This window comes from Methyloversatilis thermotolerans (assembly GCF_000372885.1).
In the GTDB taxonomy this organism is placed as follows: domain Bacteria; phylum Pseudomonadota; class Gammaproteobacteria; order Burkholderiales; family Rhodocyclaceae; genus Methyloversatilis; species Methyloversatilis thermotolerans.
This window is the reverse complement of the sequence record NZ_KB889967.1, coordinates 1,092,594-1,204,785: the sequence shown is the minus strand read 5'-3', so window position 1 is coordinate 1,204,785 and position 112,192 is coordinate 1,092,594. Positions and strand designations below refer to the sequence as shown.

Sequence of the window (112,192 nt, the reverse complement as noted above, 5' to 3'; positions counted from 1 at the left end):
ACGGACTGGCGCAGGCCTTCATCATTGGCGAGGACTTCATCGGTGGCGCCGCATCGGCGCTGGTGCTCGGTGACAACCTGTTCTACGGCCACGAATTCGCCGACGACCTGAAGGCGGCGAACGCGCGCGAGGGCGGGGCCACGGTGTTCGCCTATCCGGTGCATGACCCGGAGCGCTATGGCGTGGTCGAGTTCGATGCAAGCGGGCGCGCGATCAGCCTGGAAGAGAAGCCTGCGAAGCCGCGCAGCCGCTACGCGGTGACCGGGCTGTACTTCTACGACGGCGAGGCGAGCACGATCGCCAAGGGGCTGAAGCCCTCGCCGCGCGGAGAGCTGGAAATCACCGATCTGAACCGCGTGTATCTGGAACGCGGCAAGCTGGACGTGCAGGTGATGGGGCGCGGGCACGCGTGGCTGGACACCGGCACGCACGACTCGCTGATCGAGGCCGCACAGTTCATCCAGACGCTGGAAAAGAGACAGGGCCTGAAGATATCGTGCCCGGAAGAGATCGCGTGGCGGCAGGGCTGGATCGATGCCGAGCAGTTGAAGAAGATCGCCACGCCGCTGGCCAAGAGCGGCTACGGGCAATACCTGCTGCGCATCATCGAAGACCAGCAAGCCATCTATTGGCGCCATGCCGCCGAGAAAAAGTGAGATGACGATGAAAGTGACCGAAACCGGTATAGCGGGGCTGCTGGTGCTCGAACCGAAGGTGTTCGGGGATGCGCGCGGCTTCTTCATGGAAAGTTTCAATGCGCGCACCTTTGCCGAAGTGACCGGGCTGAGCGGGGTCGAGTTCGTGCAGGACAACCACTCGCGCAGCCAACAGGGCGTGCTGCGCGGGCTGCACTACCAGGTGCGCCAGCCGCAGGGCAAGCTGGTGCGGGTGGCGCAGGGGCGGGTGTTCGACGTGGCGGTCGATCTGCGCCGCGCCTCGCCCACCTTCGGCAAGTGGTACGGGGTGGAACTGAGCGGCGAGAACCACCGGCAGTTCTGGGTACCGGCCGGTTTCGCGCACGGCTTCTACGTGATGAGCGAGAGCGCGGACTTTCTGTACAAGACGACCGACTACTACGCCCCGGAACACGAACGCAGCCTGGCGTGGAACGACGCGACGGTGGGCGTGCACTGGCCGCTGCAGGGCGAGCCGCTGCTGTCGGCCAAGGACCTGGCGGGCAAGCCGCTGGCCGAGTGCGAGGTGTTCGACACGCTGTGAGCGGCGTTCGTGATTCAGGCGAGCGGTTGCGGGAGCGGCCGCTGAGGCGAGCTCGTGGGAGCGGCCTCTGGCCGCGATGCGGCTGACGCGGGTCGCGGGCTTCGTTTGAAGCCGCATCGCGGGGCAAGCCCGCTCCCACCAGACCCGGGCTCCGCTCGTGTTTGTCGCGAGTTCTTGTGGGAGCGGCCTCTGGCCGCGATGCGGTGCATGCGGGTCGCCGGCTTCGTTTCAGGCTGCATCGTGGGCAAGCCCGCTCCCACCAGACCCGGGCGCCGCTCGTGTTTGTCGTGGGTTCTTGTGGGAGCGGCCTCTGGCCGCGATGCGGCTCATGCGGGCCGCCGGCTTCGTTCGAGACTGAATCGCGGGCAAGCCCGCTCCCACAAACCCGGGCTCCGTTCGCGGTCCGTGCGAGCTGTTGTGGGAGCGGCCTCTGGCCGCGATGCGGCGCATGCGGGCCGCGGGGCTTCGTTCGAGGTGGGGTCGCGAGCGGGGCTCGCTCCTACGACAAACTGGCTCCGGTCGTGGGCAGGGCGCGTTTTTGCGCTCAATCCGCCCCGTCACTGGCCATTTCGTCGGCTTTATCGGCTGCCTTCGCTTTCGCCTCGGCCAGCATTTGCGCGCGAGACGCCGGGGTTTCTAGGCTGATGCGGCCGAGCAGGCCGTCGCGGTAGTCCTGCAACAGGGTGAACGAGGCCTTTTCGATGTCGGGTGTGCCGCCCTTGATGCGATAGCCGCGGCGGGCGGCGATGTGCTCGATCACCGACACGCCGTCCATGTCGGGCGTGCAGCCGTAGCGCGCGGTGAGGTAGTGCGGATAGCGCTGCTGCAGCAGGTTGCCGAGGAAGGTGGCGACCTCTTCATCGATGATGGCGTTGCGGCCGATGGCATGGCTGGCGGCGAGCATGAGTCCGTCGCTTTCGTGCTCGATCTTCGGCCACATCAGGCCAGGGGTGTCGTACAGCGTGAGCCGCGGATTCAGGTGGATGCGCTGGATGCTTTTGGTGATGGCCGGTTCGTCGCCGGTGGCGGCCACCTTTTTCTTCACCAGCGCGTTCATCAGCGTGGATTTGCCGACGTTGGGGATGCCCATGATGATGAGGCGCAGCGGCTTGAGGTTGTCGTCGCGGTGCGGCGCCAGCGACTGGGCAAGTTGCGGGATGCGGCTGGCTTCGCCCGGCTTGCGCGCCGAGATGGCGACCGCCTTCGTGTTGGGCAGGCTGTTGAAATGCTTGAGCCACGCTGCGGTCACGTCCGGGTCGGCCAGGTCGGCCTTGTTCAGCAGCTTCAGACAGGGACGGTTCCGGTGCGTGCGTATCGCGTGGATCATCGGATTGCTGCTGGCTTCGGGCAGCCGCGCGTCGAGCACCTCGACCACCACGTCGACCGACTTCATCGCGTCGGTCGCGTGCTTGCGTGCGGCGGTCATGTGACCGGGAAACCACTGGATGGACATGTGAGGCGGCTGCGCGGCGGAAAGCCGCCTATTGTACCGGCCCATGGCGCCGGCCCGCGCGCCGGGGCCGATGCCGGCCTGTCGTCATCGGCCCCGCAGGCGCGGTGCGCAGGGTGTGTGCGGACAGACAGGGAACCGGATCACGAGCCGCACAGCGGCGCGGCGGCGGCGCTGAGGGCCGCACCGGACCGCGCGTCTGCCTGGACGAGCGCGATGCCGAAGCGGCGCCCGGCAGGCGTGGCAGGCAGATCCAACGTGTGTGCGAAGTCCGTCGCGCCGCGACCGGTGTTGAAGGGGCCGATGAACTGCCGCACCACGAAGTCGTGTGTCAGTCGCCGCCCGGTGTTCTCGCCGCCTGTGACCGAACTGGACAGATGCATTTCATACAGGGCGAGATAGAGCGCGCGCGACGGCGGAAGATCGAGCGCCGCACTGATGCGGAGCTGATTGCCGTCGACGGTCTGCTGGATGCGGATGGGCGCTGCCCGCCGGATGCCGGCGTCCGCCAGCGCACCGTCCACCGAAGCGGTTGATCGCCAGCCGCGGAAGTCTGCCCCCGCGATGCGTACCTGCGGCGTGTACACCACGCTGCCGCCTTCCGCGCGCGCCAGGCGTCGTTGTCGTGCCGAATGATCCGGGCTCGAGTAGGGGTCGCGCCAGCCAGGTGAATTCCAGTAATCCACGTGAAAGGCGAGCGCTACGGCGCGTTGTGCGCCGCCAGGTTGCGCGAACGTGGAAAGCCAGGCGTCAGCCGGCGGGCAACTGCTGCAGCCCTCTGAGGTGTACAGCTCGATGACTGGAAGCCAGTCCGCTGCGCTTGCGCATTGACCGGCGTGGGATAGCGGCGAAAGAAGTACGGCGCAGCACAGCACGCCGGTATGGCGAGACATCCACATGAGCAGCTCCCGGTCAGTGTATGACCAGCAGACCGACAAAGCGGGCGGATGCTTACTGGACTGCGCGCCGGATAGCCAATGACTGAGTCCGCCACGATGTTCGTCGCAGGATGCGGGCGGCGATGGGCAACCGCGCCGCGCGTGTATCGCTGTCATGCGGCTGTTGTTGGCGAGCGTGCGCGCGGTGAGAGCGCCTGCCTTCGTGTCGGTTCGTGTGCGGATGCGCAGCCCGGACGGGCGAAACGCCCGGCGATGGATGAGGTCGAAGTCGCAAACCCAGCCCCGGAGCGCCCGCATGCTTGTCCGCCTGATCTATGCCAGCCGTGTCGCGTCCAGCGTCACGCGCGCCGATGTTGACGCCATCCTCGCTTGTTCGCAGCGGAACAACGCCCGTGTTGGCGTGACGGGTGCGCTCTGCTTCACCGGCACCATGTTCCTGCAGTGTCTGGAAGGCGGGCGTCAGGCGGTGAACGAGGTGTATCACCGCATCGCCGGCGATCCACGCCATCGCGATCCGGCCCTTCTCAGCTTCGAGGAGATCGTGGCGCGCGAGTTCGGAGATTGGGCGATGGGTTATGTAGGGCACACGCCGGATAACCGCGCGCTCTTCCTGAAGTATTGCCCGCACGCCGAATTCGATCCGTACGCCATGAGTGCAGCCTCGGTACGGGCTCTGCTGGCGGAATTGCTGGGCGTGGCCCAGTGGCGGGGGAAGTAGGCACGGCGCGTCTGTGCGGGAGCGGCCCCAAGGTCGCGACGCGGCCTATGTCGGCCGCGGGCTTGGTTCGAAGGTGGATCGCGAGCTTTGCTCGCTCCTGCGGAATCTGGACGAGATCACGTCCGGCCGGGTTTGTATGGAAGGCACTCGGTTTCGATGGGCAGCGGCTCGAACTCGGGGTCCTTGTGCACCAGAATTCCAGTCGTCAGTTGTGCGCACGCGGCAATCCACGCATCCGCCAGCGACAGGGCGTAGCGGGCCTTGATCGATGCAGCCGCTTCCAGCATTTCGGGCGTTTCATGCATCCAGACGATGGGCAAGGCCTGGCATTGTTCATAAGCCAATCGACCCGCGGCCTCGCCCTCATCTTTCCAGACCCGGTAGAGCACTTCCATCAAGGTCATGAACGAGGCGGCGCAGTGCGCCTTTTTCTGGCGTGCCTGCGTCAGCAGTGCAGCGACACGGTCTGCGCCCGGTTCATCGTCGCGCAGCGTGAGCAAGGCAGACGTGTCCAGCACGTAGTGCTTCATTCGCGCTCGCGGTCCCGATTGCGTGTTTCGAGCAGGCGCGCCGTTGCGCCGCCCTTGCCCTGTCCGCGAAAAGCCTGCACCGGATCTTCGCAGACCGGGATGACCCGTATGCCACTCTCGTCGACGACCCATTCGAGCCGTTGTGAGGGCGTGAGATTGAAACGACGCCTGATTTCGACTGGAACGACCGTCTGGCCCCGTTCGGTGATGGTGCTACGCATGGCGGTTCCTTTGAATTACGAAATTCTGGTCATGGTAATTCAAGTGAACGGTTTTGGCGTACCGGTTTCGCTGCTGAAGCAGCTCAGGCGCAGGCGGCGGGTCTGTTCGAAAATAGGGTCGCGGGCAAGCCCCGATCCCACGAAACCCCGGCTCTGACGCCTGTTTGAGCGCGCTGTGTTGTGGGAGCGGCCTCTGGCCGCGATGCGGCGTGTGCGGGCCGCGGGCTTCGTTCAAGGCTGCAATCGCGGGCAAGCCCGTTCGCCCTCACCCCCGGCCCCTCTCCCACTGATGTGGGCGAGGGGAGTCGGGCGCCGTCGTCGATGTGACCCTCGCCCGCATCAGCGGGAGAGGGTGGCGCGCGGCGCCGGGTGAGGGTCAGCGGCCTCCACGGGCCGCCGGCCTCATTCGAAGCTGAATCGCGGGCAAGCCCGCTCCCACCAAACCCCGGCTCCGTTCGTGGTCCGGGCGAGCTTTTGTGGGCCTGATAATTTGCTCCGCTCGTGTTTGTCGCGAGCTGCTGTAGGAGCGCCCCCAAGGTCGCGATGTGGCGTCGGTGGGCCGACGGCTTCGTTGAGGGTCAGGGCGGGCTCAGCAGGACATCGGCAAAGGTCTTGAAGTCATCCATGACCGCGTCGGGGCGCATGTCCGGGTCGTTCTCGTCGGCGGGCGAATACTTGCCGGTGCGCACCAGTACCGCGGGGATGCCGAGCGCCTGGGCGCCGCCGATGTCGTCGCGCAGGTCGTCGCCTATCATGATGGCCTGCCCGGCACTCACGCCGGCCAGGTCGAGCGCGGCCTGGAAGAAGGGTGCGGCGGGCTTGCCGGCGATGTCCGCCTTCACGCCGGTGCTGTACTCCAGGCCGGCGACGAAGGCACCCATGTCCAGCGACAGGCCGTCCTCTTCCTTGAAGTGGCGGTTGCGCGCCATGGCGACGAAGGGCAGGCCGCGCATGATGTGACGGAAGGCGATGTTCAGCGTCGGGTAGTCGAAATGCGCACCGGCATCGCCCAGTACGACGGCGTCCGGGGACGTGGCATCCGGACCGACCTCGGCGCGCAGGTCGGGATGCACGATCCACAGCGGATGCAGACCGCGACTGCGCACCAGATTCATCGTTGCGCCGGGGGCGGTGAGCAGTTCTTCGTCGCGCACATCAAGGCCGAGCGCCCGCATTTTCGTCACCAGCGTGCTGCGCGGCGTGCGGGTGGTATTGGTCAGGAAAACGAGTTTCAAGCCGGCTGCGCGCAGCTTTGCCAGGGACTCGTCGGCGCCGGGGATGAGCTGGTCGCCGATGTGCAGCACGCCCGCCAGATCGATCAGCAGGGCTTCAGGAGATGCGGGCAGAGACATGGCGGCACGTCCTCGGATTGTTCACCTGCAGCATAGCAAGACCGGATGGCGATGCTACCGTGGCCGCGCCGCATCATGGATCGAGCGGGTCGGCGTGCACGAGTTCGATCACCACGCCACGGGATGCGGCGAGCACCGGCAGATGGCGATCGACGATGCCCAGGGTGGCCAGTTCGGCGAGCGGACGGTCGGGCACGGCGCAGGATTTCACCAGGCGTGCGCGACCACCCAGCTCGGCCGCAAGCCAGGCGGCGATGCTGTCGGAAGTGACGCTCCAGTCGCGCGGCAGCGCACTGCTGTCGGCGAGTGCGGCATGCGGCAGCCAGATCTGCGCCCGGCCATCCACTTCGCCAGCGGCCAGCCGCGCCATGTCATCCACCGTGGCCAAGGCCGGCTGCAGGTCGGCCAGCAGGCGGCCCACCTGGTCCATCGCCAGCAGCGCCATGCGGTGCGCTGCGTCGTCGGAAAAGCGCCAGCGCGCCTGGGCATCGCGCACCGCGTCGGCAAAGGGCCCGCCGCCCGGCACGACGATGCAGCGCCCGAAGCGGCCGCATGCGATGGCATCGCACCAGCGGCGCAGCCGTCCGTCCTCCGGTTGCGACAGCAGGCTGCCGCCCAGCTTGATGACCAGCGGCGCGCGCATGTCAGGCGATGTCCGCGAGCAGGGCCACGGCGACCGCCGGCGCGCAGGTGGTGGCCGCGTCCTGGCAGTCGCCAGCCAGAGGCGACGATGCACCGCTCGTCATGCAGTCGCCGAGCGTGAGCCACGGTCGTCCCAGCGCAATCGCCAGTCGCTGTGCGACATGGTGACCGGCGCCCGCGCACACCACGGGCGCGTCGACAGGCAGGGCGGCCAGTCCGGGCAGATCGCGGCAGGCGTCGATCAGGGCGCCGGTCTGCGCGTCGGCGAAGCGCGCCGCCAGCGCCCGCCAGTCGTCCATCGATCCTTCGTCCAGATCGCGTCCTATCATGCGCGCCAGCCGGCGTGCGCTGGCCTGTGCGGTCTTGTCGCCGTTGTCGGCCGCGGGGTAGTGGTCGTTGCGTTCGTCGAGTTCGCCCAGCAGGCGCCAGACATCGGCCGTGGTGGCGAAGTGTTCGGCCATCAGGCGGTGCATGCGGCCGCGGAACTCGATGCGCGGCGCCAGCGCCATCAAAGGCGTACGCACCACGCCGGCATAGACCAGCTCGCCCGACATGAGGCGGTCGGCGTCGCTGCGACTCGCCGTGTGCACACCGCGGTCGATCACGATGAGGTCGCTGGTGGTGCTGCCCACATCGACCAGCAGCGCCTGCGGCAGCATGCGCGCGACCCAGTGCGCGGTGGCCAGCCAGTTGGCCGAGGCGATGTCGTCGGCCCAGTCGCGCAGCGCGTCGCCTGCGCCGTCCATCGCCAGCCAGCCGCGGCGCCCGCCATACAGTTTCAGCTCACCTGCGAGCAGAGCTCGCATGTGCCGCGCGATGCCCGCAACGCCGTCGGCGCGCGACGCGAACAGGTCGGTCATTTCGCCTGTCATGGTCAGCGCGTGGCGCGTGTCCGGGCCGAGCCGGCGCAGCGCATCGGCCACCGCCGCGTCGAGCTTGTCCAGCCCCTGCCACAGCGGGCATACGCACTGCACCACGTCGATCACCTGACCGTTGTCGATGCGCGCGGCCTTCACGTGCGCGCCACCGATGTCCCAACCTATCATCCTGTCTCTTTTCCTGTTTCGAGTTGGAGCACGATTTCCCGCGCGCCGCTGCCATCCAGAGAAGGCAAGGTGCCGTGTTCGAGCGCGTCCAGCGTCGCCGCGATCAGATTCAGGCCCAGCCCATCGCGCAAGGCGCAGGCCGACGTGCTCATGCGCGGATTGATCTCAACCACGACCGGTCCGTCCCCGCTTTCGATGAAGTCGACGCCGACCGGTCCGAGCAGCCCCGGCAGCGTGGCGGCGATGCGCGATGCGAGCGCGACGTGGGCGGGCGTGGGCGCGATGGCGCCAACGTCCAGCGCGGCGAGCTTGATGTGCCCGCCATCGCCGGCCTGCAGCCGCTGGCGATTCACCGACAGCACGGCCGCGCGACCGCGCGCGCACAGCAGGTTCATGCTGCATGCCTCGCCGTCCAGCCACGGCTGGGCGATCGCTCCCGGACCGGCGGCCTGCAGCGCCGCGCGGGCGGCCACGTGATCGGCGAGCTTGAGCAGACCTTCGCAGCCGGCGCCGTCATCCGGCTTGACCGCCCACGCGCCGGGCAGGGCTGGCAGGGTGCCGGCATCCCGGTAGTGCGGGATGACCGCGATGCCCGATGCGCGCAATCTTTCCGCGGTGGCTGACTTGGATGCGGCGATCCGGCTGCTTTCGGCATCGCAGCCCAGCAGTCCGCGTCCGGCGCGTTCGACACGGGCGGCCAGCGAAGCGAGCACGTCACCGGTCTCAGGCGCCACCAGCAGTGCGCGGTCGCAACGCACGAGGGCATGATCGAATGCGGCGTTGAACGAGGCTGCGTCGGCGACCGTGATCGTGGTGGCGCCGGGGCGGGGCGGCGGACAGCGCACGTCGTGCAGCAGGATGACTTCGCTGTTCGGCAGCTCCAGCGCATCGCGCAACAGTGCGTCACGCATCATTGCGCCCTCGCGCGTCAGTGACGGCGGCAGCGGTGCTCCGGCCAGGCCGCCGCCGGTGATAAACTCGAATACGAAAATACTTTGATGCATATGGAATTTCTTTGCTGCCAGAACTGATACCGGTCATGGACCTGATGGGCGGATGCGTGGTCCATGCGAAGCGCGGCGATCGCCAAGCTTACCAGCCGCTGCAATCGTCACGCGTGGCCGGCTGTGCGCCGGACGCGGTCGCGGATGCGTTGATCGCGCTGACCTCGGCGCGCCGTCTGTACATCGCCGACCTCGATGCGATCCGCGGTCAGGCGTCGCACGCCGCGGTGGTGGGTGAGTTGGCACGGCGTCATCCCGAGGTGGAGATATGGCTGGACGCCGGCTTCGTCGATGCCGAGGCGGCGCTTGCCGTGTGCCTGGCCAGCGGTGTACGGCCGGTGCTGGGCAGCGAAAGTCTGACCGATCCGGCCGCTTTCCGGTTGCTGGCGGAAGCCGGCCTGCCGGCCGTGCTGTCACTGGATCATCGCAACGGTCAGTTCATGGGCGCCGCCTGGCTGCAGGATCCGGCGGTCTGGCCGGAGCGGGTGATCGCGATGGAACTCGCGCGCGTAGGCTCGGGCGAGGGCCCGGCTCTCGATCTCATGCGCCGACTGAGCGCCTCGCGCCCGGATGTGCAGTGGGTTGCGGCCGGTGGCGTGCGCGGAGCCGACGATCTGGCCGTGCTGGCACGCGAAGGCGTGGCCGCCGTGCTGGTGGCCAGCGCACTGCACGACGGACGCCTGCCGTAGTGCGAACGCCACGAGCGGCGCTTACGAGCGCGGGCTGATCGCCTGTCGAGCGGCGCGGTCGGTGCCAAGCCGACGCCGGATCGACGCGGTCAGTGCGCCGCATCGGTTCATGGCCGGACGTTCGATCAGCCGGAAGGTCAGATAGCTGGTTCCGAGCAACACGGGCACCGCAGCGATCACCGCGAGCCAGTGTCCCTCCGGCGAGTGCGGACCCACGAGCAGGAACCTGAACAGCACGAACAAGGCGATGCCGTGCAGCAGGTAGATGCTGTAGGCCAGCTCGCCCAGAAAGCGGGACGAACGGCTGTGCAGCATGCCGAACAGCGTGCAGCCACCTGCGATCAGCGCAAAGGCGATGCCGAGCAACGCATGCTGGACGATGCCGTGGCTTGAATCGAACAGAAGGAATTCTCCGGCGAGCGCAGCCAGCGCGACAGGCGAGCTGAAGCGGCCTTCGCTGAATCTTACGAAGGCAGGGGTTCTGACGAGAAGCGCCGCAAGCAGTCCCCATGCAAAAGGCATGAGGTGGATGGCTTCCGGCCGCCAGATCCAGAACGCAAGCATGGCCAGCATGCTGGCGATCAGCCATGGCCAGGGCGCGACAGTTCTCGCGCCAAGCGCCAGCAGGGGCAGGGACAGATAGAAGAACCACTCGTAGGGAAGTGACCAGGTCACCCCTGCAACCACGGTCCAGGTCGAACCGGCACCGTTGATGTCGGGGTCCCCAAGTATCGTGAATGAGGCCCAGCGCGCCAGTTCGCCCGCGATCACGTGCGCGCTCTCGTTCATCGTGAACCGGGTCAGGACGAGAACGATCACGACCAGAACGCAGAGCATGAAAAGGTAGAGCGGCGTCAATCTGAGGATTCTGGAAACGAACAGTTGAAGCCAGTCGATGCGGTTTCCTTGCCGGAGGATCTTGGAGAAGAAAAGAAAGCCGGTGATCATGAAGAACATGGCCACGCTGGCCTGCCCGAAATTGGCATACAGATTGGATGGCGGCTCCTGCCAGACACCTGCCTGCAGGTAGAAGTACCAGACGCAGGCGTGATGAAGGAATACGAAGAAAGCCAGATAGCCCCGCAATCCGTCGATCGATGCGTAGCGGCCATCGGTGGAGGGCGGCTCGAAACGCAGGGACAACGCATAGGCCGTCGCGATTGCGGCGAAGAGTGCAAGCAGCGGGGGAAGCCAGCTGACCGGATTCATGTCAGTTCGTTGCCGTGTCGTTCGGCGGAGGGGCGTGGGGACTGTGGCGCGGACGCATGGCCGGACGCGCTGCACAGCGGGCGATGATATCTAAAGTCGCTGCCCGGGCGGTGTGCGTTACCGGGTCAGCGGCGTGTCATTTCGCACGGATGCGGCGGGAAAGCACGGAACGGCGGATGCCGCCCGCTACCCGACCGATTCAATGCCAACTGAGCGGGTCGACGTGGTAGTAGCCCGCGAGCTCGCGATAGACCGCGGGCATGGCGCGCGCGAGGTGATCCGGGCGCTCGAAGAAGTTTTCGGTGGCCACCGCGAAGAACTCGGCCGGGCTGTGCAGCGCGTAGGGGTCCAGCGTCGGCACCTCATTTGCCAGGACCTGCTGATGCAGCAGCGCGTAGGCCGCACCCATGGTTGCGGCCCAGCGCGCCACGCGTTTCGCGCCGACGCGCGAAGGTGCGCCGTTGGCCGCGCCCTTGCGCTGGTCGAGCTGATGTGCGAATTCGTGCAGCACGACATTGTGACCGTCATCCGGATCCGCCGCACCCGCCAGCACCGCGTCCCAGGCCAGCACCACCTGCCCGCGCGAAGACGATTCGCCCAGATGGATGCGTGGCGCGACGTGTTCGACGCCTGCCGCATCCACGTCCGGCCGCGTCACGGCGAAGGCGCCGGGATAGACCAGGACTTCGCGCACATCGTCGAAACAGCCGGGCCCGCGGCGTACCGACAGCAGGCTGGCCTGTGCCGCGATCAGCACCTTCATCTCTTCGCTGATTGCGAGGCCGTCTGCACCGATGAAGCGCTTTTCGGCGACGAAGATGAGGATGTGCCGGCGCAGGATGTCCTGGATGTCGGCGGGCAGGCGGCGCCATGCCGGCATGGCGGTCTGCAGCATGCGGCGCCACGCCGGCGGGAAAGGTGCGGCCGCGATGCGCGCGCGACGCCAGCGGCTGCGCAGCGATGCCGATGCGGTCCACAGGGCGAAGCCCATCGCAAGCGCGATGAACACGGTCAGGGCGATCAGTGAGCCGGCATTCTGCATGGCCCACATGTCAGGTCAGGCGCCCCCGGTTTCAAGACCCCCCGCGCAGGAGCGGCCCCAGGTCGCGACGCGGCGTACGCCGGCCGCGGGCTTCGTTCGAGGGTGTGGTCGCGAGCGGGGCTCGCTCCTACGAAATCCTGGCTCAGTTCGTGGTTTGGGCGGGCTGTTGTAGGAGCGACCCAAAGGTCGCGACGCGGCGTGCGCTGGCCGCGGGCTTCGTTCGAGGGTGGGGTCGCGAGCGGGGCTCGCTCCTACGAAAAGGCCGCGCTCCATTCGTGGTCGGGGCGCGCTTTGGTAGGAGCGACCCAAAGGTCGCGACGCGGCGTATGCCGGCCGCGGGCTTCGTTCGAGGGTGGGGTCGCGAGCGGGGCTCGCTCCTAGAAAGGCCGCGCTCCATTCGTTGGTCGGCGCGCCGCGCTTTGGTATAGGAGCGACCCCCAAAGGGTCCGCGACGCGGCGTATGCGCGGCCGCGGGCGCGCGCTTCGTTCGAGGTGCGGTCGCGGCGAGCGCGGGCCTCGCTCCTACGAAAGGCCGCGCTCCATTCCGTGGTCGGGGCGCCGCTTGTGGCGGGTAGAGCGAGCTCAAAGGTCCGCGACGCCGGCCGTACGCCGGCCGCGGGCTTCGTTCGAGGGTGGGGTCGCGAGCGGGGCTCGCTCCTACGAAATCCTGGCTCCGTTCGTGGTTGGGCGGTGCTCGTTGTAGGAGTCGACCCAAAGGCTCGCGACCGCGGCGTGCGCTGGCCGCGGGCTTCGTTCGAGGGTGGGGTCGCGAGCGGGGCTCGCTCCTACGAAAAGGCCGCGCTCCATTCGTGGTCGGGGCGCGCTTTGGTAGGAGCGACCCAAAGGTCGCGACGCGGCGTACGCCAGCCGCGGGCTTCGTTCGAGGGTGGGGTCGCGAGCGGGGCTCGCTCCTACGAAATCCTGGCTCCGTTCGTGGTTTGGGCGGGCTGTTGTAGGAGCGACCCAAAGGTCGCGACGCGGCGTGCGCTGGCCGCGGGCTTCGTTCGAGGGCGGCGTCGCGAGCGGGGCTCGTTCGTGTATGTCGATACCGAAGGATGTGGTTTAAATTATGATGTAGGAATGAAGAAGTCAGGTCATCGCCGCCTGCGCATCGGCCGGACATCAATTGCCGGATGTGCCTATCTGATCACGACCGTTACGCGGAACCGGCTTCCCTTCTTTCTTGATCTGCGTACCGCGCGAGTTGTTATCCGCGTAATGCGGGAGGCTGACAACAGAGGTGATGCGCGAACTCTGGCGTATGTGCTGATGCCGGATCATCTTCATTGGCTCATGGTTCTGGGCGAAAACCGGTCGTTGTCACGTGTGGTGCAGTCGGTAAAAGCCTCGAGCGCCCGGAAGGTCGGTACAGCACTTTGGCAACGAGGATTTCATGACCGGGCAGTGCGCAAGGAGAACGACCTTCTGCATATGGCGCGTTATGTCGTGGCAAATCCTCTGCGCAAAGGTCTGGTCGATCACGTGGGCGGCTATTCACACTGGGATGCCGTCTGGTTGAAGGACACTCCGGAATGACGGGCCGCGGGCTTCGTTCGAGGGTGGGGTCGCGAGCGGGGCTCGCTCCTACGAAAAGGCCGCGCTCCATTCGTGGTCGGGGCGCCGCTTTGGTAGGAGCGACCCAACGGTCGCGACGCGGCGTGTGCCGGCCGCGGGCTTCGTTCGCGGGTGGGGGTCGCGAGCGGGGCTCGCTCCTGCGAAATCCTGGCTCCGTTCGTGGGTTTGGGCGGGCTGTTCAGGGAGCGACCCAACGGTCGCGACGCGGCCGTGTGCCGGCGCGCGCCTCCGGTCCGCGGCTCGTTCGCGGGTGGGGTCGCGAGCGGGGCTCGCTCCTGCGAAATCCTGGCTCCGTTCGTGGTTTGGGCGGGCTGTTGTAGGAGCGACCCAACGGTCGCGACGCGGCGTACGCCGGCCGCGGGCTTCGTTCGAGGGTGGGGTCGCGAGCGGGGCTCGCTCCTGCGAAATCCTGGCTCCGTTCGTGGTTTGGGCAGGCTGTTGCAGGAGCGACCCAAAGGTCGCGACGCGGCGTACGCCGGCCGCGGGCTTCGTTCGAGGGTGGGGTTGCGAGCGGGGCTCGCTCCTGCGAAAGGTCGCGCTCCATTCGTAGGCGGGGCGCGCTTCTGCAGGAGCGACCCCAAGGTCGCGATGCGGCGCTACACGGCGGCGGCGAGCACTTCGGGGTTCACCGGCGTGGGCGGTGTGCCGCCGGTCAGGGCTGCGATCAGGTTGTCGGCGGCGAGGTTGGCCATGGCGCGGCGGGTGTCGCCGGTGGCGCTCGCGATGTGCGGCGTGAGCACGATGTTCGGCACGTCGAGCAGGGCGGCGTTCACCTTGGGTTCGCCTTCGTACACATCGAGCGCGGCGGCGGCGATGCGGCGCTGCTTGAGCGCCTCGGCCAGCGCTGCGTCATCGACCACGCCGCCGCGCGCGATATTGGTGAGGGTGGCCGTCGGCTTCATCAGCGCCAGTTCGTCGGCGCCGATGATGTGATGCACGGCGGCCGAGTAGGGGACCACCACGATCAGGTGATCGGCCTGCTTCATGAGTGTGCTCTTGTCCACCCAGCGGGCGCCGAGCGGATCGGCGATGTCGGCCGGCAGCGGATTGCGGTTGTGGTAGATCACCTTCATGCCGAAGCCGAGTGCGCCGCGCCGGGCGATGGCCTGGCCGATGCGGCCCATGCCCAGTATGCCCAGCGTCTTGCCGTGGATGTCCTGCCCATTCATCAGCGAGTAGGTCCAGTGCGTCCATTCTCCGGCGCGCAGGAAGCGCTCGCTTTCAGTGATGCGGCGGGCGGCCGCCATCATGAGACCGAAACCGAAATCCGCGGTGGATTCGGTCAGCACATCGGGCGTGTTGGTGACCAAGATGCCGTGTTCGGTGCAGGCCATGACATCGATGTTGTTGTAGCCGACCGCCATCGTGCTGACCACCGCAAGGTCGGTGCAACAGCCTATCAGCTCGGCGTCGAAGCGCTCGTTCGAGGTGATGAAAACGCCTGCCTTGCCCTTGAGGCGCGCGCACAGTTCGCGCCGGTCGAGCAGGCGATCCTCCTGGTTGGCATCGACATCGAAGTGTTCCTGCAGGCGGGTGAGCAGTTCGGGCAGGACGTAACGGGCGACGAGAATTTCGGGACGCGGCACGACGGACTCCAGTGAAACGGGATTCATTTCGAATCTATCGCGATGCGGCCGCTCTGCGAATCCGGCTGCGCCCAAGTGTGCCGCTGTGCCGCCCAGCACACTTGGGTCGCATGCGATTCTGTACCGTCACAGAGCCGGATTTCGTCGGTGACGGATCACCACGGCAGCGCTTCGCCAAGATGGAAGTAACCGCCGGTCGGCCCGTCCGCCGGAAGCGTGGCGAGCTGCACGCTGGTCTTGCCGCCATCGGCCAGATCCATCGGCGCATTCGGCCCGCCCATATCGGTTTTCACCCAGCCCGGATGCGCCGAATTCACCTTGATCGGCGTGTCCTTCAGTTCCGCGGCCAGATGCACGGTGAAGGCATTCAGCGCGGTTTTCGACGCGTTGTAGGCCAGTTCCTTGGCCGGGCCGATCGGCGAATCCGGGGCGCTGTGTGCGCCGAGCGATCCGAGGATGGAGGACAGGTTCACGATGCGGCCGGCGGGGGCCTTGCGGATGAGGGGCAGCAAGGTCTGGGTCAGTTCGATCACCGCGAAGAAATTGATGTCGAAGGTGCGGCGCAGTACATCCTGCGAAACCGTGCTCGCATTGGGCGCGAAGAAGTCGGCGAGAGCAATGCCTGCGTTGTTGACCAGGATGTCGAGTCGACCGTAGGCGCGCTCGAAATGATCGCGGATGCTTGCGAAACTGGCCGGTTTTTCGGCGTCGAAGTGGATGGCCGAGGCGTGGATGCCTTCCGCACGCAAGGCGGCGACCGCTTCTTCGCCCTTGTCCGGGTCGCGCACGCCTATCACCACGTCGATACCGAGCTTGCCGAGGCCACGCGCGGTTTCCAGTCCGATGCCGCGATTGCCGCCGGTGATGAAAGCGACCTTCTGCGATGTGTTCATCTGCAATCTCCTTACTCGGTGACTTGAACGTTGGAATACAGGCGCACGTCCGGGCCTGTGTCGGATGAAGCGATCGGTGGCGCGACATCCCATCCGCCCCCCAATGCACGGATAAGACCGACGGCGGCACGTGCCCGTTCGCCTTCGAGCTGGGTGGCGACCCGGCGCTGCAGAAGCACGCTGCGGTCGGCATCGATCACGTCAAGCTGGCTGATGGAGCCTTCGCGATAGCGGATCTGCGACAGTTCCGCCGCGCGAGCGGCCGCGTTCACGGCTTCGCCCTGAGTGCGCGTCTGTTCGGCCAGTATGCGCAGCGCCGCCAGTTGGTCTTCGACATCACGGAAGGCGGTCAGCACGGTCTGCCGGTAGTTCGCCACTTCCTCATCCCAGACCGCGCGGGCGCGCTGCAGACCGGCTTCGCGCGCACCGCCATCGAACACGGGCAGCGTGAGCGCCGTGCCGACCAGCGGGCCGAGCACGAAGGCGCGCGTGCTCCACTGGAACAGATTGCCCAGTTCGGACGACTCGTAACCGAGCGCACCGGTGAGGTTGAGGCGCGGGAACCACGCGGCCTGCGCGATGCCGACGCGCGCATTCGCCGCCGCCATGGCGCGCTCGGCGGCCGCGATGTCGGGCCGGCGTTCGAGCAGCGCCGACGGCAGCCCTGCCGGCACCGCGAGGGTCACGGACTGCAGCGGCTGCGGCGCCAGCGAGAAGTCGGCCGGCGAGCGCCCCAGAAGCAGGGCCAGCGCGTGTTCGGCATTGGCACGACGACGTGCGATGCCCAGCGATTCGGACTGCGCGGACGCCAGTTCGGTTTTCGCGCGCGCCAGTTCCAGCTCGCTCACATCGCCTTCGTCATAGCGCCGCTGCATCAGCCGCAGCGTGTCGCTGCGCAACTGCACGGTGCTGGCGTAAAGCGCCTGTTCCGCGTCCAGTTCGCCGATCAGGAAATAGGTCTGCGCAACGTCGGCCTGCAAGGCGAGCAGCACCGACCGGAACAGGGCTTCGCGCTGCTGTGCGGTGAAGCTGGCGGCGTCGACAGCGGCCGCCACGCGGCCGAACAGGTCGACTTCGTAGGCAACGGTGGCCTGCGCGCGCCACAAGGTGACGGCATTGCCTTCGGCACCGTCATCGGCGCCGGTCGCGGCGGGCGACTGGCGCTGACGGGTGGGGCCGAAACCGAGCCCGATCTGCGGCGATTGCTGCGACCGTGCGTCGCGCACCAGCGCACGCGCCTGATTGAGGCGCGCTGCCGCCGCCCTGAGGTCCTGGTTGGCATCCATGGCCTGGGCAACCAGCGTGTTCAGGCGACCGTCGCCGAATACGGTCCACCATGCGCCGCGCGCCAGCTCTTCCGACGGCTGCGCCGGCTTCCAGTCGGCATTGCCGGCGGGCGCCTCCTTGAAGGCGACCGGCGTGTCGACCGCCGGGCGCTCGTAGGTCTGCATCACCGAGCAGCCAGCCAGCACCAGCAGGCTGGACAGCAGCACGGCTCCGGTGCGCAGCGGGTGGCAGGCAGCGCTGGCAGCGCGCCTGCTCGCGATGCGCCGGTCGCGCGAGCGGTCCTGTTGCAATGGCTGCAATCGCGACCAGAGGTCGCTCCCACGGCTTGCCGGCGCGGAATCAGCGAGTGCGAGCCTGCTCGCGACGGCCGCATCGAACGGGGCCGCGTTTGTATTGGATGGGATTCTCATGTCCATACTCCGATCAGTGGGCAGCGGCTGCCACATCGGGCAGCGGCGTGTGGCCGGCATGGGTGAGCTTGCGGCCGGAGGCCTTGCGCAGCAGCACGTAGAACACCGGTGTCAGGAAGAGGCCGAAGAAGGTGACGCCGAGCATGCCGGAGAACACCGCCACGCCCATGGCATGACGCATTTCCGAGCCGGCGCCGGACGAGGTGACCAGCGGCACCACGCCCATGATGAAGGCGATGGAGGTCATCAGGATGGGACGCAGTCGCAGCCGGCTGGCTTCGATCGCGGCCTCGACGATGCCGTGTCCGCGCAGTTCCAGTTCGCGCGCGAATTCGACGATGAGGATGGCGTTCTTCGCCGACAGCCCGACCAGCACCATCAGGCCGATCTGCGTGAAGATGTTGTTGTCGCCGGCGGTGAGCCATACGCCAGCCAGTGCCGCCAGGATGCTCATCGGCACGATGAGGATGACCGCCAGCGGCAGGGTGAGGCTTTCGTACTGCGCGGCGAGCACCAGGAACACCAGCAGCACGCTGATCGGGAACACCCACACCCCGGCGTTGCCGGCCAGTATTTTCTGGTAGATGAGGTCGGTCCATTCGTACTTCACCCCGCGCGGCAACACCTCGGCGGCGATGCGTTCCGCGGCGGCCTGCGCCTGGTCCGACGAATAGCCCGGCGCCGGCCCGCCGTTGATGTCGGCCGCCGTGTAGCCGTTGTAGCGCACCACCATTTCCGGACCGAAGCTCTGTTTCACCTTCACCAGCGAGGACAGCGGCACCATGTCGCCGTTGGCATTGCGCGTCTTCAGCGCCAGGATGTCCGCGGCTTCCGCGCGGAAGGGTGCGTCGGCCTGGGCACGCACCTGATAGACCCGGCCGAAGCGGTTGAAGTCATTCACGTACAGCGAGCCGAGGTAGATCTGCATGGTGTCGAACACGTCGGTGATGCCGACTCCGAGTTGCTTGGCCTTCACGCGGTCGAGGTCGACATCGAGCTGCGGCACGTTGATCTGGTAGCTGGAGAAGGTGGGACCCAGTTCCGGCGCCTTGGCTGCTGCCGCAATGAAGGCCTCCTTCGCCGCGTCCAGTTCGGCATAGCCGATTGCGCCGCGGTCCTGCAACTGCAGCTTGAAGCCGCCCAGCGTGCCCAGACCCATGACCGGCGGCGGCGGGAATACCGCGATATAGGCGTCCGGAATGCTGGCGAACTGCTTGTTCAGCGACGCGGCGATGGCGCCGGCCGACAGTTCCGGGCTCCTGCGTTCGGCGAAGGGCTTGAGCGTGGCGAACACGATGCCGGCGCTCGAACTGTTGGTGAAGCCATTGATGGACAGTCCGGGGAAGGCCACCGCGCTTTCCACGCCCGGCTGCGCCAGCGCGATTTCGCCCATGCGGCGGATCACGTCCTCGGTGCGATCGAGCGATGCGCCCGCGGGAAGCTGCGTGAAGCTGATGAGGTACTGCTTGTCCTGCGCCGGCACGAAGCCGCCGGGCACCAGATACGACAGGCCGACCGTCGCGCCGATGAGCAGTGCATACACGCCCATGGCCGTGCCCTTGTGCCGGATCACGCCATGCACGCCGCGACCGTAGCTTTCCGAACTGCGGTTGAAGAAGCGGTTGAAGCGCGCGAAGAATCCGCCGAGCACGCGGTTCATGACGCGAGTCAGTGCATCCGGCTTCGCGTCGTGTCCCTTCAGCAGCATGGCGGCCAGCGCCGGCGACAAGGTCAGCGAGTTGAACGCCGAAATGACGGTGGAAATCGCGATGGTCATCGCGAACTGCTTGTAGAACTGTCCGGTCAGGCCGGTCATGAAAGCCAGCGGCACGAACACCGCCACCAGCGTGAGCGCGATCGCGATGATGGGGCCGCTCACTTCCTGCATCGCGCGATAGGTCGCTTCGCGCGCCGACAGGCCGGCGGCGATGTTGCGCTCGACGTTCTCGACCACCACGATGGCGTCATCCACCACGATGCCGATGGCGAGCACCATGCCGAACAGCGACAGCGCGTTGATCGAGTAGCCGAAACCCAGCATGAGCGAGAAAGTGCCGACGATGGATACCGGCACCGCCAGCAGCGGGATGACGGATGCGCGCCAGGTCTGCAGGAACACGATGACCACCAGCACCACCAGCGCGATGGCTTCCAGCAGCGTCGTGATGACCGCCTTGATCGACGCGCGCACGAACTGCGTCGGGTCATAGACGATGCGGTACTCGACCGAGGGCGGGAAGTCCTTGGCCAGTTCGGCCATGGTTTCGCGCACTGCCGCCGACACGTCGAGCGCATTCGCGCCCGGTGCCTGACGAATCGGCAGCGCGACCGCCGGCTTGTTGTCGAGCAGCGCGCGCAAGCCGTATTCCGATGCGGCCAGTTCCACCCGCGCGACGTCGGCCAGGCGCGTGACACTGCCATCGGGCGAGGACTTCAGGATGATGTCGGCGAACTCTTCCTCGCTCTGCAGGCGCCCCTGCGCATTGACCGACAACTGCAGCGGCACGTCGCGCCCGCTGGGGGATGCGCCGATCACGCCGGCCGCCACCTGCACGTTCTGCTCGCGTATCGCGCGCACCACGTCGGTGGCGGTCATGCCGCGCTGGGCCACCTTCTGCGGATCCAGCCACACGCGCATGGCGTAATTGCCGGCGCCGAACAGGCCGACTTCGCCCACGCCCTTGATGCGCGCCAGGCGGTCCTTCACGTTGATCACCGCATAGTTGCGCAGATAGGTGGTGTCGTAGCGGTCGTCCGGCGAAATCAGGTGCACCACCATGGTGAGCGTGGGCGAGCTCTTGAGCGTGGTCACGCCCAGTCGCTGCACGTCCTCAGGCAGCCGCGGCATGGCCTGGGCGACGCGGTTCTGCACCAGTTGCTGTGCCTTGTCCGGATCCATGCCGAGGTTGAAGTACACGGTCAGCGTGAGGTTGCCGTCGCTGTTCGCCTGCGACTGCATGTACAGCATGTCCTCCACGCCATTGATCGCCTCTTCCAGCGGCGACGCCACGGTTTCCGCGATCACCTTGGGGTTGGCGCCCGGGAACTGGGCGCGCACGACGACCGAGGGCGGCACCACTTCCGGATATTCGGAAATCGGAAGCTGGAACAGCGACAGCGCGCCGGCCAGCAGGATGATGACCGACAGCACCCCTGCGAAGATGGGTCGGTCGATGAAGAATCGGGATATGTTCATGACATCAGGCCTTCACGACGGGCTTGGAACGGGGCGGCTGGGCTGGTCCATCGACCAGTGCTTCCCGGTTCATCGGGACATCCTTGGGCGATACCGTGTCGCCCGGACGGGTACGCTGCAGGCCGCTCACGACGATGCGCTCGCCGCCGGCCAGCCCGCTTTCGATCACGCGCAGACCGTTCTGGCGCGCGCCGAGACGCACTTCGCGGTAGGCGGTGCGGTTGTCGTGGTCGACCACCAGCACGAAGCGCTTGTCCTGGTCGGTACCGATCGCGCGTTCGTCTATCAGCACCGCTTCGCGCGGCGAACCGCCGCCGAGCCGGATGCGCGCATAGAGGCCGGGCAACAGCCGGCCGTCGGCGTTGTCGAACACGGCGCGCACGCGGATGGTGCCGGACGAGGTATCCAGACGGTTGTCCACCGAGGAGATGCCGCCGCGGCGCGAATAGCCATCTTCGTCGGCCAGCCCCAGATAGACCGGAACCGCTTCGGATTTCGTGCGCTGGGCCGGATTCACGTACTTCAGGAAGCTCTGTTCATCGACATCGAAGGCCGCGTAGATGCGATCCACCGACACCAGCGTGGTCAGCGGCGGCGTGCCGGCACCGGCGGCGACGATATTGCCTACCGTCACTTCGGCACGCGATATGCGTCCGGCTACCGGCGCGACGATGCGGGTGTATTCGAGATTGAGCCGGGCCGAAGTCAGCGCGGCTTGTGCCGCCTGCACCTGGGCATCGGCTTCGCGTGCGGCGTTCTGCTTCTCGTCCAGATCGCGTTTGGCGATCGCGTTGTCGGCAGCGAGGCGCTGGCCGCGCGCGAGCTCGGTTGCCGCGTAGGCCGCGCGTGTCTGGGCGGCGGCAAGCTGCGCCTGCGCACGGTCCACCTCCGCGGCATAGGGCCGCGGATCGATGGTGAACAGCACGTCGCCCTTCTTCACGTAGGCACCGTCGTGAAAATGAACGGCGGTCAGCGTGCCGGAAACCAGCGGCCGGATATCCACGCGGTCCACCGCTTCCAGCCGGCCGGAATAGTCCTGCCAGTCGATGATGGTCTGCGGCTTCACTTCGGCCACTTCGACCGTCGGCGCGGCGGGTGCCGCGCTCTGCGGCGCATCGGCCTGCGCGCGCATGACGGCCAGGCCGCCACCGGCGAGCGCGGCGATCATCAGGAGGGCGAGGGTGGTGCGCTTGTAGGGGAGTGACATGGCGTTTTTCCTCGAGAGATTGATTGGGCAGGAGGGTTGTCGGGGCCGGGGTCAGGGGCGTTCGGAGAGGGCGAGGTCGGTGCACGCGCCGAGCCGGCAGCGCAGGAACTGCAGCACGCATTCGCGCAGCAGCGGATGCGCGCTCAGCGCCGCCGGGGCCACGCCGGCATAGCGTTCGACCTGGGTGTGCACGCCAGCCGCTATGAGCGCATTCGCGTAGCGCTCGCCCTCGCCGTGCAGCAGATCGCGCTCGGCGGTGGCGATGTAGGCGGCGGGCAGACTGGCCTGGCGGCAGGACTCGAGCGGCGCGGCGTAGGGGTGCAGCCGTTGCGCGAGCAGCGGCAGATACTTGCGATAACTGTCGGCGAAGTCCTCCGCGCGGACATCGTCCGGCGTCTTCAAAGATCCACTCAGCGTCATGCTGGGATCGAGCATCGGACCGATGAGCACCTGCGCGGCAAGGTCGACCTCGCCGCGATCGCGTGCGATCAGCGCCAGGGACGCGGCAAGATTGCCGCCGGCTTCCTCTCCGGCGACCGCGACGCGCAGATCGTCGGCGCCCAGCGTGGCGGCATGGGCTGTGGCCCAGCACAGTGCGGCATAGGCGTCCTCGGGCGCCGCGGGAAAGGGATGGTCGGGCGCGAGCGCGTAATCCACCGATACGACGACGGCGGGCACACCCAGCGCGAGGTGCCGTGCCATCGCATCGGCGTCGTCCAGCGTTCCGCCGACGAAGCGCCCGCCGTGCAGATAGAGCACCAGCGGCCGCAGCGTGTCGGCTTCGGGCTGGTACAGCCGCAAGGGCAGCCGGCCGTTGGGGCCGGCAATGTCCAGATTGCGGATATGCAGGGTGTCGGTGTGAGTGCTTTTCATCGGTCATCGCCTGGTGACGTGACCGCATTTTCGGTGTTAGCCTTGGATGGATAAACTAGGGTGATCTGATAACACTATTCGTTTCCAACGAACAATCTTCGCGGTATGCTGTGTCCGCGTCTCCTTCAGGGAATCCCATGGACAGATTTCAGGCCATGCAGGTGTTCGTTCGCGTCGTCGATTCGAACAGTTTTTCGCGTGCCGCCGACAGCCTCGGCCTTCCGCGTGCGACCGTGACCACCGCCGTGCAGCAACTGGAAAGCCTGCTGCAGGTCAGGCTGCTCAACCGCACGACGCGTCGCATCAGCCTCACGCCGGATGGCGCGGCCTATTACGAGCGCTGCGCGCGCATCCTGGCCGACGTCGAGGACGCCGAGTCCTCCTTCCGCGACGTGTCGCGCGGCCCGCGCGGCAAGCTGCGCATCGATGTGCCACCGCCGATAGGCCGGCAGGTGCTCATTCCCCGGCTGTGCGAGTTCAACCATCGCTACCCGGATATCGAACTGGCCATCGGCATGGGCGACCGACCGGTCGACCTCATCCGTGAAAGCGTCGATTGCGTCATCCGCATCGGCGAACTGCAGGATTCCTCGCTGGTGGCGCGCCGCATCGGCACGCTGGATACGGTCACCTGCGCCTCGCCGGGCTATATCGAGCGCTATGGCGAGCCGATGTCGCTCGACGAGTTGCCCCGGCATCGCGTGGTGCATTACTTCTCCAGTCGCACCGGACGTCTTTATGAGCTCGATTTCGTGGTCGAGGGGGAGGTCACCGAAGTGAAGGTGGCCAGCCGGGTGTCGGTCAACGATGGCGATGCCTATGTCGCGTGCGGCCTGCAGGGCTTCGGCCTGATACAGCCGCCGCGTTTCATGGTGCAGCCACATCTGGAATCCGGGGCGCTGCGCGAGGTATTGCCGCAGTGGCGACCCTCTGCCATGCCGATTTCGGTGGTGTATCCACACAACAGGCATTTGTCGCCCAAGGTGCGTGCCTTCGTCGACTGGGTGGCCGAACTGTTCGGCCGCTGCCCCATACTGGGCGGCCGCAGCGACGGTCAGGCGCGCTGCGGTTCGGGCGAAAAATCGGCCTGCCATACCACCCAGGCCATGCTGGGCGCGGAGGCCGAGGCATTCTGAATCCGGCGCCCGCAGCCGGCGCCGACCGCAGGAGCTTGATGATGAAAATCGCGTTTCTGGGACTGGGCACCATGGGTTTTCCGATGGCCGCCAATCTCCTCAAGGCCGGCCACTCCGTGAGTGCCTGGAACCGTTCTCCCGCACCGGTCGACCGGCTGGCGTCGCTGGGTGCGAAGCCGGCCGCCACGCCGGCGGAGGCGGCACAGGATGCCGAGGTGCTCATTTCCATGCTGGCGGACGATGCGGCGACGCGGTTCGCGCTGCTCGATGGTGGCGCGCTCGATGCGCTGCCGCGCGCTGCGGTGCATGCGAACATGGCCACCGTATCGGTTGATCTGGCGTGCGAATTCGCGCGCTTGCACCGGGCGCGCGGGCTGCATTACGTCGCGGCGCCGGTGCTTGGGCGCGTGAATGTCGCCGAGGCTGGACAACTCAACATCCTTGCCGCCGGCCCTGACGATGCGCTGGTGATCTTGCAGCCCGTTTTCGGCGCCATGGGACAGAAAACCTGGAGGGTGGGCGAACGACCGGAACAGGCCAATGCGGCCAAGCTTGCCGCGAACTTCATGATCGCTGCCGCGATCGGCGCGATGAGCGAGGCCGTCGCGCTCGCCCAGGGGCATGGTGTGGACGCGGCTCAGTTCCTCGACATGATCACCTCGACCGCTTTTGCCGCCCCGGTCTACAAGGGCTATGGCAAGGCGATCGCCGACCGGCAGTTCGAGCCCGCCGGCTTCCGGCTCGAGCTCGGGCTGAAGGACGTCAGGCTGGCGCTGGATGCGGCGGCACAGGTGAATGTTCCGATGTCGCTCGCCAGCGTGCTGCGCGATGCGCATATCGAAAGCCTGGCCCACCACGAGGGCCACCTGGATTGGGCAGCGCTGTCACGTACCGCGGCGCGTCGCGCCGGACAGATCTGAACGGCTGCGCCGACCTGCCGTGCGCGGCCTCCGTCTGGCCGATGTCCGATCGCTAAGGTCGTTCGTACATGGCCGGACCGTGCGAGGTCATCGCTGCGTGCACTGTTCGAAGCCGTGGTTGCCGCCCTTGAATTCCGGCTCGTAATAGAACTTGCGGAAAGACCACTTGCCGTCCTTGTTGCGGGAGAAGCGGGCAATGCCGGTGCCATGGTCGCGTGTGCTCTGGTCGGACAGCGCGAAATGGATGGCCATCTGTCGTCCTTCCGATGCGGCGTGTCCCAGGTACTCGCCGTAACCGGGCACCTCGAGCGTGAAGCGGTAGGCACCGTACTGCCCGCGGCTCTGTCCTGGCACGCGCTCGAGCGTGACGCGGCCGGTGTAGTGGCCTTCGTGGTGGTCCTGGCCGGTGCAGTCATACTGGCCGCTGAAATCGGGGGGCGGGGCCGCGTGCGCGACCGACAGGATGCCGGTCAGCAGCAGCGCGCAGGCCATGTGCGGGACGTTCAATTCGGACTCCGGAGCGTGTGGGGTGAATGGACGGCATCATGTTAAGCCAGATGCCGGGGCGGGCCGCGGCAGGCGACGCCGCACGGCGAGGGGAGATGAGGCGATGCATGTGAAGGCACTGGTGTTCGATGTGTTCGGCACGCTGGTCGACTGGCGATCATCCATTGCACGCGAAGTTGATGCACGGTTCGGCGGACAGGTGGATGGCGCGGCATTCGCCGACGCCTGGCGGGCGCAGTACCAGCCGGCGATGGAAGAAGTGAGGGCGGGGCGTCTGCCCTATTGCAAGCTGGATGTCCTGCACAGGCGCAATCTGGATATCGTGCTGGAGCACTTCGCACTGGACTGCGACGACGCCACGCGCGACGAACTGAATCGTGTCTGGCACCGGCTGGATGCCTGGCCGGATGTACGGCCAGGCTTGCTGCGACTGCGCGAGAAGTACCGCCTGGCACCATGCTCGAACGGACATATCGCGTTGATGGTGAATCTGGCGCGGCACAACGGATTCATATGGGATGCGATCACCGGCGCCGAACTGGCGCGCGACTACAAGCCGCGGCCGACGGTGTATCTGTGCGCCGCGAGCGCTTTCGATCTCGCGCCGGACGAAGTGATGATGGTGGCCGCACACTCATCGGATCTTGAGGCGGCGGCGATGGCCGGACTGCGTACGGCATTCATCGCACGACCCGATGAATATGGCGCAGGGCAGGGCGAGCGGACGGCGTCGGTAAGCGTCGACGTCGAGGTTGGCAAGCTGATCGAATTGGCGGATCAGCTCTGAGGGCTGTCCGCTTCTGCAAAATCGTGGCTCCGCTTGAAGTCAGTGCGCGCTTCGGTACGAGAGACCCAAAGGTCGCGACGCGGCGCATGTCGGCCGCCGGCTTCGTTCGAAGCTGCATCGCGGGCAAGCCCGCTCCCACCCGACTCCTGCTCGCTCGTGGCCCGGGTGATCTCGGTGGGCCTGACAACCGGCCGCGTTCGTGGCATGGGCGAGCTTTTGTGGGAGCGGCCTCTGGCCGCGATGCGGCTGATGCGGGCGGGCTTCGTTCCAGGCTGCATCGGCGGGCACGCCAGCTCGCACAAAGCCGGGCTCCGTTCGCGGTTGGCGTGCGGTTCTGCAAGAGCGACCCAAAGTCGCGATCCGGTGTGTGGCGCACAAACAAAAACGCCCCCGGCCTTGCGGCCGGAGGCGTCGTTCGCAACGAAGCTCGAAAGCTTAGTTGGCAGCGAACGGGTGGGTCGCCGAACCCTTCTTGGCAACCACTTCGGCAGCGGTCGGGGTGCCGGCCACTGCGCGTGCGATCGATTCCTTGGTCGCGCGGTAGTTGAAGTCCTGGATCTTGGCGTCGTCGTCGGCCAGCCAGTGAATGAACACACCAACGCAAATGAACAGGTTGTCGGCTTCGTCGGCCGGGATGGTGCCGTCAGCAACGCTGTCAGCAACAGCCATCGCGACACCGCGCTGGGCCGGGCCGAACATCTGGACAGCCTGCTTGGCGCCCTTGATGGTCACCTTGTTGAACATGACGGTGGCCGGCTTGCAGACCAGGTTCGGGGCGACGACGGCCAGCAGGGAGGTGAAACCATCCTTGTTATTGACCAGGGCATTCGCGAAAGCGGTTTCAGCAGCGCTGCCGCGCGGGCCAATCAGCAGGTCGATGTGAGCAACTTCGTTGCCGTCACCAACCAGGGATTCACCGACGCACAGACCGTTAATCTTCGCCATATTGATTCTCCTCATACAAGGCAGTTATAGGGGGTTTCCCCCCCCGGTGGATAACCCATGTTCCGGGGTTCGAAACACAGGATCGAAACTACTTCAGTTGCGGATCGCCGTCTGTTCGAGCACCGTGGCCATGAAGGCCGTGATGACCGTGAGGTCTGCACTCGTACCGGGGTTGATGCCCGCCTGCTTGAGGTCGGCATCCCACTGCAACAGCGCGTCTTGCATCATAACCGGATCAGCGCATTGTTCAAGCTGAAAGTACATCTGGACGCCTTTTTCGCGTGTGGAGCGCGCCGTTTCCGCACCATGTTTGCGCGCAACATGGGTGTCGGGAATCAGAGCGAGACAGAACAGAAACACTGTGGTCGCCGCCCATGTTTCACTGCACCATCGACGACGCGCTGCAGCATGAACCGGCAGCAGATGCTTGAGCACCAGCGCGTAATCGTGTGCGTACAGCGCCGCGATACTGTCGCGATGCGCGGCGATGCGCATCGCGTCGAGCAGCGTGATCGACGGCGCTTCGGCAACGTCGTGTTCGGAACGTTCCCCGATTCCCGCCGGCTGGACGAGGTGGATGGCGGCATAGGCATGTCGCGCGTCCTCCACATCCAGCCCGTGCAGTGTGCGCTGCAACGATGTCGCCAGCGTTTCAGTTTCGTCTCGATGCAGTGCAGCATGGGCGATGGGCGCGCAGCCGAGCACGATGCCCAGATTGGTGTTGCATCCCACCGCCCGCCATGTCGCTCGCATGGCGCCTTCAATGCGTTGGCCGACCGTCGCATCGGCGCGACACAAGGCCTCTGACGACACTTCGGCGCTGCGCAGGAAATCGCTCACCTGCATGCGATGCCCGTCGCCATGCATGCCGACATTGCCCGGCTTGAGTGCCTCGACGTCGATGCGGCAGGCGTCCAGATAGGCCCGCTCCAGCCATGGCGGCGCACTCAGCACGCGATTTCGCCCGCGCTCGGAATGCGCCGCAACAGATCGTCGGCCAGCGTCTGTGCGATGCTGAACGGGGTCACGCCCTGCAGGCCCTTCCAGGCCGGAATGCTGTTGACCTCGAGCACGGTGAGCTGACCGTGGTCGTCGCGCAGGATGTCTATGCCGGCGTAATCCATGCCGCAGGCACGCGAGGCGTCGACCGCCAGCCGCATCAGCGCGTCGTCCGGCGATACCGAGATCGGCTCGCACACGCCGCCCTGCGCGACATTGTTGAGCCAGCTCTTGCCCCGGCGCAGCATGGCTGCCACGGCCTTGCCGTCGATCACCATGACACGCCAGTCCGACCACTCGCCGACCGTATCGCGCGAGCGTGCCGCGTAACGCTGCATGTACCAGACATGGCCCACCAGCTCGGCCGCCGGCAAGGCGTCGCCGGGCCTCAGCCGGACGATGCCTTCGCCCTGGGAGCCGAACAGCGGTTTCACCAGTACATCGTGTCCGGCGGCGAACTCGCGCATGAGCACCGCGCGTGCCTCGGCTTCCTGCTCGGTGACCCAGGTCGGCGGGGTGGGAATGCCTGCGCGATGCAGCAGCACGCTGGTCATGGCCTTGTCCACGCTCTTCTCGATCGCGCGTGCGTGGTTGTACACCGGGATGCCCAGTTCGCCGACGTAGTGCAGGAAGTCCATGCGCAGCACGACCTGCTGCAGCGAACCGCCGGCCACGCCGCGCACGAACACCGCCTGCGGCAGCTTCTGTTCGAAGCCGGGCATGACGATGCCGGACACGCCGCGGGGCAGGTCGATATGGCAGTCGCCGAGGCTCACGTAACGCGCGGTGTACCCGCGCGCGCGGAAAGCCTCGACCAGCCGCTTGCCGTGCCAACCCGGTTCATCGGTGACGATGGCGATGTCCGCCGGTGCGGCGGGTGGATGCGACTGCACGACTTACCTGGATTCGCCGAAGGACTTCGCGAGCAGCTCGGTATTGATCTGGCCGCCGCGGAAGCTCTTGCCGGTGCGCAGATTGCTCACCACCACGCGGGCCGGCGCGAACAGCATCGGATCGATCTTGTAGAAGTCGTACTTCACTTCCTTGAACACTTCGGCGAACGGACGGCCGTAATCGCGCGAGGCCGACGACGGAAGCTTCTGCGCCAGATCGGCGGCTGCGTCGTCCTCGCAATCGACGTAGAGCTGAGCCACGCCGCCGAACAGGATGGCGTCGTTGGTGCGGCCCATCGCGTTCAGGAAGTCCGGTGCCGGCGGAGCGATCGGCGCGCTGGCCGAGCCGTCAATGATGTCCTGCAGCGGGAATCCGAGTGCATGCACCTTGTGCAGCGCCACTTCCAGCACGCGGCCGACCACCTGCACGGTGCCGGCCAGGCTGCGCGTCGGCGTCAGGATGAGGGTGACCCCGTCGTCCGGCACATTGCAGTCGCGGCGGATCTTGGCCAGGATTTCCGCTGGCGGCTGGCGATCGACCTCGAGCACCAGCACGGCGTGCTTCGCGTCATCCTTGTAGCCCAGTTCCTGGTACAGCGGTTCCTTGACCGCCAGCGCACGGCCCGGACCGGAACCCAGAGCATGGAAAGCTTCCTTGCCTTCGCCGTGAGACAGGCTCCAGCCGGCGTACTGGCTGGCCAGGCAGGCGACCACAGGGTGCGTCGAATGCACATTGATGATGAGCGGCCAGTGTGCTTCGCGCGTGTTGAAGGTCGCGGTGCCGAGGCCGCCCATGCAGATTTCGGTGATGCGGCGACCCGCTTCCATGCCACCGGGCACGTTGATGCCGGCGTCGATCACGCGGCCACCACCGGGCAGGGCATCGACCTTGATGCGCAATGCATCGGCGTCGCGGACCAGACCCTCGACGATTGCCATCACATGCTTGCCCACGCTGGGCTGTGCGCCGGTCAGCACCGGGCCGTGTTCGGGATTGCTCATAGGCCTTGCTCCTCACGTAAAGACTGTTGTCGTCGTCTGCCCGCGTTCGTTCGACGATGCGGACATGTACAGCACTGCTCGTTCGTGCCGGTCGAGGCCGGCGCGAATCGATTCATTGTCCTCTCCCGCCGCGTAGACGGTACATATCGGGGCGCCAGCCGCGATGCGGCTGCCGGCCGCCGGCAGGTCGGTGGTGCCCGTTGGCCAGCCGGCTGCAGCCGGAATGTCCGTCTCGCGTTCTGCATAGACCACGCGCAATCCACGCCGTCCGCAGCGCCGCGAAGGCGGCACCGGGTCCAGTCGTCCGGTGCAGGCCGCGATGTGCGCGGCGAACAGCCCGCCGTCCACCTCGTGATCGTACAGCGCCATCGTTGCCGTCGGGCGCGGGTTGATCTCCAGCAATATCGGCGTGGCACCGTCAAACACGAGGTCCGCTCCATTGAGGCCGCGCAAGCCGAGCCGTGCGACAAGCATGGCGAGCGCCTGCGCAATGCCTGCCTCGACCTCGGCGGCGACCGGCGCATGGCTGATCGCCTCGCGCCACGCGAACGGACCGGCCTTGCCGCCGGGACGCTGTTCGCTCAAGCCGACGATGCGCACGCGTGCTCCATCGGCGAGGAAAAGCACCGACGCCGGCATCCCGCGTACGAAGCGCTGGCCGTACCAGCCGGGGGCCATATGTTCGCCGTCGTCCGCCTGCCGGATGCCCAGACCGCCGCAAGCGCCGATCGGTTTTACCAGCCAGCTCCGGTCCAGCGCCCCGCATGTGCGGGGTTCGGCCATTGGCAATGCGCTGTCCCGGGCCACCGCCGCGAGCACGACCGGATCCTTGCACCTGCGGACCGTTGCCGCATCGTTGCCGAACACCGTGCCGAGGCGGGCCATGTCATCGATCAGTCCGGGCCGCGCCTCGAAACCGGAACCGAGCACGATGCCGTCCCAGTCGCCGCGCAGCGAGGCGGCGGCCTCGACCACGCGGGTGGTGAAGCCGTACATGCCGACATCCACGCGAACATGCCGGTCGGCCAGCGCGCAGGTATCGACGTCGCCGAACGGTTCGATCAGGTCACAACCGTGGCCCGCGTCGACGCAAGCGCGCGCAAGCGGCCCGGCGTTCGCGGCAACGATGAGCCAGTGCGGCATCGCTCATTGCGCCGGGCGAGGCCCGGCGCATCCACTCACGCAACCAGTTCGCGGGCGGTTGCGAAGGCGTCGCGGAAATCGAGGTAGACCGGCTTCTCGGTGTTGATCATGCGCTGGAAAAGACCGCGCTGGCAGAGGTACTTCACGTTGCCGATGGCGAGCGCGCCGATGCCGACCGCCTTGCCCGAACCGGCTTCCAGCGGCGTGCCGTCATCCATCACGCCCAGTCCTTCGATGCCGGCCGGCGGCACTGCGTTCACGTCCGCCGCGACCAGCAGCGAACTGGCGCGCTTGAGCTGTTCCTTGCTGAGCACCTGGATGCCGGCCTTGGCGGTGCAGAAGATCACGTTGGCCTGCGGCAGCAGGCCCATCTTCTGTTCGTTCGAGCCGGCTTCAACCGGTTCCACCGAAGAGCCGTAGCGCGCATTCACCACTTCCGACGCCACGCGTGCACGCATCGCGCTGGAATGGCTGCCGACCAGCACCTTGGCGCCGGCGCCCGAAGCCAGTACCGCAGCCGCGGTGCCCACCGGTCCGGTGCCTCCGAGCACGAGAACCGTCTTGCCTTCGAGACCGGTGTTGTGTGCCTTGCGCAACTGGCGTTCCACGCAGGCCACCAGCGCGGCCGCGGTGGTGAAGGCGCCGCTCGGATCGGCGAACACCGACACTTCGAACGGCGGCACCATGGCACCACGGCAGGCATCCAGCATGTCGGCCGCCAGACCGATGTCGCGGCCGCCGATGAAGATGCCGGTGCGCTTCACGCCATTGGGGCCGCGCGAAAAGATCGCATCCTGCGTAAGGCCATAGATCTGGTCCAGACCGACACCGGAGTAGGGCATCAGCACCTGGAAACCGGCGTCGCACGCCATGTTCACATCGAAGGGACTGATGTTGTTGGTGGGGCTGAACATGTGCAGGATGTACGGGTTTTCCATGGTCGTTCTCGCTCTTTCCGCCCTAGGGCTGCATGTTCTCGTCGAAGTGACGTCCTTGTGTGGTGCCGGAGCACCTCTCCTCTGTTGCTGACCGGACCGGGTGAGTCAGGCCGGCGTTTCCTCCCACTGCGCGCCCTGGTTGCGCGCAGCGCAAATCATCAATTCCAGTCCGTCATGTCCGGGGAAGCGTTCGCGTGCCGACGCGACCAGTGCGGCGGCCTCGTCCGGCGACGCCGCCAGCGCAAAGCCGGTCGGACCCCAGGAACTCTGACCTATGCAGGCCGCGCCGTTCGCCGCCATGTGTTCCGCCACCGAACTGACCAGCGAACTGGTATAGCGCCCCCCCTGTGCCGGTGCGAAATAGTCGCCGACGCTGCGCTGGATTTCGTTGATGGCCGCGCCGAACATGTCGATGTCGCATTCGGCGAGCGCGGGCAGGGCGCGCATCAGCACGAGGCGGCAGAGCCGGTCGGCCACGCCGGGCGCGTACGGCGGCAGCACGCGGAAAGCCTCTTTCTCGGCCGCGCCATGCAGACCACGGCACGCGTGATCGAATATGAGCACCATGCGCCAGGCGTCCGGGAAGGGCATGTGCGCCACGATGGGCGGCGGCGCGTCGACGGCGCCACGGCCGGCATCGACGATGAAGCCGCCGCTGTCGAAACCGCAGATGCCGATGCCGGAGCGCGCGCCGCGGTCGAGCAGGGCGGCGACGTCGCGCGCGGTCAGACCCAGACCGAACAGGCGGGATAGACCCATGCCGGTTGCCAGCGCGAGCTGGGTACCGGAGCCGAGACCGGAGTGCGGGGGGATGGCTCCGACGATGTCGATCCGGACCGGCGGCAGTGCGTAGTGATCAATCAGGGTACGCGCGTAGCGTCCGGCGCGATCCGCATCATGACCATTGACCTCGAGCGCGGCCGAAGGCCGGATGCGCAGAGTGGTGTTCAGGCCCTCCAGCGTCAGCCCTATGCTGCCGAAGCGGCGCCCGAGGCTGCCATCCAGGTCGATGAAGCCCATGTGCAGGCGAGCGGGTGCCCTGACTTCCAGGGTGGCGGCGGTCGCATGCGCTGTGTTCATCAATGGAGGTACTCGTGGAAAAGTCTGCGATTATCCCAAAATAGCGCGCCGTGAAGGCAAGTTACCCTTGCAATCGGATGCGGGCCGTTCAAGCGGCCGCGCTCGCGGTCGTTTACGGATCGTGCTGTTACGCTTGTGTAACAGTCTGATCGTGGTCCTCAGGCCGGCTCTGGATGCTGCGTTGCGACAAGAGAACGCGAGTTCCGACGGGCTTTGAGGCTTGTTGTATCGTTGCGGATTGCGGGTTCAATCAAGCTGATGAAACGGATGACTCATGACGAATGAAGCGACTTCAAGCGTCGTCGCCGAAGTCGCCTGTCCCTTCTGTGGGCTGGCATGTGACGACTTGAGCGTGGACACCGGCGGCGATGCGCTCGCGGTGGTGGCGGGAGGATGCCCGAAGGCGCAGGCGGGTTTTGCCCGCATGGGCGTCGCGCATGCCGGCGCCGGCGCGCGTATCGCAGGCAAGGCGGTCAGCTTCGAGGAGGCGTACGCGGAAGTCGCGCGACGCGTGAAGACCTCGGCGCTGCCGGTATTCAGCGGCATGGCGCTCGATGTGAATGGCATGCGCGGAGTGATGGATCTGGCGGATGCCGCCGGTGGTGTGGTCGATCACCTGTATTCCGAAATCGGTTGGCGTTCGACGCGTGTCGTACAGGACATCGGCTATGTCACCACCACGCTGGCCGAGGTGAAGAACCGCGCCGACCTGATCGTGCTGGTGGGTACCGACGTGGTGACCAAGTCGTCCCGTTTCTTCGAGCGCTATGTGTGGAACGACGAAGCGATGTTCGAGCCGGCACCGTCGGCGCGACGCATCGTCTATCTGGGTGGCGACCTGAATACGGCACCCGGTCGTTCGCCGGACGGGCGCGAACCCGAGGTATTCGATTTCGACTGCAGCCGCATGCCGGAGGCGCTGTCGACACTGAATGCGCTGCTGGCGAAGCAGCCGGTGCGCGACGCCGCGCCGCTGGGCATCGAGATTGCCCGCTGGCAGGCACTGGCGGATGCCTTGCGCGCCGCGAAGTACTCGGTACTGGTCTGGATGGCCGGCGATTTCCAGCCATCCCAGGTGGACCTGAACATCAACGCCATCATGGCCGTGGTGCGCACACTGAATGTCAGCACGCGCTGCAACGGTCTGGGTCTGGGCGGTGCGGACGGCGAACTGAACGCATCCATGGTGCATGCCTGGCAGACCGGCTATCCGATGCGCACCAGTTTCGCGAGCGGCATTCCGCTGTACGACCCGGTGCACAACGGCAGCGCGCGTCTGATCGCCGAAGGCGAAACCGACACCGTGGTCTGGGTGAGCGCACTGAACGACACGAAACAGCCGCCGGCCGAAGCCTGCGTGGTGATCGCCCCGCCGACACTGAAGCTCGAGCGCGAGCCGGAAGTATTCATTCCGGTATCCACGCCCGGCGTGCATCATGTCGGTCATTTCTTCCGCGGCGACAAGGGCGCCACGCTGCCGCTGCGCGCCCTGCGTGCCACCGGCCTGCCGTCCGCAGCGACCGTCGCGGCCGCGATCACCGCAAAACTGAAGGAGGTGAGCGCGTGAGCGTCATCAAGCTGACAGGAGGCCGGGTGATCGACCCGGCGAATGGCGTCGACGACCAGGTGCGCGACATCTACGTGAAGGATGGCCGCATCGTCGCCTCGCTCGCCGACGGCGACAAGGTGAGCGCCGAATACAATGTGTCGGGTCGCATCGTCATGTCGGGTGCGATCGACATGCACACCCACATCGGCGGCGGCAAGGTCAACATCGCGCGCGAAATGCTGCCCGAGGATCATCGCGACGATCCGGTGGCGCGCACTGAAATCACCCGCTCGAGCTGCGGCTACTGCGCACCCGGCACGCTGGCGGCGGGCTACCGCTATGCGGAGATGGGCTATACCTCGTGTTTCGAGCCGGCCATCATCCCGATGAATGCGCGTCAGGCGCACATGGAAATGGGCGACACGCCCATCGTCGATACCGGCGGCTACGCCATGCTGGGCAGCGACGACTTCCTGCTGCGCATGCTGGTGGCGAAGGAAGACCAGCAGACCATCAACGACTATGTTGCGTGGATCCTGCATTCCACGCAGACGCTGGGCATCAAGGTGGTGAACCCGGGCGGCATTTCGGCGTTCAAGTTCAACCAGCGCAAGCTGGATGTCGATGAACAGAACGCATACTACGGCGTGACACCGCGCCAGATTCTGCGCACGCTGTCGCGTGCGGTGCATGAACTGGGCGTGCCGCACCCGCTGCACGTGCATGCGAGCAATCTGGGCGTGGCGGGCAATGTGGATTCCACGCTGGCGACGATGGATGCGGCCGAAGGTCTGCCCATCCACCTGACGCACATCCAGTTCCACAGCTACGGCAGCGAGGGTGACCGCAAGTTCTCGTCCGGCGCCGCGCGCATCGCCGAGGCGATCAACCGGCACAAGAACGTGACCGCGGACGTCGGCCAGGTGCTGTTCGGCCAGACCGTCACCGCGTCCGGCGACAACATGTCGCAGTACCGGAACTCCGGTCTGGCGTCGCCGAAGAAGTCGGCGGTGATGGACATCGAGATGGAAGCCGGCTGCGGCGTGGTGCCGTTCAAGTACAAGGACCAGAATTTCGTCAATGCGCTGCAGTGGGCGATCGGTCTGGAAATCTTCCTGATGGTCGACGATCCGTGGCGCATCTTCCTGACCACGGATCACCCGAATGGCGCGCCGTTCACCACCTATCCGCATCTGATCAAGCTGCTCACCGACCGCAGCTTCCGCAATTCCATGCTGGACACGATCAACGCCGATGCGAAGGCCATGAGCAATCTGGCCAGCCTCGAGCGCGAGTACTCGCTCTACGAGATCGCCATCATGACGCGCGCCGCGCCGGCGCGCATCCTCGGACTGACCGACCGCGGCCATCTGGCACCGGGCGCGGCAGCCGACATCGTCGTCTACAAGGAGGACGCCGACCGCGAGCGCATGTTCGAAAAGCCGGAACTGGTGTTCAAGGACGGCGAGCTGGTGGTGCGCGACGGCAAGGTGGTGAAGGTGGTGCGTGGCAACACGCATGTGGTGAAGCCGGAATTCGATCGCGGCATCGAGAAGAAGATCGAACCCTACTTCCGCCAGTACCACTCGGTGCGCATGAACAATTTCAAGATCAGTGACGACGAGCTGTGCGAATGCGGCGGCGGTTCGAAGCTGATTCCCCACGCCTGCCGCAAGCGGAGCTGAGCACATGATCATCAACGGTGTATCGATCGACGATACCTTCGCCGAAGCGTTCGGCATGCGGGGCATACGCCTCATCATCACCGCCTACAACGAAACCTGGGCCATGAATTCGGCCGCTGCGATGACCGGCTTCGCGACTTCGGTCATCGCCTGCGGTGCGGAAGCGGGCATCGAACGCGTGCTGTCGCCGTCGGAAACGCCCGATGGCCGGCCCGGCGTGTCGGTGCTGGTATTCGCGGTATCGAGCAAGGAACTGATCAAGCAGATCGAGCGACGCGTCGGTCAGTGCGTGCTCACCAGTCCGACCAGTGCCATCTTCGCCGGTCTGGACGAAGGCGATCCGGTGCCGCTGGGCAAGACGTTGCGCTTCTTCGGCGATGGCTTCCAGACGTCCAAGCAGATCGCCGGCAAGCGCTACTGGCGCGTGCCGGTCATGGATGGCGAGTTCCTGGTGCAGGATACCGCGCGCATGGTGAAGTCGGTGGGCGGGGGCAATTTCCTCGTGCTGGCCGACAGCCAGGTACAGGCACTGGAGGCCTGCGAAGCGGCGATCCGCGAAATGCGCAAGCTGCCCGATGTCGTGATGCCCTTTCCGGGGGGCGTTGTGCGCTCCGGCTCCAAGGTCGGATCGAAATACAAGGCGCTGTCGGCATCGACCAACGATGCCTTCTGCCCCACCCTGCGCGGCGCCACGAAGTCCGAACTGGACGAGCGCATCGGCGCGGTGCTGGAGATCGTGATCGACGGGCTGACCGATGCATCGGTCAAGAAGGCGATGGAAGTGGGCATGCGCGAAGTGTGCAAGATCGGCGCGGCCGGCGGCATCCGTCGTCTGTCCGCCGGCAACTACGGTGGCAAGCTGGGGCAGTTCCAGTACCACCTGCGGGAGATCCTGAAATGAGTGCACTGGTCCTGACCCTGCGCAGCGCGCCGGCGCAACGCGTGGACGCGGGCGCGCTGAATCCGACGGCGCTGGCCGGCATGACGCCGGCCGATGTGGCGGCACTGACGCTCCAGGTCGGCAAGAATGTCGTGCGTGTCGATGCGCTGTTCGATCTGTCCGGCGACGATCCGGGCGACATCGTGTTCCGCGGCGACTGCAGCCGCTTCGAACGCATCGGCGCCGGCATGAAATCCGGACGCGTGACGGTAGAAGGCGATGCTGGCGGCTATGTCGCGCAGCGCATGCTGGGCGGCGAAGTCATCGTGACCGGCAGCACCGGCGCGTTCTGCGCCTCCGGCATGAAGGGTGGCCGGGTCGAGGTGCGCGGGAATGTCGGCGATTACGCCGGTGGCGCCGTGCCCGGCGACATGAAGGGCATGGCGGGCGGCCTGCTGCTGGTCGCCGGCAATGCCGGGGAACGCCTCGGCGATCGCATGCGGCGCGGCCAGATCCTGGTCAGCGGCAATGCGGGCGACTACTGCGCGTCGCGCATGATCGCCGGCACCATCGCGGTGGCCGGTACGGTCGGTGCCTATCCGGGCTACCTGATGAAGCGTGGCACCCTCATCCTTAACGCGCTGCCGGTGCAGATGCTGCCGGGCATGGTGGATTGCGGTGCGCACCGTCTGGGCTTCCTGAGCCTGCTGTACGCGAGCTGGAAGGGGCTGCCGGGCGCCTTTGGCGCGCTCGATGCCAGCGCATGCACGGTACGCCGTTTCATGGGCGACATGGGTGCGACCGGCCGCGGCGAAATGCTGATCCGCGGCTGATCGGACCGTCGCGGCCACCGGTTGCCGACGGCCGGACTGTCATCCGGCCGCACCGGCACAAAACATTCGTGACGGACGCCGCCACGCGCGCTCGCGCGTGGCGCGCCGCTATACTCATCCGCTTTTTCCCGATTTCCCCGCACTTGCCATGACTGTCGCCAAGCCCGAAATACGTCCGGCCCGTCCGTATTTTTCCTCCGGTCCCTGCGTCAAGCGTCCGGGCTGGACGCTGGATGTGCTGCAGGACGCCTTCCTCGGCCGTTCGCACCGCGCGAAGGAGGGGCTGGCGAAGCTGAAGGAAGTGATAGACCGCAGCCGTCAATTGCTCGGTGTGCCCGCGGATTACCGCATCGCCATCGTGCCTGGCTCGGATACCGGCGCGGTCGAGATGGCGCTGTGGACCCTGCTGGGCGAGCGCGAGGTGGATTGTCTGGCATGGGAGGCTTTCGGCGCGAACTGGGTGACCGATGTGGGCCCGGTACTCAAGCTCGCGAATGCCCGACTGGTGGTCGCGCCCTACGGCAGCCTGCCCGATCTGTCGGCGGTGGACTGGACGCGCGACGTGGTGTTCACCTGGAACGGCACATCGGGCGGTGTGCGCGTGCCGGACGGCGACTGGATCGCCGACGACCGCGCAGGCCTGTCGATCTGCGATGCGACCTCGGCCGCTTTCGCGATGGACCTGCCCTGGCACAAGCTGGATGTGACCACCTGGTCATGGCAGAAGGTGATGGGCGGCGAGGCGGCGCACGGCATGATCGTGCTGAGCCCGCGCGCGGTCGAGCGCCTGTACCGGCATACGCCGCCGTGGCCGGTGCCCAAGCTGTTCCGGCTCATGAACAAGGGGCGACTCACCGAGGATCTGTTCGAAGGCAACACCATCAACACGCCGTCGATGATCTGCGTCGAGGACCAGATCGACGTGCTGCGCTGGGCCGAATCCATTGGCGGGCTGCCCGCGCTGATCGCGCGCAGCAAGGCCAGTTTTGCCGCGCTGGAAAGCTGGGTGGCGCGCACCGGCTGGGTGGACTTTCTGGCCGATCGCGCCGACACCCGCTCGCATACCTCGGTGTGTCTGAGGATCACCGATCCGTGGTTCGAGTCGCAGTCGCTGGAGGCGCGCTGGGCCATCGTGCAGCGACTGTGTGCGCTGCTCGAACGCGAGAACGCGGCGTTCGACATTTCGGCCTATCGCGATGCGCCACCGGGGCTGCGCATCTGGTGTGGCGCGACCGTCAATACCGAGGACGTGGTGGCGCTCACGCCCTGGCTGGACTGGGGCTACGCCACCGTGAAGGCCGGGGCCGACGCATGAAGCGGGTCGTGCTGTTCGACTGCGACAGCACGCTGTCGACGATAGAGGGCATAGACGTTCTGGCGGAACAGGCGGGCGTGGTCGACCAGGTGGTGCCGCTCACCAATGCCGCGATGGACGGCCGGCTCAGGCTCGAGGAGGCCTATGCCGCACGCCTCGACCTGATACGTCCCGACGCCTCCACGCTGGCCGGCATCGGCCAGCTCTACATCGATACCCGGGTCGCCGGCGCGGTGGAGGCGATCGCCGCACTGCAACGGCTGGGTTGGCAGGTGCATGTGGTCAGTGGCGGCATCCGCCAGGCGGTGCTGGTCATCGCCCGCTTTCTCGGGGTGCCCGACGATCATGTGCACGCGGTGGACCTGCGGTTCGATGCGCACGGGCACTACGCCGGTTTCGATACCGCCAGCCCGCTTGCGCGCAGTGGCGGCAAGGCGGTGATTGCGCGCCTGCTCGGCGCGGGCGCCGAGCGGCTGGTGATGGTCGGCGACGGCATCACCGATCTCGAAGCGGCCGAAGCCAGCGCGCATGTGATCGGCTTTGGCGGCGTGGTCCGTCGCGACATCGTCGCCCGTCGCGCCGCCGAGTATGTCGATACGCCCGATCTGCGCGAAGTGGCGCGCCGACTGGTCGGCCCGGACGAAAGCCCGCGGGTTGCCGATCTGCTCGGACCGGCCTGAGCACCTGACCGCAGCGCATCGCGGTGGCCGCGCTGCCGCGACCGCCTGCCTGCCCTAGATGCCGCGACCTGCGCGCTGCCGTTGCAGCGGGCCGAAACAGTGTTCCAGATCGGGTTCCATGCAGACGATGTGCTGCTCGCCATCCTGGCTGAACTTGATGAACACGGTGTAGCGCGCACGCGTGTCATCGTTCGCGGCGCCTGCGCAGTCGGTCATGCCGTTATCGCGGGTGATGGTCGCATCCAGCCGATGGAAGCCGTTCACGAGCGGCGCAGGATCGAAGATGTAGGCCATTTCGGCACGTTCCTCGCCGCTGGCGACCCGCCCGCTGCCATCGTCGGCGTACTCGTAGGTTTCGCTGCACTGCCGCGGGTCGCTCCAGCTCCAGCTTCCGACCAGGTGCGGCGGGCTGGCCGGCGAAGCATCGGGCAGTGCCAGCGCCGCACTGGATACGAGAAGAGACAGGGCGAACAGGGCAGGGCAGAACGACTTCATGGAGAACTCCTGGCGGCGAGTGGAGCATGATGGGGCGCGCATGCGCTGAATGAACGCTTGCTGTGAATGCCGGGTATCCGACCGGCGGCGCCGGCGCAAGTTTCGGCAGAGGCAGGCGGACTGAGCGGCGGCCAGGAACTGCCGGGCGCGGTGACAATCCACTGCAAGACCGCCGGAATGACTGGACCGTGCCATGCCCGATACCGCCTTGCTGAGCTATCTGATGAGCGTCGCCGCCGCCTTGTCGGGCTATCCGGAGTTGCCCGCGGACGATGCGCCATTGCTGCGCATCGTGCCGCAGCAGGCATTGATGGCCGAGGCCTGTCCGGACCAGCCTGCACAGTGCGAGCGGCTGGTCGCCTTCTACGACCAGGACAGGCAGCAGATCCTGATCCGCGACGACCTGGATCTGGATGACGCGACCGACAACTCCTTCCTCGTGCACGAATTCGTGCACGTGCTCGAAGCGCGGCAGAAGGGGGCGGCCTACCAGACCGACTGCGAAACCACGCTGCAGTCCGAGCGCGAGGCCTATCGCGCGCAGAACCGCTATCTGCAGCAGGAGGGCCGGAGCGAACGCTTCGGCAGCATGCTGGCCACCATGGCGTGTGCACGTGACCAGAGCGCCGCCGGCAAGGGCGCCATGAGGCTGGAAGTCGCACCGGGTGCGGCGGCCGAGTACCGCGTGCTGGACGATTTCATGCAGCAGTTGCGCGAGGGCGCGGCCGCGGCGCAACGCCGCTGAGCGCGCCGCTCACAGCAGCACGCGTTCTATGCCGCCGGCGTTCGCTTCGCTCACATAGCGCTCGGCCCAGTCCTCGCCGAGCAGGTGGCGCGCCATCTCGACCACGATGTAGTCGGCCTGCGTCGCGCTGTCCTCGTCGTAGCGCGACAGCCCCTGAAGACATGAGGGACAGGAGGTGAGTATCTTCACGTCACCGGCGAAGCCGTCGGCGCGCAGCGCATCGGCCCCCTTGCGCATTTCCTCTTCCTTGCGGAAGCGTACCTGGGTGGAAATGTCCGGCCGGCTCACGGCCAGCGTGCCGCTTTCGCCGCAGCAGCGATCGTTCAAGGTCACCTGCGTGCCATCCGCGGTGGAGAGCAACTGGTTCACCACCTTGATCGGCGCATGTGTCTTCATCGGCGTGTGGCAGGGGTCGTGGTACATGTAGCGCACGCCATTCACGCCCTCGAGTCTGACACCCTTTTCCATCAGGTATTCGTGGATGTCGAGCAGCCGGCAACCCGGGAAGATGCGTTCGAATTCGTACTGCTGCAGTTGGTCCATGCAGGTGCCGCAGGACACGATCACGGTCCTGATGTCGAGATAGTTCAGCGTATTGGCGACGCGGTGGAACAGCACGCGATTGGCGGTGCTGATCTGCTGCCCTTTCTCGGCGTCGCCGCCGGCGGTCTGCGGGTAGCCGCAGCACAGATAGCCGGGCGGCAGCACGGTCTGGGCGCCGACGTGATAAAGCATGGCCTGGGTGGCCAGTCCCACCTGAGAGAACAGGCGCTCCGAGCCACAGCCGGGGAAGTAGAACACCGCTTCCTGGTCCTCGGACGCGCGTTTCGGGTCCCGGATGACTGGCACGATGGCTGCGTCCTCGATGTCCAGCAGCGCGCGCGAAGTGCGTTTCGGCAGCTTGCCGGGCATCGGTTTGTTGATGAAATGGATCACCTGAGCCTTGACCGATGGCTTGCCCAGCGTCGGTGGAGGCGCCTGCGTCTGACGGCCGACCACACCGAGCGCCTTGCCGACGCGGTACGCCAGGCGTTGCGCGGTGTAGCCTGCGCCCATCATCGCCACGCGCAGCGCCTTGATGGTGGCCGGATCGGTGGCGTTCAGGAAGGCCATCGATGCGGCGGTGCCCGGGTTGAACGTGCGCTTGCCCTGGCGACGCAGCGCGTTGCGCATGGCGATCGATACGTCACCGAAGTCGATGTCCACCGGACAGGGTTTCTCGCAGCGGTGGCATACGGTGCAGTGGTCGGCCACGTCACCGAATTCGTCGAAGTGGCGCAGCGACACCCCGCGCCGGGTCTGTTCCTCGTACAGGAAGGCCTCGATCAGCAGCGAGGTGGCGAGGATCTTGTTGCGCGGCGAATACAGGAGATTGGCGCGTGGCACATGGGTCGAACATACCGGCTTGCACTTGCCGCAGCGCAGGCAATCCTTGATCGATGCGGCGATGCCGCCGATGTCGCTCATTTCCATGATGAGCGATTCGGTGCCGAGCAGCGAGAACGAAGGCGTGTAGGCACGCGCCAGATCGCCACCCGGCAGCAGCTTGCCGGCATTGAAATGGCCGTGCGGGTCGATGCGCCGCTTGTATTCGACGAAGGGCGCCAGTTCGTCCGGCGTCAGGAATTCCAGCTTGGTGATGCCGATGCCGTGCTCGCCGGAAATGACGCCACCGAGTGAACGCGCGAGTGCCATGATGCGCGCCACCGCCGCATTGGCTTCCTGCAGCATGCCGTAGTCGTCCGAGTTCACCGGAATGTTGGTGTGCACGTTGCCGTCGCCGGCATGCATGTGCAGCGCGACGAATACGCGACCGCGCAGCACCTCGCGGCGTATCGTTTCGATGCGCCCGAGGATGGGCCGGTAGGTCGCGCCATCGAAGATTTCGTCGAGCAGCGGCTTCAGTTCGCGCTTCCACGACACGCGTACCGAATAGTCCTGCAGCCGGTGGAACACCGTGGGGTGCGGCGCGCGATTGGCCAGTACGCCGAGTTCCACGCCTATCGACATCATGAGCGGTTCGGCGCGCGCGAGCGGCATGTCCAGATTGTCCCGCAGCCACTTCCAGCGGCCGCGCACGGCGGCGATCTGCTGCAGCGCCTGGGTGCGACGGTCGCCGATCAACTGTTCGCTGTCGACATTCGCATCGCCTTCGTGCAAGGGCAGATCACCCTGCAGGAAAGCGATCAGCGCATCGCACAGGCGCAGCTTGCTGGCGATGGACAGCTCGATGTTGATGCGCTCGATGCCATCGCAGTAGTCGCCCATGCGCGGCAGCGGGATCACCACGTCCTCGTTGATCTTGAACGCGTTGGTGTGGCGCGCGATGGCAGCGGTCCGCGCGCGGTCCAGCCAGAAGGTCTTGCGCGTGTCGGCGGATACCGCGATGAAGCCTTCGGCGCCGCGCTGGTTGCACAGGCGCACCACCTCCGACGCGGCGAGCATGACCGCGGCGGCGTCGTCGCCGACGATGTCACCGATCAGCACCATCTTGGGACGGCCGTGCCGCCGTGCCTTGGTGGCATAGCCGACCGCGCGCACATAGCGCTCGTCCAGATGTTCCAGGCCGGCCAGCATGACGCGTGCGTCGCCATTCTTGGGCAGACCGTCCAGATAGTCCTTGATCTCGACGATGGCGGGCACCGCTTCACGTACCTGTCCGAAGAATTCAAGGCAGACGGTGCGCGTGACCGGCGGCATGCGGTGCAGTATCCAGCGCGCCGAGGTGATCAGGCCGTCGCATCCTTCCTTCTGCACGCCCGGCAGACCGGCCAGGAACTTGTCGGTCACGTCCTTGCCCAGGCCCACCTTGCGGAAGCTCGAACCCGGCACCTCCAGGTACTCGCACTCGCCACGCGGCGTGCGCCCGTCCGGTTCGAAGCGCTGAATTGAAAAACGTACCCGCTCCGCGTCGTGGATCTTGCCCAGATTGTGGTCCAGGCGCGTGATTTCCATCGGCCAGCCATCGGCATCCACCATGCGCCAGCTCGCCAGATTGTCCAGCGCCGTGCCCCATAGCACCGCCTTCTTGCCGCCGGCATTGGTGGCGATATTGCCGCCGACACAGGAAGCGTCAGCCGACGTCGGATCGCAGGCGAACACCAGGCCGGCGGCCTCCGCCGCGTCCATCACTCGCCGGGTTACCACGCCGGCGCCGGTGCGTATCGTGGCGTACGGCTCGGCCAGACCGGGCAGCACCACGGGTTCCACCGGACCGAGGTCGATCAGCTTTTCGGTGTTGATCACCGCTGAATGCGCGGACAGCGGCACGGCGGAACCGGTATAGCCGGTGCCACCGCCGCGCGGAACGATGGTCAGTCCCAGCTCGATGCAACCGCGCACCAGTGGACCGACCTCGTCTTCGCTGTCCGGATACAGCACCACCGCCGGATATTCGACGCGCCAGTCGGTGGCATCGGTCACGTGGGCGACGCGTGCGAGGCCGTCGAAGGCGATGTTGTGCGCCCGTGTGTGGCGCCCGAGCACACGCACGATGCGCCGGCGCAACTGGCGGGTGGCATCGAAGGAGGCCGCGAAGTCGTCGACTGCGGCACGCGTGGCGGTCAGCAGCGCTTCGACCGCCTGTTCGCGTTCGCGGGCACCGGCTGCGCCGTCGGCCGGACGTCGCCGGCGGTCGATCTCGTTCAGACGATGGTGCAGTGCGTCGACCAGCGCTCTCTGGCGTGGCGGGTTGTCGAGCAGGTCATCCTCGAGATAGGGATTGCGCCTGACCACCCAGATGTCGCCGAGCACCTCGTACAGCATGCGAGCGGAACGACCGGTCATGCGCTCGTCGCGCAGCCGGCACAAGGTGTCCCACATCGACTCGCCGAGCAACCGGATGACGATTTCGCGGTCCGACAGCGAGGTGTAGTTGTAAGGGATTTCGCGCAGTCGGGTAGGGTCGCGCGAAGCTTGTACATCGATGAGCGCGGTAGCGGATTCCATCAACAAGCCATCAAACAAGCGAGGCGGCAGTATACGCCGCTTTTCTTGTGCACTGCGCCAGAATCGTTGCGTTGTGCGCCGCGAGTGACCACATGAACCACGAGGACTTTATCTGGATACCTTGACTCACGCGCTGTCTGGGGCGCTGCTGGGTCGTCTGATGACGCGCGCTCCGGATACCGCTGCGCAGCCGCGCGTGTGGCAGGCGGTGCTGGCCGGAGGCCTGAGCGCCGCCTTTCCGGACAGCGATTTCGTGCTCGGCTATGTGTCGGATCTGGCTTATCTGCAAGGCCATCGCGGTGTGACGCATTCCGTGCTCCTGCTGCCCTTGTGGGCACTGCTGCTCGCCGCCCTGATGCCTCGACTGCTGCGCGCGCGACAGGCGGGCTGGCGCGCGTTCTATGGCGTGGCCTGTGGCGGCATCGCCATCCACATCCTGGGCGACCTGATCACCCAGTTCGGCACCATGATTCTGGCGCCGTTGTCGGATCGCCGCTTCGGGTGGGGCACCACTTTCATCATCGATCTGCCGCTGACCGGCTTGCTGCTGGCGGGTCTGGTCGTGAGCGCCCTGATGCCGCGCAGTCGGCTGCCGTCGCTGGCAGCGCTGCTGGCCATGGTCGCCTGGGTTGGCGTGGGTGCGCTCGGCAAGGCCGAGGCACTGGATGCGGCGCGACAGCATGCGCGTGATGCGGGCATCGAGGCACGATCAATCGATGCGATTCCACGCCCGGCATCGCCCTTCAACTGGACCGCGGTCATCGATGATGGCGAACGCTTTCATGTGGCCCACATCAATACGCGGCGACAGGCGGTGGCGCTGGCGTCACCCGAAGACGGTTTCCTCGCGCGTCTGTCCAGCCACTACCGCCCGGTTACGCACGCGCAATGGATGGTGCGTGCGCGCTTCGGCGACGCTGACGACGCGGTTTTCGCTCGCCGCGCCTGGCATGCGCCAGACCTGGCCGTGTTCCGCTGGTTCGCGCAGTTTCCGGTGCTGGAATCGGTGGTTCATATCGCGGGCGCACGATGCGCGGCCTTCCGCGATCTGCGTTTCGAAACACCGGGGCGGGACGGCACGCCCTTCCGGTACGGCATGTGCGAATCGCCCGCCGGCTGGCAGCGTGTCACGCTCAGCGGTGCCGGCGTGGCGCCGCCTTCGCGTTGATGGCGCGGTGGGGGAACCGATCCCGGCGCCGATGAGCGCCGGTAGATGCGGGCGGCGGGCGCACAGATCTGCCGTTGCAGCGGACAGTTTCTGTAAGATGATAACCGTTCTCACTTTTGCCATGGATTCGTCGCTTGAATTCCCCCAGCACGCCTCACATTCCTGCCATTGCCGATGAAATCCCGCTTCACGCAGCGCCTGTCGGACAAGCCATGATCGTTTCAGCCGTGTCGTCGATTGCCGACGCGCCCGAGTGGGCGACCCGCCTGAGGGAGCTGGGTTTCATCGAAGGTGAGCCGGTCGCCGTGCTGCGGCGCGGCCAGCCTGGCGGTGAACCGCTGGCCGTGCGGGTGGGCGTGTCGACCTTCGCGCTGCGCAAGGCGGAAGCCGCCTGCGTGCGGGTGCGCCCGGCCGCGGAGGGGCGGTGACATGAGTACAGCCGTTCCGGTCGATATGAGCCATCTCGCGCCACCGCTGGTTGCGCTGGTCGGCAATCCGAATTGCGGCAAGACCGCGCTGTTCAACCTGCTGACCGGCAGCCGGCAGAAGGTGGCGAATTACGCGGGCGTGACGGTCGAGCGCAAGGAGGGGGTGTTGCGTACGCGATCGGGCCGCCGCCTCGCGGTGCTCGATCTGCCGGGCACCTACAGCCTGGTGCCGCATTCTCCGGACGAGCAGGTGACCTGCGATGTGCTGTCCGGACGCCTGCAGGGAGAGCGTCGCCCGGACATGATCATCGCCGTGGTGGACGCGACCCATCTGCCGCGGCAACTGCGTCTGGTGCTGGGATTGATACGCATGGGGCTGCCGGTGGTGGTCGCTCTGAACATGACGGATCTGGCGCGTGCGCGCGGCTTCGAGGTCGATGCCGCAAAACTGTCGCGGGAACTGGGCGTGCCGGTGGTGTCGACGGTGGCGGTCAAGGCGCGTGGAGCGGAGGCGTTGCTGGCGGAGCTGGAACAGGGCGTCGCAAAGGATGTCGCGCTGCGCATTCCGGCACAGGCCGTGGCGGCTGCGGCGGGCGACCCGCGGGAGGATCATCGCCGGGTGCGCGAAATTCTGACGGCACTCGGTCTGGACGCACTGCAGGCTCACACGTTCACCATGCGCGCCGACCAGTTGCTGCTCAATCCGGTGCTCGGGCCGGTCGTGCTGGTGGCGCTGTTGTTCCTCATCTTCCAGGCGGTGTTTGCGTGGGCGGAAGCGCCCATGGGCTGGATCGAGGCGGCCACCGGTGCGGTCGGCGATCTCGTCGGAGGCCTGCTGCCGGAAGGCCTGCTGCGCAGCCTGCTGGTGGATGGCATCGTCGCCGGCCTCGGAGGTGTGCTGGTGTTCCTGCCGCAGATCGTCATCCTGTTCTTCTTCATTCTTCTGCTTGAGGAATCGGGGTATCTGCCGCGCGCAGCCTTTCTGCTTGACCGGCTCATGGGCGGTGTAGGCCTGTCCGGCCGCTCCTTCATTCCGTTGTTGTCCAGTTTCGCCTGTGCCATCCCGGGCATCATGGCCACACGCACCATACAGAATCCGCGTGACCGCTGGGTCACCATCATGATCGCGCCGCTGATGACGTGTTCTGCGCGCTTGCCGGTATATGCATTGCTCATCGGTGCCTTCATTCCTGCCCGGGAAGTGGCCGGAGGACTTGAACTGCAGGGTCTGGTGCTGTTCGCTCTGTATATCGCCGGCATCGTGTCGGCCATCGCGATTGCCTGGCTGGTGAAGCACTTCGGCGCGCGCGACCGCACGCAGACCCTCATGATGGAACTGCCCGACTATCACTGGCCCTCCATGCGGAACATCGCCATCGGGCTGTGGCAGAGGGTGATGATCTTCCTGCGCCGCGTCGGCGGCATCATTCTGGCGCTGACCGTACTGCTGTGGTTCCTGGCGACCTTTCCGGCGCCACCCGAGGGGGCTGCCGGTCCGGCCATCGAATACAGCTTCGCCGGCATGCTGGGCAGCTTCATGCTGCCGCTGTTCGAGCCGCTGGGCTTCAACTGGCAGATCGCGATTTCGCTGGTGCCCGGCATGGCGGCACGAGAGGTTGCGGTGAGCGCGCTGGGAACCGTGTACGCGCTGTCGGCCACCGGCGACGATACCGCTGAAGCGCTGGCGCCGCTGATCGCCGCGAGCTGGGGTCTGCCCACCGCGCTTTCGCTGCTCGCGTGGTTCGTGTTTGCGCCGCAGTGCCTGTCCACGCTGGCGACCGTACGCCGGGAAACCGGCGGCTGGCGCGCACCGCTGCTGATGGCCGGCTATCTGTTCGGTCTGGCCTGGCTGGCGTCGTTCGCGACTTTCCGCATCGCGTCGAGTTGCTGCTCATGAGCGGACTGACCGACCTGATCGCGCTGTGCCTGGTGGCTTTCTGCGCCGCGGTCGTCGGCCGTCGTGCCTGGCGCTGGCTGTCGGCTTTGCGCCAGGGCGCTGCGGGCACCGGGTGTGGTGGCTGCAACCATTGCTCGCCGGCATCGAAAACCGCCGCATGCGGCGATGGTGCGGAAGGCGGCGCACAGGGCACGCGGCGCTGAAGCGCACGCAGCGCGTCAAGTCAGAACGCCGCTTCGGTCAGCAATACCGGGCGTCCGCTTCCGGCGTCGTTGATCAGCCGGCAGCGCAATCCGAAAGCGCTGGCGAGACAGGGCGAGCGCAATACCTGCTCCGGCTCGCCTTCGGCCAGCACGCGGCCATGGTCGAGCAGCAGCATGCGGTCGGCGTAACGCGCTGCAAGGTTCAGGTCGTGCACGATGGCCATGACGGCGCAGCCGCGCTGGCGCGCGAATTCGCGCGCCACATGAAGCACGCGATGCTGCCAGTGCGGGTCGAGCGCGGCGGCTGGCTCATCGAGAAGAAGTGCCTGCCCCCCGTCCGGCGCGGTCCATAGTTGCGCCAGCGCGCGCGCCAGATGCACGCGCGCCTGTTCGCCGCCGGACAACGTGGCACAACGCCTGTGGGCCAGTTCCAGCGATCCGGTCAGCGTCATCGCGGCAAGCGCGATCGCCCGGTCGTCGCGCCCGGGACGACCGCCGTGCTGCGGGAAACGTCCCAGCAGCACGACGTCGATCGCAGCGAAGTCCAGATCGCTGCGCTGATGCTGGGCGTAGACGGCCCGCACGCGGTGGGCGACATGTCGCGCAGCAGGCGCCCGGCCAACCGCACCTGGTCGCGCGCAGCGTCGATTTCCCCTGCCAGCGACCGCAGCAGCGTGGTTTTCCCCGCGCCATTCGGGCCGATGATGCACAGCAGTTCGCCCGGGCGCACGCTCATGCTCACCGCATCCAGCAGGGTGCGACCGGGAACGGTGATCGTCAGGTGGTGAGTGGACAGCATGACTAGTGCGGGCCGCGTCGGCGCAACAGCATGATGAAAAAGGGGGCCCCCAGCAGGGCGGTCAGCACGCCCACCGGAAGTTCGGCCGGCGCGGCCCAGGTGCGTGCAGCGCTGTCGGCGAGCATCACCAGTCCGGCACCGCTCAGTGCGCTGGCAGGCAGCAGCAAGGCATGTGACGGACCGACCAGACGGCGGGCCACATGCGGTGCGATCAGGCCGATGAAGCCGAGCGTACCGGTCAATGCCGTCGTCGCGCCGACCGACAGTGCGATCAGCACGATGCTGTTGCGATTGAGCCGCGAGGTGTCGACGCCCAGGTGCTGCGCCTGCGCCTCGCCCAGCGCCAGCGCGTCGAGCGGACCGGCGCTGCGCAGAAGCAGCATGAGTGCGAGCATCACGATGCAGCCGGTCACGACCACGCCCGGCCAGGTGGCGGACGCAAGACTGCCCAGTGTCCAGAACGTGAACTGCCTGACCTGTGCATCGCTGCCCATGAACAGCAGCAGGCCGATGCCGGCGAGCGCGAGTGCGTTGATCGCGATACCCGACAGCAGCATGAGCGTGACCGAACTGCGGCCGTCGCGACGCGATGCTGCGTAGACCAGGGCGGTGGTTGCGGCGGCCCCGGCGAACGCGGCAAGCGGCAAGGCAGCACTGGCCAGCCAGCTTCCCGGCACGATGAGCGCGCTGCCGAGCACCACGACGAAGGCGGCTGCCAGTGCCGCGCCGCTGCTCACGCCGACCAGACCGGGGTCGGCCAGCGGATTGCGCATCAGACCCTGCAGGGTGGCGCCCGCCATGCCCAGACCCGCTCCGGTCACCAGACCAAGGAGAACGCGGGGCAGACGCAGGGTCTTTACTACCAGTTCCGCCTGGGTGCCGGGTTCGAGCCCGAGCAGTGCGCGCAGCACCTGGTGCGCCGGAATGGGCACCGCGCCCGCACCCAGGGACAGGATGGCAATCGCCATCACCGCGAGTGACAGCGTGCCGATGCATCCGAACACGAAGGCCGGTCGACGCAGGGGCAGGGCAGGGGCGTTCACGGTGTGCGCATCTTTCGCGCCAGTTCGCTCACGGCTTCCGGCAGGCGGGGGCCGAATCCGAGCATGCGAAGGGCATCGAGCGACACCAGGCGCCCTGCGCGCGCAGCGGGCAGGGCCGCCAGCGCGGGACGGGCCAGGAAGGCAGTGCGGCCGCCGGCTGCCTGCACCGCCTCGTCGGTGGTCACGATCACCTCAGGATCTGCCGCCAGAGCGGCTTCAGCAGTGAGCGGGCGGTAGCCGCTGAAGCGCCCGGCCAGCACATTGGTTGCGCCAGCGTAGCGCAGCATCGCACTGGCGGCGGTATCGTCGCCCGCCACCATCGGACTGCCGCCGCCGTGATCGAGAATGAACAGCGCGCGCGGATGGGTCGGCTGTGCAGCGATGGCGCGCTGACTGGCTTCCCATTCGCGTCGATAGGACGTCAGCAGCTTCTCGCCGGCTTCGCGCTCCCCCAGCGCATCGGCCACCCGACGTATCGCTTCGGCAACGGCCTCCGCGCTGTGCGTCTGCGGCAGTTGCACGATGTTCACGCCAGCGCCGCGCAACTGCGTCAGCACGGCGGGCGGGCCGGCATCGGCAGTGGCGATCAGGCGCGTGGGGCGCACCGACAGCACGCCCTCGGCGGCCAGCGTGCGCTGATAGCCTATCCGCGGCAGGTGCTGCAGCGAGGGCGGCCAGGTGCTGGTGGTGTCGGTCGCGACGATGCGATCCGAGGCGCCCAGCGCGTGGACGATTTCCGTTACCGCACCGCCCACGGTCACCAGCCTGTCGGCGGTCGCGTGAGCGGCAGCACACCATGCCAGGGCAAAGGACAGCAGCCAGCGCATCATGCGGCGAGGCTGGCCGGGGACGACAGCGTGGCGACCAGCGCACGCCAGTCTTCCCGTTCCGGCTTGCCGGGCTTGCGTTCGCCGAAGAACAGCGCGATCGTTTCCCCGGCGGCGTCGAGCAGTTCGACCGATGTGACGACACCATCCGACGTCGGCTTGCGCACGATCCACGCCTGCTCGACCAGGTCGGTGCGCAGATGCAGATTGAATCCCGGGTCCAGCACATTGAGCCATGGCCCCATCACTTCGATCCGGTGCACCGGGCCGGTGTGGATCTGGATCATGCCCGGATTGCCGACAAAGCACATGATGGATGTGCCATCGCGCGCCGCGCTGTCCAGCATCTGCTGGATGCGCTCGTTGCCGATGCGTTCCGCATGCCCGGCCGGCGCGAACTGCAGCGCCTGCCGGCGCGACACGCCATGACGGCCGAGCAGCGGAAAGAACTCGTGCGTGTCCTTCATCGCCAGCCAGTCCTGACGGAAGCGCTCGACGTCGATCTGTTCCGCCGGCTTTTCGGCCACCGGAGCGTCCTTCGCGACCACGGTCTCGCCGGGAGACTGATTGCTGTCAGCGTGTTCACGCACCAGGGTGTCCCAGGCATCGAGCCGGGTGTCGGCGCGCGAGTACACCTTGTGCACCGCCTCCCCGTGCGCGTCGAAGAACTGGAAGCTGCGCGATTCGCCGCGCGGGGTCTGTTCGACCACCGCATAGCCATGGGCCCAGCGGCCGAAGAATATGCGCAGGTCGATCACGCCGAGCGTGAGACCCACCTTCGCATCGCCGGAGACCTGCTCGAAGCGGCCGGTCTTCTCGTGCACGGCCGCTTCATTGCGGGTCAGTACCATCACTTCGCCCAATTCGGGCATGCGGCGGAACAATGCATCGAGCGGGGCGGCCAGCCGTACTGCGTCCACACCGACGCCACTGGCGATGGCCTCGCATTCCGTGATGCCCATCGCCTGCGCGGCATCGCGATTGCGCAGACGGCGTTCCGCTTTCAGCGCGTGAAAAGCCTTGTGAAGGTCCTGGGGGGTGGCGTATCCAGTCATGGCGGGTTCCTGTCAGCGTCTGCGAAGCGGGGCCAGTCCGAGCAGCGCCAGACCGGATGCAAGCAGCATCCAGGCGCGCGGTTCGGGCACCGGCGCGGCGAGAATCGCAAGTTGGTCCAGACTCATATGGGCGGCGGAACTGGTGAAGAGGAAATCGAGCGACAGCGGACTGGTCACCGTCCAGCTCCACCATGCTTCCTCTTCACTGCCGCCGAAGCCGCCGAGCGTCGAGCTGTAACTCACGGTCTTGCTGGCGGTGACGCCATTGAGCGTGGCGATGTCGTCCGCCACGGTACCCTGGGTGGCGACCCGCAGCCATATCGTCCAGGTGCCGCTGAGGGCCGCATCGAGGGCGACGCTGAAACTGGCCGGTCCCCCTGAACTGTATAGATTGCCGGTGCTGGTGAGGAAGCTGCCGGCGCCTGGAAGCGTCTGGCTGAGCGTGCCGCTACCGGCGATATCCGGACTGTTGTCGGTGAGCGGATTGTCGAAGCGGTTCCACTCTGCGCCGATGCCGTCGGCAATCCATGCGGTGGATGCGGAACTGCCCGTACCGGACAGGCCAGCCAGGGGGCTGTCCCAACTGCCGCTGAGCGCATGGGCTTGCAAGGGGAGGGCACTGATCAGCAGTGCGCCGAGAAAGGGACGGATGAGCATTCTGGTGATGTCCTGGATCAGATGCTTCCTTCCCCGCGAAGGCAAGTCTGTATGTAGGGAAAAGGTTGACTGTCCGCGGCCTCGCGCCGCTGGACGATTGCAGGTCAACCCGGTACGAAGTCGATCACGTATCGATACTGCTTGCCGCAGTCGATGATCACTTCCTTCTGCCCGCGCTTGAGCAGGCGCACCTCGACCTTGAGCGAACCGAAGCCGTCATGGCGTATCAGCTCATCGAGCAAGGTACCGAGGCGCGCTTTCAGTGCCTGGGCGTTCTGGCCGGTGTCTGTCATGAATTCGATCCACATTGAAAAGACAAAAGCCGACTTTATGAATGATAATGATTCGCAGTTATGCGTCAACCCGGAGAATGTTAACCGCGACCTGCCTATGCATCCGGCGCCATGCAGGGCGTCAGCCCGGCAGCGAAAGCCGCATGAAGCGCCTGCTGGCCATCGCATTGCCGCGACGCGTCGCGGGCATCGTGAGCCGGGTCCGGACCGGCATGCGATGAAACGTGCGGGAATCCGCGCGAATCCTGGCTCAATAGCGCAGCGTGAGCGCGAATCGCACATTGCGTCCGGCCGCCGGGATGCCGCGCGACTGGCCGGCCATCGTGTAATAGGAGGCGTTGCCCAGGTTTTCCCCCGCGACCTGGAACTCGACGTGGCGATTCGGGCGAACCGACATCTGCACGCCGTGCAGGCGGTAGCCGTCAAGTTCAAGTACTTCGGCGCTGCCGCCGACCATGACTGCGCCATAGGCTTCGCGTCCGGACACGATACGCAGTGTGTAGGCCAGCTCCAGCATACCGTCCAGGAAACCTGCGCCGACGCGCAGCGATGCACTTTCGCCAGCGCCTCTGAGCGGTGCCGATTGCGGCAGGTTGGGGCGGGAGCCGGTCACGTAGCAGATGCCGCTGCCATAGCAGGTAAACATGTCACCGCGCAGATAGCTGTAGCTGAAGCTGCCGAAGTAGCGTCCGTAGGCGGCATTCAATTCGAGCTCGACGCCGTGACGCTCGGAATGACCGGGTTGCACGATTTCGGTACCGACCGCGGTAATGGAATCAAGCAACTGGGTCGAGCGGATGTCGAAGTAGGTGAGTTTGGCCGACAGCGAACGCGCCGTGAGCGGATCAGCGTAACGCCAGGATGTCCCGAACTCCCGCGTCGTGTTCAGTTGCGGCAGGTAGGCGTCTCCGCACATGTCCGTTGACCGGCGTGCAGCGCCCACGTAGCCGGCCAGGCAGCGGCTGTAGATGCCCGATGAAAAGTACTCGTCGACCAATGGGGGACGAAAGGACTCCGCGTAGTTGTAGAACAGCGTCCAGCCGCGCACGGGATCGACCAGGATGCCCAGACTCGGACTGTAGCGCTTCACGGTGATGCGGTCCGCTTCGCCCGCATTGGCCAGCGTCACGGCGGCCGGACCTTCCGCGATCACCTTGCTGTAGTCATAGCGCAGGCCGGGCATCAGCGTGACGATGCCTGCCGTGAGTTGAGGCTGGACGTAGACACCGTGTGCAACCCGGGTGCCGGGCGGTTGTTGCGGGTTGTATCCACCCGGAAACTGGTTCTGTTGTGTCAAGGCATTGGCGACGAAAGTAAGCGATTCGCGCCGGTTCTTGTCGTACTGGATGCCGATGAGCAGCTTGCGGCTGTCCAGCCCGAAGCCCGGGCCGAAATCGGACAGGTTGGACAGGCCCAGGGTGGTATGCCGGTAAGTCCAGAAATCGTCGCGCGACGGATTGCTCGAACTGACCAGAGTGGACAGGCCGAGGCGGTGCTGATCGACCAGTTCCGTAGCGCTGTAGCCGAAGCTGGCACGTGTGTTGATCAGCGGATTGTCGGCCGGCTGGTAACGGATAGTGTGGGCATGCGTCGTATCGTCGATCTGTCTCCTCACGATGCCGCCGACCCCCGGGTTGCCGGTCGCGGCATCGTAAGGTTGCAGGCCCGCGTCCTTGTAGCGGGTGAGCGAATAGCTCCAGATCAGTTCGTCGGTCACCCACCAGGACGTCTTGAGCAGTGCGCTGTCGGTCTGCACTGCCGAATTCGCGTATCGGCTGCCATCGGGCAGCTTGATGTTCTGCGAATCCCTTTCCAGCGTATTGAACAGCAGATCCAGCCTGTCGTGCGGACGGCCATACAAGGCGGCCGAGCGCATGCGCTCGCTGTTATTGGTCGCGAAGCTGGTCCGCACCGTCGCGCCCACCCGTTGACCGGGATCGAGCAGATCGGATGCATTCTTGGTTTCCGCCTTGACCGCGCCGCCGACGGCACCCGCCATCGCATCGATCTGCGGGCCGCGCTGGATTTCGATGGATTTCAACAGCTCGGGCTCGATGAAGGTGCCGCCGAAGCGGTATTTCTCGAAGCCCTTGGACACCCCGTCCACGCTGACGCGTACGTCCTCGGTATCGCTGAATCCGCGGATTTCGAAGGTCATGCCGCTGGCGCGCACGCCACCATTGATCTGCACGCCGGGCACATCGCGCACCGCGTCGAAAATATTGCCGGGCATGCGCTTCTGCATTTCTTCGCTGTCGATCCGCGTAATGGAACGCGAGCGGTCGATGCGATCATCGATGCGGGTGTCCTGGACTTTCACGTCCGGCAGTTCGACGACGTTCTCTGCGTTGTCGGCTGCATCGTCGTCGCTGACCACCTGCGCGACGGACGCGGACGTGCCCAGCGCAAGGGCGAAAGCGAACACGAGCCGCCCGAAGGAGGGCCCGGAAACGGAATGGGTCATGGTACGAGGGCGCCCGTCGGCCGACGGCCGACGGGCAGGCCGAAGATCAGCCGAGGCGGCGACGTCCGATGGCTGCGAGCAGACCGAGGCCGGCGATCATGGTTGCCCATGTCGAAGGCTCGGGAACGGCCGGCAGCGATTCGAGGGAGCTGTAATACACCGAGGCGCGGGCAAGACTCATGCTGCTGCCCAGTGCGTTGAAGTCGAAAGTCAGTCCGTCGGCATTCGCGACGTCATTCCAGACGAATACCAGCTCCTGACCTTCGCCGCCCATGCCGCCAAGCGTTTCTGACCCGAGCAGCGAATAGCTGTCATAGGTCAGACCGCCCAGCGTGATGGAACTGAGATCGAGCGCTGTGCCCAGGGTCATGATGCGCAGCACGACGTCGCGTGTGCCAGTGCCGCTTGCGGTTGGCGCATAGAGCGTGAAGTCGGTCGGCATCGCGAAGCTGTAGATGTTGCCGCCACCGGTGATGAAGCTGGTACCGGAGTGTTCCTGCACCCAGGCGCCGCTCAGATTGGTCGCCACGTCCGGCGCATTCTGACCGCTGGCCGTCGAGAACACGTCCCACTCGGCGTAGCCGCTGACATCGAACGAGGTGGTGTAGCTGGAATACCAGCTTTCGGCATGGGCGGCCATCGAGGAAATGGCCAGGATGCCACCGGCGAACGCGGTCGCCAGAGTCTTCTTCAGATGCATGATCGTCCTTTCGAGCTCTGCATCGATCGCTTCCGTGAAAGGCACATGAAAGGCCTCACGGATCAGCCACGACCCCGCGTCGTCAGCGCATGCGATCTTTCTGTCGTGAATCCGTCGAACGACGGATTACCAGGGTCTGCTGTCGGCGCCGCGCACCCTGAGCGCCGGAATGCCGATCAGCAGTTCGTACAGGACGTGCCCTGGCCTGCGGCAGGCAGGATCTGGAAAGGAGAGAGGAAGGACAACATGTGCAGCATCACCGGTGGATTGATTCCGTACCGGCTGTTCGCGTCAAGCGGACAGCCGCGCAGATTCCGCCGTCCGCCGCATGGCGCGGTGACGGCGATCCGCGTTACACGCGCAAGGCGTAGAACTCGACGACCTTCTGCGATTCGAACGGAAAGGGTGTGGCGTCGCCCGGCGGCAAATGCGCCAGCCGAAGGGTGAGCGAAGCCTCGTCGAAGGCGATCCATTCCGCGCGTTCAAGTGAAGGAGTGGCGAGCGCATCGACCACGCTCTGCACCTTGCGGCCCTTCTCGGTCAGCGTGATGGTGTCGCCCACGCGGACACGGATGGACGGGATATTGACCTTGCGACCATTCAGCAGTACGTGACGGTGACGCACAAGCTGACGCGCGGCGGGAATGGTCGGCGCCAGGCCTCCGCGGAACACGATGTTGTCGAGGCGGCGCTCCAGCAGCTCGACCAGCTTTTCACCGGTCGGCAGCTTGGAGCGTTCAGCTTCCTTGAACACCGCGCGCAACTGGGTTTCGGTCAGGCCGTAGTTGTAGCGCAGCTTCTGCTTTTCCATCAACTGGGCGCCGAATTCCGACTTGCGACGGTTGGGACGTGCGCCGTGCTGGCCCGGAGGCGAAGTACGGTTTTCCGCCGATTTGCGGGTCAGGCCGGGAAGCTCGGTGCCGAGGGCGCGCAGTACGCGCAGTCGGGGGCCGGTGTAACGGGACATGGGAACTCCGTGTTGTTTCAGTGTGCGGGCCGGGGCGATATATCGCCGACGGCATGCAAGGTCCAGCGGTTGATCAGCGCGCCGCAGACTTCGCGCATCAGTGGATCGGCGCGTTCGTCGTCGGCGACGACTTCCAGATGCCGGATGACCATCTGAGCCACTTCCGGGCACGGACGCTCGGCAAAGCGGGTCATCACGAACAGCGTGGCGGCGGCAAGCGTGCTCGGGCTAGCCTCTGCGTTCTCGCTGCAGTCCGTACTCATGTGCATCCTCCGTCTTGAGTGTTCACGCCAACCGTCCTGGAAAAGCTCCAGGGCGCGCCCGCGTGAATGAAGCGGTGGCTGGCGTTGATCTGCGGACGGGGGAGCAGAGCGGGGCTGGCTATTGTTCCCGTCGTGGGACGCGATGAGAACAATTCGCATTACAACAGCGGGCGCACGCTCTGTCAAGCAAGTGAGGCCTGGACACGAAACATTTTATCGCCAATGCAATCGTTTCCGCAGCAAGAGGCGATCTGCACAGCAGCGCTACCGACCCGGCAACGCCTATTTCGCAGCGCTCGGATCGGTCACGAAGCCGATGCGCGTCAAGCCCAGGCGCGCGGCTTCGCTCATGACATGGGCTACTGCGCGGTAGGCCACACCCTGGTCCGCGCGCAACTGCACTTCGGTGCTCTTGTCCTTGGCGGCCGCTTCCTGCAGACGTGCCGTCAGCGTGGCGGAATCGACCTTCTCGCCGGCCCAGTAAAGCTGTTCGTCGGGCCCGATCGCGATCTGGATGTTCTCGGGAGGAAGCTGGTTGGCGCTGGTCGACTCCTTCGGCAGGTCAACCTTCACCGCATGCGTCAGCAAGGGCGCGGTCACCATGAATATGATGAGCAGCACCAGCATCACGTCGATCAACGGAATCATGTTGATTTCCGCCATCGGACCGTCGTCATCCTGCTCGAAACTCGCAAATGCCATGATGGGGACTCCGTTCAGTGCGTGCCGCGGTTGCGTTCGACCAGCGACAGCACGCGATCACCCGTAGCGCGCGGATCGTTTGAACCGCTGTCCTTGACGCCGGTGGACAGCATGACGAATACGTCGTGCGCAAAACTGTTCAGTTCGGCCATCACATTGCGCGTCGAACGGGCGAAGAAGTTGAAGGCAAGTGCCGCCGGGATGGCGGTGGCCAGGCCGATGGCGGTCATGATGAGCGCCTCGCCCACCGGGCCGGCCACCTTGTCCAGCGTACCCTGACCCGATGCACCGATAGCCAGCAGGGCGTGATAGATGCCCCACACGGTACCCAGCAGGCCGATGAAGGGCGCGCTGGAGGCGACCGACGCCAGGAAGGTCTGTCCGTACTCCATCCGGCTCCGGTCACGTTCGATCGAACGCTTGAGCGCACGCGTCAGGAATTCGTCGGCGCTGCCGGTCGCGATCAGGCCACGCGTGCCCGCGCTGCCACTGCGCAATGTCTCCACCGCGCTGAACCCCTCGTGCACGAGGTGCGAGAACGGATCGGTGACGCCATTGGAGCGCATGTCGCGTGCGACGTCCTCGAGCGAGGATGCATTCCAGAAGCGGTCAAGGAAGTTGCCGCTCGCGCTGCGCTGGCGCAGCGCGACGATGCCCTTGAGCACGATCAGGAACCAGGTGCCGACCGAAGCGATCACCATGAGCACGAGGATCGTCTTTGCCACGCCATCCGCATTGGAAAGAAAGTGGGCAAAACCGAGGGTTTCATTCATTCTGTGGTTCTCCTGTGGAAAGCCGGTTGCCAGATCGCGCCGCAGTGTAGTACGAGCGCGCCTGTCGTGTGTGGATTATGAACTGAGACTGAAGTCGATCGGCACATCCACCGCGCCGGCAACCGCTTCGTCGCCGCGCTTCGCCGGAACGAACTTCCACTTCTTCACCGCTTCAAGCGCGGCGTCGTCCAGACGCGGGAAACCGCTGGAACGTCGGACTTCAACCCTGGATGGCAGGCCGTCCGCCTCGACCATGACCCGCAACACCACCCGCCCGACCTCTCCCAGACGCCGCGACATCGCGGGATAGGGCGGACGCGGGTTCTGCAGATAGGCCGCATTGAACCTGGGTGGGGCAGGAGGAGGCGGTTCAGCCACCGGGGCTGAGGCCGCGACCGGCGCGGGTGCCGGACTGGACTCACGTGCCGGCGGCGCAGGCGGGGCGTCGATCGCGACCGGCTCTGGCGGGGCCGGCGGCTGAGGCGGCGCACTGACCGGGCTGGGCGCGTCACTCGGGCTCACGAGTTGCGGCAGGGCGTGCTCCTGACGCGTCCGGGGTTGTGGCTTCGGTTTTGCCTTGGGCTGTTCCGGCTCCACCCTGGGCTTTTCCTTGGGCGGTTCGGGCGGCGCCATCGGCAGTGGCTCGGGGGCGATGAGTGCAGCCTGCAGAATGACGGGCGGTTGAAGCGCTTCGGGCGCCGGCATGCGCATTGCCCAGAACACGGCCAGCGCATGCAGCATGGCGGCAAGGAGGAGCGCGCAGGATCGGTAGCCGAAACGGGAATGCGAGTAGGCATGTTCCCGCCCATGCGGGACATGTCCCGTCGTGTTCACGGCCAAGGTCTGCTGAGGAATTTCCGGTATTCGATCAGTGGCTGCGCCGGACATCGGGTGTGTCGCCCCAGGTTGAAACGGTGATACATGCGCGCTTGAGGCAACAGGGCTAGGTTCCCGGCAGCGCAATGAGCATCCAAAGTATACCTGCGCTGATCAGCGCCGACAGAACGGTTCTGCCCATGCCCGCAGCCATGCGGCGGTGCGAAAACAGAGGCGCAGGCGGTTGGCGGGAATTCATGGCGCAGCTCCGGCAGGTCGGTATATCCGAAGGCGGGACCGGAGCCGCGCACTTCGATCAGCTACCCACTTCGCCCATCGCGGACTGCAGATAGTTCTGCAAGCCCATCTTGTCCACGAGGTCGAGCTGGGTTTCAAGCCAGTCAATATGTTCTTCGGTGTCGGCGAGAATCTTCCGGAACAGATCACGGGAGACGTAGTCACCGGCCGTTTCGCAACACGTGATCGCGTCCTTCAGTGTGGCATGCGACACCTGTTCGAGCTTCAGGTCACAGGCAAGCATTTCCGGCGCATTCTCGCCGATCATGAGCTTGTGCAGATCCTGGAGGTTGGGAATGCCTTCGAGCAGCAGGATGCGCTCGATCAACACATCCGCATGCTTCATTTCCTCGATCGATTCGTGGTACTCGTGATCGCCCAGCTTTTTCAGTCCCCAGTTCCTGTACATGCGCGCATGCAGGAAATACTGGTTGATCGCAGTCAGTTCATTGACAAGCTGCTTGTTCAGGAACTGCAGGACTTTCTTGTCGCCCTTCATGAGAATTCTCCCGGTCAGACGACGCCACGAAGTTGGCGTCTTGGCGACATTCTAGGCCCTGTTCGAGCCGATGCGACAAGCCGGAAAGCCTTTCCCAGAGCCAGATGGGAACGGTGTTAGCAACTGCTCTCATTCCCTTTCTCGATGTTCAGGCCGCAATGCCTTGAAGAACCGGATCCCGGTGAAGTGTGAGCACCTTGCCTTCCGTTCTTGCTGCTTCGATCACTTCCTTGGCGGCGCGCACACAGCGGCCGCAATCGCGGCAGCATCCAAGTTCGCCCGCGATGTCGCGCACTGTGCGGCATCCGCGTTCCTGGACTGCGGTCTTTATGTCCCGTTCGGTTACCGGCTCGCAAAGACAGATGTACATGGCGCTTATTTGGTCAGAATGAGTTTGCCGTTGCGGGTCAGTCGCAATGAGTACAGCTCGCCGCCATGACTGATCGATACCTGCTTCCGACCGGCCAATAGCTGATTCGAGTCGAGCACGACAGGCGCTTGCGAGGCCGGTGTCTTGGTGGCCACGGGCGCCTGAGACTGCGATGTTTCCGGACGGTCCATTCGCCAACAGAGTTAGTAATGAGAATGGTTCGTATTATTCGTGGATTCGCAGCGATGTCAAGTGCTTTTGCAGCAATGCGCGAAAAGCGGCCGGTATTCCCTGTTCAATCCGGCCTCGGCGACAGCCGCTGCGGCAGCACTTACAATGTGCCGCATGGACCGGCACACACTCCCGAATTCAGCGGACTCTTGTCCGCGCGCACACTGTCCGACGGCACACCCGGATTTCCTGATGCAACCCGAGGGCGCCGAACGGGCGGTCACACGGGTCTTCTGGATCAGTTGCATCGCCATGCTGGTCGAGATCGTGACCGGCTATGTATCGGGGTCGATGGCCTTGCTGGCCGACGGCTGGCACATGGGTACCCATGTGGCCGCCATGGCGATCAGCGCCTTTGCCTATCGCTACATGCGCGCTCATGCCGCCAGCGCGTACTACAGCTTCGGCCCTGGCAAGGTGTCCTATCTCGCCGCGTATTCGTCCAGTCTGCTGCTGGCAGGCGCCTCTGCGCTGATGATTTTCGAAGCGGTAACCCGCCTTTTCGAACCCCGGGCCATCCAGTATGACGAGGCCTTGCTGGTAGCGGTGCTGGGGCTGGCGGTGAACCTGCTCAGCGCGCTGTTGTTGCACGATCATCATCATCATGCGCAGGGCGATCACGACCATGAAGACAGCCACGACGATCACCATCATGATCACAATCTGAGGGCGGCCTATCTGCATGTGGTGGCGGATGCCCTGACCTCGATCGCCGCCATCGCCGCCCTGATGGGGGGTAAATGGGCCGGCATGGACTGGATGGATCCCGTTGTGGCCTGCGTCGGCGGCATCGTCATCCTGCGCTGGGCTGCCAATCTCGCGCGGGACAGTTCGGCCGTGTTGCTCGACCGACAGATGGAAGGCGCGCTGACCGACCGGGTGATGGCGAAGGTCGCCGCGTGGGGCGGGAGGACGCTCGATCTGCATGTGTGGTTGCTCGCGCCCGGCCGCCATGCTCTTTCCCTGACGGTAAGCGCGGCGCCGTCCGATGGCGATCCGGAGGTACTGCGCGCCATGCTGGAAGCGGATTCAGCGCTGGCGCACATCACTGTCGACGTGAAGCGTGATCAGCGCACTTCTGCTGCATCGCACCAATCGCTATAATCCGCGGCTTTTCAATAGGAGCGCATCTAAATGGGTCTGGAGCGAGTTCCGTCGGGCAAGGATCTGCCCAACGATTTCAACGTTGTGATCGAAATCCCGATGCATTCGGACCCGGTCAAGTACGAAGTGGACAAGGAATCCGGCGCGATTTTCGTCGACCGCTTCATGTCGACCGCCATGCACTATCCGTGCAACTACGGCTACATTCCGCACACCATCGCCGGCGACGGTGACCCGGTGGACGTGCTGGTGCTGACCCAGTTCGCGTTGCCGCCCGGGGTGGTCGTGCGCTGCCGCCCGATCGGCATGCTGAAGATGGTCGACGAGGCCGGCCAGGACGCAAAGCTGCTTGCCGTTCCGGTGGACAAGCTCACTCCCATGTACCGTTCGGTCAAGAGCCCGTCCGATCTGCCGCAGATCCTGCTCGACCAGATTTCCCATTTCTTCGAGCATTACAAGGATCTCGAACCGGGCAAGTTCGTGAAGGTCGAGGGTTGGGGCGATATCGAGGATGCCAAGGCCGAAATCATGGCCGGCGTCGACCGCTTCCTGCAGTCCGATTCGAAGCCCAACTACTGATGCCCTGGCGGCGCGCGGGCCGCGCGCCGCCTTGATTCAGACCCGGTCGCCGGGGGTGGGCGCGGCATCCTCGCTCGCGCATCTTTGCCGGAATGGACTGCGATCCTCCAGTTCGTCGATATGCCGCGCCACGCCGGCCCGTTCCCGTGCCAGGTAGTCGGCCACCGCCTCTCGCATGTCCGGGTCCCTCAGCCAGTGAGCGGAAAAGGTTTCGACCGGTGTGAAGCCGCGCGCCATCTTGTGCTCGCCTTGCGCACCCCCTTCGAAGACTTTCATGCCGTGCTCGATGGAATAGGCGATGCCCTGGTAATAGCAGACTTCGAAGTGGACGAAGGGGTGATGTTCGATTTCCCCCCACCAGCGCCCATACAGCCGCTCCCGGTCGCGCAGGTTCATCGCACACGCGAAATCGCGTCCTTGCCGCGACGCCACGAACAGCACCAGACCCTCGGGCATGTCCTGCCTCAGCGCTTCGAAGAAGGTCTGGTTGAGATAGGGACGCTGCGCCCGCACACGATAGGTGTTGCGATAGCACCGCACGAAAAGCTCAAGTTCCGAATCGGTGATATCGCGCCCTTCCACAATGCGGACAGTGACGCCAAGCTCGGCGACCCGGCGTCTTTCCTGGCGGATCTTCTTGCGCTTGGAGGCACTCAGCGAGGCAAGGAAATCGTCGAAATCGCGATACCCATGGTTATGCCAATGGAACTGCACCGACGTTCGCAGAAGCATGCCGGCCCGGCTGACGGCGTCGAGCGATTCCGCGTCCGGAAACAGCAGATGCGCGGAAGACACACCCTGCGTACGGGCGTGCTCGAGCCATGCGTCAAGCAATCCGGTGCGTGCAGCCGCGTCGATCGCGAGCAGGCGAGGACCTGGCACCGGCGTGAACGGGCTTGCGCAGAGCAGCTTGGGGTAGTAGGCGCGTCCGCTGCGTTCCAGCGCTTCCGCCCATGCCCAGTCGAAAACATATTCGCCGTAGCTGTGGAACTTGCGGTAGCCCGGCAAGGCGCCCGCCAGGCGATCACCGTCATACAGCGCGACGTGATCCGGAACCCAGCCTGTCTCCGCCCGTACGCAGCCGCTGCGTTCGAGCGCGGACAGGAAGGCGTGCGTGACCGGCGTGCAGAGGCCGACAAGGGCATTCCACTGCGCCGCCGGAATGGCATCGATGGAACTCGGATATTCGATACGCACGGGCGGCGCTACAAAGGTGTCAGTCGTACTTGATGTACTTGAAGCGGGGATCGTCCGGAGTTCCGGCGAGAGCACTGCCTTCCTCCCCGGCGGGCTGCCACATGATCACATCCTCGATCTTGCGGGCAAGCTGGAAATCGCGTTCGGTGACGCCCTTGGCTTCGTGATTCACGAGCTTCACGATCACGAAGGCATAGGACACCGTCAGGTCCGGGTGGTGGAAAGCCGCTTCAGCCAGATGGCCGACCGTATTGACCACCATGAGGGTGCCCTTCCAGCCGCTGGTCCTGTACTTGCGGCGTATCCAGCCGTCCTCGTAGGTCCATTTGGGCAGTTCTGCCTTCAGCCGGGCATCGATTTCCTCGGCGGTGAAGGTTTCGTTCGGCCCGGCCTTTCTCCATTGCGACATGCTGTTCTCCTGAATGAAGTCCGTCGCGCTCATGCCGCCGTGGCATGCGCGCGGCGGCGCGCTGCGGGCAATGCCGGAGGTGATCTCCGGCGATCGCTCAGGACGTGAAATTCGCGGCCGCGAAATCCCAGTTCGCCAGGCTCGCGAGGAAGGTGTCCACGAAGTCCGGACGACGGTTGCGATAGTCGATGTAATAGGCGTGCTCCCACACATCGATGGTCAGCAGCGCCTTGGCGTCAGACGTCAGGGGCGTGCCGGCACCGGTGGTGTTCACGATGTCCAGCGAACCGTCGCCCTTCTTGACCAGCCAGGTCCAGCCGGAGCCGAAATTGCCGACGGCGGAGGTCTTGAACGCCTTCTTGAATTCGTCGAAATTGCCCCACTTCGCATCGATCGCCGCTGCCAGCGCGCCGGTCGGCGCACCGCCGCCATTCGGCTTCATGCTGTTCCAGAAAAAGGTGTGGTTCCAGATCTGGGCCGAGTTGTTGAACACGCCACCCGCGGGCGCCTTCTTGATGATGGCTTCCAGGTCCAGACTTTCGTACTCGGTACCCTTGATCAGGTTGTTCAGGTTGGTGGCATAGGCCTGATGATGCTTGCCATAGTGGAATTCCAGCGTTTCGCGCGAAATGTGCGGTGCAAGCGCATCCATCGCGTAGGGCAGGGGGGGCAGCGTATGTTCCATATTGTGTTCTCCCGTCAGTCGGTTCAAAAAAACAAGCACATGAGTGTAGGGCTTCGCAGCAGGGCCGCACAAGGCGACATCAGCCGCCATCGCCAGCGACAGTATCGCCCGGAAAACCGGTGATGTCGGCACGCGCGCGCCCTTCCGCGAATTGAAGTAGAACCGGCTGGCCGCATCGAAGTTCATCGGCTCGCCCGACGATGTGGCCGGCTTCGTCCCGTACGATGGCAAAGCCGCGCATCAGCACGGCATCCGGGTCCAGCGCATGCAATGACGATGCGGCAAGTTGCAGCCGCTGCGCGGCATGGCTCAAAGCCTGTTCCGCGCCGCGGGCCAGAGCGCGTTCGAGACGGGCCAGCGTGGCTCGGCGCAGCGGCAGGTCCGGACGCGTGGCGCCCAGACGCAGCCCAAGCGCCGTGATGCCATCCCGCCGCCTGCGGGCAGCCACGGCGGTGGCGCGGAACAGCCGTTGCTGCAGCCCGTCCAGTCGCTCGCGCGCCAGTTCGAGACGGCGGGAAGGCGCGATCAGGCGGCTGGCCGCATCGTCCAGGCGTCTGCCTTGCCGATCGAGGCGTTCGCGCATGCGTCGTTGCAGATGCTCATGCAGCGCAGCCAGCTTCGCGCGCAGTTCCACATGGCCGGCGCTGATCATTTCGGCAGCGGCAGTGGGGGTTGGCGCCCGCAGGTCGGCGACGAAATCGGCGATCGAGAAATCCGTCTCGTGCCCGATCCCGGTGACCACCGGCACCGCACAGGCCGCGATGGCGCGTGCCACGGCTTCGTCGTTGAAAGCCGCGAGATCCTCCACCGAACCGCCGCCGCGCACCAGCAGGACAAGTTCGCAGCCGGTGTCGACAATCCGGTGGAGCGCGGCCGCGATGCGCGGGGGAGCGTCCGGGCCCTGCACCGGACAGGGCAGCAAGGTGAGTCTGATCTGCGGCGCGCGCCGCGAAAGGGTGATCAATACATCGCGCAAAGCGGCCGCGGCCGGTGAGGTGACGATGGCCACGCTCGAAGGCAGGCGCGGCAAGGGCCGTTTGCGTTCTGTCTCGAACAGCCCCTCCTCGGCCAGCCGGGACTTGAGCCGCAGGAAAGCTTCGTACAGGCTGCCGACACCGGCGGTACGCATCGCCTCGACGTTGAGCTGGAAATCTCCGCGCGCCTCGTACAGCGATACCTGCGCGCGCACCTCGACACGCAGACCCGCCCGCGCTTCGAAAGGCAGCAATTGCGCGCGCGTGCGGAACATGACGCAGCGCACCTGGGCGGCTTCATCCTTCAGCGAAAAATAGAGATGTCCGGACGCGGCACGCGTCACACCGGACAACTCGCCGCTCACCCAGGCGACCGGAAATTCGCGTTCGAGCATCAGGCGGGCGCGGCGCGCCAGCTCGGACACGGGGATGCTGGCCGATGCGTCCGCTGCGGGCGCTGGCACGGTCATCGCCACCTTGCCGGCAAGCGCCGCTCGGACCGGTTTTGCAGGTTTTTCATCGAAGCTTAATTTTTGTACGTTGTAAGAAAATCACTTACGTGATGGCGGCTTACAAGCGCTGGACCCGCGAAACCCACACGGTTATCCACACTTTCTGTGGATAAGCCGAGAGAAGCGCGGGACCGGCGCCACCGGCAGAAGGCCAGGGTTGCCGCTCGTGCCCACGCACGCTACAGTTCGCCGCCTGTAAAGCGAAGGGACTTCACGTGTTTGACATCATTCGCGCCGCCGGTTGGCCGATCTGGCCGTTGCTTGCTGCTTCCGTCATTGCCGTTGCGCTGATCATCGAACGCCTGGCCAGCCTGCGCCGCGTGAAGGTCGTACCGGCCGGCCTGATCGAATCGCTGGCGGCCGACCTCAAAGGCGGTCAGCCTTCGGACGACATGATACGCCGGGTGGCCGCGCATTCGCCGCTCGGGCGTGTCCTGGCCGCCGGCCTGCGCAATGTGCGCAGCTCGCGCGAGGTGATGAAGGAAGCGATCGAGGAGGAGGGGCGCGCGGTGGCGCACCACCTCGAGCGCTATCTCACGACGCTGGGTACGATTGCCGCCGCGGCACCGCTCATGGGCCTGTTCGGCACGGTGGTCGGCATGATAGAGATCTTCGCGTCGCAAACCGCCAGCGGCAGCAATCCCCAGCAACTGGCGAGCGGCATTTCGATCGCCTTGTACAACACCGGTTTTGGTCTTCTCGTCGCCATTCCCGCCCTCATCTTCTATCGCTACTTTCGCGGCCGCGTCGACGACTTCATCGTCGACATGGAGCAGCAGGCGGTCAAGCTGGTCGAGATCGTGCACGGCGAACGCCTGGTGAAGTAAGGACACAGCATGAATTTCCGCCGTGGACGCAGCCGCGAGGAACTGGAGATCAATCTGATCCCGCTGATCGACGTGCTGCTGGTCATACTGATCTTCCTCATGGTGACCACCACGTATTCGAAGACAGCCGGACTGGACATCACGCTGCCAAGCGCGGACGCATCCGCGTCCGAGCAGAAGGATCGCGAGATCAATGTGCTCATCACCGCACGGGGCGACATCCTGGTGAATCGGGAGCAGGTGGCCGCAGGAAACGCGGATGCGCTGGCGACGGCCATCGCGACGGCGGCCGCCGGAAAGCAGGAACCCGTGGTCATCATTTCTTCGGACAAGGATGCACGGCTGCAGTCCTCGATCGACGTGATGCAGGCGGCCCAGAAAGCCGGCATAGCCGGCGTGTCCTTTGCCACTCAGTCGGACGCGGCTCCCGGGCGATGAGCTCGGCGCCGTCCTGGTGGCGCCACCGCGGCCCGCGGGCCTGGTTGTTGTGGCCCCTGTCCCTCCTGTTTGCCGCTGTCGTCCGCATCCGGCGCCGCATGTTTGCCGCAGGAGTGCTGCGTGCTTCGCGCCTGCCGGTTCCGGTGGTGGTAATCGGCAACCTGATTGCGGGAGGCGCGGGCAAGACGCCGCTCACCCTCCATCTGGCGCGCGAGCTGTCGCGGCTCGGCTGGCATCCGCTGATCGTGACGCGAGGACACGGAGGGTCCGCATCTTCGCCGCGAGAGGTGGGGTCCTCCGATGATGCCGCGCAGTGCGGCGACGAGGCGCTGCTGCTGGCGAGGCGCAGCGGCGTGCCGGTGTGGACGGGCAGAGCGCGCGCCGCCGCCGCCGCTGCCGGGCTCGCTGCCCATCCGGAGTGCAATGTCGTGCTGTGCGATGACGGATTGCAGCACTATGCCCTGGTACGCGATATCGAGATCGTGGTGTTCGACCGGCGGGGCATCATGAATGGCTTCCATCTTCCTGCCGGGCCGCTGCGCGAGCCGATGTCGCGCCTGTCGGCCGTCGATGCCGTGGTGCTGAACGGGACGGCTCACGCACCGCCCGGGGGCGCAGCGGTGTTCCGCATGACCCTGCATGGCGAGCTGTTCGAGCGGCTCGACGACCGTTCCGTGCGCTGCATGGCGGAGGGCCTGGCCGGACTGCGTCTGCACGCGGTGGCCGGCATCGGCGAGCCCGCGCGCTTCTTCGATCATCTGCGCATGCTGGGACTTGCCGTCGTCGAACATCCTTTTCCGGATCATCACGCCTATTCGGCGGCCGATCTGGAATTCGCCGACTGCGACGCGATACTGCTGACCGAGAAGGACGCGGTAAAATGTCATGGTTTGTCGGACATCCCCATGTGGGTGTTGCCGGTCGAGGCTCATCTCGACCCTGATCTGGCGGCCGTCATTTCGGTTCGCCTCACGGAGTGGATGAATGGACCCCCGTCTTCTTGAAATTCTTGTCTGTCCCGTCACCAAAGCGCCGCTCGTGTTCGATCGCAGCCGCAATGAGCTGCAATGCAAGGCGAGCCGGCTGGCCTATCCGATCCGGGATGGCATACCGGTCATGCTGGAGGACGAGGCGCGTGAAATGAGCGAGGACGAGGTGGCGGCCCTGCGCGAGGCACCGGGCCGCAGCGCCTGAACCGCCACGGAGAATCCCCATGTTCAAGGTGGTCATCCCCGCGCGCCACGCCTCGACCCGCTTGCCCGGCAAGCCGCTGGTCGATATCGCCGGTCTGCCCATGATCGTGCGGGTGGCCCAGCGCGCGGCAAGCAGTGGCGCCGAATCGCTGGTCGTGGCGACCGACCACGAACAGATCGCCGATGTCGTGCGCAGCCACGGCTTCGATGCAGTCATGACGCGCAGCGACCATGCGACCGGAACCGACCGCATCGCCGAGGTGGCGGACATCATGGGCTGGTCGCCAGCGACCGTCGTGGTGAATGTGCAGGGTGACGAACCGCTGATCGATCCGGATCTGATACACCGGGTTGCCACGGCGCTGGACCAGGATCCGGAGTCATCGATCGCGACCGCCAGCAGCGCGATAGACGACGCGTCCGATTTCTTCAATCCGGCGGTGGTGAAGGTGATTTGCGACGTCCATGGCCGCGCCCTTTACTTTTCGCGTGCGCCGATCCCGTGGGCGCGCGACGCGTTCGCCGCCGACAGCCGGACGCTGCCGGCCGACCTGGGCGCACAGCGCCACATCGGCATCTATGCCTACCGCGTGCGCTTCCTGCAGCGCAACGCACGCCTGCAACCGGCACCGGTGGAACAGGTCGAGGCACTCGAACAGTTGCGTGCCCTGTGGCATGGCTACCGCATCCGCGTCGTGCGCGATGTGCCGATGCCTCACCCCGGCGTGGATACCCCGGAAGACCTGGAGCGCATACGCGCCGTATTCGAACAGAGCGCGCTGTGACGCGCTGCGGTTTGACCCCTACCCGCAGTTGGCGGTAAGGTCGCGGCCTCCGACCATGCGCCCGCCGGGCAGAGTGGTCTGCAGATTCCGAAATACCGACTCACTTCAGGAGAGCACATGCGTCTCATACTGCTGGGCCCGCCGGGCGCAGGCAAGGGAACCCAGGCGACCTTCATCAAGGAACGCTTCAACATCCCGCAGATTTCCACCGGCGACATGCTGCGTGCCGCCGTGAAGGCGGGCACGCCGCTGGGTATCGAGGCGAAGAAGGTGATGGATGCGGGCGGACTGGTGTCCGACGATCTGATCATCGATCTCGTGAAGGACCGCCTGAAGCAGGACGACTGCAAGGCCGGCTACATGTTCGACGGCTTCCCGCGCACGATTCCGCAGGCCGACGCGATGAAGGCCGCCGGCGTACCCATCGATTACGTGCTCGAGATCCAGGTGCCTGACCAGGACATCATCACCCGCATGAGCGGGCGCCGGGCCCACATCGCATCCGGTCGCACCTATCATGTGGTGTTCAATCCGCCCAAGGTCGAAGGCAAGGACGATGTGACCGGCGAAGCGCTGGTCCAGCGCGACGATGACCGCGAAGAGGTCGTGCGCAAGCGCCTCGACGTCTACCATTCGCAGACCCGGCCGCTGGTCGAGTACTACTCGGGCTGGGCCGCCCGCGGCGAAGCCGGGGCGCCGAAGTATCGCGCCATATCCGGCGTGGGGCCGGTGGACGAGGTGATGCAGCGGGCGTTCGACGCGCTGAGCTGACCGACGCGATGGCCGCCAATCTGTTCTATGCACAGTCCGGCGGCGTCACTTCGGTGATCAATGCGTCCGCCTGCGGCGTCATCCAGGCGGCACGCGAACACCCCGACCGGATCGGCCGCGTGCTGGCCGGTCGCAACGGCATCCTCGGCGCCCTGCACGAGGACCTGATCGATACCTCGCACGAAAGCGATGAGGCCATCGCGGCGCTGCGGCACACGCCGGGCGGCGCCTTCGGTTCGTGCCGTTTCAAGCTGAAAGCCCCCGATGAGGATCGCGCGTCCTACGAACGGCTGATCGAAGTCTTCCGCGCGCACGACATCCGCTGGTTCCTTTACAACGGCGGCAACGATTCCATGGATACCGCATGGAAGGTGTCGCAGATTGCCGAACGCATGCATTATCCGCTGGTATGCATCGGCATTCCCAAGACCATAGACAACGATCTGGTGCACACCGACAACTGCCCGGGCTTCGGCTCGGTCGCGAAGTATGTCGCCGTGTCCATGATGGAAGCCGGGCTCGATGTCGCGTCGATGGCGCGCACGTCCACCCGCATCTTCGTCATGGAAGTCATGGGCCGTCACGCTGGCTGGATCACCGCCGCCGCCGGACTGGCCGCACGTGCGCCCGGCGACGCGCCGCACCTGCTGCTGTTCCCCGAAATTCCGTTTGATGAGCCGGCCTTCCTCGCCCGCGTCGATGCCTGCGTGCGCGATCACGGCTTCTGCGCGATCGCGGTGTCGGAAGGTTTGCGCGGTCAGGACGGGCGACTGCTTGCCGAGTCCGGCGTACGCGACGCGTTCGGCCACGCGCAACTGGGTGGCGTGGGCCTGCAGGTGGCCGAGCTGATCAAGTCGACACTGGGCCACAAGTATCACTGGGCGCTGCCGGACTATCTGCAGCGCAGTGCCCGTCATGTCGCGTCCGCGACCGACGTCGAGCAGGCGTACGCGCTGGGCCGGCGCGCGGTGGAACTGGCGCTGGCAGAGCGCAACGCGGTCATGCCCGCCATCACGCGCGTGTCCGACCGTCCGTATGCGTGGAAGATTGACGTGGCGCAACTTCAGGATGTCGCGAACCACGAGAAGATGATGCCACGGCACTTCATATCGGACGATGGCTTCAGCATCACCGACGCATGCCGGGATTACATCCGGCCGCTCATCGTCGGTGAGGATGTCCCGCCCTATGTCGATGGCTTGCCCGTCTATGTGAAGCTGCGAAATGTCGGGGTGCCGGCGGTGCTGGCTCCCTTCGCCGGCTGAACTTGTGACCGTGCGCCTGGCCGCGCACGGGTGACTTACCGGATCGGCTGCGCAAGGCAGGCCGATCGGGCAGCCCACCAGGCTGCTTGCAGCGTCCGGGGCGGTGTTCTGGCGCCGCCCTTTTGTTGCAGTCAGTACAAGAGGAGGGGTGATGTCGACTTACGGTCTGTGGTTCGCACTCGCTTGCGCCGTTCTGGCCATTCTTTACGGCGCCTTGTCCAGCAGGTGGATACTTGCCCAGCCCACCGGCAATCCGCGAATGCGGGAAATTGCCGATGCGGTGCAGGAGGGGGCAAAGGCGTATCTGAACAGGCAGTACCGCACCATCGCGCTGGTTGGCGTGGTGCTGGCGGTCGTGCTCGCGCTGACGCTGGGCGTCTCCACCGCCGCCGGCTTCGTCATCGGCGCCGTGCTGTCCGGTGCGGCGGGATACATCGGCATGAATGTGTCGGTGCGTGCCAACGTAAGAACCGCCGAGGCGGCGCGCAAAGGCATTTCCGAAGCATTCGATGTGGCTTTCCGCGGTGGCGCCATCACCGGCATGCTGGTGGTCGGGCTGGGTCTGCTCGGCGTGGCCGGCTATTTCGCCGTGCTGCGCAGCGGTGCCGCGCCGGGCGATGCGATGGACCACATCATCCATCCACTGATCGGGCTGGGATTCGGCTCGTCGCTCATTTCCATCTTCGCGCGACTGGGGGGCGGCATTTTCACCAAGGGCGCGGATGTGGGCGCCGACCTGGTGGGCAAGGTCGAGGCCGGCATTCCGGAGGATGACCCGCGCAACCCGGCGGTGATCGCCGACAATGTCGGCGACAACGTCGGCGATTGCGCCGGCATGGCGGCCGACCTGTTCGAAACCTATGCCGTCACCACGGTGGCCACCATGCTGCTGGGCGCGCTGATGCTGAAGGACCACGCCGAGGCGGCGGTGATCTATCCGCTGGCGCTGGGCGGGTTCTCCATCATTGCGTCCATCATCGGCTGCCTGTTCGTGAAGACCGCGCCCGGCCAGAAGATCATGAACGGCCTTTACCGCGGCCTCATCGTCGCCGGTGTGCTGGCGCTCATCGCCTTCTATCCGCTGACCACGCTGCTCATGCCCGACGACGCACTGAGCGCATCGATGGGCATCGCCGACGGCGCGCAGTGGCGGCTCTATGGTGCGGCGGTGGTGGGGCTGGTGCTGACCGGTCTGATGGTGGTGATCACCGAGTACTACACCGGCACCGACTTCGATCCGGTCAAGCATATCGCGCAGGCCTCCACCACCGGTCACGGCACCAACATCATCGCCGGCCTGGGCGTGTCCATGAAGTCATGCGCCTGGCCGGTTCTGGCCGTGTGCGCGGCGATCTGGGCGGCCTACACGCTGGGCGGCCTGTATGGCATCGCGATTGCGGCCACCTCCATGCTCAGCATGTCCGGCATCGTGGTGGCACTCGATGCCTACGGTCCGATCACCGACAACGCGGGCGGTATCGCGGAAATGTCGGAATTGCCCGATTCTGTGCGGGCCGTGACCGATCCGCTCGATGCCGTGGGCAACACCACCAAGGCGGTGACCAAGGGCTATGCCATCGGCTCGGCCGGTCTTGCCGCACTGGTTCTGTTTGCCGACTACACGCACGCGCTGGAGGCGGTCGGACACAGCGTGGCTTTCGATCTCGCGAATCCCGCAGTCATCATCGGCCTGTTCATCGGTGGCCTGATTCCCTACCTGTTCGGTGCGATGGCGATGGAAGCGGTAGGGCGTTCGGCCGGCGCGGTGGTGGTTGAAGTGCGCCGCCAGTTCAAGGAAATCCCCGGCATCATGGAAGGTACGGCCAAGCCCGACTACTCACGCGCGGTCGACATGCTCACCGTGGCGGCGATCAAGGAAATGATGCTGCCGTCGCTGCTGCCGGTGCTGGTGCCGGTGGTCGTTGCATTCGGCATGGCCTTCCTGATGGGGGCGGAAGCCGGTGTGCAGGCCCTCGGCGGGGTGCTGATGGGCACCATCGTCACCGGCCTGTTCGTCGCGATTTCCATGACCACCGGCGGTGGTGCATGGGACAACGCGAAGAAATACATCGAGGACGGCCATCATGGCGGCAAGGGGTCCGATGCGCACAAGGCGGCGGTGACCGGCGATACCGTCGGCGATCCGTACAAGGATACGGCGGGCCCGGCGGTGAATCCGCTGATCAAGATCATCAACATCGTGGCACTGCTCATCGTGCCGCTGCTGCCGTCGGCGGGCGGAGGGCAGGTTGCCCTGCAGGATGCCGCCGCCGCGCCTGTCGCTTCGGTGCAGAGCGACGCGCGATGACGCGGCGACCCCGTCCCCCGCCGTGTCGACACGGACGGGGGACGGGGCCTGCGACGAAGCACCTCGTTGCCGTCAAGCGGCGGACCGGAGTGTTCAGCTTTACCGCGGAGGCAACCGGCTCGCCTTTACTGCGGCTTCTATGGCGCCCCGGCTGTCGGGCTCTGCATCCGCCCACTCCCGCGCCACCGCACGCAGGCCGTTCCAGTTGCCTTCGTTCTCGAGCTGTATCGCCCGCAGGAAGAAGGGCTTGTCGTGATCCTCGGCAGCCCAGAACGGTGCTGCCGCCATCTGCAGCGGAAGTTCTATGTCGCGGGCTTCGGCCAGCCCCTTCTTCACCCATTCGACCGGCACGGCAAAGTTGCGCTGCAGGCCAGGCACGAAGAAGGTCAATACACCGACCACGCGGTTCTGTTCGTCGAACAATGCGCCGCCCGATGCGCCCTGCTTGAAGAAGGCGTCGGTTTCGATGACCTGGGCACCATCCATTTCGTGCAGCGCGATGACGCGGCCTTCGCTGATCGACAGGGCACGCCCGCCGGAGAAGCCGACCGCACGGACCGTGTCGCCGACCTTGAGCTCGCGCGACGCGGACAAGGGAGCGGGATTGCCCATGGTGGTCGCACTGTTCATGACGCACAGGTCATGCCGCGTATCCGCGGTGCGCGCGCTGACCGGTACGCCGTAACTGCCACGCGCCACGATCACGTGCGAGGCACGGCCGACGACATGGCAGTTGGTGACGATGTGGTGGTCATCGATCAGCACACCGCTGCCGCTGCTCATGCGGCCATCGGCATCCGCAGCCATCACCTTCACCATGTGGGAGGACAACTGGAGATAAAGCTCGGCGTCGTAGGCGTGTACGCCTGGAGCCATGGTGAGCATGAAAAGCAGGCCAAGGGTGCGCATGATGACTCTCCTTTTGTCCGCGTCCGGAGAGCGATCCTCCTTGGCGGCGGCAGGTGAACTAACGGGACATTGCTGGAAACCTGTATGGGCGAATCCGTTATGGAAGGCGCGAGCGCCGTTTTTTTGCCGCGTTGCACCATCAAAAGCTCGAAGCGTGCCAGCCTTCATGCATCGCATCGATGCATTGGATGCAGAAGGTTAAATGGCGATGGCTCGTTCGTTCGATGGACATACGCACCTCCTCGCGGCCGTTGCATGTTGCAGCGCAACAGGTTCGGGTGTGTCAGGCATGTTTCACCGCTCAACAGGAGTGCGCGGGAAATGAAGCATGTGCATGCGGGGAGCGGGCATGCGCGCACACGGGAGGATGTCCTCGCCGGGTGCGTGCCGTTGCGCGCAGGCACCATTGCGGTGCAAACAGGATGCCTGTGAGCAGGCCTTGGTCGTTCCCGCGCCCGGGGACGCTGCAATCAGGCTTCGATCAGCCCGTTGCGCAGCGCGATGAGCGTGAGCTCGGCCTGGTTGGAGGCGCCGAGTTTCTGCTTCACGTTGTAAAGATGGGTACCCACTGTCGATGAAGAAAGATGCAGGGTTTCCGCGATCTGGTTCACCGACTCGCCGCGCGCGAGATGGATGAACACTTCGAATTCCCGTTCCGACAGCGCCTCGACCGGGTTCTGCGAACCGGTAACGTCCTGCATCGCCAGCTTCTGGGCGATTTCGGCGTCGAGGTACATGCGTCCTGCGGCCACCGTGCGCACCGCATCGATCAAGGCCTCGGGTGCCCCTCGTTTCGACAGATAACCGCTGGCGCCTGCCTTCAGCACGCGCTTGGGATGCGCCGTGTCCTCGTGCGCCGACAGTGCGAGCACGCGCACCGCCTTGTCGCGTGCCACCAGGCGGCGCACCGCCTCGATACCGCCCATGCCCGGCATTGACAGGTCCATCACGATCACGTCGGGTTTCAGCTCGGGGTAGCGCTGGTAAGCCACCTCACCGCTGTCCGCCTCGCCCACCACCTCGATGTCCTCGCACGCAGCCAGCAGCAGCTTGAAGCCCATGCGCACCACGGCATGATCATCCACCAGCATGACCTTGATCGGCCCCATGTCGTCCTCCTCCCGTTCTTTTCAGTCCAGCGGCAGTCGGGCACACACACGCGTGCCGCCGCCGTCGCGCGGATAAAGTTCCAGTTCGCCGCCCAGCGCCTGCGCACGCTCGCGCATGCCACGCACACCATGATGGCCGCGCTTGGCGGACCAGCCGTCTTCCAGTCCGCGTCCATCGTCCTCGACCGCGATCGCCAGCGTACGTTCGTTGCCGGTCAGCGAAATGCGGATCGATCCGGCGTGCGCGTGCTTCAGCGCATTGGTCACCGCCTCCTGCACGATGCGATAGGCGGCCAGCTTGAACGAGTCTCCGGGCGACTCGGGCAGCCCGTGCAGCCACAGCTCGAACTGGATGTCAGGATGATGCCGCCGCCATTCCGACACCAGATCCTCCAGTGCATCCTGCAGGCCCAGATTGTCCAGCGCCAGCGGCCGCAGCCGCGGGATAATGCTGTGCATGACGTCGTACAGATGATTGGCCGTATCGACGATGAGCTGCGCCGCCTCCGCGCTGCGCGGATCGCACTGCGCGTCGCGTCGCGCGATCGACAGCCCCATGCTCTTGATCGCGGTCACCGCCTGGCCCATTTCGTCATGCAGTTCGCGCGCGATGTCGCGCCTTTCCTCTTCCAGGCGGCTCTGGATGAACTGCGTCAGTTCGCGGTTCTCTTCCAGATTGCTGCGTGCTTCAAGTGCCTCCTGCCGCGCATTCATGTTTTCCTCGATCGCTTGCGCCATGCGGTTGAAGGCCAGCGCCATGGTGCCGGCCTCCGCGCCGGGCAGGGTCGGCAGCCGCGTGTGGTAGTCACCCGCGCGCATCTGCTCCAGGCCGCGGACTATCGTGCTGAAAGGCCGGATTTCGCGGCTCACCAGCCAGAACACCAGACCGTTGCCGATCACCAGCGCGATCGATCCGGCGATCAGCAACTGCATCGCTTCGTCCCAGCCATCAAGGATGGCACGCGAGGCGTCGGCGCTGATCACCAGCCGGGCGCCATCGGTCAGCGTGATTTCCTGCTGCGGCCGCGAAGGCATGATGGCGTCCGCGTACCAGTCCGGAGCATCCCGCCCCGCCTTGTAGGGCGATGGCGGCGAGGTGTAGATCATGCCGCCGCGCGCATCCACCAGCGAAATTTCAGTGGCGCGCACCCGCCCGAGCCGGTGCAGGAAATCCACCAGGGCCGGCGAACCGGTATTGGCGTACACGATGGCCACGCGCGACAGCAGTTGCGTCGCCACGCGATTGGCCGCCTCGATCTCCTCGGTGACCGCGCGTCGCGTACCCATCATTTCCAGCATCATCATGGTGCTGGTGAAGGTGAGGATGAGCAGTGCGATCAGCAGATTGAGCTTGAGTCGGAGGCTCATCGATGTCTACTCCATCCCGGACGCAGCGGGAAACACGCCGTCCCGCGCGAAGGCGCTCAGCGCGGCGTCGATTGCCGCCAGGCTGGCGGGTTGGTAGGGATCGTGCCCCGCGTCGTGGGCCCAGAAGAGCGCGCTGCCGCTCAGCGTGCGGTGCGCCCGCCAGGCGTTCTGCGGCCGGCACACCATGTCGCGCGTGCCATGGACGAAAGCGACCGGCAGTCCGCGCAGCCGCGCGATCGCATCCAGCACCTTCGCTTCCGACGTGAAACAGCGATGCTGCAGGTAGTGCGACTGGATGCGGTAACGGTTGCCGAGCGCGGCCAGTTCGTCGCCGGTCGGTGCCGGCAATGTGTCGTGCGCCGGCCAGGTGCCCAGCGCATGCTCCCAGTCCCGCCATGCCTGCGTAGCGGTTTCGATGCGCTGCCGGTCGCCGGAGGCGAACGTGCGTGCCAGTGCCTCGACCACACGACGACGCCAACGCGCGGGCAAGGATTGCAGGAAGCGTTCGTGCGCCACCGGCGCAAGCGCCGCCGCACCGTGGAAGAACCACTCGATATCCGCCCGTCCGGCCAGGAAAAGCCCGCGCATCAGCACACCGCTGCAGGCGCCCGCGTGGCGGGCGGCATACAGCGCGGCAAGCGTCGCGCCCCAGGAACCGCCAAACACCAGCCAGCGGTCGATGTTCAGATGCGCGCGCAGGGTTTCGATATCCGATATCAGCGCATCAGTATGGTTATGACGTGTTTCGCCCGCCGGCGTGCTCAGTCCGCAACCGCGCTGGTCGAACATCACCACGCGGTAGAGCGCGGGGTTGAACAGGGCGCGCTGGCGCGGCGAACAGCCGGATCCCGGGCCGCCGTGAAGATACAGCGCCGGAATGCCGTCGCGGCGGCCGCTCTGTTCGTAGCGGATGCGATGGCCCTGGCCGACGTCAAGCCAGCCCTTGTCGTAAGGTTCTGAAACGGGATGCAGCATCGGCCTGGGCAGCGAAGGGCGGGGCGCAGATGGTAGCCGATGCGCGGCGGGCGCACATGTAGCGGCCGCACATGGGACAATCGCGCGATGGATGACAGGACTCACCGGGTGGAACGCCTGGGCCAGGTGTTCACGCGCGACGACGTGGTGCAGACCATGCTCGCACTGCGCAGGAACGCCGGCCGCGTGCTCGAACCTTCGGCCGGCGATGGCGCGTTTGCGCATCATCTGCCGGGATGCACCGCCATCGAAATCGATCCGGCGGTGGCGCCGGATGGCGCCCGCGTGATGGATTTCTTCGCCTACCCGGTCAGCGAGCAGTTCGACACCGTGATCGGCAATCCGCCCTATGTGCGCTACCAGGACATCCTGCCCGCAACGAAACAGTTGCTCGACAGCGATCTGTTCGACCGCCGGAGCAACCTCTATCTTTTCTTCATCGAAAAGTGCGTGCGTCATCTGAAACCGGGTGGAGAACTGATTTTCATCGTTCCGCGCGACTTCATCAAGCTCACCGCCGCACGCCGGCTGAACCAGTGGCTGTTCGACCAGGGCAGCATCACCGATTTCATCGAAACCGGCGACAGCCGCGTGTTCGGGCCCTATGTCCCGAACTGCGCCATCTTCCGCTTCGAAAAGGGCCGCCGCGACCGTGCGCTCAGCGACGGGCGCCGCCTGCATTGCGAGCGTGGCCAGCTCATGTTCCTGCACCGTGACTACTCGGTGCCGCTCGCCTCGCTGTTCGATGTCAGGGTGGGTGCGGTTTCCGGGGCTGACGACGTTTTCGTGCATCCCGATGGCAATATGGAATTCGTCTGTTCCACCACGCTGGATACCGGCGCCACCCGGCGCGCCTTTTTCGACGTGCGCAACGACTGGCTGGAACGGCACAAGCCCCGCCTGCTGGCGCGCCGCGTACGTGATTTCGATGAGAGCAACTGGTGGCGCTGGGGGCGCATGCACCATCGCTCGGACGCGCCGCGCATCTATGTGAACAGCAAGACCCGCAAGCCGCGTCCGTTCTTCCTGCATCCGTGCCGCAATTACGACGGCTCGGTTCTCGCGCTGTTCCTGCGTCCGCAGGTGCGCGATGTGCACCGGGCGACCGACCTGCTCAATGACGCGGTCGACTGGTCGGAGCTGGGATTCGTCTGCGACGGCCGCTTCCTGTTCGCACAGCGCAGCCTGCAGACCTGCATGCTGCCGGACGTGTTTCTCGAACTGATCGACGAAGGCGCGACAAAAAAGGACGCCGACACGAAGTCGGCGTGAATGTCCTACCCAATAGGACAAGGAGGAGTCGAGCAATGGGCTCCAGTATGGCTTTCGCTCCGACGCGCGGCATGATCCAGCTCAAACCCTCGGCACCTGGGTCGCGCCGGTCCGGCACTCAGACGAATTCCTCCTCCGCTCCAGCGGGAAGTAGCGCCGCCGGACGCGGATCGACCACCACCAGCGTGTCGACATCGCATTCGGCCAGCACGTGCCGGGTCACACTGCCGATCAGCAGTTCCTCGGTCACATGAGTACCGTGCTTGCCCATCGCAAGCAGATCGCAGCCATGCCTGCGTTGCGCGTCGGCGATGTGACGGGCGGCATCCCCGTGTTCCACCATGACCGTGTAGTGACTGCGATCGAGTCCGGCTTCCGCGGCAAGCCCGTGCAGCCTGTGCAGAGCGCGCTCGCGGGCTTCGGCGCGGTATCCGTGGATCACCTCCTGCGACACGCCGGCATACTGCAGCATGCCTTCGAACGGCACGTCAAAGGTGTGATGCAGCAGCAGATCCGCCCGGCATGCGATCTTGCGTGCCATGCGGATCGCGGCCAGCGACGCCGGCGAAAAATCCACTGCGACCAGTGCGCGCGTGTAGTGTGAGGAGCACGGCGTCTTCACGATCAATACCGGGCACGTACTTCTGCGCAACAGGTGGGATGCGGTCGAACCGAGCAGAAGCCGGCGCAGGGCGCCTTCGCCGTGTGCGCCGACGATGACCAGATCGGCGGCGACCGACGCGGCGAACGCCGGCACGAAGAACTGCGCAAGTCCCGCCTCGACCTTGAGTTCCGCGATCACCCCCCGATTGCGCGCAGCATCGCCGGCGATCGCGGCCATTGCCTCGTACTGACGCTGCAGCGCTTTGGCGGCAACGATTTCCGCGTCATCGCCCAGCAGGTTGCGCAGCGGACCCAGGGCATCGAGCCCGAGCGCGTGGATCAGCGTGTAGCGCGCATCCGCCCGCGATGCCAGATCGAAGCCGCGATCCACGGCCTGAAGCGAAGCGGGCGACAGATCGGTGGCGGCGATGATGTGATGGAGTTTCGACATGGATGTCTCCCGACGAGGTTGGCCCCGGCCTCGCGCAAGAGGCATGAGCCGGATGGCCGCACCCTAAAGTCTATGGATGGCCAGTCTGCGCAGGACGGCTTTCTCGAACTCGACAGCCAGGAACACGAGCAGCCCCAGGCTGAGGATGATCAGCCAGGAATTCAGGTCCAGTCCGCGGCTGTGGAAGAGCTGCTGCATCGGCAGCGAGTAGGTGAAAGCAAGCTGCAGACCGATCAGCACTACGCACACGACGAGGGCCGCGCGGTTTCCGGCAACTGTTTCCGGACGGAAGGCATGCGCGGTGAAGTGGCGCACGTTGAACAGATAGAACAGCTCGGCGACCACGATCATGTTTACCGCGGCGGTGCGCGCCACTTCCAGGCTGCTGCCGCGCGCAAGCTCCCAATGGAAAACGCCGAAGGTGGTGACTACCATCAATCCGATCACGAAGAGGATGCGCAGCGCCAATGCACGGGTGATCAGCGGTTCTCCCGGTGGGCGAGGAGGATGGCGCATCACGCTGCGCTCGGCCGGTTCGAAGGCGAGCGACAGCGCCAGTGTGACCGAGGTGATGGTATTCACCCACAGTATCTGCCCGGCGGTGACCGGCAGCGGCAGTCCGGCGAAGATGGCCAGCAGGATGACGCCCGCTTCGCCGCCATTGGTGGGCAGCATGTACATGAGCGACTTCTTTATGTTGTCGAACACCACGCGCCCTTCGTGCACCGCGCTGGCGATGGTCGCGAAGTTGTCGTCGGTCAGCACCAGATCGGATGCTTCGCGCGCTGCATCGGTCCCCTTGTTACCCATGGCCACGCCGATGTCGGCGAGCTTCAGGGCGGGGGCGTCGTTGACGCCATCGCCGGTCATCGCTACCTGCTGACCCTCCGCCTGCAGGGCGGCGATCAGCCTGAGCTTGTGCTCCGGACTCGCCCGGGCGATGACGTCGATATCCAGCGCCTGCCGCCGCAACGCGTTTGCGTCCAGCCGGTCGAGCTGTTCGCCGGTCAGCGCGCGATCGGCCTGCAGGCCAAGCTGTTTCGCGATCGCCATGGCGGTGACGGCATGATCGCCGGTGATCATCTTCACCCTTATGCCTGCCTGGTGACACTGACGTATGGCAGTCACCGCCTCCTCGCGCGGCGGATCGATGATGCCGACCAGAGCCAGCAGTTCGAAACGGCGACGCATGTCCTGCAGGTCGAGATGCGTGCGGCCGGTTTCAAAATCCGCCTGCGCCAGCGCCAGCACGCGCTGCCCGGAACCCGCCGCACGCGTGACGGCTTCGCTCCAGTATGAAAGGTCCACCGGTGCGCCGCCGGCCTGCGTCGCGCACAGTGCCAGCACGCGTTCCGGCGAGCCTTTCAGGAAGACGCAGGCGCGTCCGGCGTGGTCGTGATGCAGCGTGGCCATGTACTGCCGTTCCGATTCGAAGGGCAGGGCATCCACGCGAGGCCATTGCGCCGCGCACGATTGCGGTTCGATTCCCGCCTTCATGGCCAATGCCACCAGCGCGCCTTCGGTCGGATCGCCGGCCAGCTCCCAGCCGCCATCGTCCTGCGCATGCAGCCGCGCGTCGTTGCACAGCAGCGCACAGCGCAGCGCGCTCAGGATGGCCTCGTCCTCGCTCGCAACGACCGGTTTGTCCTGCCGGTGAAAGCCGCCTTCCGGGGCGTATCCGCTGCCACTGACCTCAAATTCGCGATCAGCCAGAGTCAGCCGCACGGCTGTCATTTCGTTTCGCGTGAGCGTGCCGGTCTTGTCACTGCAGATGACAGTGACTGATCCCAGCGATTCGACCGCCGGCAAGCGGCGCACGATGGCCTTGCGCTGCGCCATCCTGCGCGTGCCCATGGCCAGGACTATGGTCACCACGGCCGGCATGCCTTCGGGAATGGCGGCGACCGCCAGTCCGACCACGGCGAGGAAGAGTTCCATCAGCGGCATGCGTGCAACGAAGTACCCGTATGCCATGGTGAGCAGCGCCACCACCAGGATGACCGCGGTGATCTGGCGCGCGAACTGGTCCAGGCGCCGGGTCAGCGGAGTCGCCAGCACATCCACTTCACCCACCAGCTCCCCGATGCGCCCGATCTCGGTGTGCGTACCGGTGGCCACCACGAGGCCGTGCGCCTGACCACTCGCGACCAGCGTGCCGGCATGGCACATGCAGCGGCGGTCGGCCACGGCCGCCGACGGGGCCACCGCAGCGACGTCCTTGTCCACAGGGGCCGATTCGCCGGTCAGTGCCGCTTCGACCAGCCGCAGATTCTTGCTGCGCAGCAGGCGCAGATCGGCGGGCACCTTGTCGCCGGATTCAAGCAGCACAACGTCGCCCGGAACCAGCGTTGCCGCGTCGATCTGGTGTCGCTCACCGTCACGCAGTACGGTCGCGCGCGCGGCCAGCATGCCGCGTACCGCATCGAGCGCTCGCTCCGCCTTGCCTTCCTGCATGTGGCCGATCAGCGCATTGATGAGCACAACGCCGAAGATGACTGCAGAATCGACCTCATGGCCGAGCGCGACCGTCACGATGCCGGCCAGCAACAGCACGTAGATGAGCGGATTGTGAAACTGCAGCAGGAAACGCAGCCACACGGGTTTCCGGGTGGCCGAGCGCAGGCTGTTCGGGCCATGCAGGGTGAGGCGAGCGGCGGCTTCGGCATTCGCGAGTCCTCGCGAGGGCTGCACAGCAAGTGCGGCTGCAGCCGCATCTGCGGACATCGCATGCCATGCCGGGTTGTCGATCATCCGTGCACCGGGTGCGCTGCCCATCGCCTGAAACCTCCTAACTGCCGTTACCGCTTGTCGCCTTTGCGAAGTGGCGCGCGACGTGATCCGCCATGCCGCGCGCCAGTTCGTGTTCGCCCAGGAACACCGTGCCCAGACCTTCACGCCTCAACAGCTCGGCTTCTTCCTCGTTGTGCGTGCGCAGCACGACTTCAATCTGCGGATTGAGGGTGCGTGCGATATCGATCATCGTCCGCAGATTGACCGTTTCCGGGATGGCGATCACCAGCAGCGCGGCCTGCGCGATGTGCGCCTGGATCAGCACCTCGGGCGTCTGCGCATCGCCGAATACCGCGGCGATGCCCTCTCGCCGGAGCTGGTCCACCCGCTCGCGATTCTGTTCGGCAACCACGAATGGAATCTTGTGTTCGCTCAATGAATCGGCGATGCGTCGGCCGACCCGGCCATAGCCCACCAGCACGACCTGTCTGTTCAGCGTGCTCTGGTCGGTGTTCTGCGGCAGTTCGGCCAGCGGGTCGCTGCGATACTCGAGTTCGCGCGCCAGTGCCGAGCGCTCGATGATCCAGTTGCGTGCCGGCTCGACCAGCGAGAACAGTGCGGCATTGGCGGCAATGGAAATCAGCGCGCCGGCCAGCACCAGGCTCTGTCCTTCGGGCGGGAGCAGTCCCAGGCCCACGCCCAGACCGGCCAGGATGAAGGAGAACTCGCCGATCTGGGCCAGGCTGGCGCCCACCGTGAGTGCGGTGTTCAGCGGATAGCGGAAGGCGAGCACCAGCAATACGGCGGCCAGCGTCTTGCCCAGCATGATGATGGCCACCACCGCGAGCAGCTTGACCGGCTCGGTCCAGATCACGGTCGGGTCGAACAGCATGCCGACCGACACGAAGAACAGCACCGCGAAGGCGTCGCGCAAGGGCAGCGACTCATCGGCCGCGCGATGGCTGAATTCGGATTCGCGCATCATCATGCCGGCGAAGAAGGCGCCCAGCGCGAACGACACGTCGAACAGCGCGGCCGCGCCGAACGCCACGCCCACCGCGATGGCCACGACGCTGAGCGTGAACAGCTCCTGCGATCCGGTACGTGCCACCCACCAAAGCATGCGTGGCAGTACGCGCCGTCCCACCACCAGCATCAGCACGATGAAGGCCACCACCTTCGCCAGCGTGATGCCCATGGCAGACCACAGTCCGCCGGCATGGGAATGCACGGCCCCGGGATCGGCGGCCAGCACGCCGGAAAGAGCCGGCAGCAAGACCAGCACGAGCACCATCACCAGATCTTCCACCACCAGCCAGCCGACCGCGATCTGGCCATTGATGGACTTCAGCACGCCGCGCGCCTCGAGCGCACGCAGCAGCACCACGGTACTGGCGACCGACAGGCAAAGCCCGAACACGACGGCCGCGCCGGCATCCCAGCCCCAGAACATCGCCACCCCCGCACCGAGCAGCGTGGCGACCACGATCTGCACGATGGCGCCCGGTATCGCGATGCGCTTGACCGCCATCAGGTCGGCCAGCGAGAAGTGCAGGCCGACGCCGAACATGAGCAGCATGACGCCGATCTCGGCGAGTTGCCCGGCGAGGCTCACATCGGCAACGAAACCGGGGGTGCTCGGACTCACCGCGATGCCGGCGAGCAGATAGCCCACCAGGGGCGGCAGGCCGAGGCGGGTGGCGATCAGGCCGAACACCATGGCGAGCCCGAAGCCTGCGGCAATGGTGGCGATGAGGTTGATGTCGTGCGGCATGTGTGCGGGTTCTTGTTGTGTATGAAACATCCCGTCCGATGAAGGCCCGGGTGCCGGGTGATGCGTGAGGCGGGCGCTGCGTCGCGAAGGATGGACGGATGTGGATCGTCCGCATCCGTCCTTGGGGCGCAACCGGGAGACCAACGGCTGCACACGACGCGGACGAAGTGCGAACGACGCATGCATGACGTTCTTCGCATTAGATCAGACTTCGCTGACGGCACCGGCCGGCAGCGGTGCTCGCGCCGGATCGCGATGTCCTGGGCATCGCGCGTGGCCGTGCGCTGTGGGACGACAGTCCGCGCGATGACGAGTTCCCCTCGCCCCGGGAATGCGTCATCGATACGGGCAACGGGTTCCATGCGCAATGGGGCAGTGGTATAAGGACGGGCATGCGCCGTCTGCCTCCCATCCTGTCCTCACTGCTTGCCGCAGTGCTGCTGGTCACCCTGCTCAGTCCGCATTTCGGCTGGGAAATGGTGGCCGAGCAGCTCGAAGGACATGGGCTGCATGCAGCGCTCGACGCCCACGGCCATGAGGCGTCCCCTGCGCCGCCTTGCGCCGGCACCGCGGACGATGAGTCGCATCATCACGGCTGCGCTGCGCACCAGTTCTCGCACATCCCCGGCCATCTGATGGCCGCGTCGACCTGGTCGCCGGCGCTGACGCGGGAACGCGTCGCATCGGCCGATCGCACCGACTTCCGCTCCTTCTTTCCTCCGCGCCTCGACCGGCCGCCCACACACCGGGACACCTCCCGGCTGTACCCGCTTCCGAGCTGAGTCCGTCCGCATCGACATCCGTCGGTGCGCGCGCCGCACGGGGCGGGCCAGCACGGGTTGACGCCCGACGCCCCGCGCCCCTCCGGCTGGCACGGTGCGCGCCGGGTTTTCTGGTCGAACCCTGGAGCGGATTTCATGTATCGAATACTCATTGTGTGGGCGCTCGCCTGCGCAGGGGCGGTCGACGCCCCGGCGCAGACGGCGATGCCCGAAGCCGGCGCGCTCGCGCGGGCGCCATCGGGCGGCGAAAACGATGCCGCTTTCGTCGAGCCGTCGGCGCCGCTGACACTGCAGCGGGCCATCGACTACGCGCTGGCGGCCAATCCCGAACTGGGCGTGGCCGTGCGCGAGGTGCAGGCGCGCGAGGGCGCGCGCATCCAGAGCGCGCTGCGCCCGAACCCGGAGCTGGGCGTGCAGGTGGAGGATGTGCGCGACCGCAGCCGCAGCACCACGCTGGAGCTGTCGCAGCGCATCGAGCGGGGCGGCAAGCGCGAAGCGCGCATGGCGGCCGCGGATCTGGCCGGAGCGGTGGCGCGGCACGATCTGCAGGCGCGCAGGCGCGCGACCGTCGCCGCCGTGTACAGCGCCTTTCACGCGCTGCTGGCGGCGCAGGAAAGCCAGCGCATCGCGCGCGACTCGCTCGCCCTCGCGCAGCAGGCGAGCGCGGCGGCCGCGCGCAGAGTGCGGGCGGGCAAGGTGTCCCCGGTCGAGGAAACGCGTGCGAAGCTGGCCGAAGCGTCGGTCCGCAGCGAGCGGGTGGCGGCGGACAGCGCGCTGCGCGTCGCGCGCATCCGGCTGTCCGCACTGTGGGGCAATGCCGGACCGAGGTTCGAGCGCGCCGAAGGCCCGGTCGGGCATGACACCGAACTGCCCGCGCTTGAGCGCGTACTTGCCGCGCTCGATGACGCGCCGGCGATGGCCGGCGCGCGCTCCGAGGTGGAACGACGGCGGGCCGTGGTGGAAGTCGAGCGCAGCCGCAGTGTGCAGGATGTGACGCTCAGCGTCGGCGCACGCCGCAACGAGGAGCTGGGTCTGAACCAGGTGCTGTTCGGCGTTTCGATTCCACTCGCCATCAATGACCGCAACCAGGGTGCCCTGTACGAGGCGCTGCAGCGCGCCGACCAGGCGCGCGACGAACTGGCGGCAAGACGGCTGCAGCTTGCCGGCCAGCTCATCGGCGCCTGGGAACGCGCAACCACCGCGCGCGAACGCGTCCGCCTGCTCGACGCCGAGGTCCTGCCGGGCGCCGACAGCGCCTACCGAGCCGCGGTGACCGGCTTCGAACTGGGCAAGTTCAGCTTCCTCGAGGTGCTCGACGCCCAGCGCACCCTCTTCCTGGCGCGCACGCAGTACCTGCAGGCGCTTTCCGAAATGCATGACGCGCTGGCCGCCATCCTGGCGGTGGTCGACGCGAAACAGATCTGATGGGTGAATCATCATGTCCGCTTACCGACTGTCGTCGCTGATCCGCCAGCGACCCTTGTCCGCCGTCACCTGCGCCGTCGCGGTGACCGCAGTCGCTGCCGTATTGACCGTGCTCGCCCTCATGCCGTCGGCCGGCCACGGCCCGGGTGCCGGGGGCGACGCGCACCCGGCGCACGGCACCGCGCCCGCTGCGGCGAGCCCGCACAGCGCCCATGCCGAGCCGGCGCCCGGCGTCATCGCGCTCGGCGCCGACCGCATCGAACAGGTCGGCATCACCCTGGGCGAAGCGGGGCCGGCCACGATGGTGTCGTCCATCGAACTGCCCGGCGAGATCCGGCTGGACGCCGACCGTACCGCCCACGTCGTGCCGCGCGTGCCCGGCGTGGTCGAGCAGGTGAACGCGGACCTCGGCGCCGACGTGCGCAAGGGCCAGGTGCTTGCCATCCTCGCCAGCACGGTGCTGGCCGAACAGCGCAGCGAACTGCTCGCGGCGCAGAAGAGGCTGGAACTGGCGCGCGTCACGCACGAACGCGAACGGGCGCTGTGGCAGCAGAAGGTGTCGCCCGAACTGGATTATCTGCAGGCACAGCAGGCGCTGAAAGAAGCGGAAATCGCGGTGGCCAGCGTGCGCGGCAAGCTGTCCGCGCTGGGCGCGCAGGCCGTGGCCGAAGGCGGCGCGCTGAACCGCTATGTGCTGCGCGCGCCTTTCGACGGGCAGGTGATCGAGAAGCATCTGTCCATCGGTGAGGCGGTGCGCGAGGACACCCAGGTGTTCACGGTGTCCGACCTCGCCACCGTGTGGGTCGATGTCAGCGTGCCCGCGCGCGAACTGGAGCGCGTGCGCGCGGGCAGCCGCGTGAGCGTGCGGTCCGTGTCTTCGGGACGGGTGGCGCACGGCACGGTCGCGCATGTCGGGGCCTTGCTGGGCGAGCAGACGCGGGCCGCGCTCGCGCGCGTGGTGCTGCCGAATCCGGACCGGGCCTGGCGGCCCGGCCTGTTCGTCAGCGCGGTGTTCGAGGCCGGACGCAGCGAGGTCGCGCTGGCCGTCGATGAGGCGGCGGTGCAGAACGTCGACGGCAAGGACGTGGTGTTCGTGCGCACCGCCGACGGTTTCGTTGCCCGTCCGGTGCTGCTTGGCCGGCGCGGCGATGGACAGGTCGAAGTGCGGGCCGGACTGGCGCCGGGCGAGCGCTATGCACGCGGCAACAGCTTCGTGCTGAAGGCGGAACTCGGCAAGGCCGCCGCCGAGCACGTGCACTGAGCGGAGGCACTGACATGTTCGAACATCTGATCCGCTTCAGCATCGAGCGGCGGCATCTGGTGCTGCTGCTGGTGCTGGGCATGGCACTGCTCGGCCTCTACAGCCTCCAGCGCCTGCCCATCGACGCCGTGCCCGACATCACCAATGTGCAGGTGCAGATCAACACCGAGGCGGCCGGCTACTCGCCGCTGGAAGTCGAACAGCGCGTGAGCTGGCCGATCGAGACAGCGATGGCCGGTCTGCCCGGCATCGAACAGACCCGTTCGCTGTCGCGCTACGGTCTGTCGCAGGTGACGGTGGTGTTCAAGGAGGGCACCGACATCTACTTCGCGCGCCAGCGCGTGCTGGAGCGGCTGCAGGACGCGCGCGACCGGCTGCCGGCGGGCATCAGCCCGCAGATGGGGCCGATCTCCACCGGGCTGGGCGAAATCTTCCTGTGGACGGTGGAAGCGGAGGAGGGCGCGCGCAAGCCGGATGGCAGCGAATGGACGGCGATGGATCTGCGCGAGATCCAGGACTGGATCATCAAGCCGCAACTGCGCACCGTGCCCGGCGTGACCGAAATCAACACCATCGGCGGCTACGCGCGCGAATACCAGGTGGCGCCGGACCCGGACCGCCTGCGCGCGCACGGGCTCACGCTCGATGCGGTGATCGATGCGCTGGAGCGCAACAATGCCAGCGTCGGCGCGGGCTACATCGAGCGCCATGGCGAGCAGTACCTCGTCCGCGCGCCCGGCCAGATCGGCTCGCTGGAAGAACTGGGCGACATCGTGCTGACCACGGTCGATAGCGTGCCGGTGCGCATCCGCGACGTGGCCGCGGTGGGCTTCGGGCGCGAACTGCGTACCGGCGCGGCCACCGACAACGGGCGCGAGGTGGTACTGGGCACGGTATTCATGCTGATCGGCGAAAACAGCCGCAGCGTCGCGCAGGCGGTGGCGAAGCGCATGGAGGACATCAACCGCAGTCTGCCGCCCGGCGTGCGTGCGATCACCGTGTATGACCGCACCGTGCTGGTCGACAAGGCCATCGCCACCGTGAAGAAGAACCTGCTCGAGGGCGCGGTGCTGGTGATCGTGGTGCTCTTCGTCTTTCTCGGCAACATCCGCGCCGCGCTGATCACCGCGCTGGTCATCCCGCTGGCCATGCTGTTCACCTTCACCGGCATGGTGCAGCAGAAGGTGAGCGCCAACCTCATGAGTCTGGGCGCGCTCGACTTCGGCATCATCGTCGATGGCGCGGTGGTGATCGTCGAGAACTGCGTGCGCCGGCTGGCGCACCGGCAGCGGGAAGAGAACCGGCCGCTCGATCTGCGCGAGCGGCTGGACGAGGTGTTCGCCGCGGCCCGCGAGTCGCGCCGGCCGCTGCTGTTCGGCCAGCTCATCATCATGGTGGTGTATCTGCCGCTGTTCGCGCTGTCCGGCGTCGAAGGCAGGATGTTCCACCCGATGGCCTTCACCGTGGTGATCGCGCTGCTGGGCGCGATGATCCTGTCCATCACCTTCGTGCCGGCGGCGGTCGCGCTGTGCATGAGTCGCCCGGTGAACGAAGGCGACGGCCGTGTCATGGCGGCGGCGCGGCGCGGTTACGCCCGCCTGCTGGCCTGGGCCTTCGCCCGTCGCGGCGGGGTATTGCTGGCCGCCGCACTGGCGGTGGCAGGCGCCGGCGTGCTGGCTTCGCGCCTGGGCAGCGAGTTCGTGCCCAGCCTCAACGAAGGCGACTTCGCCATCCAGGCGCTGCGCATTCCCGGTACCAGCCTGAGCCAGTCGGTGGCCATGCAGCAGCAGATCGAAGCCACGCTGAAGGCGCGCTTTCCGGAGATCGAACGCGTGTTCGCGCGCACCGGCACGGCCGAGGTGGCGTCCGACCCGATGCCACCGAACATTTCCGATGCCTATGTGATGCTGAAACCGGTGGACCAGTGGCCGCAGCCGCGGCGCAGCCGTGCCGAGCTGATCGCAGCGGTGCGCGAAACGGTCGAGTCGCTGCCCGGCCAGGCCTACGAGTTCTCGCAGCCCATCCAGCTTCGCTTCAATGAGCTCATTTCCGGCGTGCGCAGCGATGTGGCGGTGAAGGTGTTCGGCGACGACATGGACGCACTGGAGCGCAGTGCCGGACGCATCCTCGCCATCCTGCAATCGGTGCCCGGCGCGGCCGAGGCCAAGGTGGAACAGACCACCGGGCTGCCGGTGCTCACGGTGCGCATCGACCGCGCCCGGGCAGCGCGCTATGGCGTGAACGTGGGCGACATCCAGGACGCGGTCGCCACCGCGATGGGCGGACGCGGCGCCGGCACCGTGTTCGAGGGCGACCGCCGCTTCGACATCGTGGTGCGCTTCGCCGACGCGGTGCGCACCGATCTGGACGCCTTCGCCCGCCTGCCGATCGCGCTGCCATCGACCGGCGGTGACGGCGCGCGCTTCGTGCCGCTGTCCGAACTGGCATCGCTGGACCTGCAGCCCGGCCCGAACCAGGTGAGCCGCGAGAACGGCAAGCGTCGCGTGGTGGTGACCGCCAACGTGCGCGATCGCGACCTTGGCTCCTTCGTCGCCGAGGCGCAGCGGCGCATCGCCGCGGAACTGGCACTGCCGCCCGGCTACTGGACCGCCTGGGGCGGCCAGTTCGAAAACCTGCAATCGGCGTCCGGACGGCTGCGCATCGTCGTGCCGGCGGCGCTGGGTCTGGTATTCCTGCTGCTGTTCATGATGTTCGGCAATGCGCGCGATGGCCTGGTGGTGTTCACCGGCATTCCGTTCGCGCTCACCGGCGGCGTGCTGGCGCTGTGGCTGCGCGACATTCCGCTGTCCATTTCCGCCGCGGTGGGCTTCATCGCGCTGTCCGGCGTGGCGGTGCTGAACGGTCTGGTCATGATCGCCTGCATACGCGGCCTGATCGATGAGGGCCGGCCGCTGATGGAGGCGATACGCGAAGGCGCCTTGCAGCGCCTGCGCCCGGTGCTCATGACCGCGCTGGTCGCCTCGCTCGGCTTCGTGCCCATGGCCATCGCCACTGGCACCGGCGCCGAAGTGCAGCGTCCACTGGCCACCGTGGTGATCGGCGGCATCCTGTCCTCGACCGCGCTCACGCTGCTGGTGCTGCCGGTGCTCCTGGCCGGACGCGCGCGTGAGGACGAGCCGGTGCCGGCCAGCGACGGGCGACTGTCCCGCCCCGCTTCATGAATATCCTTAGACCCGGTTCAAATCGTCCCTGACGCCCCGGCCGGGACGTTTGTCGATACTGACAGTGCGCACCAAGCAATCCCGGGAGCTGCAAGGTTCGCACTGTCCAATCATCAACGAGGAGATCAACATGAACTGGGAAACCCCGAAGGCCACCGACCTGCGTTTCGGCTTCGAAATCACCATGTACGTCGCCAACCGCTAAGTTCTGCGGGTGGATGAAAACGGCGGACCTTCGGGTCCGCCGTTTTTGTTTGTGTCGCCGGTCTGGACGTCGCGGTGCGGTGGGCGGTTCAGGTGCGTGTGGATAAGCGGCAGCAGAGCCCGCGGAATTCACGAGAAGCGGTGAGCGCCTTCCAGGGCCGCTCAGTCCGCTTTGACCGAGGGGTAAGACCGCGCCCCGCGCACTTGATGATCAAGCCGGTTGGGCCGTGAATTTGACGCCGAGCGCGCGAGCCACCTTCATCACGGTTTCGAAACGTGGTTTCGCGCCTGGCGCCAGCGCCTTATAGAGGCTTTCGCGACCCAGGCCCGCATCTTTGGGGAAATATATGAGGTCTGACCCCAATAATTGGGGGTCAAACCGTTGCGACTTCCGGGTGCGACGGCCCTGCAGGCGCCCAACCGCCGACCCGATGAAAAAAGGCCGGACGCCCGTGGGCATCCGGCCTTTGCAGCCCAACCTGACGATGCGACGCTCAGGCGCGGCGGCGACGGGCTGCCAGCGGCACCAGTACGACGAGGCCACCCAGCATCAAGGCGAGCGCCGAGGGCTCCGGCACGGCGGCCACGGCGAAGCGACCATTGCGGTCGACCACGGCCCACACCACGTTGGTGGCGGTATCGACACCGTAGGTACCGAGGCCGTACCCGGCCTGCCAGGCACCGGCAACAAATGTCACCGTGCCTTCGCTATTGGCTTCGACTGCGAGCACCCACTTGCCATCGAGCTGATACATCAGGCGAAGCAGCGCCTCATCCAGCACCTGGCCTTCGTCATAGCTCAGCGTGAGCACGAAGGGGTCGGCGATGTTGTCGAGTTTGTCGTCCATGCCGCCCAGGTAGAGGATGTCACTCGCCAGATCATGGGTCTTCGTCATCCAGCCGAAATTGACGATGTTGCCCAGTTGCTGGGTGATGCCCGGTCCCGAATCGGGTTGGGTCGTGACCGAGCGGCCATCAAGGTTTTCGCCGGCGACGATTTCCGCAGCCGTGCCGACAAAACCATTGCCCGCGGCAATCTCGCTCTTCAGGCCTGCGTACGACTCACCAACGCCAATGCCATAGGATTTGCCATTGGTCGAGAACGTGGTGCGGTCAGCCACACGCCACTCCGGAACCCATGTTTCGTCGTAGTTCGACGAGGCCGGCGGAGTCGCCGAGTAGTGCGTGAAGGTCACGAAGGGTCCGTCGATATCAACGATGCTGTAGCCGACCTCGTTGCTGGTCAGCGCGACGCCGACTTCCTCGCCATCGTTGAATTCATTTTCGAAGCGATAGTATTTTTCCGCGTTCGACCCTGAAACGATGTGGTGCAGCAGCACGTCCTTGCCGTCGACGGCTGCCGAGCGGCTGTACTGATGGTCGTGGCCGCTGAGGTAGGCATCGGCGCCATTGGCGCCAAGCTGGGCCAGTATCTGCATGCGCAAGGGGCTGTCTTCCAGCACACCTTCGCGGGCGCGGCCGAAGAAGGGCTCATGGGCGTAGACGAACATGTGTTCGTTGCTGCCCTTTTCCTGGCTGGTCACCCAGCCGATGAGCTCGCTCGGCAACGCGCCATACAGATCGAGTGCGACAAAGCGCGTGTTGTTGTACGAGAACGAGTACGACGCACCGGGGCCGGCGACTACCGTCGGCGCGCTCATGCCGGGCAGGGCGGCCGACCAGATGCTGGTGCCACGATAGTCCGACGGCCCGAGCAGCGGATCGATGCCCGGCGTGGTGCTTTCTGCCTTCACATCGTGATTGCCGCGCGTTGCGTACACGGAAATGCCGGCGTCGATCAAGGGCTGGGCGGTCTGTTTCCAGGTTTCGAATTCGGCCGCAGTGCCGCGCTCGGTCAGATCGCCGATCGAAATGACGAGGTCGATATCGTGGCTATTGACGAAGCGGTCCACCACCGGTTGCATCAAACGGACGGATACGCCGCGCGGATCGCCGCCACCCTGCGTGTCGGTCAGCAGCCCGAAGGACCACTGTGTCGATGTGGACGTGCCGGACGCTGCAAACCCCGGACCTGCGGCGAGTGAACCGCCCCGGATTTTGCGGAGGCTCCAAGTCTTGAGAAGATGGAGCCATGAAGAAATCATCGAAGTTCTCACCTGAGGTTCGCGAGCGTGCTGTCCGGCTGGTGCATGAGCACCGCGGGGAGTACCCGTCGTTGTGGGCGGCGGTCGAATCGATCGCACCGAAGATTGGTTGCGTGCCGCAGACGCTGCTGGATTGGGTCAAGCAGGCGGAAGTCGACGCGGGCGCGCGTCCGGGCGTGACGACGGCGGATGCGCAGCGCATCAAGGATCTGGAACGCGAGGTCAAGGAGCTTCGCCGCGCCAACGAGATCCTGAAACTTGCCAGCGCGTTTTTCGCCCAGGCGGAGCTCGACCGCCGTTTGAAGTGATGTACGGGCTGGTCGATGAGCACCGCGACCGCCACGGGGTCGAGCCGATGTGCAAGGTTCTGCAGATCGCCCCGTCGGCCTATCGGCGCCATGCGGCGCGCTGCAGAGATGCTTCTCTGCTCAGTGCCAGAGCGAAACGGGATGCTGCGTTGCAGCCTGCGATCAAACAGGTGTGGGATGCGAATCTGCAGGTCTATGGCGCGGACAAGGTCTGGAAGCAGATGAACCGCGAGGACGTAGAGGTTGCGCGCTGCACGGTCGAACGTCTGATGCGCAGGCTCGGCCTGCGAGGTGTCGTACGTGGCAGGAAGGTGCGTACCACGGTCGCAGACCCCAAAGTGGCGTGCCCGCTGGACAAGGTCAATCGGCAGTTCAGTGCCGAGCGGCCGAATCAGCTCTGGGTCTCGGATTTCACCTACGTCTCAACCTGGCAGGGCTGGTTGTATGTGGCTTTCGTGGTGGATGTGTTTGCCCGACGCATCGTGGGCTGGCGCGTAAGCACTTCGATGAGTACCGACTTCGTGCTCGATGCGCTGGAACAGGCGCTGTACGCGCGTCAGCCCGAGCGCGACAGCAGCCTGATTCATCACTCGGACCGCGGCTCGCAATACGTGTCGATCCGCTACAGCGAACGACTGGCAGAAGCAGGCATCGAGCCTTCGGTGGGCAGCAAGGGCGACAGCTACGACAACGCGCTGGCCGAGACCATCAACGGGTTGTACAAGACTGAGCTGATCCATCGCCGTGCGCCGTGGAAGACACGGGAGGCGGTGGAACTGGCCACCCTCGAATGGGTGTCCTGGTTCAACCACCATCGCCTGCTCAGTTCCATCGGCTACATTCCGCCTGCCGAGGCAGAGGCGAACTACTATCGGCAACTCACCCGTCGGGCCGACCTCGTGCCAGCCTGACTTAACCCAACGGGCCTCCGCGAAACCCGGGGCGGTTCAGTTCAATATCTGCTTCGGCTTCCGTGCTAGGTCAATGATGAACGGCGAGTGTGTAGTGGCAACAATCTGTGACTCATGACCACTAAGTTCGTAGATCGTGTCACGCATCTGATTCGCCGCACTGGGATGCAGATAAATCTCAGGTTCTTCAAAGCAGACGATTAGAGATCGAATATGATCATCTTCTCTCTTTGAAAGCCATTTTTGGCGGAAACGAAGCATGCCAAACGCGGCTGCCCGAATCATTCCAGAGCCTTGGTGGCTCACTGCTGTCCTGACGTTGCTGGACATCTCAACATTGAATGTCGGTTTCAGCGCAGTCTTTGGATCATTCAAGCTGGCTGTGGCGTGAAGCTGGGAATCAGGAAATACACTTGCCAGCACCGAATTCAACTCAGAAATCATTTTTCCGAATTCGGAGTCACTGTCCTCTGGATCGAGTTCCTCAGCGAGTTTGTCCAGATACTCCTGCGCTTGGGAATAGTTTTCCGATGCACCGCGCACATCTTCAAACAATTCGTTCAATGTCTTTCCGAGAACTCCAGAAGGAGAGCCTTCAATTTCGCCAACCGAGGTATCAGCCGGTATGAGCAAAAAACGCGGCAACATTTTTAGAACAACGCCTGGAATACCACCTGGATTCTGAAACCAAATCTCCGAATCATTTGTATCCCAAATCGCGTCTAGCTGGTCAAGCTTTTCCTGTGCCGCCTTGCTTGCCCCAATATTGGCCGCCAAGGCGGGGAAAAGGTCTTGAACCTCAGCGGCGGGGGCTCCCTTGTCGATCAAGTCTTGCCCTGTCTTGTATCCTGCGAATTCAGGCTTGATGGCGCGTTCCTTAGATCTGAACTCGATGATGGCGTCCTGACCGAGCGTATATGTTTTCTTGTATGTAACTGATAGCCCAGAATCGGAAGCGTCGTCAGTAGGGTAGGAAAAGATTCGGCCCTTGAATCCGCGCCACTCTTTCGCTTCAACGGGAAGATTTCTGAACTCGGCTACCAGCGTAATAGTGTTGACGGCGGGCTTGGTTTCCCCTGTCTCTTCGTCAACAATGGAAAAATACTCAGAACTTGGAATGGCTTTTTTCGCAGACAGTAACCATTCAATTGCCTTCAGAACTGTACTCTTGCCCGCGTTGTTTGGCCCGATTAGAAATGTTGCATCACCAAAAAAAATCTTTGTTGATTGAATTCTTTTGAAACCATCGATCTGTAGGGAGTGCAGCTTCATAGTGGTCCTTGAGAGCTAACGACGCTGTAGAAAAACCCCATTCCGGGGCAAGCAGTTGCTTCCGGCCCTCGCCGGTTCGAAGTCGTTCTTCCTCATTTCAGTCTCGCGATCTTCGCTTCATCGTCGTCTCCTGAGGTCTGCCTCGGCCGCTGCCCGGCGCACTCGAATGGCGTCGGTGTCGGCCGCCAGCTTACCTAGTTCGCGTAGCCATGGTGCCCGAGCTTTTCGATGTTGTGCACCAGGCAGTACAGCTTCCATTGCCCATCGACCTTGCTGCGTCCGCGCAGCGTGAAGCGGGTGAGCCGCTTGTTGTGGCGCAGATTGCCGAACACGGGTTCGACGGTGGCGAAGCGCGCGGCGATCATCCGTTTGCCCTCAATTGAATCGATGCGCCGCTTCATCCGCTCGGTGTGTGATTCGATGCCATCGCGCTTGCCGCGGAAGAAGGCGACCTGTCGCACCTTCGTCGTCTCCGGCGTGCGCAGGCAACGGGTGCGCAGCGCGCACGGCACGCAGTCGCGCTCGGCGCCGGTGTACTTCGTGGCGGCGTAGCCGTTGATCGTGCAGTCGCCGCCGTTGCGATACAGCCGCTTGCCCGCCGGGCAGATGCAGTGGCTGCGGTCGTCCGCTTCGGTGAAGTCGGTATTGGCGTAGCGCTTGTTCTTGCTGGCGCTGCGCGCTGCCTTCGCCTTGTCACTCTTATCCCACAGCGCATCGGGCTTGGCTCTGTGCTTCGCCTGATCGGCGTACCTCGGGTCGCGCTGCCGGTAGCCGTTGTCACAGATCCAGGCTGGAATGTTTCGGCTATCCAGTCCAGCGAGATTCTTCTCGGAGTGATAGCCGGCGTCGGCGCAGATCGCCGTGTCGGTGTGGCGCTGTGGTGCGCAGGCATCGATCACCGGCAGCAGCAGTTCCTGTTCCGAGCCCGTGCCGTGCGCCTGCGCATCGACCACGATCTGGTGCGCGGCATCGACCGCCGCTACGCCGGTATAGCCCTGGATCACGCCCTTGGCGGTGGCCATCTTGGCCGAGTCGTTGTCGGTGCGGTTACTCAGGCGCACCCCGCCCTTGGCGCCGCGCCGCTCGTCCGGATTGAGCGCGAGCCAGTCGCGTATCTTTGCCGCTTCGTGACTCAAGCGTTCGCGGGTGCGCTGTGCGCGGGCGGCCTCGTCGTCGCAACCGGCGGCATCGCGCGCCTTCTGCTCCTCGATCATGCGCTGCACGGCCGCGTCCATCTTCGCCGCCTCGCGCTCGAAATCGGCACGCGTGCCGCTCTTGGCCTTCGATGCGTTCGACGGCAGCTTCACGCCGTCGATGGCAAAGAGCTCGCGGCCGATCAGGCCCTGGCGGTCGCATACCAGCAGCACCTGGGTGAACAGCGCCTGGGCCTCGTCACCCAGCGTGCTGATGAAGTGCGCAACCGTGGTGAAGTGCGGGGCGCTGTCGCCGGAGACGGCCATGAACAGCACGTTGTGGCGGCAGGCGGTGGCGATGGAGCGGGAACTGAGCACGCCGCGCGAGTAGGCGAGCAGCACGATCTTGAGCAGCACCGCCGGATCGAAGGCCGGGGCACCGCCGGCGTCGTTGGCGTAGCGGGCACGGAGGACGGAAAGATCGAGGTCGTTGTCGACCAGGTGGCAGAGCGCGAACTCGAAGGTGCCGGGCAGCACCTGTTGCGCGAAATCGACCGGGATGAGCTTCAGGCCGTAGTCGGGGGTCTTGAATCGCGGCATCGCAGGGCTCCGCAGAGGCGATGCGCAATCATAACAACGGCATGTGAACGGTGGGGCGGAAGGAGGGGTTTTTCTACAGCCTCAACGCTGAGCTAAGGGGCGCGCAGCGAAGCGGAGCGTCCCTTTGAGCGCCGGGTTATGTTGTTTTTTGAGATTCACGATACCTCCGGTTTGCTTCACGGATCAGGCAGACGATGCAATAAACGAACAAGCCCAAAAAAATAATTGCGAGTGCTAATGCACCGAATGCCCAAACCCCAGCTCGCTCAGGTGGCCAACGCTCGGGTTCCGCAGCACTTAGCCACGAGTAGAAAATAAAACTGACACCTGCGTAACCAGCAGCTGGTAACGAAAGAAATAAACCAAGCCATGTGAATAATTTTCTACGCTTGGTCATGATGCAACATAACGCGAGGTCGCCGCCCGATCCGGCGAGTAAGCCGGCTTCTGTCCGGATAAGCCGTCAAACCGGACGTCAAATTCAGTACGCACTTTCTTGTTCTCCTCGTGGTTGCTGTGTTTACGCGCGGTACGAAAGAAACCGTGAAACCGGACACCCACTCGCGCGGGGGCACGTTACGGGGCCCGCCGGGTTCGATCCGCCGCCGCTACGCTACCCGCCTGCGCGACTCTAGCGCTGGCATCTTGCGGGCGCATATCGGCCATTTATCCGATTCCGGCGTTTCAACGCGCTGTCTGCGCTGAAACGGGTCGCTGACCGGGCGCACCGGCGTTGGCGCATTCGCTGGCGACGGGATGGGTTGTTTACACTCCGCAGCCTGATCGATGAGGCGACACGGGTGGGTCCTCGCGCCGCTTGCTGTGGTTCTCGTCGTCCCGCTCTCCAGAGAGCCAACACGGTACGTATCTGCGTACGAAACATCCATGAGGCGCCATGTTGCTGAACGTTCGAGGTGAGCTGACCGCGGAGGCGGGCAGCCGATGAATACCCACTATCCATCTCCCCTCCAGGTCGAATGGACCACGCTGCAGCAGGACCACGAGCGCCATGAGCGTTGCGCGGTCGGTATCAAGCTGGCGGCGGTGGCGTTGGCCGCTTTCTGCACGCTGTTCGGCTTTCCCATCGAGCTGTCCGGCACGTTGCTGGCCGTGGTTTGGCTGATCGAAGCCATGCTGCGCACGGTGCAGGCGCGGCTGGCGCAGCGCATCCTGCGTGTCGAGGGGCTGCTGGAAGGCGGCGGCGAGGGCGCCGGCGCTTTCCGCTTCCACAGCGAATGGCAGGCCGGTCGCCCGGGCGGCGCCGGCTTGATCGCCGAATACCTGGGCAGCGCGCTCCGGCCCACCGTGGCGTTTCCGCACGCGGTGTTGCTGGCGCTGCAATTGGCCATGGCTTTCACCGCATGACGGCGATGCGGCGCCTCGTGGCTTGCGGCAGGTCAATACGGGCGGGCTGCTGCACGGCACAATTGCGGCCATACACGTACGGATTGTCTGCCGCATGAGCACTTCTCGCCGAACCCTGCCGCTACTGATTGCCCTGGCCGCCGTGGCGGCCGCGGGCTATGCCGGCTGGCAGCATTTCTTTCCCGCCACGGGCGATGACGGCTTCGCGTCCGGCAACGGGCGGATCGAAGCCACCGAGATCGATGTCGCGACCAAGATCGGCGGCCGGCTGGACGCGGTGAGCGTGCGCGAGGGCGACGACGTGAGCAGCGGCCAGGTGCTGGCGCGCGTGGATACCGCGGCGCTCGAAGCGGATCTGCATGCCGCCGAAGCGCAGCTCATCCAGGCGCGCGCCAATCGCGACGCGGCGCAGGCGGCGATCGCGCAGAGGCAGAGCGATGTCGCCGCCGCGGATGCGCTGGTGTCGCAGCGGGAAAGCCAGATGCAACTCGCCGAAAAGGACATCGAGCGCACCCAGCGTCTGGTGGACAAGGGCTTCATTTCGACGCAGAAGCTGGATGTGGACCGCAACGCGCGGCAGTCGGCCCAGGATGCGACACGCGCCGCGCAGTCGCAACGCCAGGGGGCACGCTCCGCGGTGGATGCGGCGCGCGCCGCGGCGGCGCAGGCGAGCGCGGCCATCGAGGCGGCGCAGGCCCGGGTGGAACGCCTGCAGGTGGATCTGCGCGACGCGGACATCAAGGCACCGGCGGACGGCCGCGTGCTGTACCGCCTGGCCGAACCGGGCGAGGTGCTGGCGGCCGGCGGCAAGGTGCTTACGCTGCTCGACATCACCGATGTCTACATGACCATCTTCCTGCCCACCTCGCAGGCCGGGCGCGTGGCGATCGGCAGCGAGGCGCGCATCGTGCTCGACGTGCGGCCGGATATCTCGATTCCGGCCACGGTGAGCTTCGTGTCACCGCAGGCGCAGTTCACGCCGAAATCGGTCGAAACCCAGGCCGAGCGTGAAAAGCTCATGTTCCGGGTGCGCGTGAAGATCGCGCCGGAACTGCTGAAGGCTTACGCGAAACAGGTGAAGACCGGGCTGCCCGGCGTGGCCTGGATACGGCTGGACCCGGCCGCACCGTGGCCGGCCCGGCTGCCGCCGCCGGTGAAGTCCGGCGACTGACCGCGGCATGGACGCACCGGTTGCACGATTGTCCGGCGTGTCGCTGCAATACGGCGATACGCGGGCGCTCGATGACATCACGCTGGATCTGCCATCCGGCTGCATGGTCGGCCTGATCGGCCCGGATGGCGTGGGCAAATCCAGCCTGCTGGCGCTGGTGTCCGGCGTGCGGCGGATACGCGAGGGCAGGGTGGAGGTGCTGGGCGGCGACATGGCCGACCGTCGCCACCGCGCGCGCGCCTGCCCGCGCATCGCCTACATGCCGCAAGGTCTCGGGCGCAATCTGTACATGACCTTGTCGGTGTTCGAAAACATCGATTTCTTCGGCCGGCTGTTCGGCCACGCGCATGCCGAGCGCGCAAGCCGCATCGCCGAACTGCTGGACAGCACCGGACTGACGCCCTTCCGCGACCGGCCGGCCGGCAAGCTGTCGGGTGGCATGAAGCAGAAGCTCGGCCTGTGCTGCGCGCTCATCCATGATCCCGACCTGTTGATACTGGACGAGCCGACCACCGGCGTCGATCCGCTGTCGCGCCGCCAGTTCTGGCAGCTCATCGACCGCATACGCGCGCGCCGGCCGGGCATGAGCGTGCTGGTGTCCAGCGCCTACATGGGCGAGGCGGCCGGGTTCGACTGGCTGGTGGCGATGGATGCCGGACGCGTGCTGGCGAGCGGCAGTCCGGCCGATCTGATGGCGCGCACCGGCACCGCTGATCTCGATGCGGCCTTCATCGGCCTGCTGCCGGCCGAGAAACGGCGTGGCCACCAGGCGCTGGTGGTGCCGCCGCGCGCCGCCGGCGGGGACGGCCCGGCCATCGTCGCCGAAGGGCTCACCATGCGCTTCGGCGAGTTCACCGCGGTCGATCATGTGGATTTCCAGATCGGGCGCGGGGAAATCTTCGGCTTCCTTGGGTCGAACGGCTGTGGCAAGACCACCACCATGAAAATGCTCACCGGCCTGCTGCCGCCGACCGAGGGCAGGGCGCTGCTGTTCGGTCGCGAAGTCGATGCGCGCGATATGGACACGCGACGCCGGGTGGGCTTCATGACCCAGGCCTTTTCGCTGTACGGCGAACTGAGCGTGCTGCAGAACCTGGTGCTGCACGCGCAACTTTTCCATCTGCCGGCGGCCGACATTCCGGCGCGCGTGCAGGCCCTGGTCGAGCGCTTCGATCTGGCCGCCTACCGCGACGATACGGCGGCCGATCTGCCGCTGGGCATACGCCAGCGCCTGTCGCTCGCGGTCGCCGTCATCCACGCGCCGGACATGCTCATCCTCGACGAGCCGACCTCCGGCGTGGACCCGGTGGCGCGCGATGAATTCTGGCGCCTGCTGGTCGAGCTGTCGCGCCGCGACGGCGTGACCATCTTCGTGTCCACCCACTTCATGAACGAAGGCGAGCGCTGCGACCGCATATCGCTGATGCACGCGGGACGGGTGCTGGCGAGCGATACCCCGGCGGCGCTGATCGAAGCGCGCGGGGCCGCCTCGCTGGAGGAGGCCTTCATTTCCTGGCTGGAGGAGGCAACGGGCGAGGGGGCGACCGGCCCGGGCGCGCCACAGCCGCCGGTCGAGCCCGTGGCGAACCCGGTGAGGGCCGGCGCGGCCGGGCGGGCCATGCCGGAGGTGCCGGCCGCCTTCAGCCTGCGCCGGCTGCTCGCCTACGCGCGACGCGAGTGGCTGGAGGTGCTGCGCGATCCGGTGCGCCTGACCTTCGCGCTGCTCGGCTCGGTCATCCTGACCACGATACTGGGCTATGGCATCTCCTTCGATGTCGAGGACCTGCGCTTCGCGGTGCTCGATCACGACCGCTCGCCGGAAAGCCGCACCTATATCGAAAGCGTGTCCGGGTCGCGCTACTTTCTGGAGCAGCCGCCGCTGCGCGACGCCGCCGATCTGGATCGCCGCATGCAGACCGGCGAACTGAGCGTGGCATTCGAGATTCCGCCGGATTTCGGACGCGATCTGCGGCGCGGCCAGTCGGTGGAGGTGGGCGTATGGATCGATGGCGCCATGCCGTTCCGCGGTGAAACCACGCTGGGCTATGTGCAGGGCGTGCACCTGGGCGTGCTGCAACGGCTGGCGCTCGAGGCGGGCGTGGGCAGCGGTGCCCTGGTGACCCTTGAGCAGCGCTACCGCTACAACCAGGATTTCAAGAGCCTGTACGCCATGGTGCCTGCGGTGATTCCGCTCATGCTGGTGTTCATTCCATCCATCCTGATGGCGGTTGGCGTGGTGCGCGAGAAGGAGCTGGGTTCCATCACCAATCTGTATGCCACGCCGGTCACCCGGCTGGAATTCCTGCTCGGCAAGCAGTTGCCCTATGTCGGCGTGAGCATGCTGAGTTTTTTCGGGCTGGTGGTGCTCGCGGTCTACGGCTTCGATGTCCCTCTGAAAGGCAGTCTGGCGACGCTGTCGCTGGCCGCCCTCATCTTCGTCACCGCAACCACCGGCCTGGGTCTGCTCATGTCTTCGTTCGCGCGCACGCAGATCGCGGCGCTGGCGGCCACCGCGGTCATCACGCTGCTGGTGACGGTGAGCTTTTCCGGTCTCACCAGCCCGACCTCTTCGCTGGAAGGGGCGGGGGCCTGGCTGGGCACCTTCTTCCCGGCGACCTATTTCCTGAACATCAGCCGCGGCGTGTTCACCAAGGCGCTCGAACTGCGCGACCTGTGGCGGGACTTCGCGGCGCTTGCCGCCTTCGTGCCGGTGCTCACGCTGCTGAGCGTGCGGCTGCTGAAGAAGCAGGAGGACTGAACATGGACAGCGCAGCCGCCCGGGCCGTGCCGAAGGACGCGCGCTGATGCGTCACCTGCTCAACATCTATCGTCTGGGCATCAAGGAACTGCGCAGCCTGTGGCACGACAAGGTGCTGCTCATCATGATCGTCTGGGCGTTCAGCGGCGGCATCTATACCGCGGCCACCGCCACGTCGCAGGAACTGCACAACGCGCCGATCGCGCTGGTGGACCAGGATCGCTCGGTGCTGTCCGGTCGTCTCGCCGCGGCCTTCTACGGCCCGTACTTCAAGATGCCGGACATCATCACCCCCGATCGCGTGGACCCGGCGCTGGATCGTGGCGAGTACACCTTCGTGCTCGACATCCCGCCCGATTTCGAACGCGACGTGCTGGCCGGCGAAGCGCCCGCCATCCAGCTCAATATCGATGCCACGCGCATGAGCCAGGCCTTCGTCGGCGCAGGCTACATCCAGAACATCGTCCAGGGCGAGGTGAGCGAATTCGTGCAGCACCGGCGCGATGGCGCGGTGTCGCCGGTGTCGCTGGTGCCGACCGTCAAGTTCAATCCCAATCTGACCAGCGCATGGTTCGGCAGCGTGATGGAAATCATCAACAACATCACCATGCTGTCGGTCATCCTGACCGGGGCGGCGCTGATACGCGAGCGCGAGCACGGCACGCTGGAACATCTGCTGGTGATGCCGCTGGGCGCAGCGGAAATCATGCTCGCCAAGGTGTGGTCGATGGCGCTGGTGGTGTGGGTGGCGGCCGGGCTGTCGCTCGTGCTGGTGGTGCAGCGCGCGCTCGGCGTGCCGGTCAGCGGTTCGGTCGCGCTGTTCATGGCGGGCGCCATGCTGCAGCTTCTCGCCAGCACCTCGCTCGGCATCTTCATGGGTACGCTGGCGCGCAACATGCCGCAGCTCGGATTGCTCATGATCCTGGTCATCCTGCCGCTGGAAATGCTGTCCGGCGGCATGACGCCGCGCGAGAGCATGCCCGGACCGGTGCAGGACATCATGCTGCTGGCGCCCACCACGCATTTCGTCAGTCTGGCGCAGGCCGTGCTCTACCGGGGCGCGGGGCTGGATGTGGTGTGGCCCAGCCTGCTCGCCACGGCAGCGATCGCGCTGGCGCTCTTCCTGGCGTCGCTGGCCCTGTTCCGGCGCAGCATCGCCAGCGCCGGCTGACCGGCGCGGAGGATCAGACCCCGGGAGGATCGACCGGCTCGTTCAGCACCAGCCAGTAAAGGCCGAGCTGGCCGACCGCGTAGATGAACTTCTCGAAATCAACCGGCTTGCGGATATAGCTGTTGGCGCCGAGCTGATAGGCCTCGTAGATGTCCTGCTGCTCGCGCGAGGTGGTCAGGATGACCACCGGCAGCAGATTGGTGCGCGCATCGGCCCGCACCCGGCGCAGCACTTCCAGACCATCGACGCGCGGCAGCTTCAGGTCGAGCAGGATGACCGCCGGAGCGATCGACAGGTCGCGGCCGGCATGCGGCCCGGTACCGAACAGGTAATCCAGCGCTTCGACGCCGTCGCGGGCGACGATGACTTCATTCGCGATGCGGTTCTTGTGAAAGGCCCGAAGCGTGAGCGCTTCGTCGTCGGGATTGTCTTCAACCAGCAAAATCGGGCGTTCGCTTGCCATAAACCAGCCTGTTCAGGTCGCCTGTGTCAATGTGCCTGGCTCGAGCGTGAAATAGAAGCAGGCTCCACGCTCGACCTCTGCTTCGGCCCAGATGCGGCCGCCGTGTCGTTGCACGATGCGGTTCACAATGGCCAGACCGATGCCGCTCCCTGAAAACTCACCGACCGAATGCAACCGCTGGAAGGGGCCGAACAGCTTTGTTGCATAGCGCATGTCGAAACCCGCACCATCGTCCCTTACAAAATACACGAGCTCCCGATCCTGTCGCAAGCTACCGATCTCGATGCGGGCACTGGCGTGCCGGCTGGTGAATTTCCACGCATTGCGCATCAGATTGTCCATGCAGATACGCAACAGATTGGCATCAGCATACACGCGCATGCCAGGACTGATGAGGAATTCTGCCCGGCGCTCCGGCTCGGCCCGCGCCAGCTCGGCGGCGATGTCCTGGCACAGCGCGCTCAGGTCCACCGGCTGGCGGTTCATTTCGTTGCGCGTGATGCGTGCCAGACCCAGCAGGTCGTCGATCAGCCGGTGCATGCGCTGCGTGCCGGCGCGAATGCGCCTCAGGTAGTCGCGCCCCTGGTCGTCCAGACGGTCGGCGTAGTCCTCCTCGATCATGCGCGAGAAACCGTCGATGCCGCGCAACGGAGCCGCCAGATCATGTGACACCGAGTAACTGAAGCTTTCCAGCTCGCGCATCGCGTTGAGCAGTTCGGCCGTGCGCTCGCGCACCCGGGTTTCGAGCTGCTGGTTCAGGGCCAGCACATTGTTTTCCGCTTCTTTCTGGGCGCGGATGTCCAGGCCGGTGCCGAGCAGGTGCGGCTGGCCGTCGAGATCGATGCGATAGAGGCTGAACGCGTGCGCCATCGGTTCGCCATGGGCGGACAGCAATTCGGCTTCGAAACCGGTGTCGCGGTGGGTGAAGGCGCGACGCGCCTGCCGGCGCAGCATGTGGCGCGCTTCGGCCGGGAACAGGTCAAGCGCGGGCTTGCTGATCAGTTCGGTGGCGGCGCGACCGGTGAGCACCTGCAGGTTCTCGTTCCAGCGCCGCAGCGCCCCGCGGGCATCCAGCAGGAAGAACACGCCGGGCATGCTGCGTACCAGCGCCGCCGAAAAATGCTCCTCGCGCCGTGCGGCATCCAGTGCGCGGCGCCGTGCCGTGTCGTCCGAGAAGATCCAGATGGTTTCGTCGTCGCCGCTGTCGGAGGCGAGCTGGCGCACCGACACATAGACATGCAGCGAACTGCCGTCCTCGCGCATCAGCGTGGATTCCTGCGCATAGGGCTGCGGCGCGCTGCGCGCTGCGCGGTCCAGCAGGCGCGGCAGGTCGCGGCCGTCCTCGAAGAACAGGTCCATGGTGCAGCCGATGAGCTGCGCCTGTTCATAGCCGAAAATCTCTTCACAGCGCCGGTTGCAGTCGGCGATGCGATCGTTGCGCACATAGACGATGGCCACCGGCACGTCGTCGAGCAGGGCCTGCTTTTCCTTGGCCAGCGCGATCACCGCCTGTTCCGCCTGCTTGCGTTCGGTGATGTCGGTCAGTGAACCGGAGAAGCGCAGCACCTTGCCATTGGCGCTGCGCGTGGCAAGTCCGCGGTCGCGCACCCACAGGTAGTGCCCTTCCTCATGCAGCATGCGGTATTCGATGTCGTAGGACTCGCGGCGCAGGAAGTGTTCGTCGATCGCATGCTGCAGCCGCGACAGGTCATCCGGATGCACCCGCTCGAGCAACTGGTCATGGGTCTGCGGCTGCATGGACTGCGGCAGGCCCAGCATTTCGCTCAGCCGCGGCGACAGATAGTAGCGCCCGGCCTCGATGTCCCAGTCCCACGCGCCGTCGAACGAACCGCGTACCGCGTGGAACAGGCGCGCCTCGCTTTCGCGCAGCGCGTCCAGCGTCATGCGCTCGCGCGTAATGTCCTCTATCGTGCCGGACAGCAGGATGGGCGCACCCTCCGCGTCGTGTGCGGCGACGGCGCGCAGCCGGAACCAGCGATAGGTGCCGTCCCGCACCCGCAGGCGCACCTGGTCGTCGCTGCGCGCGATCTGCTGCGCCAGCAGCTTTTCCCGCGCCCGCTTGAGCGCGCTCGCGTCGTCCGGGTGTATGGCCGCGCTCCAGTTGAAATTCTGGGCGAATCCCTCATCCTCGCTGAAACCGAGCAGTTCCGTGAAGCGTGCGTTGTAGTCGCTCTGGCCGCTGCGCAGATCCCATTCCCATTGCGCCGCGTCGTGTGCGCTCAGGGTGCGTGCCATGCGCTGCGAAATCGCCTGTTCCGACTGTCGCCGTCCTTCGAACAGTTCGCGCGCGGTATCCAGCCGGTCTGCCAGCGGCTGGCACAGCGGAGAGGCGGACCGCAGCGCGGCCGTGTCGGGCCAGGCGCCGCCCGCAAGTGCATCCAGCGCCTCCTGCATCGCCTTCAATGGCGCGTGGATGCGCCGGCGCTCGAGGGTGCGCATGCCCTGCATCACCAGTATGCAGAAGCCGGCGAGCAGAAGCGCGATCACCACGGTAGCGGACTGCTCCGTCCATTTCCGTTCGCCTGTCCTGCCCAGAACGAGCGTGCCGACGTAAGCATCGTTGACCGCAAGCGCTCCCTCGCTGCGCAGGACCAGCGTGCCGTTGTCGGCCGCCGTTTCGTCCATGCTGACCAGGACCTCGCCCGCCGCGTCGACCACGCGCGCTTCACTGATCCGGTCGCGAATGCGTGCCGATTCGAGAATACGCTGGATCGCCTCGCGATCGTGCACGAGCACGGCCTGCGCGAGTTCGGGTTCCAGGTTGCTGTGCACGCGGGCCAGATCGTGGCGGCCGGACAAGGCGGCCATGCCCAGCGCCACGACCACGACGAACAGCGCAAAGGCCGAAAGTCGGCCGATCTGCGGCAGGACACGTTGGCGCGCGCTGCTCGCGCGCTCTGCTGCACTGCTGCCTTCGGCCATCAGATCAGATCTTCCGCCCGCAGCAGGAAAACAGGCGCTTCGGCGCTGTCGGTATCCAGCCAGACCAGCGGCAGGCCGGGCAGGGCGGCTTCCGCCTCCAGCCGATTGCGGCCGACCTCGACCAGCAGCAGCCCGCCCGGGTTCAGGTGCGATCCGGCTTCGGCCACCAGGCGGCGCACGATGTCCATGCCGTCGTCGCCGGCCCCGAGTGCCATCGCCGGTTCGCGGCGGAATTCCGGCGGCAGCGCATCCATGGCATCGCTCGTGACATAGGGCGGATTGGACAGGATGAGGTCGTAGCGACGACCGGCGAGCGGTGCGAACAGATCGCCCTGCAGCAGTTCTATCCGGTCCTCCAGAGCGTGATCCGCCACGTTGAGGCGGGCGACCTCCAGCGCATCCGGCGACAGGTCGACCGCATCCACGGCCGCGTCCGGATAGCTGTAGGCGGCGGCGATGGCCAGACAGCCGGAACCGGTGCACAGATCGAGCACTGACCCCGGCGGGCCGCTCTCATCCAGCCACGGTGAAAAATCGTCCTGCATCAGTTCGAACAGGTGCGAGCGCGGAATGATGACGCGCGGATCGACCCGGAAGCGCAGGCCGCCCAGCCAGGCCTCGCCGGTGATGTAGGCGGCCGGCTCGCGCTGATCGACCCGGCGGCGCACGATGGTGTCCAGACGTTGCGACTCGCCGGCCGTGAGGCGCGCATCGATGAAGGCGTCCAGACGTTCCGACGGCAGATGCAGCGCATGCATGACCAGGTAGACCGCTTCGTCCCACGCCTCGATGAAGCCCTGGCCGAATGCCACATCGGCTTCGCCCATGCGGCTTACCATGTAGCGCAGCCAGTCGCGCACCGTGAGCAGTTCCGCCGGGGCGCTCATCGCGTCGCCTCGACGCCGAGCAGACGCTGCAGCAGACCTTCGTAGATGCGCGACAGCGGCTCGATGTCGGCTACCGCCACGCATTCGTTCAGCTTGTGTATGGTCGCGTTGCTTGGACCGATCTCGACCACCTGTTCGCAGATATCGGCGATGAAGCGCCCGTCCGAGGTGCCGCCGGTGGTCGACAGCTCGGGCGTCAACCCGGTCACCGCGCCGATGGCCGCCCCGGCCGCATCGACCAGCGTGCCGCGCGGCGTCAGATAGGGCTTGCCGCCCAGCGTCCAGACGAGGTCGTAATCCAGGCCGTGGCGATCGAGCACCGCGCTCAGACGTGCCTTCAGCGAATCCGGCGTGCTGGCGGTCGAGAAGCGGAAGTTGAACAGCACTTCCAGCGTGCCGGGGATGACGTTGGTCGCGCCAGTGCCGCCCTTGATGTTCGATATCTGCCAGCTCGTCGGCGGGAAATACTCGTTGCCGGCATCCCAGGTGATGGCCGCCAGTTCGGCCAGGGCCGGCCCGAACAGATGGATGGGATTCTTCGCCAGATGCGGGTAGGCGATATGGCCCTGCACACCCTTCACGGTGAGCCGGCCGGACAGCGAGCCGCGGCGACCATTCTTGATCATGTCGCCCAGCTTGGTCACCGAGGTGGGTTCGCCCACCACGCAGTAATCCAGCTTCTCGCCGCGCGCCGCCAGCGCCTCGACCACGCGCACCGTGCCATCGGTGGCATCGCCTTCCTCGTCGGACGTGAGCAGGAAGGCGATCGAGCCGCGATGATCCGGCCGGCTGGCCACGAAGCGTTCGGTCGCGGTGACGAAGGCGGCGAGCGAAGCTTTCATGTCGGATGCGCCGCGGCCGTACAGCATGCCGTCGCGCACGACCGGCTCGAACGGGTCGCTCTGCCACTGATCCAGCGGACCGGTGGGCACCACGTCGGTATGTCCGGCGAAACAGAACAGCGGCGCCGCGCTGCCGCGCCGCGCCCACAGATTGGATACGCCGTTGCTGTCCATGCGTTCCAGCGTGAAACCGATGGCGGACAGTCGCGCGCCAAGGGTGTCCAGACAGCCGCCATCGGTCGGCGTGACCGAACGCGTGGCAATGAGCTGTCGCGTGAGCTCGAGGGTTGCTTCAGACATCGGGGAAGGTCCATTCATTGACGGAAAACGCGGCTGCGTCAGCGGCCGCCTTCGTCCAGATTCAGCGAAAACTCGGCGAAGGAGGCACCGCTCGGTTCGGTGGCCTCCAGGTCGCGGTGTTCGGTCAGTTCCGGGTCGGGCTTCGGCGTGTCCGGTGCGCCGAAGGCCGAATTGTTGATGAGCCAGGACAGGTTGGTCGGCGAGTCGGAATTCGACAGCGCCTCTTCCAGCGTGATGTCGCCTTCGCGATAGAGCCGGAACAGATCCTGTTCGAAGGTCTGCGAGCCGGGTGCCATGCTGCGCTCCATCGCCTCCTTCACGCTGTTCACCTCGCCGCGCTCGATCAGCTCGGAAATGTGGCGCGTGTTCAGCAGCACCTCGACCGCCGGAATGCGCCGGCCGTCCGGCTTGCGCACCAGGCGCTGCGAAATGATGCCCTTGAGCGTGACCGACAGGTCGAGGAACAGCAGCGGGCGGCTGTCCAGCGGGAAGAAATTGACGATGCGGTTCAGCGCATGGTGGGCATTGTTCGCGTGCAGCGTGGCCAGACACAGATGACCGGTCTGCGCATAGGCCAGCGCGGCCTGCATGGTTTCCAGGTCGCGGATCTCGCCGATCAGGATGCAGTCCGGTGCCTGGCGCATCGCGTTCTTCAGCGCGGGTGCCCAGCCTTCGGTATCCATGCCGATCTCGCGCTGGTTCACGATGGATTTCTTGTGCTTGAACAGGTATTCGATCGGGTCTTCGACGGTCAGGATGTGGCCCGATTTGTTGGCGTTGCGATGGTCTATCATCGCCGCCATCGTGGTCGACTTGCCGGATCCGGTCGCGCCCACCACCAGCACAAGCCCGCGCTTTTCCATGATGAGGTCGGTCAGTACCGGCGGCAGGC

103 protein-coding genes, 1 pseudogene and 1 other annotated feature (1 of these 105 running past the window's edge) are annotated in these 112,192 nt (G+C 65.8%); of the genes and pseudogenes, 40 read left to right on the top strand and 64 right to left on the bottom strand.

Annotation, left to right across the window (positions count from 1 at the left end):
* Both A3Q7_RS19455 and rfbC read left to right on the top strand, forming a co-directional pair.
* A partial coding sequence (locus tag A3Q7_RS19455; RefSeq protein ID WP_018410767.1) for a sugar phosphate nucleotidyltransferase occupies nt 1-656 on the top strand: 656 nt, incomplete at its 5' end.
* Nucleotides 657-663: 7 nt separating this feature from the next.
* On the top strand, nt 664-1,218 hold the full coding sequence (gene rfbC, locus A3Q7_RS0105030) for a dTDP-4-dehydrorhamnose 3,5-epimerase (protein ID WP_026224504.1): 555 nt from the start codon (nt 664-666) through the stop codon (nt 1,216-1,218).
* Nucleotides 1,219-1,762: 544 nt separating this feature from the next.
* On the opposite strand, the gene ylqF is transcribed toward rfbC, so the two are convergent.
* Nucleotides 1,763-2,671: a ribosome biogenesis GTPase YlqF gene (gene ylqF / locus A3Q7_RS0105025; protein ID WP_018410765.1), complete on the bottom strand. Its 909-nt coding sequence runs from the start codon at nt 2,669-2,671 to the stop codon at nt 1,763-1,765.
* Nucleotides 2,672-2,811: 140 nt separating this feature from the next.
* Complete coding sequence (locus A3Q7_RS20450) at nt 2,812-3,561, bottom strand: DUF1223 domain-containing protein (protein WP_157278100.1); 750 nt, start codon at nt 3,559-3,561, stop codon at nt 2,812-2,814.
* A gap of 301 nt (nt 3,562-3,862) precedes the next feature.
* Here A3Q7_RS20450 and A3Q7_RS0105015 point away from each other — a divergent pair, with 301 nt between their 5' ends.
* Nucleotides 3,863-4,285: a BLUF domain-containing protein gene (locus tag A3Q7_RS0105015; RefSeq protein WP_018410763.1), complete on the top strand. Its 423-nt coding sequence runs from the start codon at nt 3,863-3,865 to the stop codon at nt 4,283-4,285.
* A 116-nt stretch (nt 4,286-4,401) separates the two neighbouring features.
* Here the strand turns inward: A3Q7_RS0105015 and A3Q7_RS0105010 are convergent, their stop codons facing one another.
* From A3Q7_RS0105010 to A3Q7_RS0104985, 6 genes are all read right to left on the bottom strand, one after another.
* On the bottom strand, nt 4,402-4,815 hold the full coding sequence (locus tag A3Q7_RS0105010; RefSeq protein ID WP_018410762.1) for a PIN domain-containing protein: 414 nt from the start codon (nt 4,813-4,815) through the stop codon (nt 4,402-4,404).
* Nucleotides 4,812-5,036: an AbrB/MazE/SpoVT family DNA-binding domain-containing protein gene (locus A3Q7_RS0105005; protein ID WP_018410761.1), complete on the bottom strand. Its 225-nt coding sequence runs from the start codon at nt 5,034-5,036 to the stop codon at nt 4,812-4,814. Before A3Q7_RS0105005 ends, A3Q7_RS0105010 begins: the two co-directional genes overlap by 4 nt.
* A 578-nt stretch (nt 5,037-5,614) precedes the next feature.
* Nucleotides 5,615-6,388 (bottom strand): TIGR01458 family HAD-type hydrolase, encoded by a 774-nt coding sequence (locus A3Q7_RS0105000; protein WP_018410760.1) that lies wholly within the window; start codon nt 6,386-6,388, stop codon nt 5,615-5,617.
* Nucleotides 6,389-6,461: 73 nt separating this feature from the next.
* Nucleotides 6,462-7,031 carry an amino acid kinase family protein gene (locus A3Q7_RS0104995; RefSeq protein ID WP_018410759.1) on the bottom strand — a complete coding sequence of 190 codons (570 nt, stop codon included), beginning with the start codon at nt 7,029-7,031 and terminating at the stop codon, nt 6,462-6,464.
* Between the two features lies 1 nt (nt 7,032).
* On the bottom strand, nt 7,033-8,076 hold the full coding sequence (locus A3Q7_RS0104990) for a hydantoinase/oxoprolinase family protein (protein WP_018410758.1): 1,044 nt from the start codon (nt 8,074-8,076) through the stop codon (nt 7,033-7,035).
* Entirely contained in the window at nt 8,073-9,080 is a 1,008-nt protein-coding gene (locus A3Q7_RS0104985) for an ATP-grasp domain-containing protein (protein ID WP_018410757.1), read from the bottom strand. Before A3Q7_RS0104985 ends, A3Q7_RS0104990 begins: the two co-directional genes overlap by 4 nt.
* 11 nt (nt 9,081-9,091) lie before the next feature.
* Between A3Q7_RS0104985 and A3Q7_RS0104980 the strand changes: the two genes are divergently transcribed.
* Nucleotides 9,092-9,769: a HisA/HisF-related TIM barrel protein gene (locus A3Q7_RS0104980; protein WP_018410756.1), complete on the top strand. Its 678-nt coding sequence runs from the start codon at nt 9,092-9,094 to the stop codon at nt 9,767-9,769.
* A 21-nt stretch (nt 9,770-9,790) separates the two neighbouring features.
* On the opposite strand, the gene A3Q7_RS0104975 is transcribed toward A3Q7_RS0104980, so the two are convergent.
* Both A3Q7_RS0104975 and A3Q7_RS0104970 read right to left on the bottom strand, forming a co-directional pair.
* Nucleotides 9,791-10,978 carry an acyltransferase family protein gene (locus A3Q7_RS0104975; protein ID WP_018410755.1) on the bottom strand — a complete coding sequence of 396 codons (1,188 nt, stop codon included), beginning with the start codon at nt 10,976-10,978 and terminating at the stop codon, nt 9,791-9,793.
* A gap of 199 nt (nt 10,979-11,177) precedes the next feature.
* On the bottom strand, nt 11,178-12,029 hold the full coding sequence (locus A3Q7_RS0104970) for a M90 family metallopeptidase (RefSeq protein WP_018410754.1): 852 nt from the start codon (nt 12,027-12,029) through the stop codon (nt 11,178-11,180).
* A gap of 1,071 nt (nt 12,030-13,100) precedes the next feature.
* Here A3Q7_RS0104970 and A3Q7_RS20445 point away from each other — a divergent pair.
* Entirely contained in the window at nt 13,101-13,556 is a 456-nt protein-coding gene (locus A3Q7_RS20445; RefSeq protein WP_077231309.1) for an REP-associated tyrosine transposase, read from the top strand.
* Nucleotides 13,557-14,191: 635 nt separating this feature from the next.
* On the opposite strand, the gene A3Q7_RS0104960 is transcribed toward A3Q7_RS20445, so the two are convergent.
* From A3Q7_RS0104960 to A3Q7_RS0104935, 6 genes are all read right to left on the bottom strand, one after another.
* A complete protein-coding gene (locus A3Q7_RS0104960; protein WP_026224500.1) occupies nt 14,192-15,181 on the bottom strand; it encodes a 2-hydroxyacid dehydrogenase in 990 nt (329 codons plus the stop codon).
* Nucleotides 15,182-15,336: 155 nt separating this feature from the next.
* A complete protein-coding gene (locus A3Q7_RS0104955) occupies nt 15,337-16,074 on the bottom strand; it encodes an SDR family oxidoreductase (protein ID WP_018410751.1) in 738 nt (245 codons plus the stop codon).
* A gap of 11 nt (nt 16,075-16,085) precedes the next feature.
* On the bottom strand, nt 16,086-17,621 hold the full coding sequence (locus A3Q7_RS0104950; protein ID WP_040570811.1) for an efflux transporter outer membrane subunit: 1,536 nt from the start codon (nt 17,619-17,621) through the stop codon (nt 16,086-16,088).
* 163 nt (nt 17,622-17,784) lie between these two features.
* Nucleotides 17,785-20,967 (bottom strand): efflux RND transporter permease subunit, encoded by a 3,183-nt coding sequence (locus A3Q7_RS0104945; protein WP_018410749.1) that lies wholly within the window; start codon nt 20,965-20,967, stop codon nt 17,785-17,787.
* A 4-nt stretch (nt 20,968-20,971) separates the two neighbouring features.
* Nucleotides 20,972-22,174 (bottom strand): efflux RND transporter periplasmic adaptor subunit, encoded by a 1,203-nt coding sequence (locus A3Q7_RS0104940; RefSeq protein ID WP_018410748.1) that lies wholly within the window; start codon nt 22,172-22,174, stop codon nt 20,972-20,974.
* A gap of 51 nt (nt 22,175-22,225) precedes the next feature.
* Complete coding sequence (locus tag A3Q7_RS0104935; protein ID WP_018410747.1) at nt 22,226-23,047, bottom strand: alpha/beta hydrolase; 822 nt, start codon at nt 23,045-23,047, stop codon at nt 22,226-22,228.
* Nucleotides 23,048-23,184: 137 nt separating this feature from the next.
* Here A3Q7_RS0104935 and A3Q7_RS0104930 point away from each other — a divergent pair, with 137 nt between their 5' ends.
* Nucleotides 23,185-24,183 carry a LysR family transcriptional regulator gene (locus A3Q7_RS0104930; protein ID WP_018410746.1) on the top strand — a complete coding sequence of 333 codons (999 nt, stop codon included), beginning with the start codon at nt 23,185-23,187 and terminating at the stop codon, nt 24,181-24,183.
* 41 nt (nt 24,184-24,224) lie between these two features.
* Complete coding sequence (locus tag A3Q7_RS0104925; RefSeq protein WP_026224499.1) at nt 24,225-25,103, top strand: NAD(P)-dependent oxidoreductase; 879 nt, start codon at nt 24,225-24,227, stop codon at nt 25,101-25,103.
* Between the two features lie 87 nt (nt 25,104-25,190).
* Here A3Q7_RS0104925 and A3Q7_RS0104920 read toward each other — a convergent pair whose 3' ends face one another.
* Complete coding sequence (locus A3Q7_RS0104920; protein WP_018410744.1) at nt 25,191-25,595, bottom strand: hypothetical protein; 405 nt, start codon at nt 25,593-25,595, stop codon at nt 25,191-25,193.
* A 118-nt stretch (nt 25,596-25,713) separates the two neighbouring features.
* Here A3Q7_RS0104920 and A3Q7_RS0104915 point away from each other — a divergent pair, with 118 nt between their 5' ends.
* Nucleotides 25,714-26,397 (top strand): haloacid dehalogenase type II, encoded by a 684-nt coding sequence (locus A3Q7_RS0104915; RefSeq protein WP_018410743.1) that lies wholly within the window; start codon nt 25,714-25,716, stop codon nt 26,395-26,397.
* 435 nt (nt 26,398-26,832) lie between these two features.
* Here the strand turns inward: A3Q7_RS0104915 and fae are convergent, their stop codons facing one another.
* The 7 genes from fae to A3Q7_RS0104880 form a co-directional block, all read right to left on the bottom strand.
* Nucleotides 26,833-27,342, bottom strand: coding sequence for a formaldehyde-activating enzyme (fae, locus tag A3Q7_RS0104910; protein ID WP_018410742.1), 510 nt, complete (start codon nt 27,340-27,342; stop codon nt 26,833-26,835).
* A gap of 93 nt (nt 27,343-27,435) precedes the next feature.
* Nucleotides 27,436-28,296 (bottom strand): triphosphoribosyl-dephospho-CoA synthase, encoded by an 861-nt coding sequence (locus tag A3Q7_RS0104905; RefSeq protein WP_018410741.1) that lies wholly within the window; start codon nt 28,294-28,296, stop codon nt 27,436-27,438.
* Nucleotides 28,290-29,234, bottom strand: coding sequence for an ATP-grasp domain-containing protein (locus tag A3Q7_RS0104900; protein ID WP_018410740.1), 945 nt, complete (start codon nt 29,232-29,234; stop codon nt 28,290-28,292). The genes A3Q7_RS0104905 and A3Q7_RS0104900 overlap by 7 nt, the downstream gene beginning before the upstream one ends.
* A gap of 3 nt (nt 29,235-29,237) precedes the next feature.
* Entirely contained in the window at nt 29,238-30,236 is a 999-nt protein-coding gene (gene mch, locus A3Q7_RS0104895; protein ID WP_018410739.1) for a methenyltetrahydromethanopterin cyclohydrolase, read from the bottom strand.
* Nucleotides 30,237-30,248: 12 nt separating this feature from the next.
* Nucleotides 30,249-31,379, bottom strand: coding sequence for an ATP-grasp domain-containing protein (locus A3Q7_RS19445; protein WP_018410738.1), 1,131 nt, complete (start codon nt 31,377-31,379; stop codon nt 30,249-30,251).
* Nucleotides 31,380-31,414: 35 nt separating this feature from the next.
* The gene (locus A3Q7_RS0104885; protein ID WP_018410737.1) at nt 31,415-32,317 is read right to left on the bottom strand and encodes an NAD(P)-dependent methylenetetrahydromethanopterin dehydrogenase; all 903 of its coding nucleotides are present in this window, start codon (nt 32,315-32,317) and stop codon (nt 31,415-31,417) included.
* Nucleotides 32,318-32,422: 105 nt separating this feature from the next.
* On the bottom strand, nt 32,423-33,397 hold the full coding sequence (locus tag A3Q7_RS0104880) for a beta-ribofuranosylaminobenzene 5'-phosphate synthase family protein (RefSeq protein WP_018410736.1): 975 nt from the start codon (nt 33,395-33,397) through the stop codon (nt 32,423-32,425).
* 274 nt (nt 33,398-33,671) lie between these two features.
* Here A3Q7_RS0104880 and A3Q7_RS0104875 point away from each other — a divergent pair, with 274 nt between their 5' ends.
* The 6 genes from A3Q7_RS0104875 to A3Q7_RS0104850 all read left to right on the top strand — a co-directional run bounded on the left by A3Q7_RS0104875 (nt 33,672) and on the right by A3Q7_RS0104850 (nt 40,339).
* Nucleotides 33,672-34,964: a hypothetical protein gene (locus A3Q7_RS0104875; protein WP_018410735.1), complete on the top strand. Its 1,293-nt coding sequence runs from the start codon at nt 33,672-33,674 to the stop codon at nt 34,962-34,964.
* Complete coding sequence (locus tag A3Q7_RS0104870) at nt 34,961-36,631, top strand: formylmethanofuran dehydrogenase subunit A (RefSeq protein ID WP_018410734.1); 1,671 nt, start codon at nt 34,961-34,963, stop codon at nt 36,629-36,631. Before A3Q7_RS0104875 ends, A3Q7_RS0104870 begins: the two co-directional genes overlap by 4 nt.
* Nucleotides 36,632-36,635: 4 nt before the next feature.
* Nucleotides 36,636-37,532 (top strand): formylmethanofuran--tetrahydromethanopterin N-formyltransferase, encoded by an 897-nt coding sequence (gene fhcD / locus A3Q7_RS0104865; RefSeq protein ID WP_018410733.1) that lies wholly within the window; start codon nt 36,636-36,638, stop codon nt 37,530-37,532.
* The gene (locus tag A3Q7_RS0104860) at nt 37,529-38,344 is read left to right on the top strand and encodes a formylmethanofuran dehydrogenase subunit C (RefSeq protein WP_018410732.1); all 816 of its coding nucleotides are present in this window, start codon (nt 37,529-37,531) and stop codon (nt 38,342-38,344) included. Before fhcD ends, A3Q7_RS0104860 begins: the two co-directional genes overlap by 4 nt.
* A 148-nt stretch (nt 38,345-38,492) precedes the next feature.
* Nucleotides 38,493-39,659 (top strand): phosphoserine transaminase, encoded by a 1,167-nt coding sequence (locus A3Q7_RS0104855; protein ID WP_026224498.1) that lies wholly within the window; start codon nt 38,493-38,495, stop codon nt 39,657-39,659.
* On the top strand, nt 39,656-40,339 hold the full coding sequence (locus tag A3Q7_RS0104850) for an HAD-IB family phosphatase (RefSeq protein ID WP_018410730.1): 684 nt from the start codon (nt 39,656-39,658) through the stop codon (nt 40,337-40,339). Before A3Q7_RS0104855 ends, A3Q7_RS0104850 begins: the two co-directional genes overlap by 4 nt.
* Before the next feature lie 54 nt (nt 40,340-40,393).
* On the opposite strand, the gene A3Q7_RS0104845 is transcribed toward A3Q7_RS0104850, so the two are convergent.
* The gene (locus tag A3Q7_RS0104845) at nt 40,394-40,834 is read right to left on the bottom strand and encodes a hypothetical protein (protein ID WP_018410729.1); all 441 of its coding nucleotides are present in this window, start codon (nt 40,832-40,834) and stop codon (nt 40,394-40,396) included.
* A gap of 193 nt (nt 40,835-41,027) precedes the next feature.
* On the opposite strand from A3Q7_RS0104845, the gene A3Q7_RS0104840 reads away from it, so the two are divergent.
* Complete coding sequence (locus tag A3Q7_RS0104840; RefSeq protein ID WP_018410728.1) at nt 41,028-41,579, top strand: DUF6647 family protein; 552 nt, start codon at nt 41,028-41,030, stop codon at nt 41,577-41,579.
* Nucleotides 41,580-41,588: 9 nt separating this feature from the next.
* On the opposite strand, the gene A3Q7_RS0104835 is transcribed toward A3Q7_RS0104840, so the two are convergent.
* Nucleotides 41,589-45,527, bottom strand: a complete 3,939-nt coding sequence (locus tag A3Q7_RS0104835) for a DUF3683 domain-containing protein (protein WP_018410727.1) — start codon at nt 45,525-45,527, stop codon at nt 41,589-41,591.
* Between the two features lie 121 nt (nt 45,528-45,648).
* On the opposite strand from A3Q7_RS0104835, the gene A3Q7_RS0104830 reads away from it, so the two are divergent.
* The 4 genes from A3Q7_RS0104830 (at nt 45,649) to A3Q7_RS19440 (ending at nt 49,223) form a co-directional block, all read left to right on the top strand.
* On the top strand, nt 45,649-46,695 hold the full coding sequence (locus A3Q7_RS0104830; protein ID WP_018410726.1) for a metal-dependent hydrolase: 1,047 nt from the start codon (nt 45,649-45,651) through the stop codon (nt 46,693-46,695).
* A gap of 134 nt (nt 46,696-46,829) precedes the next feature.
* Nucleotides 46,830-47,123 (top strand): FeoA family protein, encoded by a 294-nt coding sequence (locus A3Q7_RS0104825; RefSeq protein ID WP_269745084.1) that lies wholly within the window; start codon nt 46,830-46,832, stop codon nt 47,121-47,123.
* A gap of 1 nt (nt 47,124) precedes the next feature.
* The gene (gene feoB / locus A3Q7_RS0104820) at nt 47,125-49,020 is read left to right on the top strand and encodes a ferrous iron transporter B (RefSeq protein WP_051079107.1); all 1,896 of its coding nucleotides are present in this window, start codon (nt 47,125-47,127) and stop codon (nt 49,018-49,020) included.
* Entirely contained in the window at nt 49,017-49,223 is a 207-nt protein-coding gene (locus tag A3Q7_RS19440) for a hypothetical protein (protein ID WP_018410723.1), read from the top strand. Before feoB ends, A3Q7_RS19440 begins: the two co-directional genes overlap by 4 nt.
* A 20-nt stretch (nt 49,224-49,243) precedes the next feature.
* Here A3Q7_RS19440 and A3Q7_RS19435 read toward each other — a convergent pair whose 3' ends face one another.
* The 17 genes and pseudogenes from A3Q7_RS19435 to hemP all read right to left on the bottom strand — a co-directional run bounded on the left by A3Q7_RS19435 (nt 49,244) and on the right by hemP (nt 61,939).
* Nucleotides 49,244-49,807, bottom strand: a complete 564-nt coding sequence (locus A3Q7_RS19435) for an AAA family ATPase (RefSeq protein WP_232418103.1) — start codon at nt 49,805-49,807, stop codon at nt 49,244-49,246.
* 74 nt (nt 49,808-49,881) lie between these two features.
* Nucleotides 49,882-49,959, bottom strand: a pseudogene (locus tag A3Q7_RS21095) (ATP-binding cassette domain-containing protein); the annotation flags it as partial.
* 65 nt (nt 49,960-50,024) lie between these two features.
* Nucleotides 50,025-51,065 (bottom strand): FecCD family ABC transporter permease, encoded by a 1,041-nt coding sequence (locus A3Q7_RS0104805; protein ID WP_018410721.1) that lies wholly within the window; start codon nt 51,063-51,065, stop codon nt 50,025-50,027.
* Nucleotides 51,062-51,895: a heme/hemin ABC transporter substrate-binding protein gene (locus tag A3Q7_RS0104800; RefSeq protein ID WP_018410720.1), complete on the bottom strand. Its 834-nt coding sequence runs from the start codon at nt 51,893-51,895 to the stop codon at nt 51,062-51,064. The genes A3Q7_RS0104805 and A3Q7_RS0104800 overlap by 4 nt, the downstream gene beginning before the upstream one ends.
* Nucleotides 51,892-52,947, bottom strand: coding sequence for a hemin-degrading factor (locus A3Q7_RS0104795; RefSeq protein ID WP_018410719.1), 1,056 nt, complete (start codon nt 52,945-52,947; stop codon nt 51,892-51,894). Before A3Q7_RS0104795 ends, A3Q7_RS0104800 begins: the two co-directional genes overlap by 4 nt.
* Before the next feature lie 12 nt (nt 52,948-52,959).
* Complete coding sequence (locus tag A3Q7_RS0104790; protein ID WP_018410718.1) at nt 52,960-53,604, bottom strand: hypothetical protein; 645 nt, start codon at nt 53,602-53,604, stop codon at nt 52,960-52,962.
* A 104-nt stretch (nt 53,605-53,708) separates the two neighbouring features.
* On the bottom strand, nt 53,709-53,897 hold the full coding sequence (locus A3Q7_RS0104785; protein ID WP_026224493.1) for a hypothetical protein: 189 nt from the start codon (nt 53,895-53,897) through the stop codon (nt 53,709-53,711).
* A 250-nt stretch (nt 53,898-54,147) separates the two neighbouring features.
* On the bottom strand, nt 54,148-56,361 hold the full coding sequence (locus tag A3Q7_RS0104775; RefSeq protein WP_077231308.1) for a TonB-dependent receptor domain-containing protein: 2,214 nt from the start codon (nt 56,359-56,361) through the stop codon (nt 54,148-54,150).
* A 46-nt stretch (nt 56,362-56,407) separates the two neighbouring features.
* Entirely contained in the window at nt 56,408-57,061 is a 654-nt protein-coding gene (locus tag A3Q7_RS19430) for a PEP-CTERM sorting domain-containing protein (RefSeq protein WP_157278098.1), read from the bottom strand.
* Between the two features lie 352 nt (nt 57,062-57,413).
* Entirely contained in the window at nt 57,414-58,028 is a 615-nt protein-coding gene (gene rpsD, locus A3Q7_RS0104765; protein WP_018410713.1) for a 30S ribosomal protein S4, read from the bottom strand.
* A gap of 17 nt (nt 58,029-58,045) precedes the next feature.
* Nucleotides 58,046-58,291 carry a hypothetical protein gene (locus A3Q7_RS0104760; protein WP_026224491.1) on the bottom strand — a complete coding sequence of 82 codons (246 nt, stop codon included), beginning with the start codon at nt 58,289-58,291 and terminating at the stop codon, nt 58,046-58,048.
* Nucleotides 58,292-58,573: 282 nt separating this feature from the next.
* A complete protein-coding gene (locus A3Q7_RS0104755) occupies nt 58,574-58,993 on the bottom strand; it encodes an ExbD/TolR family protein (protein ID WP_018410711.1) in 420 nt (139 codons plus the stop codon).
* Nucleotides 58,994-59,007: 14 nt separating this feature from the next.
* Nucleotides 59,008-59,766 (bottom strand): MotA/TolQ/ExbB proton channel family protein, encoded by a 759-nt coding sequence (locus A3Q7_RS0104750; RefSeq protein ID WP_018410710.1) that lies wholly within the window; start codon nt 59,764-59,766, stop codon nt 59,008-59,010.
* A 75-nt stretch (nt 59,767-59,841) separates the two neighbouring features.
* Entirely contained in the window at nt 59,842-60,600 is a 759-nt protein-coding gene (locus A3Q7_RS21265) for an energy transducer TonB (protein ID WP_269745083.1), read from the bottom strand.
* Nucleotides 60,601-60,898: 298 nt separating this feature from the next.
* Nucleotides 60,899-61,378: a bacterioferritin gene (gene bfr, locus A3Q7_RS0104735; RefSeq protein WP_018410708.1), complete on the bottom strand. Its 480-nt coding sequence runs from the start codon at nt 61,376-61,378 to the stop codon at nt 60,899-60,901.
* Nucleotides 61,379-61,526: 148 nt separating this feature from the next.
* Nucleotides 61,527-61,748, bottom strand: coding sequence for a (2Fe-2S)-binding protein (locus tag A3Q7_RS0104730; RefSeq protein ID WP_018410707.1), 222 nt, complete (start codon nt 61,746-61,748; stop codon nt 61,527-61,529).
* 5 nt (nt 61,749-61,753) lie between these two features.
* On the bottom strand, nt 61,754-61,939 hold the full coding sequence (hemP, locus tag A3Q7_RS19420) for a hemin uptake protein HemP (protein WP_018410706.1): 186 nt from the start codon (nt 61,937-61,939) through the stop codon (nt 61,754-61,756).
* Nucleotides 61,940-62,171: 232 nt separating this feature from the next.
* Between hemP and dmeF the strand changes: the two genes are divergently transcribed.
* Both dmeF and ppa read left to right on the top strand, forming a co-directional pair.
* Nucleotides 62,172-63,083 carry a CDF family Co(II)/Ni(II) efflux transporter DmeF gene (gene dmeF / locus A3Q7_RS0104720; RefSeq protein ID WP_018410705.1) on the top strand — a complete coding sequence of 304 codons (912 nt, stop codon included), beginning with the start codon at nt 62,172-62,174 and terminating at the stop codon, nt 63,081-63,083.
* A gap of 30 nt (nt 63,084-63,113) precedes the next feature.
* On the top strand, nt 63,114-63,662 hold the full coding sequence (gene ppa, locus A3Q7_RS0104715; protein ID WP_018410704.1) for an inorganic diphosphatase: 549 nt from the start codon (nt 63,114-63,116) through the stop codon (nt 63,660-63,662).
* 36 nt (nt 63,663-63,698) lie between these two features.
* On the opposite strand, the gene A3Q7_RS0104710 is transcribed toward ppa, so the two are convergent.
* The 4 genes from A3Q7_RS0104710 to xseA form a co-directional block, all read right to left on the bottom strand.
* Nucleotides 63,699-64,859 (bottom strand): GNAT family N-acetyltransferase, encoded by a 1,161-nt coding sequence (locus tag A3Q7_RS0104710; RefSeq protein WP_018410703.1) that lies wholly within the window; start codon nt 64,857-64,859, stop codon nt 63,699-63,701.
* 19 nt (nt 64,860-64,878) lie between these two features.
* Nucleotides 64,879-65,268 carry a 4a-hydroxytetrahydrobiopterin dehydratase gene (locus A3Q7_RS0104705; protein WP_026224489.1) on the bottom strand — a complete coding sequence of 130 codons (390 nt, stop codon included), beginning with the start codon at nt 65,266-65,268 and terminating at the stop codon, nt 64,879-64,881.
* Between the two features lie 97 nt (nt 65,269-65,365).
* Nucleotides 65,366-65,953, bottom strand: a complete 588-nt coding sequence (locus A3Q7_RS0104700) for a superoxide dismutase (RefSeq protein ID WP_018410701.1) — start codon at nt 65,951-65,953, stop codon at nt 65,366-65,368.
* Between the two features lie 79 nt (nt 65,954-66,032).
* On the bottom strand, nt 66,033-67,397 hold the full coding sequence (gene xseA, locus A3Q7_RS0104695; protein ID WP_018410700.1) for an exodeoxyribonuclease VII large subunit: 1,365 nt from the start codon (nt 67,395-67,397) through the stop codon (nt 66,033-66,035).
* A gap of 257 nt (nt 67,398-67,654) precedes the next feature.
* Between xseA and A3Q7_RS0104690 the strand changes: the two genes are divergently transcribed.
* From A3Q7_RS0104690 to A3Q7_RS19415, 8 genes are all read left to right on the top strand, one after another.
* A complete protein-coding gene (locus tag A3Q7_RS0104690) occupies nt 67,655-68,266 on the top strand; it encodes a MotA/TolQ/ExbB proton channel family protein (protein ID WP_018410699.1) in 612 nt (203 codons plus the stop codon).
* Nucleotides 68,267-68,275: 9 nt separating this feature from the next.
* Nucleotides 68,276-68,704, top strand: coding sequence for an ExbD/TolR family protein (locus A3Q7_RS0104685; protein ID WP_018410698.1), 429 nt, complete (start codon nt 68,276-68,278; stop codon nt 68,702-68,704).
* Nucleotides 68,701-69,708 carry a tetraacyldisaccharide 4'-kinase gene (gene lpxK / locus A3Q7_RS0104680; protein WP_026224488.1) on the top strand — a complete coding sequence of 336 codons (1,008 nt, stop codon included), beginning with the start codon at nt 68,701-68,703 and terminating at the stop codon, nt 69,706-69,708. Before A3Q7_RS0104685 ends, lpxK begins: the two co-directional genes overlap by 4 nt.
* Entirely contained in the window at nt 69,689-69,898 is a 210-nt protein-coding gene (locus tag A3Q7_RS0104675; RefSeq protein WP_018410696.1) for a Trm112 family protein, read from the top strand. Before lpxK ends, A3Q7_RS0104675 begins: the two co-directional genes overlap by 20 nt.
* A 19-nt stretch (nt 69,899-69,917) precedes the next feature.
* Entirely contained in the window at nt 69,918-70,682 is a 765-nt protein-coding gene (kdsB, locus tag A3Q7_RS0104670) for a 3-deoxy-manno-octulosonate cytidylyltransferase (protein ID WP_018410695.1), read from the top strand.
* Nucleotides 70,683-70,799: 117 nt separating this feature from the next.
* On the top strand, nt 70,800-71,453 hold the full coding sequence (gene adk, locus A3Q7_RS0104665; RefSeq protein WP_018410694.1) for an adenylate kinase: 654 nt from the start codon (nt 70,800-70,802) through the stop codon (nt 71,451-71,453).
* An 8-nt stretch (nt 71,454-71,461) separates the two neighbouring features.
* On the top strand, nt 71,462-72,718 hold the full coding sequence (locus A3Q7_RS0104660) for a 6-phosphofructokinase (protein WP_018410693.1): 1,257 nt from the start codon (nt 71,462-71,464) through the stop codon (nt 72,716-72,718).
* Between the two features lie 151 nt (nt 72,719-72,869).
* Nucleotides 72,870-75,026 carry a sodium-translocating pyrophosphatase gene (locus A3Q7_RS19415; protein ID WP_040570670.1) on the top strand — a complete coding sequence of 719 codons (2,157 nt, stop codon included), beginning with the start codon at nt 72,870-72,872 and terminating at the stop codon, nt 75,024-75,026.
* A 99-nt stretch (nt 75,027-75,125) separates the two neighbouring features.
* On the opposite strand, the gene A3Q7_RS0104650 is transcribed toward A3Q7_RS19415, so the two are convergent.
* The 4 genes from A3Q7_RS0104650 to pip all read right to left on the bottom strand — a co-directional run bounded on the left by A3Q7_RS0104650 (nt 75,126) and on the right by pip (nt 79,387).
* Nucleotides 75,126-75,935, bottom strand: a complete 810-nt coding sequence (locus A3Q7_RS0104650; protein WP_018410691.1) for a S1 family peptidase — start codon at nt 75,933-75,935, stop codon at nt 75,126-75,128.
* A 470-nt stretch (nt 75,936-76,405) separates the two neighbouring features.
* Nucleotides 76,406-77,044 carry a response regulator gene (locus A3Q7_RS0104645; protein WP_018410690.1) on the bottom strand — a complete coding sequence of 213 codons (639 nt, stop codon included), beginning with the start codon at nt 77,042-77,044 and terminating at the stop codon, nt 76,406-76,408.
* 21 nt (nt 77,045-77,065) lie between these two features.
* A complete protein-coding gene (locus tag A3Q7_RS0104640; protein WP_018410689.1) occupies nt 77,066-78,412 on the bottom strand; it encodes an ATP-binding protein in 1,347 nt (448 codons plus the stop codon).
* 6 nt (nt 78,413-78,418) lie between these two features.
* The gene (gene pip, locus A3Q7_RS0104635) at nt 78,419-79,387 is read right to left on the bottom strand and encodes a prolyl aminopeptidase (RefSeq protein WP_018410688.1); all 969 of its coding nucleotides are present in this window, start codon (nt 79,385-79,387) and stop codon (nt 78,419-78,421) included.
* 87 nt (nt 79,388-79,474) lie between these two features.
* Here pip and A3Q7_RS0104630 point away from each other — a divergent pair, with 87 nt between their 5' ends.
* Nucleotides 79,475-80,659 (top strand): Eco57I restriction-modification methylase domain-containing protein, encoded by a 1,185-nt coding sequence (locus tag A3Q7_RS0104630; protein WP_040570669.1) that lies wholly within the window; start codon nt 79,475-79,477, stop codon nt 80,657-80,659.
* Between the two features lie 118 nt (nt 80,660-80,777).
* On the opposite strand, the gene A3Q7_RS0104625 is transcribed toward A3Q7_RS0104630, so the two are convergent.
* The 3 genes from A3Q7_RS0104625 to ybaL all read right to left on the bottom strand — a co-directional run bounded on the left by A3Q7_RS0104625 (nt 80,778) and on the right by ybaL (nt 86,217).
* A complete protein-coding gene (locus tag A3Q7_RS0104625; protein ID WP_018410686.1) occupies nt 80,778-81,713 on the bottom strand; it encodes a universal stress protein in 936 nt (311 codons plus the stop codon).
* Between the two features lie 63 nt (nt 81,714-81,776).
* Nucleotides 81,777-84,464, bottom strand: a complete 2,688-nt coding sequence (locus tag A3Q7_RS0104620) for an HAD-IC family P-type ATPase (protein WP_018410685.1) — start codon at nt 84,462-84,464, stop codon at nt 81,777-81,779.
* A 37-nt stretch (nt 84,465-84,501) separates the two neighbouring features.
* The gene (gene ybaL / locus A3Q7_RS0104615) at nt 84,502-86,217 is read right to left on the bottom strand and encodes a YbaL family putative K(+) efflux transporter (RefSeq protein WP_018410684.1); all 1,716 of its coding nucleotides are present in this window, start codon (nt 86,215-86,217) and stop codon (nt 84,502-84,504) included.
* A gap of 236 nt (nt 86,218-86,453) precedes the next feature.
* Here ybaL and A3Q7_RS0104610 point away from each other — a divergent pair, with 236 nt between their 5' ends.
* The 5 genes from A3Q7_RS0104610 to pqqA all read left to right on the top strand — a co-directional run bounded on the left by A3Q7_RS0104610 (nt 86,454) and on the right by pqqA (nt 93,072).
* A complete protein-coding gene (locus tag A3Q7_RS0104610) occupies nt 86,454-86,999 on the top strand; it encodes a hypothetical protein (RefSeq protein ID WP_018410683.1) in 546 nt (181 codons plus the stop codon).
* A gap of 135 nt (nt 87,000-87,134) precedes the next feature.
* Entirely contained in the window at nt 87,135-88,424 is a 1,290-nt protein-coding gene (locus tag A3Q7_RS0104605; RefSeq protein WP_018410682.1) for a TolC family protein, read from the top strand.
* 13 nt (nt 88,425-88,437) lie between these two features.
* Nucleotides 88,438-89,685 carry an efflux RND transporter periplasmic adaptor subunit gene (locus A3Q7_RS0104600; protein WP_018410681.1) on the top strand — a complete coding sequence of 416 codons (1,248 nt, stop codon included), beginning with the start codon at nt 88,438-88,440 and terminating at the stop codon, nt 89,683-89,685.
* Between the two features lie 14 nt (nt 89,686-89,699).
* Entirely contained in the window at nt 89,700-92,867 is a 3,168-nt protein-coding gene (locus tag A3Q7_RS0104595) for an efflux RND transporter permease subunit (RefSeq protein WP_018410680.1), read from the top strand.
* 130 nt (nt 92,868-92,997) lie between these two features.
* Nucleotides 92,998-93,072: a pyrroloquinoline quinone precursor peptide PqqA gene (gene pqqA / locus A3Q7_RS20635; RefSeq protein WP_008060153.1), complete on the top strand. Its 75-nt coding sequence runs from the start codon at nt 92,998-93,000 to the stop codon at nt 93,070-93,072.
* A 210-nt stretch (nt 93,073-93,282) separates the two neighbouring features.
* On the opposite strand, the gene A3Q7_RS21330 is transcribed toward pqqA, so the two are convergent.
* Nucleotides 93,283-93,531: a helix-turn-helix domain-containing transcriptional regulator gene (locus A3Q7_RS21330; RefSeq protein WP_018410678.1), complete on the bottom strand. Its 249-nt coding sequence runs from the start codon at nt 93,529-93,531 to the stop codon at nt 93,283-93,285.
* A 34-nt stretch (nt 93,532-93,565) separates the two neighbouring features.
* Nucleotides 93,566-94,996 carry a metallophosphoesterase gene (locus A3Q7_RS0104580; protein WP_018410677.1) on the bottom strand — a complete coding sequence of 477 codons (1,431 nt, stop codon included), beginning with the start codon at nt 94,994-94,996 and terminating at the stop codon, nt 93,566-93,568.
* 167 nt (nt 94,997-95,163) lie between these two features.
* Between A3Q7_RS0104580 and A3Q7_RS0104570 the strand changes: the two genes are divergently transcribed.
* A protein-coding gene (locus A3Q7_RS0104570) for an IS3 family transposase (RefSeq protein WP_088178478.1) occupies nt 95,164-96,395 on the top strand; the annotation gives its coding sequence in 2 pieces (ribosomal slippage) (nt 95,164-95,452 and nt 95,452-96,395; 1,233 coding nt in all).
* Nucleotides 95,442-95,558, top strand: a sequence feature (AL1L pseudoknot). It overlaps the preceding gene by 117 nt.
* Nucleotides 96,396-96,431: 36 nt before the next feature.
* Here the strand turns inward: A3Q7_RS0104570 and A3Q7_RS0104565 are convergent.
* The 3 genes from A3Q7_RS0104565 to A3Q7_RS20750 form a co-directional block, all read right to left on the bottom strand.
* On the bottom strand, nt 96,432-97,667 hold the full coding sequence (locus tag A3Q7_RS0104565) for an ATP-binding protein (RefSeq protein ID WP_018410676.1): 1,236 nt from the start codon (nt 97,665-97,667) through the stop codon (nt 96,432-96,434).
* Nucleotides 97,668-97,861: 194 nt separating this feature from the next.
* Nucleotides 97,862-99,400 (bottom strand): transposase, encoded by a 1,539-nt coding sequence (locus A3Q7_RS0104560; RefSeq protein WP_018410675.1) that lies wholly within the window; start codon nt 99,398-99,400, stop codon nt 97,862-97,864.
* Nucleotides 99,401-99,536: 136 nt separating this feature from the next.
* The gene (locus A3Q7_RS20750) at nt 99,537-99,797 is read right to left on the bottom strand and encodes a hypothetical protein (protein WP_157278094.1); all 261 of its coding nucleotides are present in this window, start codon (nt 99,795-99,797) and stop codon (nt 99,537-99,539) included.
* A 545-nt stretch (nt 99,798-100,342) separates the two neighbouring features.
* On the opposite strand from A3Q7_RS20750, the gene A3Q7_RS0104555 reads away from it, so the two are divergent.
* From A3Q7_RS0104555 to A3Q7_RS0104540, 4 genes are all read left to right on the top strand, one after another.
* Complete coding sequence (locus tag A3Q7_RS0104555) at nt 100,343-100,765, top strand: hypothetical protein (RefSeq protein WP_018410674.1); 423 nt, start codon at nt 100,343-100,345, stop codon at nt 100,763-100,765.
* 94 nt (nt 100,766-100,859) lie between these two features.
* Nucleotides 100,860-101,936, top strand: a complete 1,077-nt coding sequence (locus A3Q7_RS0104550) for an HlyD family secretion protein (RefSeq protein WP_026224486.1) — start codon at nt 100,860-100,862, stop codon at nt 101,934-101,936.
* Nucleotides 101,937-101,943: 7 nt separating this feature from the next.
* Nucleotides 101,944-104,694 carry a ribosome-associated ATPase/putative transporter RbbA gene (gene rbbA / locus A3Q7_RS0104545; protein WP_018410672.1) on the top strand — a complete coding sequence of 917 codons (2,751 nt, stop codon included), beginning with the start codon at nt 101,944-101,946 and terminating at the stop codon, nt 104,692-104,694.
* A gap of 46 nt (nt 104,695-104,740) precedes the next feature.
* The gene (locus tag A3Q7_RS0104540) at nt 104,741-105,865 is read left to right on the top strand and encodes an ABC transporter permease (protein WP_018410671.1); all 1,125 of its coding nucleotides are present in this window, start codon (nt 104,741-104,743) and stop codon (nt 105,863-105,865) included.
* Nucleotides 105,866-105,878: 13 nt separating this feature from the next.
* Here the strand turns inward: A3Q7_RS0104540 and A3Q7_RS0104535 are convergent, their stop codons facing one another.
* The 5 genes in view from A3Q7_RS0104535 to A3Q7_RS0104515 are tightly spaced (at most 38 nt apart) and all read right to left on the bottom strand, a layout consistent with a single transcriptional unit that may run on beyond the window.
* Nucleotides 105,879-106,328, bottom strand: coding sequence for a response regulator (locus tag A3Q7_RS0104535; RefSeq protein ID WP_018410670.1), 450 nt, complete (start codon nt 106,326-106,328; stop codon nt 105,879-105,881).
* Between the two features lie 12 nt (nt 106,329-106,340).
* Nucleotides 106,341-109,271: a PAS domain-containing sensor histidine kinase gene (locus A3Q7_RS19405; protein WP_018410669.1), complete on the bottom strand. Its 2,931-nt coding sequence runs from the start codon at nt 109,269-109,271 to the stop codon at nt 106,341-106,343.
* On the bottom strand, nt 109,271-110,158 hold the full coding sequence (gene prmB / locus A3Q7_RS0104525) for a 50S ribosomal protein L3 N(5)-glutamine methyltransferase (protein ID WP_018410668.1): 888 nt from the start codon (nt 110,156-110,158) through the stop codon (nt 109,271-109,273). Before prmB ends, A3Q7_RS19405 begins: the two co-directional genes overlap by 1 nt.
* Entirely contained in the window at nt 110,155-111,300 is a 1,146-nt protein-coding gene (gene dapE, locus A3Q7_RS0104520) for a succinyl-diaminopimelate desuccinylase (protein ID WP_018410667.1), read from the bottom strand. The genes prmB and dapE overlap by 4 nt, the downstream gene beginning before the upstream one ends.
* Before the next feature lie 38 nt (nt 111,301-111,338).
* A protein-coding gene (locus A3Q7_RS0104515) for a PilT/PilU family type 4a pilus ATPase (protein ID WP_026224484.1) crosses the window boundary here: on the bottom strand, nt 111,339-112,192 show its 3' portion. 328 nt of this gene lie beyond the right edge of the window; only the last 854 of its 1,182 coding nucleotides appear in the window; its start codon lies off the right edge, out of view; it ends in the stop codon at nt 111,339-111,341.

What these genes read in the sequence shown, in the direction of transcription:
- A3Q7_RS19430 (WP_157278098.1), bottom strand. Translation starts at nt 57,061, where the DNA reads ATGCATCTGAAGAAGACTCTGGCGACCGCGTTCGCCGGTGGCATCCTG.
- ybaL (WP_018410684.1), bottom strand. Translation starts at nt 86,217, where the DNA reads ATGCCGCACGACATCAACCTCATCGCCACCATTGCCGCAGGCTTCGGG.
- ylqF (WP_018410765.1), bottom strand. Translation starts at nt 2,671, where the DNA reads ATGTCCATCCAGTGGTTTCCCGGTCACATGACCGCCGCACGCAAGCAC.
- A3Q7_RS0104750 (WP_018410710.1), bottom strand. Translation starts at nt 59,766, where the DNA reads ATGAATGAAACCCTCGGTTTTGCCCACTTTCTTTCCAATGCGGATGGC.
- A3Q7_RS0105015 (WP_018410763.1), top strand. Translation starts at nt 3,863, where the DNA reads ATGCTTGTCCGCCTGATCTATGCCAGCCGTGTCGCGTCCAGCGTCACG.
- A3Q7_RS0104990 (WP_018410758.1), bottom strand. Translation starts at nt 8,076, where the DNA reads ATGATAGGTTGGGACATCGGTGGCGCGCACGTGAAGGCCGCGCGCATC.
- A3Q7_RS0104555 (WP_018410674.1), top strand. Translation starts at nt 100,343, where the DNA reads ATGAATACCCACTATCCATCTCCCCTCCAGGTCGAATGGACCACGCTG.
- A3Q7_RS0104660 (WP_018410693.1), top strand. Translation starts at nt 71,462, where the DNA reads ATGGCCGCCAATCTGTTCTATGCACAGTCCGGCGGCGTCACTTCGGTG.
- pip (WP_018410688.1), bottom strand. Translation starts at nt 79,387, where the DNA reads ATGCTGCATCCCGTTTCAGAACCTTACGACAAGGGCTGGCTTGACGTC.
- A3Q7_RS0104885 (WP_018410737.1), bottom strand. Translation starts at nt 32,317, where the DNA reads ATGGAAAACCCGTACATCCTGCACATGTTCAGCCCCACCAACAACATC.
- A3Q7_RS0105000 (WP_018410760.1), bottom strand. Translation starts at nt 6,388, where the DNA reads ATGTCTCTGCCCGCATCTCCTGAAGCCCTGCTGATCGATCTGGCGGGC.
- A3Q7_RS0104945 (WP_018410749.1), bottom strand. Translation starts at nt 20,967, where the DNA reads ATGAACATATCCCGATTCTTCATCGACCGACCCATCTTCGCAGGGGTG.
- A3Q7_RS0104630 (WP_040570669.1), top strand. Translation starts at nt 79,475, where the DNA reads ATGGATGACAGGACTCACCGGGTGGAACGCCTGGGCCAGGTGTTCACG.
- A3Q7_RS0104550 (WP_026224486.1), top strand. Translation starts at nt 100,860, where the DNA reads ATGAGCACTTCTCGCCGAACCCTGCCGCTACTGATTGCCCTGGCCGCC.
- A3Q7_RS0104855 (WP_026224498.1), top strand. Translation starts at nt 38,493, where the DNA reads ATGACTGTCGCCAAGCCCGAAATACGTCCGGCCCGTCCGTATTTTTCC.
- hemP (WP_018410706.1), bottom strand. Translation starts at nt 61,939, where the DNA reads ATGGACCGTCCGGAAACATCGCAGTCTCAGGCGCCCGTGGCCACCAAG.
- feoB (WP_051079107.1), top strand. Translation starts at nt 47,125, where the DNA reads ATGAGTACAGCCGTTCCGGTCGATATGAGCCATCTCGCGCCACCGCTG.
- adk (WP_018410694.1), top strand. Translation starts at nt 70,800, where the DNA reads ATGCGTCTCATACTGCTGGGCCCGCCGGGCGCAGGCAAGGGAACCCAG.
- A3Q7_RS0104645 (WP_018410690.1), bottom strand. Translation starts at nt 77,044, where the DNA reads ATGGGGCCGATCAAGGTCATGCTGGTGGATGATCATGCCGTGGTGCGC.
- A3Q7_RS0104795 (WP_018410719.1), bottom strand. Translation starts at nt 52,947, where the DNA reads ATGACTGGATACGCCACCCCCCAGGACCTTCACAAGGCTTTTCACGCG.
- A3Q7_RS19415 (WP_040570670.1), top strand. Translation starts at nt 72,870, where the DNA reads ATGTCGACTTACGGTCTGTGGTTCGCACTCGCTTGCGCCGTTCTGGCC.
- A3Q7_RS0104730 (WP_018410707.1), bottom strand. Translation starts at nt 61,748, where the DNA reads ATGTACATCTGTCTTTGCGAGCCGGTAACCGAACGGGACATAAAGACC.
- prmB (WP_018410668.1), bottom strand. Translation starts at nt 110,158, where the DNA reads ATGAGCGCCCCGGCGGAACTGCTCACGGTGCGCGACTGGCTGCGCTAC.
- fae (WP_018410742.1), bottom strand. Translation starts at nt 27,342, where the DNA reads ATGGCGAAGATTAACGGTCTGTGCGTCGGTGAATCCCTGGTTGGTGAC.
- A3Q7_RS19405 (WP_018410669.1), bottom strand. Translation starts at nt 109,271, where the DNA reads ATGGCCGAAGGCAGCAGTGCAGCAGAGCGCGCGAGCAGCGCGCGCCAA.
- A3Q7_RS0104940 (WP_018410748.1), bottom strand. Translation starts at nt 22,174, where the DNA reads ATGTCACTCCCCTACAAGCGCACCACCCTCGCCCTCCTGATGATCGCC.
- dapE (WP_018410667.1), bottom strand. Translation starts at nt 111,300, where the DNA reads ATGTCTGAAGCAACCCTCGAGCTCACGCGACAGCTCATTGCCACGCGT.
- A3Q7_RS0104880 (WP_018410736.1), bottom strand. Translation starts at nt 33,397, where the DNA reads ATGAACACAGCGCATGCGACCGCCGCCACCCTGGAAGTCAGGGCACCC.
- A3Q7_RS0104580 (WP_018410677.1), bottom strand. Translation starts at nt 94,996, where the DNA reads ATGCAACCGGTGGTGGACCGCTTCGTCAATAGCCACGATATCGACCTC.
- rpsD (WP_018410713.1), bottom strand. Translation starts at nt 58,028, where the DNA reads ATGTCCCGTTACACCGGCCCCCGACTGCGCGTACTGCGCGCCCTCGGC.
- A3Q7_RS0104705 (WP_026224489.1), bottom strand. Translation starts at nt 65,268, where the DNA reads ATGTCGCAATGGAGAAAGGCCGGGCCGAACGAAACCTTCACCGCCGAG.
- A3Q7_RS0104675 (WP_018410696.1), top strand. Translation starts at nt 69,689, where the DNA reads ATGGACCCCCGTCTTCTTGAAATTCTTGTCTGTCCCGTCACCAAAGCG.
- A3Q7_RS0105010 (WP_018410762.1), bottom strand. Translation starts at nt 4,815, where the DNA reads ATGAAGCACTACGTGCTGGACACGTCTGCCTTGCTCACGCTGCGCGAC.
- A3Q7_RS0104985 (WP_018410757.1), bottom strand. Translation starts at nt 9,080, where the DNA reads ATGCATCAAAGTATTTTCGTATTCGAGTTTATCACCGGCGGCGGCCTG.
- rbbA (WP_018410672.1), top strand. Translation starts at nt 101,944, where the DNA reads ATGGACGCACCGGTTGCACGATTGTCCGGCGTGTCGCTGCAATACGGC.
- A3Q7_RS0104560 (WP_018410675.1), bottom strand. Translation starts at nt 99,400, where the DNA reads ATGCCGCGATTCAAGACCCCCGACTACGGCCTGAAGCTCATCCCGGTC.
- A3Q7_RS0104930 (WP_018410746.1), top strand. Translation starts at nt 23,185, where the DNA reads ATGGACAGATTTCAGGCCATGCAGGTGTTCGTTCGCGTCGTCGATTCG.
- A3Q7_RS20750 (WP_157278094.1), bottom strand. Translation starts at nt 99,797, where the DNA reads ATGACCAAGCGTAGAAAATTATTCACATGGCTTGGTTTATTTCTTTCG.
- A3Q7_RS0104975 (WP_018410755.1), bottom strand. Translation starts at nt 10,978, where the DNA reads ATGAATCCGGTCAGCTGGCTTCCCCCGCTGCTTGCACTCTTCGCCGCA.
- A3Q7_RS0104685 (WP_018410698.1), top strand. Translation starts at nt 68,276, where the DNA reads ATGAATTTCCGCCGTGGACGCAGCCGCGAGGAACTGGAGATCAATCTG.
- A3Q7_RS0104600 (WP_018410681.1), top strand. Translation starts at nt 88,438, where the DNA reads ATGTCCGCTTACCGACTGTCGTCGCTGATCCGCCAGCGACCCTTGTCC.
- A3Q7_RS19440 (WP_018410723.1), top strand. Translation starts at nt 49,017, where the DNA reads ATGAGCGGACTGACCGACCTGATCGCGCTGTGCCTGGTGGCTTTCTGC.
- A3Q7_RS0104860 (WP_018410732.1), top strand. Translation starts at nt 37,529, where the DNA reads ATGAGTGCACTGGTCCTGACCCTGCGCAGCGCGCCGGCGCAACGCGTG.
- ppa (WP_018410704.1), top strand. Translation starts at nt 63,114, where the DNA reads ATGGGTCTGGAGCGAGTTCCGTCGGGCAAGGATCTGCCCAACGATTTC.
- A3Q7_RS0104775 (WP_077231308.1), bottom strand. Translation starts at nt 56,361, where the DNA reads ATGACCCATTCCGTTTCCGGGCCCTCCTTCGGGCGGCTCGTGTTCGCT.
- A3Q7_RS21330 (WP_018410678.1), bottom strand. Translation starts at nt 93,531, where the DNA reads ATGCCCACGGGCGTCCGGCCTTTTTTCATCGGGTCGGCGGTTGGGCGC.
- A3Q7_RS0104790 (WP_018410718.1), bottom strand. Translation starts at nt 53,604, where the DNA reads ATGCTCATCCGTCCCTTTCTCGGCGCACTGCTGATCAGTGCCCTCCCC.
- A3Q7_RS0104540 (WP_018410671.1), top strand. Translation starts at nt 104,741, where the DNA reads ATGCGTCACCTGCTCAACATCTATCGTCTGGGCATCAAGGAACTGCGC.
- rfbC (WP_026224504.1), top strand. Translation starts at nt 664, where the DNA reads ATGAAAGTGACCGAAACCGGTATAGCGGGGCTGCTGGTGCTCGAACCG.
- A3Q7_RS0104920 (WP_018410744.1), bottom strand. Translation starts at nt 25,595, where the DNA reads ATGGCCTGCGCGCTGCTGCTGACCGGCATCCTGTCGGTCGCGCACGCG.
- mch (WP_018410739.1), bottom strand. Translation starts at nt 30,236, where the DNA reads ATGAGCAATCCCGAACACGGCCCGGTGCTGACCGGCGCACAGCCCAGC.
- A3Q7_RS0104620 (WP_018410685.1), bottom strand. Translation starts at nt 84,464, where the DNA reads ATGATCGACAACCCGGCATGGCATGCGATGTCCGCAGATGCGGCTGCA.
- lpxK (WP_026224488.1), top strand. Translation starts at nt 68,701, where the DNA reads ATGAGCTCGGCGCCGTCCTGGTGGCGCCACCGCGGCCCGCGGGCCTGG.
- A3Q7_RS0104995 (WP_018410759.1), bottom strand. Translation starts at nt 7,031, where the DNA reads ATGCGCGCGCCGCTGGTCATCAAGCTGGGCGGCAGCCTGCTGTCGCAA.
- A3Q7_RS0104955 (WP_018410751.1), bottom strand. Translation starts at nt 16,074, where the DNA reads ATGAACACATCGCAGAAGGTCGCTTTCATCACCGGCGGCAATCGCGGC.
- A3Q7_RS0104595 (WP_018410680.1), top strand. Translation starts at nt 89,700, where the DNA reads ATGTTCGAACATCTGATCCGCTTCAGCATCGAGCGGCGGCATCTGGTG.
- A3Q7_RS0104700 (WP_018410701.1), bottom strand. Translation starts at nt 65,953, where the DNA reads ATGGAACATACGCTGCCCCCCCTGCCCTACGCGATGGATGCGCTTGCA.
- xseA (WP_018410700.1), bottom strand. Translation starts at nt 67,397, where the DNA reads ATGACCGTGCCAGCGCCCGCAGCGGACGCATCGGCCAGCATCCCCGTG.
- A3Q7_RS0104875 (WP_018410735.1), top strand. Translation starts at nt 33,672, where the DNA reads ATGACGAATGAAGCGACTTCAAGCGTCGTCGCCGAAGTCGCCTGTCCC.
- A3Q7_RS20445 (WP_077231309.1), top strand. Translation starts at nt 13,101, where the DNA reads ATGAAGAAGTCAGGTCATCGCCGCCTGCGCATCGGCCGGACATCAATT.
- fhcD (WP_018410733.1), top strand. Translation starts at nt 36,636, where the DNA reads ATGATCATCAACGGTGTATCGATCGACGATACCTTCGCCGAAGCGTTC.
- A3Q7_RS0104840 (WP_018410728.1), top strand. Translation starts at nt 41,028, where the DNA reads ATGCCCGATACCGCCTTGCTGAGCTATCTGATGAGCGTCGCCGCCGCC.
- kdsB (WP_018410695.1), top strand. Translation starts at nt 69,918, where the DNA reads ATGTTCAAGGTGGTCATCCCCGCGCGCCACGCCTCGACCCGCTTGCCC.
- A3Q7_RS0104970 (WP_018410754.1), bottom strand. Translation starts at nt 12,029, where the DNA reads ATGTGGGCCATGCAGAATGCCGGCTCACTGATCGCCCTGACCGTGTTC.
- A3Q7_RS0104785 (WP_026224493.1), bottom strand. Translation starts at nt 53,897, where the DNA reads ATGACAGACACCGGCCAGAACGCCCAGGCACTGAAAGCGCGCCTCGGT.
- A3Q7_RS0104800 (WP_018410720.1), bottom strand. Translation starts at nt 51,895, where the DNA reads ATGATGCGCTGGCTGCTGTCCTTTGCCCTGGCATGGTGTGCTGCCGCT.
- A3Q7_RS0104915 (WP_018410743.1), top strand. Translation starts at nt 25,714, where the DNA reads ATGCATGTGAAGGCACTGGTGTTCGATGTGTTCGGCACGCTGGTCGAC.
- A3Q7_RS0104850 (WP_018410730.1), top strand. Translation starts at nt 39,656, where the DNA reads ATGAAGCGGGTCGTGCTGTTCGACTGCGACAGCACGCTGTCGACGATA.
- A3Q7_RS0104565 (WP_018410676.1), bottom strand. Translation starts at nt 97,667, where the DNA reads ATGAAGCTGCACTCCCTACAGATCGATGGTTTCAAAAGAATTCAATCA.
- bfr (WP_018410708.1), bottom strand. Translation starts at nt 61,378, where the DNA reads ATGAAGGGCGACAAGAAAGTCCTGCAGTTCCTGAACAAGCAGCTTGTC.
- A3Q7_RS0104935 (WP_018410747.1), bottom strand. Translation starts at nt 23,047, where the DNA reads ATGAAAAGCACTCACACCGACACCCTGCATATCCGCAATCTGGACATT.
- A3Q7_RS0105005 (WP_018410761.1), bottom strand. Translation starts at nt 5,036, where the DNA reads ATGCGTAGCACCATCACCGAACGGGGCCAGACGGTCGTTCCAGTCGAA.
- A3Q7_RS0104760 (WP_026224491.1), bottom strand. Translation starts at nt 58,291, where the DNA reads ATGAGTACGGACTGCAGCGAGAACGCAGAGGCTAGCCCGAGCACGCTT.
- A3Q7_RS0104640 (WP_018410689.1), bottom strand. Translation starts at nt 78,412, where the DNA reads ATGAGCCTCCGACTCAAGCTCAATCTGCTGATCGCACTGCTCATCCTC.
- dmeF (WP_018410705.1), top strand. Translation starts at nt 62,172, where the DNA reads ATGCAACCCGAGGGCGCCGAACGGGCGGTCACACGGGTCTTCTGGATC.
- A3Q7_RS0104535 (WP_018410670.1), bottom strand. Translation starts at nt 106,328, where the DNA reads ATGGCAAGCGAACGCCCGATTTTGCTGGTTGAAGACAATCCCGACGAC.
- A3Q7_RS0104755 (WP_018410711.1), bottom strand. Translation starts at nt 58,993, where the DNA reads ATGGCATTTGCGAGTTTCGAGCAGGATGACGACGGTCCGATGGCGGAA.
- A3Q7_RS0104835 (WP_018410727.1), bottom strand. Translation starts at nt 45,527, where the DNA reads ATGGAATCCGCTACCGCGCTCATCGATGTACAAGCTTCGCGCGACCCT.
- A3Q7_RS0104845 (WP_018410729.1), bottom strand. Translation starts at nt 40,834, where the DNA reads ATGAAGTCGTTCTGCCCTGCCCTGTTCGCCCTGTCTCTTCTCGTATCC.
- A3Q7_RS20450 (WP_157278100.1), bottom strand. Translation starts at nt 3,561, where the DNA reads ATGTCTCGCCATACCGGCGTGCTGTGCTGCGCCGTACTTCTTTCGCCG.
- A3Q7_RS0104650 (WP_018410691.1), bottom strand. Translation starts at nt 75,935, where the DNA reads ATGCGCACCCTTGGCCTGCTTTTCATGCTCACCATGGCTCCAGGCGTA.
- A3Q7_RS0104625 (WP_018410686.1), bottom strand. Translation starts at nt 81,713, where the DNA reads ATGTCGAAACTCCATCACATCATCGCCGCCACCGATCTGTCGCCCGCT.
- A3Q7_RS0104605 (WP_018410682.1), top strand. Translation starts at nt 87,135, where the DNA reads ATGTATCGAATACTCATTGTGTGGGCGCTCGCCTGCGCAGGGGCGGTC.
- A3Q7_RS0104925 (WP_026224499.1), top strand. Translation starts at nt 24,225, where the DNA reads ATGAAAATCGCGTTTCTGGGACTGGGCACCATGGGTTTTCCGATGGCC.
- A3Q7_RS19445 (WP_018410738.1), bottom strand. Translation starts at nt 31,379, where the DNA reads ATGCCGCACTGGCTCATCGTTGCCGCGAACGCCGGGCCGCTTGCGCGC.